Source organism: Flavobacterium agri, assembly GCF_013401995.1.
Taxonomy (GTDB): Bacteria; Bacteroidota; Bacteroidia; order Flavobacteriales; family Flavobacteriaceae; genus Flavobacterium; species Flavobacterium agri.
Genome location: NZ_JACBJI010000001.1, coordinates 1 through 113,425 on the forward strand (window position 1 = coordinate 1; position 113,425 = coordinate 113,425).

The 113,425-nt window shown below is 47.7% G+C and carries 113 protein-coding genes and 1 pseudogene (1 of these 114 cut by a window edge); 53 read left to right on the forward strand and 61 right to left on the reverse strand.

Annotation, left to right across the window (positions count from 1 at the left end; genetic code table 11):
* The first annotated feature begins 284 nt into the window (after positions 1-284).
* The 13 genes from HZF10_RS00005 to HZF10_RS00065 are packed head-to-tail and all read left to right on the forward strand — an operon-like array spanning position 285 to position 11,541.
* Complete coding sequence (locus tag HZF10_RS00005) at positions 285-977, forward strand: toxin-antitoxin system YwqK family antitoxin (protein WP_176004108.1); 693 nt, start codon at positions 285-287, stop codon at positions 975-977.
* Complete coding sequence (locus HZF10_RS00010; protein WP_176004109.1) at positions 974-2,185, forward strand: hypothetical protein; 1,212 nt, start codon at positions 974-976, stop codon at positions 2,183-2,185. Before HZF10_RS00005 ends, HZF10_RS00010 begins: the two co-directional genes overlap by 4 nt.
* The gene (locus HZF10_RS00015) at positions 2,160-2,486 is read left to right on the forward strand and encodes a hypothetical protein (RefSeq protein WP_176004110.1); all 327 of its coding nucleotides are present in this window, start codon (positions 2,160-2,162) and stop codon (positions 2,484-2,486) included. The genes HZF10_RS00010 and HZF10_RS00015 overlap by 26 nt, the downstream gene beginning before the upstream one ends.
* On the forward strand, positions 2,473-2,970 hold the full coding sequence (locus HZF10_RS00020; RefSeq protein WP_176004111.1) for a hypothetical protein: 498 nt from the start codon (positions 2,473-2,475) through the stop codon (positions 2,968-2,970). Before HZF10_RS00015 ends, HZF10_RS00020 begins: the two co-directional genes overlap by 14 nt.
* The gene (locus tag HZF10_RS00025) at positions 2,954-4,081 is read left to right on the forward strand and encodes a type II secretion system F family protein (protein ID WP_176004112.1); all 1,128 of its coding nucleotides are present in this window, start codon (positions 2,954-2,956) and stop codon (positions 4,079-4,081) included. Before HZF10_RS00020 ends, HZF10_RS00025 begins: the two co-directional genes overlap by 17 nt.
* A 54-nt stretch (positions 4,082-4,135) precedes the next feature.
* Complete coding sequence (locus HZF10_RS00030; protein ID WP_176004113.1) at positions 4,136-4,570, forward strand: type II secretion system protein; 435 nt, start codon at positions 4,136-4,138, stop codon at positions 4,568-4,570.
* The gene (locus tag HZF10_RS00035; protein WP_176004114.1) at positions 4,567-5,052 is read left to right on the forward strand and encodes a hypothetical protein; all 486 of its coding nucleotides are present in this window, start codon (positions 4,567-4,569) and stop codon (positions 5,050-5,052) included. Before HZF10_RS00030 ends, HZF10_RS00035 begins: the two co-directional genes overlap by 4 nt.
* Before the next feature lie 3 nt (positions 5,053-5,055).
* The gene (locus HZF10_RS00040; protein WP_176004115.1) at positions 5,056-6,456 is read left to right on the forward strand and encodes a GspE/PulE family protein; all 1,401 of its coding nucleotides are present in this window, start codon (positions 5,056-5,058) and stop codon (positions 6,454-6,456) included.
* A gap of 2 nt (positions 6,457-6,458) precedes the next feature.
* The gene (locus HZF10_RS00045; protein ID WP_176004116.1) at positions 6,459-8,369 is read left to right on the forward strand and encodes a type II secretion system protein GspD; all 1,911 of its coding nucleotides are present in this window, start codon (positions 6,459-6,461) and stop codon (positions 8,367-8,369) included.
* Positions 8,370-8,398: 29 nt separating this feature from the next.
* Complete coding sequence (locus HZF10_RS00050; RefSeq protein ID WP_176004117.1) at positions 8,399-9,550, forward strand: PilN family protein; 1,152 nt, start codon at positions 8,399-8,401, stop codon at positions 9,548-9,550.
* Positions 9,550-10,068 carry a hypothetical protein gene (locus HZF10_RS00055; RefSeq protein ID WP_176004118.1) on the forward strand — a complete coding sequence of 173 codons (519 nt, stop codon included), beginning with the start codon at positions 9,550-9,552 and terminating at the stop codon, positions 10,066-10,068. The genes HZF10_RS00050 and HZF10_RS00055 overlap by 1 nt, the downstream gene beginning before the upstream one ends.
* Positions 10,052-11,008, forward strand: coding sequence for a fibronectin type III domain-containing protein (locus tag HZF10_RS00060; RefSeq protein ID WP_176004119.1), 957 nt, complete (start codon positions 10,052-10,054; stop codon positions 11,006-11,008). The genes HZF10_RS00055 and HZF10_RS00060 overlap by 17 nt, the downstream gene beginning before the upstream one ends.
* Positions 11,005-11,541: a hypothetical protein gene (locus HZF10_RS00065; protein ID WP_176004120.1), complete on the forward strand. Its 537-nt coding sequence runs from the start codon at positions 11,005-11,007 to the stop codon at positions 11,539-11,541. Before HZF10_RS00060 ends, HZF10_RS00065 begins: the two co-directional genes overlap by 4 nt.
* An 11-nt stretch (positions 11,542-11,552) precedes the next feature.
* Here the strand turns inward: HZF10_RS00065 and HZF10_RS00070 are convergent, their stop codons facing one another.
* Together HZF10_RS00070 and HZF10_RS00075 are read right to left on the reverse strand one after the other, a co-directional pair.
* Positions 11,553-12,179, reverse strand: a complete 627-nt coding sequence (locus HZF10_RS00070) for a peptidylprolyl isomerase (protein WP_176004121.1) — start codon at positions 12,177-12,179, stop codon at positions 11,553-11,555.
* 70 nt (positions 12,180-12,249) lie between these two features.
* Complete coding sequence (locus HZF10_RS00075) at positions 12,250-12,756, reverse strand: DUF2911 domain-containing protein (protein WP_176004122.1); 507 nt, start codon at positions 12,754-12,756, stop codon at positions 12,250-12,252.
* A 133-nt stretch (positions 12,757-12,889) separates the two neighbouring features.
* Between HZF10_RS00075 and HZF10_RS00080 the strand changes: the two genes are divergently transcribed.
* The 3 genes from HZF10_RS00080 to HZF10_RS00090 are packed head-to-tail and all read left to right on the forward strand — an operon-like array spanning position 12,890 to position 14,464.
* Positions 12,890-13,288 (forward strand): FKBP-type peptidyl-prolyl cis-trans isomerase, encoded by a 399-nt coding sequence (locus HZF10_RS00080; protein ID WP_176004123.1) that lies wholly within the window; start codon positions 12,890-12,892, stop codon positions 13,286-13,288.
* Positions 13,269-13,961: a hypothetical protein gene (locus HZF10_RS00085; RefSeq protein WP_176004124.1), complete on the forward strand. Its 693-nt coding sequence runs from the start codon at positions 13,269-13,271 to the stop codon at positions 13,959-13,961. Before HZF10_RS00080 ends, HZF10_RS00085 begins: the two co-directional genes overlap by 20 nt.
* Positions 13,958-14,464 (forward strand): hypothetical protein, encoded by a 507-nt coding sequence (locus HZF10_RS00090; RefSeq protein WP_176004125.1) that lies wholly within the window; start codon positions 13,958-13,960, stop codon positions 14,462-14,464. The genes HZF10_RS00085 and HZF10_RS00090 overlap by 4 nt, the downstream gene beginning before the upstream one ends.
* 5 nt (positions 14,465-14,469) lie before the next feature.
* Here HZF10_RS00090 and HZF10_RS00095 read toward each other — a convergent pair whose 3' ends face one another.
* The 3 genes from HZF10_RS00095 to HZF10_RS00105 all read right to left on the reverse strand — a co-directional run bounded on the left by HZF10_RS00095 (position 14,470) and on the right by HZF10_RS00105 (position 22,533).
* Positions 14,470-18,732 (reverse strand): T9SS type B sorting domain-containing protein, encoded by a 4,263-nt coding sequence (locus tag HZF10_RS00095; RefSeq protein ID WP_176004126.1) that lies wholly within the window; start codon positions 18,730-18,732, stop codon positions 14,470-14,472.
* Between the two features lie 178 nt (positions 18,733-18,910).
* The gene (locus HZF10_RS00100) at positions 18,911-21,310 is read right to left on the reverse strand and encodes a T9SS type B sorting domain-containing protein (RefSeq protein ID WP_176004127.1); all 2,400 of its coding nucleotides are present in this window, start codon (positions 21,308-21,310) and stop codon (positions 18,911-18,913) included.
* A gap of 83 nt (positions 21,311-21,393) precedes the next feature.
* Positions 21,394-22,533, reverse strand: coding sequence for a fatty acid desaturase family protein (locus tag HZF10_RS00105; protein WP_246282405.1), 1,140 nt, complete (start codon positions 22,531-22,533; stop codon positions 21,394-21,396).
* A gap of 216 nt (positions 22,534-22,749) precedes the next feature.
* Between HZF10_RS00105 and HZF10_RS00110 the strand changes: the two genes are divergently transcribed.
* Complete coding sequence (locus HZF10_RS00110) at positions 22,750-22,941, forward strand: cold-shock protein (protein WP_176004128.1); 192 nt, start codon at positions 22,750-22,752, stop codon at positions 22,939-22,941.
* A 96-nt stretch (positions 22,942-23,037) separates the two neighbouring features.
* Here the strand turns inward: HZF10_RS00110 and HZF10_RS00115 are convergent, their stop codons facing one another.
* From HZF10_RS00115 to HZF10_RS00130, 3 genes and pseudogenes are all read right to left on the reverse strand, one after another.
* On the reverse strand, positions 23,038-23,997 hold the full coding sequence (locus HZF10_RS00115) for a T9SS type A sorting domain-containing protein (protein ID WP_176004129.1): 960 nt from the start codon (positions 23,995-23,997) through the stop codon (positions 23,038-23,040).
* 273 nt (positions 23,998-24,270) lie between these two features.
* Positions 24,271-25,169: pseudogene (locus HZF10_RS18145) on the reverse strand (S1 family peptidase).
* A gap of 47 nt (positions 25,170-25,216) precedes the next feature.
* Positions 25,217-26,053, reverse strand: a complete 837-nt coding sequence (locus HZF10_RS00130) for a hypothetical protein (protein ID WP_176004131.1) — start codon at positions 26,051-26,053, stop codon at positions 25,217-25,219.
* A 382-nt stretch (positions 26,054-26,435) separates the two neighbouring features.
* On the opposite strand from HZF10_RS00130, the gene HZF10_RS00135 reads away from it, so the two are divergent.
* A complete protein-coding gene (locus HZF10_RS00135; RefSeq protein WP_176004132.1) occupies positions 26,436-27,803 on the forward strand; it encodes an exonuclease domain-containing protein in 1,368 nt (455 codons plus the stop codon).
* A 150-nt stretch (positions 27,804-27,953) separates the two neighbouring features.
* Here HZF10_RS00135 and HZF10_RS00140 read toward each other — a convergent pair whose 3' ends face one another.
* The 3 genes from HZF10_RS00140 to HZF10_RS00150 all read right to left on the reverse strand — a co-directional run bounded on the left by HZF10_RS00140 (position 27,954) and on the right by HZF10_RS00150 (position 29,610).
* Positions 27,954-28,646: an SIR2 family NAD-dependent protein deacylase gene (locus HZF10_RS00140; RefSeq protein ID WP_176004133.1), complete on the reverse strand. Its 693-nt coding sequence runs from the start codon at positions 28,644-28,646 to the stop codon at positions 27,954-27,956.
* A gap of 230 nt (positions 28,647-28,876) precedes the next feature.
* Positions 28,877-29,341 carry a YybH family protein gene (locus tag HZF10_RS00145; protein ID WP_176004134.1) on the reverse strand — a complete coding sequence of 155 codons (465 nt, stop codon included), beginning with the start codon at positions 29,339-29,341 and terminating at the stop codon, positions 28,877-28,879.
* Between the two features lie 119 nt (positions 29,342-29,460).
* Positions 29,461-29,610 (reverse strand): helix-turn-helix transcriptional regulator, encoded by a 150-nt coding sequence (locus HZF10_RS00150; protein WP_176004135.1) that lies wholly within the window; start codon positions 29,608-29,610, stop codon positions 29,461-29,463.
* Between the two features lie 495 nt (positions 29,611-30,105).
* Here HZF10_RS00150 and HZF10_RS00155 point away from each other — a divergent pair, with 495 nt between their 5' ends.
* Positions 30,106-30,768, forward strand: coding sequence for a TrmH family RNA methyltransferase (locus HZF10_RS00155; protein ID WP_176004136.1), 663 nt, complete (start codon positions 30,106-30,108; stop codon positions 30,766-30,768).
* Between the two features lie 320 nt (positions 30,769-31,088).
* Here the strand turns inward: HZF10_RS00155 and HZF10_RS00160 are convergent, their stop codons facing one another.
* The 9 genes from HZF10_RS00160 to HZF10_RS00200 all read right to left on the reverse strand — a co-directional run bounded on the left by HZF10_RS00160 (position 31,089) and on the right by HZF10_RS00200 (position 39,706).
* Positions 31,089-31,946, reverse strand: a complete 858-nt coding sequence (locus HZF10_RS00160) for a YARHG domain-containing protein (RefSeq protein ID WP_176004137.1) — start codon at positions 31,944-31,946, stop codon at positions 31,089-31,091.
* Entirely contained in the window at positions 31,943-32,587 is a 645-nt protein-coding gene (locus HZF10_RS00165) for a DUF2306 domain-containing protein (protein WP_246282407.1), read from the reverse strand. The genes HZF10_RS00160 and HZF10_RS00165 overlap by 4 nt, the downstream gene beginning before the upstream one ends.
* Before the next feature lie 74 nt (positions 32,588-32,661).
* Positions 32,662-32,931, reverse strand: a complete 270-nt coding sequence (locus HZF10_RS00170; protein WP_176004138.1) for a hypothetical protein — start codon at positions 32,929-32,931, stop codon at positions 32,662-32,664.
* Between the two features lie 75 nt (positions 32,932-33,006).
* Complete coding sequence (locus HZF10_RS00175) at positions 33,007-33,771, reverse strand: carboxypeptidase-like regulatory domain-containing protein (protein WP_176004139.1); 765 nt, start codon at positions 33,769-33,771, stop codon at positions 33,007-33,009.
* A 175-nt stretch (positions 33,772-33,946) separates the two neighbouring features.
* Positions 33,947-35,872 carry a DEAD/DEAH box helicase gene (locus HZF10_RS00180; protein WP_176004140.1) on the reverse strand — a complete coding sequence of 642 codons (1,926 nt, stop codon included), beginning with the start codon at positions 35,870-35,872 and terminating at the stop codon, positions 33,947-33,949.
* Between the two features lie 91 nt (positions 35,873-35,963).
* Positions 35,964-36,536, reverse strand: coding sequence for a non-canonical purine NTP diphosphatase (locus HZF10_RS00185; RefSeq protein ID WP_176004141.1), 573 nt, complete (start codon positions 36,534-36,536; stop codon positions 35,964-35,966).
* Between the two features lie 218 nt (positions 36,537-36,754).
* Positions 36,755-37,855 (reverse strand): fatty acid desaturase family protein, encoded by a 1,101-nt coding sequence (locus HZF10_RS00190; protein ID WP_176004142.1) that lies wholly within the window; start codon positions 37,853-37,855, stop codon positions 36,755-36,757.
* Between the two features lie 98 nt (positions 37,856-37,953).
* Complete coding sequence (locus HZF10_RS00195; RefSeq protein WP_176004143.1) at positions 37,954-38,406, reverse strand: response regulator; 453 nt, start codon at positions 38,404-38,406, stop codon at positions 37,954-37,956.
* Positions 38,407-38,788: 382 nt separating this feature from the next.
* Positions 38,789-39,706 carry a T9SS type A sorting domain-containing protein gene (locus HZF10_RS00200; protein ID WP_176004144.1) on the reverse strand — a complete coding sequence of 306 codons (918 nt, stop codon included), beginning with the start codon at positions 39,704-39,706 and terminating at the stop codon, positions 38,789-38,791.
* Between the two features lie 316 nt (positions 39,707-40,022).
* Between HZF10_RS00200 and capB the strand changes: the two genes are divergently transcribed.
* Positions 40,023-41,291 (forward strand): cysteate-C-fatty acyltransferase, encoded by a 1,269-nt coding sequence (gene capB, locus HZF10_RS00205; RefSeq protein WP_176004145.1) that lies wholly within the window; start codon positions 40,023-40,025, stop codon positions 41,289-41,291.
* 50 nt (positions 41,292-41,341) lie between these two features.
* Here the strand turns inward: capB and HZF10_RS00210 are convergent, their stop codons facing one another.
* The 3 genes from HZF10_RS00210 to HZF10_RS00220 all read right to left on the reverse strand — a co-directional run bounded on the left by HZF10_RS00210 (position 41,342) and on the right by HZF10_RS00220 (position 44,273).
* Positions 41,342-42,742, reverse strand: a complete 1,401-nt coding sequence (locus HZF10_RS00210; RefSeq protein WP_176004146.1) for a hypothetical protein — start codon at positions 42,740-42,742, stop codon at positions 41,342-41,344.
* A gap of 27 nt (positions 42,743-42,769) precedes the next feature.
* Positions 42,770-43,195, reverse strand: coding sequence for a hypothetical protein (locus HZF10_RS00215; RefSeq protein WP_176004147.1), 426 nt, complete (start codon positions 43,193-43,195; stop codon positions 42,770-42,772).
* Between the two features lie 76 nt (positions 43,196-43,271).
* Entirely contained in the window at positions 43,272-44,273 is a 1,002-nt protein-coding gene (locus HZF10_RS00220; RefSeq protein ID WP_176004148.1) for a hypothetical protein, read from the reverse strand.
* A 138-nt stretch (positions 44,274-44,411) separates the two neighbouring features.
* Here HZF10_RS00220 and HZF10_RS00225 point away from each other — a divergent pair, with 138 nt between their 5' ends.
* From HZF10_RS00225 to HZF10_RS00235, 3 genes are read left to right on the forward strand one after another with little or no spacing between them, the layout of a single operon-like run.
* A complete protein-coding gene (locus HZF10_RS00225; RefSeq protein WP_176004149.1) occupies positions 44,412-47,315 on the forward strand; it encodes a sensor histidine kinase in 2,904 nt (967 codons plus the stop codon).
* 1 nt (position 47,316) lies between these two features.
* Positions 47,317-48,072 (forward strand): LytR/AlgR family response regulator transcription factor, encoded by a 756-nt coding sequence (locus HZF10_RS00230; RefSeq protein ID WP_176004150.1) that lies wholly within the window; start codon positions 47,317-47,319, stop codon positions 48,070-48,072.
* A 60-nt stretch (positions 48,073-48,132) separates the two neighbouring features.
* Positions 48,133-48,606: a hypothetical protein gene (locus HZF10_RS00235; RefSeq protein WP_176004151.1), complete on the forward strand. Its 474-nt coding sequence runs from the start codon at positions 48,133-48,135 to the stop codon at positions 48,604-48,606.
* On the opposite strand, the gene HZF10_RS00240 is transcribed toward HZF10_RS00235, so the two are convergent.
* From HZF10_RS00240 to HZF10_RS00250, 3 genes are read right to left on the reverse strand one after another with little or no spacing between them, the layout of a single operon-like run.
* Positions 48,607-48,996 carry a hypothetical protein gene (locus HZF10_RS00240; protein WP_176004152.1) on the reverse strand — a complete coding sequence of 130 codons (390 nt, stop codon included), beginning with the start codon at positions 48,994-48,996 and terminating at the stop codon, positions 48,607-48,609.
* A gap of 1 nt (position 48,997) precedes the next feature.
* Positions 48,998-50,119 (reverse strand): GTP cyclohydrolase, encoded by a 1,122-nt coding sequence (locus HZF10_RS00245; protein WP_176004153.1) that lies wholly within the window; start codon positions 50,117-50,119, stop codon positions 48,998-49,000.
* Entirely contained in the window at positions 50,119-51,111 is a 993-nt protein-coding gene (locus tag HZF10_RS00250) for a transporter (protein ID WP_176004154.1), read from the reverse strand. The genes HZF10_RS00245 and HZF10_RS00250 overlap by 1 nt, the downstream gene beginning before the upstream one ends.
* Positions 51,112-51,227: 116 nt before the next feature.
* Here HZF10_RS00250 and HZF10_RS00255 point away from each other — a divergent pair, with 116 nt between their 5' ends.
* The 5 genes from HZF10_RS00255 to HZF10_RS00275 are packed head-to-tail and all read left to right on the forward strand — an operon-like array spanning position 51,228 to position 57,310.
* Positions 51,228-51,509 carry a DUF4834 family protein gene (locus tag HZF10_RS00255; protein ID WP_176004155.1) on the forward strand — a complete coding sequence of 94 codons (282 nt, stop codon included), beginning with the start codon at positions 51,228-51,230 and terminating at the stop codon, positions 51,507-51,509.
* 57 nt (positions 51,510-51,566) lie between these two features.
* A complete protein-coding gene (locus HZF10_RS00260; protein ID WP_176004156.1) occupies positions 51,567-53,987 on the forward strand; it encodes a YfhO family protein in 2,421 nt (806 codons plus the stop codon).
* Positions 53,984-55,261 carry a glycosyltransferase family 4 protein gene (locus tag HZF10_RS00265; RefSeq protein WP_176004157.1) on the forward strand — a complete coding sequence of 426 codons (1,278 nt, stop codon included), beginning with the start codon at positions 53,984-53,986 and terminating at the stop codon, positions 55,259-55,261. The genes HZF10_RS00260 and HZF10_RS00265 overlap by 4 nt, the downstream gene beginning before the upstream one ends.
* Complete coding sequence (locus HZF10_RS00270; protein ID WP_176004158.1) at positions 55,262-56,728, forward strand: lipopolysaccharide biosynthesis protein; 1,467 nt, start codon at positions 55,262-55,264, stop codon at positions 56,726-56,728.
* A 12-nt stretch (positions 56,729-56,740) separates the two neighbouring features.
* A complete protein-coding gene (locus tag HZF10_RS00275; RefSeq protein ID WP_176004159.1) occupies positions 56,741-57,310 on the forward strand; it encodes a hypothetical protein in 570 nt (189 codons plus the stop codon).
* An 86-nt stretch (positions 57,311-57,396) separates the two neighbouring features.
* Here HZF10_RS00275 and HZF10_RS00280 read toward each other — a convergent pair whose 3' ends face one another.
* Positions 57,397-58,023: a hypothetical protein gene (locus tag HZF10_RS00280; protein WP_176004160.1), complete on the reverse strand. Its 627-nt coding sequence runs from the start codon at positions 58,021-58,023 to the stop codon at positions 57,397-57,399.
* 249 nt (positions 58,024-58,272) lie between these two features.
* Between HZF10_RS00280 and HZF10_RS00285 the strand changes: the two genes are divergently transcribed.
* Positions 58,273-59,460 (forward strand): M28 family peptidase, encoded by a 1,188-nt coding sequence (locus tag HZF10_RS00285; protein ID WP_176004161.1) that lies wholly within the window; start codon positions 58,273-58,275, stop codon positions 59,458-59,460.
* Between the two features lie 73 nt (positions 59,461-59,533).
* Positions 59,534-60,001 carry a low affinity iron permease family protein gene (locus tag HZF10_RS00290; protein ID WP_176004162.1) on the forward strand — a complete coding sequence of 156 codons (468 nt, stop codon included), beginning with the start codon at positions 59,534-59,536 and terminating at the stop codon, positions 59,999-60,001.
* A gap of 91 nt (positions 60,002-60,092) precedes the next feature.
* On the opposite strand, the gene uvrA is transcribed toward HZF10_RS00290, so the two are convergent.
* The gene (gene uvrA, locus HZF10_RS00295) at positions 60,093-62,879 is read right to left on the reverse strand and encodes an excinuclease ABC subunit UvrA (RefSeq protein ID WP_176004163.1); all 2,787 of its coding nucleotides are present in this window, start codon (positions 62,877-62,879) and stop codon (positions 60,093-60,095) included.
* Positions 62,880-63,206: 327 nt separating this feature from the next.
* Here uvrA and HZF10_RS00300 point away from each other — a divergent pair, with 327 nt between their 5' ends.
* Positions 63,207-63,791, forward strand: coding sequence for an RNA polymerase sigma factor (locus tag HZF10_RS00300; protein ID WP_176004164.1), 585 nt, complete (start codon positions 63,207-63,209; stop codon positions 63,789-63,791).
* 48 nt (positions 63,792-63,839) lie between these two features.
* The gene (locus HZF10_RS00305) at positions 63,840-63,983 is read left to right on the forward strand and encodes a hypothetical protein (RefSeq protein ID WP_176004165.1); all 144 of its coding nucleotides are present in this window, start codon (positions 63,840-63,842) and stop codon (positions 63,981-63,983) included.
* A 45-nt stretch (positions 63,984-64,028) separates the two neighbouring features.
* Here the strand turns inward: HZF10_RS00305 and HZF10_RS00310 are convergent, their stop codons facing one another.
* Entirely contained in the window at positions 64,029-64,688 is a 660-nt protein-coding gene (locus HZF10_RS00310; RefSeq protein WP_176004166.1) for an endonuclease III domain-containing protein, read from the reverse strand.
* A gap of 120 nt (positions 64,689-64,808) precedes the next feature.
* On the opposite strand from HZF10_RS00310, the gene bcp reads away from it, so the two are divergent.
* The gene (bcp, locus tag HZF10_RS00315) at positions 64,809-65,264 is read left to right on the forward strand and encodes a thioredoxin-dependent thiol peroxidase (RefSeq protein WP_176004167.1); all 456 of its coding nucleotides are present in this window, start codon (positions 64,809-64,811) and stop codon (positions 65,262-65,264) included.
* Positions 65,265-65,330: 66 nt separating this feature from the next.
* On the opposite strand, the gene HZF10_RS00320 is transcribed toward bcp, so the two are convergent.
* Positions 65,331-66,797, reverse strand: a complete 1,467-nt coding sequence (locus HZF10_RS00320; RefSeq protein ID WP_176004168.1) for a TonB-dependent receptor — start codon at positions 66,795-66,797, stop codon at positions 65,331-65,333.
* A gap of 157 nt (positions 66,798-66,954) precedes the next feature.
* Between HZF10_RS00320 and HZF10_RS00325 the strand changes: the two genes are divergently transcribed.
* Both HZF10_RS00325 and HZF10_RS00330 read left to right on the forward strand, forming a co-directional pair.
* Positions 66,955-67,719, forward strand: coding sequence for an MBL fold metallo-hydrolase (locus HZF10_RS00325; protein ID WP_176004169.1), 765 nt, complete (start codon positions 66,955-66,957; stop codon positions 67,717-67,719).
* A 1-nt stretch (position 67,720) separates the two neighbouring features.
* Complete coding sequence (locus HZF10_RS00330; protein WP_176004170.1) at positions 67,721-68,224, forward strand: hypothetical protein; 504 nt, start codon at positions 67,721-67,723, stop codon at positions 68,222-68,224.
* A 5-nt stretch (positions 68,225-68,229) separates the two neighbouring features.
* Here the strand turns inward: HZF10_RS00330 and HZF10_RS00335 are convergent, their stop codons facing one another.
* Genes HZF10_RS00335 through HZF10_RS00350 form a run of 4 tightly spaced genes read right to left on the reverse strand, consistent with a single transcriptional unit; the run spans position 68,230 to position 72,375 of the window.
* Positions 68,230-68,880, reverse strand: coding sequence for an alpha/beta hydrolase (locus tag HZF10_RS00335; protein WP_176004171.1), 651 nt, complete (start codon positions 68,878-68,880; stop codon positions 68,230-68,232).
* On the reverse strand, positions 68,880-69,203 hold the full coding sequence (locus tag HZF10_RS00340; RefSeq protein ID WP_176004172.1) for a DUF4870 domain-containing protein: 324 nt from the start codon (positions 69,201-69,203) through the stop codon (positions 68,880-68,882). The genes HZF10_RS00335 and HZF10_RS00340 overlap by 1 nt, the downstream gene beginning before the upstream one ends.
* Complete coding sequence (locus HZF10_RS00345; RefSeq protein WP_176004173.1) at positions 69,200-70,453, reverse strand: dihydroorotase; 1,254 nt, start codon at positions 70,451-70,453, stop codon at positions 69,200-69,202. The genes HZF10_RS00340 and HZF10_RS00345 overlap by 4 nt, the downstream gene beginning before the upstream one ends.
* Complete coding sequence (locus tag HZF10_RS00350; protein ID WP_176004174.1) at positions 70,450-72,375, reverse strand: vWA domain-containing protein; 1,926 nt, start codon at positions 72,373-72,375, stop codon at positions 70,450-70,452. The genes HZF10_RS00345 and HZF10_RS00350 overlap by 4 nt, the downstream gene beginning before the upstream one ends.
* Positions 72,376-72,551: 176 nt before the next feature.
* On the opposite strand from HZF10_RS00350, the gene HZF10_RS00355 reads away from it, so the two are divergent.
* Positions 72,552-73,661 (forward strand): lactonase family protein, encoded by a 1,110-nt coding sequence (locus HZF10_RS00355; protein WP_176004175.1) that lies wholly within the window; start codon positions 72,552-72,554, stop codon positions 73,659-73,661.
* Positions 73,661-74,197 (forward strand): DUF4269 domain-containing protein, encoded by a 537-nt coding sequence (locus tag HZF10_RS00360; RefSeq protein WP_176004176.1) that lies wholly within the window; start codon positions 73,661-73,663, stop codon positions 74,195-74,197. Before HZF10_RS00355 ends, HZF10_RS00360 begins: the two co-directional genes overlap by 1 nt.
* A 12-nt stretch (positions 74,198-74,209) precedes the next feature.
* Here the strand turns inward: HZF10_RS00360 and HZF10_RS00365 are convergent, their stop codons facing one another.
* From HZF10_RS00365 to HZF10_RS00395, 7 genes are all read right to left on the reverse strand, one after another.
* Complete coding sequence (locus tag HZF10_RS00365) at positions 74,210-75,550, reverse strand: DEAD/DEAH box helicase (RefSeq protein WP_176004177.1); 1,341 nt, start codon at positions 75,548-75,550, stop codon at positions 74,210-74,212.
* A 102-nt stretch (positions 75,551-75,652) separates the two neighbouring features.
* Positions 75,653-76,369, reverse strand: coding sequence for a heavy-metal-associated domain-containing protein (locus HZF10_RS00370; protein WP_176004178.1), 717 nt, complete (start codon positions 76,367-76,369; stop codon positions 75,653-75,655).
* Positions 76,370-76,444: 75 nt separating this feature from the next.
* Positions 76,445-77,005: a helix-turn-helix domain-containing protein gene (locus HZF10_RS00375; RefSeq protein ID WP_176004179.1), complete on the reverse strand. Its 561-nt coding sequence runs from the start codon at positions 77,003-77,005 to the stop codon at positions 76,445-76,447.
* Positions 77,006-77,083: 78 nt separating this feature from the next.
* Complete coding sequence (locus HZF10_RS00380) at positions 77,084-77,842, reverse strand: TIGR02757 family protein (RefSeq protein WP_176004180.1); 759 nt, start codon at positions 77,840-77,842, stop codon at positions 77,084-77,086.
* Positions 77,839-78,816, reverse strand: a complete 978-nt coding sequence (locus HZF10_RS00385; protein ID WP_176004181.1) for a hypothetical protein — start codon at positions 78,814-78,816, stop codon at positions 77,839-77,841. Before HZF10_RS00385 ends, HZF10_RS00380 begins: the two co-directional genes overlap by 4 nt.
* Positions 78,817-78,826: 10 nt before the next feature.
* Positions 78,827-80,542 (reverse strand): LIC_10190 family membrane protein, encoded by a 1,716-nt coding sequence (locus HZF10_RS00390; protein ID WP_176004182.1) that lies wholly within the window; start codon positions 80,540-80,542, stop codon positions 78,827-78,829.
* 1 nt (position 80,543) lies between these two features.
* Positions 80,544-81,206, reverse strand: coding sequence for an ABC transporter ATP-binding protein (locus HZF10_RS00395; protein ID WP_176004183.1), 663 nt, complete (start codon positions 81,204-81,206; stop codon positions 80,544-80,546).
* Positions 81,207-81,407: 201 nt separating this feature from the next.
* Here HZF10_RS00395 and msrA point away from each other — a divergent pair, with 201 nt between their 5' ends.
* Positions 81,408-82,067, forward strand: coding sequence for a peptide-methionine (S)-S-oxide reductase MsrA (gene msrA / locus HZF10_RS00400; protein WP_217703312.1), 660 nt, complete (start codon positions 81,408-81,410; stop codon positions 82,065-82,067).
* Between the two features lie 22 nt (positions 82,068-82,089).
* Complete coding sequence (locus tag HZF10_RS00405; protein ID WP_176004309.1) at positions 82,090-82,395, forward strand: hypothetical protein; 306 nt, start codon at positions 82,090-82,092, stop codon at positions 82,393-82,395.
* A 19-nt stretch (positions 82,396-82,414) separates the two neighbouring features.
* Here HZF10_RS00405 and HZF10_RS00410 read toward each other — a convergent pair whose 3' ends face one another.
* Positions 82,415-82,738 (reverse strand): DUF6787 family protein, encoded by a 324-nt coding sequence (locus HZF10_RS00410; protein ID WP_176004184.1) that lies wholly within the window; start codon positions 82,736-82,738, stop codon positions 82,415-82,417.
* A 30-nt stretch (positions 82,739-82,768) separates the two neighbouring features.
* Positions 82,769-83,212 carry a DUF6146 family protein gene (locus HZF10_RS00415; RefSeq protein WP_176004185.1) on the reverse strand — a complete coding sequence of 148 codons (444 nt, stop codon included), beginning with the start codon at positions 83,210-83,212 and terminating at the stop codon, positions 82,769-82,771.
* Positions 83,213-83,566: 354 nt separating this feature from the next.
* Between HZF10_RS00415 and HZF10_RS00420 the strand changes: the two genes are divergently transcribed.
* Together HZF10_RS00420 and HZF10_RS00425 are read left to right on the forward strand one after the other, a co-directional pair.
* A complete protein-coding gene (locus tag HZF10_RS00420) occupies positions 83,567-84,250 on the forward strand; it encodes a hypothetical protein (RefSeq protein WP_176004186.1) in 684 nt (227 codons plus the stop codon).
* Between the two features lie 221 nt (positions 84,251-84,471).
* Positions 84,472-84,909, forward strand: a complete 438-nt coding sequence (locus HZF10_RS00425) for a VOC family protein (RefSeq protein ID WP_176004187.1) — start codon at positions 84,472-84,474, stop codon at positions 84,907-84,909.
* Between the two features lie 56 nt (positions 84,910-84,965).
* Here HZF10_RS00425 and HZF10_RS00430 read toward each other — a convergent pair whose 3' ends face one another.
* The 4 genes from HZF10_RS00430 to HZF10_RS00445 all read right to left on the reverse strand — a co-directional run bounded on the left by HZF10_RS00430 (position 84,966) and on the right by HZF10_RS00445 (position 89,736).
* Positions 84,966-85,928 carry a D-2-hydroxyacid dehydrogenase gene (locus tag HZF10_RS00430; RefSeq protein ID WP_176004188.1) on the reverse strand — a complete coding sequence of 321 codons (963 nt, stop codon included), beginning with the start codon at positions 85,926-85,928 and terminating at the stop codon, positions 84,966-84,968.
* Positions 85,929-86,058: 130 nt separating this feature from the next.
* Positions 86,059-87,129, reverse strand: a complete 1,071-nt coding sequence (gene serC / locus HZF10_RS00435) for a 3-phosphoserine/phosphohydroxythreonine transaminase (protein ID WP_176004189.1) — start codon at positions 87,127-87,129, stop codon at positions 86,059-86,061.
* 105 nt (positions 87,130-87,234) lie between these two features.
* On the reverse strand, positions 87,235-88,653 hold the full coding sequence (locus tag HZF10_RS00440) for a T9SS type A sorting domain-containing protein (RefSeq protein ID WP_176004190.1): 1,419 nt from the start codon (positions 88,651-88,653) through the stop codon (positions 87,235-87,237).
* 24 nt (positions 88,654-88,677) lie between these two features.
* On the reverse strand, positions 88,678-89,736 hold the full coding sequence (locus tag HZF10_RS00445) for an acyl-CoA reductase (protein WP_176004191.1): 1,059 nt from the start codon (positions 89,734-89,736) through the stop codon (positions 88,678-88,680).
* 141 nt (positions 89,737-89,877) lie between these two features.
* Here HZF10_RS00445 and HZF10_RS00450 point away from each other — a divergent pair, with 141 nt between their 5' ends.
* Positions 89,878-90,228 (forward strand): 4Fe-4S dicluster domain-containing protein, encoded by a 351-nt coding sequence (locus HZF10_RS00450; RefSeq protein ID WP_176004192.1) that lies wholly within the window; start codon positions 89,878-89,880, stop codon positions 90,226-90,228.
* Between the two features lie 162 nt (positions 90,229-90,390).
* Here HZF10_RS00450 and HZF10_RS00455 read toward each other — a convergent pair whose 3' ends face one another.
* Positions 90,391-90,915: a hypothetical protein gene (locus tag HZF10_RS00455; RefSeq protein WP_176004193.1), complete on the reverse strand. Its 525-nt coding sequence runs from the start codon at positions 90,913-90,915 to the stop codon at positions 90,391-90,393.
* Positions 90,916-91,054: 139 nt separating this feature from the next.
* On the opposite strand from HZF10_RS00455, the gene ychF reads away from it, so the two are divergent.
* A complete protein-coding gene (ychF, locus tag HZF10_RS00460; protein WP_176004194.1) occupies positions 91,055-92,149 on the forward strand; it encodes a redox-regulated ATPase YchF in 1,095 nt (364 codons plus the stop codon).
* 49 nt (positions 92,150-92,198) lie between these two features.
* Here ychF and HZF10_RS00465 read toward each other — a convergent pair whose 3' ends face one another.
* Positions 92,199-92,531 carry a hypothetical protein gene (locus HZF10_RS00465; protein ID WP_217703313.1) on the reverse strand — a complete coding sequence of 111 codons (333 nt, stop codon included), beginning with the start codon at positions 92,529-92,531 and terminating at the stop codon, positions 92,199-92,201.
* A 225-nt stretch (positions 92,532-92,756) separates the two neighbouring features.
* Between HZF10_RS00465 and HZF10_RS00470 the strand changes: the two genes are divergently transcribed.
* Together HZF10_RS00470 and HZF10_RS00475 are read left to right on the forward strand one after the other, a co-directional pair.
* Positions 92,757-93,296: an NADPH-dependent FMN reductase gene (locus tag HZF10_RS00470; protein WP_176004195.1), complete on the forward strand. Its 540-nt coding sequence runs from the start codon at positions 92,757-92,759 to the stop codon at positions 93,294-93,296.
* A complete protein-coding gene (locus HZF10_RS00475) occupies positions 93,283-93,963 on the forward strand; it encodes a TIGR02117 family protein (RefSeq protein ID WP_176004196.1) in 681 nt (226 codons plus the stop codon). Before HZF10_RS00470 ends, HZF10_RS00475 begins: the two co-directional genes overlap by 14 nt.
* A gap of 29 nt (positions 93,964-93,992) precedes the next feature.
* On the opposite strand, the gene HZF10_RS00480 is transcribed toward HZF10_RS00475, so the two are convergent.
* From HZF10_RS00480 to HZF10_RS00500, 5 genes are all read right to left on the reverse strand, one after another.
* Positions 93,993-94,265: a DUF4242 domain-containing protein gene (locus HZF10_RS00480; protein ID WP_176004197.1), complete on the reverse strand. Its 273-nt coding sequence runs from the start codon at positions 94,263-94,265 to the stop codon at positions 93,993-93,995.
* A gap of 170 nt (positions 94,266-94,435) precedes the next feature.
* On the reverse strand, positions 94,436-95,146 hold the full coding sequence (locus tag HZF10_RS00485) for a LytR/AlgR family response regulator transcription factor (protein ID WP_176004198.1): 711 nt from the start codon (positions 95,144-95,146) through the stop codon (positions 94,436-94,438).
* A complete protein-coding gene (locus tag HZF10_RS00490; RefSeq protein WP_176004199.1) occupies positions 95,143-96,180 on the reverse strand; it encodes a sensor histidine kinase in 1,038 nt (345 codons plus the stop codon). The genes HZF10_RS00485 and HZF10_RS00490 overlap by 4 nt, the downstream gene beginning before the upstream one ends.
* The gene (locus HZF10_RS00495; protein ID WP_176004200.1) at positions 96,174-96,473 is read right to left on the reverse strand and encodes a DUF4907 domain-containing protein; all 300 of its coding nucleotides are present in this window, start codon (positions 96,471-96,473) and stop codon (positions 96,174-96,176) included. The genes HZF10_RS00490 and HZF10_RS00495 overlap by 7 nt, the downstream gene beginning before the upstream one ends.
* A gap of 55 nt (positions 96,474-96,528) precedes the next feature.
* Positions 96,529-97,506, reverse strand: coding sequence for a Kelch repeat-containing protein (locus tag HZF10_RS00500; protein ID WP_176004201.1), 978 nt, complete (start codon positions 97,504-97,506; stop codon positions 96,529-96,531).
* Between the two features lie 220 nt (positions 97,507-97,726).
* On the opposite strand from HZF10_RS00500, the gene HZF10_RS00505 reads away from it, so the two are divergent.
* From HZF10_RS00505 to HZF10_RS00530, 6 genes are all read left to right on the forward strand, one after another.
* The gene (locus HZF10_RS00505; protein ID WP_176004202.1) at positions 97,727-99,040 is read left to right on the forward strand and encodes a DUF4270 family protein; all 1,314 of its coding nucleotides are present in this window, start codon (positions 97,727-97,729) and stop codon (positions 99,038-99,040) included.
* Entirely contained in the window at positions 99,024-100,265 is a 1,242-nt protein-coding gene (gene bamG / locus HZF10_RS00510) for a BamG family beta-barrel-assembly machinery protein (protein WP_176004203.1), read from the forward strand. The genes HZF10_RS00505 and bamG overlap by 17 nt, the downstream gene beginning before the upstream one ends.
* An 11-nt stretch (positions 100,266-100,276) precedes the next feature.
* Complete coding sequence (locus HZF10_RS00515) at positions 100,277-100,495, forward strand: hypothetical protein (RefSeq protein WP_176004204.1); 219 nt, start codon at positions 100,277-100,279, stop codon at positions 100,493-100,495.
* Between the two features lie 196 nt (positions 100,496-100,691).
* Positions 100,692-101,666 carry a transglutaminase domain-containing protein gene (locus HZF10_RS00520; protein ID WP_176004205.1) on the forward strand — a complete coding sequence of 325 codons (975 nt, stop codon included), beginning with the start codon at positions 100,692-100,694 and terminating at the stop codon, positions 101,664-101,666.
* Between the two features lie 259 nt (positions 101,667-101,925).
* Complete coding sequence (locus HZF10_RS00525) at positions 101,926-103,779, forward strand: DNA topoisomerase IV subunit B (protein ID WP_176004206.1); 1,854 nt, start codon at positions 101,926-101,928, stop codon at positions 103,777-103,779.
* A gap of 144 nt (positions 103,780-103,923) precedes the next feature.
* Positions 103,924-106,638 (forward strand): DNA gyrase/topoisomerase IV subunit A, encoded by a 2,715-nt coding sequence (locus tag HZF10_RS00530; protein WP_176004207.1) that lies wholly within the window; start codon positions 103,924-103,926, stop codon positions 106,636-106,638.
* A gap of 398 nt (positions 106,639-107,036) precedes the next feature.
* On the opposite strand, the gene HZF10_RS00535 is transcribed toward HZF10_RS00530, so the two are convergent.
* The 7 genes from HZF10_RS00535 to HZF10_RS00565 form a co-directional block, all read right to left on the reverse strand.
* On the reverse strand, positions 107,037-107,981 hold the full coding sequence (locus HZF10_RS00535; protein WP_176004208.1) for a transporter family protein: 945 nt from the start codon (positions 107,979-107,981) through the stop codon (positions 107,037-107,039).
* On the reverse strand, positions 107,981-109,012 hold the full coding sequence (locus HZF10_RS00540) for a cytochrome-c peroxidase (RefSeq protein WP_176004209.1): 1,032 nt from the start codon (positions 109,010-109,012) through the stop codon (positions 107,981-107,983). Before HZF10_RS00540 ends, HZF10_RS00535 begins: the two co-directional genes overlap by 1 nt.
* Positions 109,012-109,809: an MbnP family protein gene (locus tag HZF10_RS00545; protein ID WP_176004210.1), complete on the reverse strand. Its 798-nt coding sequence runs from the start codon at positions 109,807-109,809 to the stop codon at positions 109,012-109,014. Before HZF10_RS00545 ends, HZF10_RS00540 begins: the two co-directional genes overlap by 1 nt.
* 75 nt (positions 109,810-109,884) lie before the next feature.
* Positions 109,885-110,253 (reverse strand): hypothetical protein, encoded by a 369-nt coding sequence (locus HZF10_RS00550; RefSeq protein ID WP_176004211.1) that lies wholly within the window; start codon positions 110,251-110,253, stop codon positions 109,885-109,887.
* Positions 110,254-110,255: 2 nt separating this feature from the next.
* Complete coding sequence (locus HZF10_RS00555) at positions 110,256-111,053, reverse strand: TerC family protein (RefSeq protein ID WP_176004212.1); 798 nt, start codon at positions 111,051-111,053, stop codon at positions 110,256-110,258.
* Positions 111,054-111,065: 12 nt separating this feature from the next.
* Positions 111,066-111,437 (reverse strand): DNA topoisomerase IV, encoded by a 372-nt coding sequence (locus HZF10_RS00560; protein WP_176004213.1) that lies wholly within the window; start codon positions 111,435-111,437, stop codon positions 111,066-111,068.
* A gap of 89 nt (positions 111,438-111,526) precedes the next feature.
* The gene (locus tag HZF10_RS00565) at positions 111,527-112,105 is read right to left on the reverse strand and encodes a DUF1572 family protein (RefSeq protein ID WP_176004214.1); all 579 of its coding nucleotides are present in this window, start codon (positions 112,103-112,105) and stop codon (positions 111,527-111,529) included.
* A gap of 93 nt (positions 112,106-112,198) precedes the next feature.
* On the opposite strand from HZF10_RS00565, the gene HZF10_RS00570 reads away from it, so the two are divergent.
* Together HZF10_RS00570 and HZF10_RS00575 are read left to right on the forward strand one after the other, a co-directional pair.
* Positions 112,199-113,149 (forward strand): sialate O-acetylesterase, encoded by a 951-nt coding sequence (locus HZF10_RS00570; RefSeq protein ID WP_176004215.1) that lies wholly within the window; start codon positions 112,199-112,201, stop codon positions 113,147-113,149.
* Between the two features lies 1 nt (position 113,150).
* Positions 113,151-113,425, forward strand: partial view of an alpha/beta hydrolase gene (locus HZF10_RS00575; protein WP_176004216.1) — the 5' portion only. 547 nt of this gene lie beyond the right edge of the window; 275 of the gene's 822 nt are visible here — the first part of the coding sequence; it begins with the start codon at positions 113,151-113,153; its stop codon lies beyond the right edge, outside the window.

Sequence of the window (113,425 nt, forward strand, 5' to 3'; positions counted from 1 at the left end):
CGCTCCTTCTGCAGCATCCCGAAAGGATAGTAATCAAAAAGATTCCAATCGATGATTATCAGTGGCTTGATAAGACTTTTGGAAACCCGAAAAAGTGTTGAAATACCAAAAATCGACTTAAAAAAACAAAGAACCTGGACGAATGCAGCGTCGTAGGAAATGTATGAAAATTTAACGGTTTCCCAAACGTTAATTATCTCTTAAAAAGTATCTTTGCAGCAGTCGGTTACGATGTCATGAAACGCTGTCGCCCGATTTCCCAACACCAACCACCAAACGACATTATGAAATACGCTATACTGGCGATACTTTGTTCGGTCCACGTCTTGAACGGTGATCCGTATTCCATCAAACGGGTATCCGACGCCAATTTCCGATACGAATTCCACACCACGGCCAAAACTACCGCCATTCGCGAGCACAAGACGTACTTTTGGTTTCGCGGCGGTGCGATCCACAGCGCAAAAGGTGGTGCCGCCGGAGAGCTTCTCGATCAGGAATACTCCAAATTCTACCACAGCAACCAATTGGCCGAGAAAGGTAATTTCAACAAAGGGCTGCAAACGGGACGTTGGAAGTCATGGTACGAGAACGGCAACCTGCAATCCACGCAATATTGGAACAACGGACTCAGGTCGGGCATGTACATGCTGTACGACCAAAACGGTAACCTATCCGAAAAAGGCAACTACAAAAGAGGTGAGAAACACGGTGCCTGGGTACGTTATGCAGTCAAGGACACACTCTGGTTCAAGAACGGTGAGCAATATACCAAAGCAAAACCGCTGACCAAGGCCCAAAAAGAGAAAGCGAAAGCCGACAAAGAACAGGAACGCCAGCAAAAACAGCAAGTTAAGGAACTACAAAAACAAAAGAAGGCCGCCCTAAAAGAAACGGCGGCCGCCAAAAATTCCGATACCGCGAAAAAACCGGGCTTCTTCAAAAGGTTGTTTTCCAAGAAAGAAACCAAAAAATGATCCGCGCGAACAGCCTGATATATGCGATTTATATCTGCCTGATCGTCGGGATCCTGTGCGGGGCGCTGTTGCTTGTCGGCAGCCTTCACGAACGTCTCAACGTTTTTTACGGGCTGCAGTCCGAACTGTACCTCGACAACCTTTCCACGACGAACTTCGCGCTGGGCAACAACTTGGAGCCTGTCGACGTTCCCGAACAAGAAGACGGGATACGATCGGAATATACCACTCGCATGCACGGGCTTATCGAGGTTCTCGAGGTGCGGTCGATCCGCGATCGGGACACGGTGGCCTCGGCTTATCTGACGGGTCGCCGTGACGATTCGCCATTGGCTTTGTACACCGCCGATTTCTCGGACATGCTCAACCTGACCGGAAACGTGAAAGTGTCAGGAGACATGAAGCTGCCGCTCGGGCGTACCAAACAGGCCAATATCAACCATCAGAAGAACGAGATTGACCTCTCGGGCAAGGTCATGCCGTCCGATCGCTTCCTTCCCGAGCTGGCGGACAAGTGTGCCGCATTCTACGAGGAATCCCGCACATGGACGTCACAACCGCTTTCCAATGTACCCAAAACGGGCGATTTGTTGTATTACCATTCTTTCGAGTCGCCGCGCCTAACCGTATTGCTGCCGAGCCCTTTGCTGCAAAAAGCGATATTCAGGGGCAATTACGCACTCGTGGCCCGGGATTCTATCGTGGTGGATGCCTCGACGGTTCTCGAAGACGTGCTGCTCATCGCTCCGAAGATCGTCATTGGCGATAATTTCCGCGGGACGGTGCAGGCATTCGCGACGCGTTCGATCAGGGTTGGGAAAGAGGTGCGTCTGGATTATCCATCGGTACTTTGCGTACGCAATACGGGAAAGGAAAAGATGCAGATTGAAACCGGAGATGGTTTTTCGGTCAAAGGCCTTGTCGTGGTTACGGGCAACGATTTTCTCAACGTAGATAAAGCCCGAATACTGTTTGCCGACGATGCCAGGATTACAGGCACGGTATACTGTTCGGGGACTTTAATCGCCAAAGGCAAAATCAACGGAACCGTCTATGCTTCGCGTTTGGCTTACGCATTTGGGGGAACCGACTGGCTCAACTGCCTTGGCGATATCGAGATCGATGCCCGAAAACCGAAACAATTTTTAGACATACCGGTATTTTCCGGCCAAAATCACGCGTATGGCATCATCAAGAAAGTATTGTAAGGCAAATTCCCTTTTGGAGTCGGTGATCGCCCTTACGGTGATATCGGTATGCGTCTACATTTCGATGGTCGTTTATGCGCGTGCCTTGTCACATCGCAACAGCGTTTCCTTTTCGGCTGCATCCAATCGGCTGGCCGAAACGTTTTATTTGTGCGAACTCCACAACGAGGTCGTACGCAAGGACATCAGCATAGAGGAAACCTGGCTCAATACCGCACTCAAAGAACAGACCGTGATTTTGTCCGACAGTCTCGGCCATGACAAACAGCAACAGACCTTTTATATTTATGACAACCCGTAACGCCGTTCGTGCCTTTTCCGTAGTCGAAGCCATGGTGGGCCTCGTAGTCATGGCTGTGGTCATCGGCCTGGTGTTTGTCGTGTTTTCGATATTGTCGCGCCAGCTGAGCGACCTGCGTTACCAAAACGAGAAAGTTTCGGACGTGAACCGGCTTTCCTGGGTCATGCAACGCGACATGTTCGGCAGCCGGGAGTTGTCTTACACCGAAGAGCGTTTGGAATTCAGTGATTACAAAGGTCAATCCGCCTATTTCGAGTTCGGTGATAGCGCTATCGTACGGCATTCCGAGACGTTCGCCGATACTTTCCACATCCGTCCGATTTCGGTTTTGTTGGACACCATCGGAAACGTATCGGGCAAAAAGACGATGAGCAGGCTGCAACTTGTTTTCGACCTCGACGCACGCGTCGACTCGTTGCGCTTCTATAAAAATATTTATCCCGCCGAAAGGCTCAATGCGAATCAAGATGTCAATCGACCTTAATACCTACAAGACGGCGGCTGCGCAAAAAAGCGTCAGATCTAAACCTGATCAAAAGGCACAGTTGTCCTTATCTAAAGGGTTTTCCGACAAGAAGAAGGAAGTCTTCTACAGGGAACTCGGCATATTGCTACGTTCGGGTGTCGATTTCAAAAAGGCCCTCGAAATCGTATCCCAACAGTTCGACAAGAAAGGCGAGCAGGAGCTCATACTCGGGATCAAGAGCCAGATCGTGCGAGGCAAACGCATTTACGAATCGATGAGGGAAACCGGGCAATTTTCCCCTTACGAATTCTACAGCGTACAGATAGGCGAGGAAACGCGAAAACTCGAAGAAGTATTGACCGAACTCCAAAAGTATTTCGGGCGCAAAATCGCGATGCGTCGCCAAATCGTGTCGGTCCTCACATATCCGTGCATCGTTATGTTGGTGACGCTTTTGGTGCTTTGGTTCATGCTTTCCAAAGTCGTGCCGATGTTCAGCTCGGTTTTCAGACAGTTCGGAGGAGAACTGCCCGCGAGCACCAAATTCATCCTGATGCTCTCGCGGCATTCGGGCGCCATGTTCCTTGGCGTATTGCTATTGGCGGCGGGTTTTGTAACCCTGCATTACCTGTACGGCAAGACCGATACGTACAGGCGCGTCACATCGGGTATCGCGATACGTATCCCGTATTTCGGGCAGTTGATCCGAAAGATATACATTGCGCGTTTCTGCCAGTCGATGAGCCTGTTGCTGTCCTCACGCACGACACTGATTACTTCGTTATCGTTGACTTCTAAGATGATACGCTTCTATCCGATAGAGGCGGCAATGCCCAAAATTCGCGAAACGATCACCAAAGGCAGTTCTTTTAGCGACAGTCTTCGCGACCATAAGATTTTCGACGGCAAACTCGTCTCCATGGTCGAAGTAGCCGAGCACGTAAATCAGTTGGACACCATGTTCGCCAGGCTTACCGAACAGTACAATGAGGACATCGGTTACCAGAGCAAGATGATAGGGGTGGTCCTCGAACCGATGATCATCATCATCATCGGCATAATCGTAGGCGTGATAATGGTTTCCATGTATGCGCCCATGTTCGAACTCAGCAAAATTATACATACTTAAAACTTTGTTAAGAATGAAAAAAGCGTATTTTTGGAACCTTCAACCACAAACATTATGAAGTCCCTGAAATCCAGTTTGAAAAGACGGGTCCGTCATGGCTATGTCAAGGCGTATTCACTTAACGAGATACTTATCGTGTTGTGCATCATCGGGATATTGTTGTTGCTCGTGTTGCCCAATCAGACTTCGGTAGTCAGCCAAGCCAAATCGATAGAGGCACAAGCCATGCTCAACCAGGTTTACGGACTTCAGAAAAGTCATTTTTACCGTTTTTCCAAATATGCGGGCAACCTCGAGGAAATCGGTTTCGAGCAGGAACCCACGGTAGATGAGGGCGGCCAGGCCGTATACCGTATCGAGATCGTCGAGTCCTCGGCCAACGCTTTCATGGCGAGGGCTACTGCCGTTTCCGATCTTGACGGCGATGGCGAATTCAACACCTGGGAAATAGATTCGAAGAAAATTTTAAGGGAAGTCGTAAAAGATTGAAAGCACTTTTTGTTTTTGGTCTGGTGGCCTGCCTGGCCCTTATTTTCATCCAGGACCTCAAGTACAGGAAAATACACGTTGCGGCTCCTCTGTCGGTTTTCATTATGGCCGAGGGAATCAAAGGGTTTTCCTTGCATTGGCAAAGGATAGTGGCGGTCAACCTGCTTTTCCTGCTCGTCGTGATGGCTGCCATGGTCGCCTACATGAGCATCAGGAAGAAAGCGATACTCAACCCGTTCGAGCATTATTTCGGGCTGGGCGACCTTTTGTTCTATGCCGCGATAACACCTCTGTTCCTGCTTACCGATTACATCGCGTATTTCATCGGCTCGATGCTGTTCGCGCTTTTGCTCAGTACCGTTTTCCGAAAACGCATCGCACAGGACAACATCCCGTTGGCTGGGTTTTCGGCCGTGTTCCTCATAGCCGTTTTGGGTTGCGACCTGCTGTTGCCGTTCCCGAAAATAATTTTGCCTAACTGAAACATGGACGAAATCATCATAACCGAAGACAACCGCCACGCCATTTCAAACTACATGGCGAATTCCTACAAGATACTGCCTCAGGAAGTGTATCCTGAAGCGTTGGTGCTGTATTGTGCCGAAAAAACGGACTACACGGATATCACCGACGAGCTCGAGTTGCTATTGGGCAAGAAAGTGACGTTCACTCCGTATCCTTCCCATCTTGTGGAAAAGGCATTGTCGCGGTATTACCGCCAGGAGCGCCAAGAATTATCGAGGACACTTAATCTCGAGAAAGGCGATTTCCTCGAGGAATTGCTTGCGGAGGCAAAATCGTTGAAAAGCAGCGATATCCATTGCGAAGTGTATGAAAATTCAGCGCGTGTCAGGTTGCGTGTGGACGGCCAGTTGCTCGACCGTTACAAACTCGACAGGGACAGTTACCAGGAATTGGTCAACAAGATCAAGATCATGGCCAAGCTCAACATCACAGAGAAGAGGTTGCCGCAAGACGGCAGGATCACGACACCCGCATTCGATATCCGCGTTTCCATATTGCCTACTTTGTTCGGCGAAAAGATTGTGATGCGCCTTCTGGGACAGGACGCCTCGAAGATCGACCTCGATACTTTGGGGTTCGAACCCGAAGCGCTCAAAGAATACCTAGAGGCCATCCGCAAGCCCAACGGCATCATCCTGATCAGCGGTCCTACCGGATCGGGCAAGACCACGACCCTGTATGCCACATTGCGTCTGCTCAACGATTCAAGGAGAAACATCCTTACTGTGGAAGACCCGATTGAATACATCCTCAAAGGCATCAACCAGGTGCAGCTCAAAGAAGATATCGGGCTTACATTTTCGGCGGCGTTGCGTTCGTTCCTGCGCCAGGATCCCGATATCATCATGCTGGGCGAAATACGCGATGCCGAGACCGCGCTGATGGCCATTCGTGCCTCGCTCACCGGACACTTGGTCTTGTCTACCATACATACGAATTCGGCCTTGGGAACGGTTTCACGTCTCGTCGATATGGGTGTGCCCGCGTATCTTATAGCCGAAACGCTCAACCTTTCGGTGGCGCAAAGGCTCATCAGGAAACTTTGTCCCGACTGTAAAGAAGAAATACCGTACCAACCCGAAGATTTCCCTGGCGGATTCCGCATCCCGTATGAACCGGATCGGCTTTTCAGGGCAAAAGGGTGCAACAATTGCTTCCATACCGGATACAAAGGCAGGCGCGCGTTGTATGAAATCGTGCGCATCACGCCACAGGTATCGGATGCGATCAAGACTGGCGCGCTCGATACTTTTCTAGAAAACAAAGAAGAATACAAATCGCTATCCGAAAAGGCTTTCGACGTGCTCGGCGCGGGCGAGACCTCTCTCGAAGAAATCTACTCCATATTACTCAACGCCTGATTATGATAAAAAAACTCCTGCTCGTTGTTTTGTTTGCTTGCTCGTGCTCATTGTCCGCCCAACAGGACGTGCTCGAGCTCAACAGGCGTTTCGATGATTTCGCCAAGCAGAAGAAGGAACTCAACAACGTGATCAAGCTCGACATTTCGGGTCTTTCGCTATATGATCTTATCCTTTCCATAGCCGAGAACAACCGTTTGAACGTAAGTGTGGACTCGGACCTGAACATTCCCGTGGTCAACAACTTTTACGACGTCACGGTAAAGGACGCCTTCGTGTTCCTGGCCGCCAAATACGATCTGGAAGTCGAGTTCATGAGCAACATCATCATCTTCCGCAAGCGCAAGGAAGTCAAGTTGCCCGAGAAGAAACTACCCAAAATCATCGACGTGAAATACAACAAGGAGAACGATTTCCTGTCGGTGCATCTTGAGAACGATACATTGGAAACCGCGGTACAGGCCATCGTAGACGCCTCGGGCAAAAACATCATCATGTCGCCAGAGGTCAGGAGCCAGCGCGTATCGGCCTACATATTGAACCGTCCGTTCGATCAGGTCGTGGAAATGATCGGAAAGTCCAACGGGCTGCAATCGTACAAAGACGAAACCGGCGTGTTTTACTTTGAGAAGCAGACACAAAAAAACACAGAGACAACATTCAGCGACCGCAATGGCCAAAAGCCGAAATCGAAAAGCGGCGGCGGCACGGCACTGGGTACGTTCGAGGTCACGGTTCTCGAAAACGGACTGCTCAGCGTCAGAGCCAACGCGGCCGATGCGGCCGAACTGCTTACCGATGCGGCCGAAAAGCTACATGTGAATTATTTCATCTACAACAAACCCGAAAATGAGAAAACCTCGCTGATGGCGACGGGCATTACGTTCGACGATCTTCTGGAGCATATCCTCAAGGGTAAGAAATACTCGTACAAGAAAGAAGGCAACTTTTATCTGATTGGCGAACATGCCACAGAAGGTTTGCGCGCTACAGAAATGGTGCAGCTCGAGAACCGTTCGATAGAACTGGTGTTGGCTTCGCTTCCGAAAGTGTTTTCCGAAAAACTCGAGCTCAAGGAATTCAAGGAACTCAACGGATTGATCGTATCGGGGCCGAGAAGTGTGATCGACGAGCTCAAGATATACCTCAAGCAAGTCGACAAGGTCGTACCTCTTGTGCAGATCGAGGTCATCATCGTACAGTACAAAAAAGCATATGGCATACAGACCGGTATAAAATCGGGTATAGACAAGTCGAATGAGAAAGTGACCAGCGGCTTGCTTTTCCCGACCACAGACGTGACGCTCAACAGTTCGTCGGTCAACAGTCTCATCGATGCCTTCAACGGATTGGGATTCATAAAACTCGGCAAGGTGACCGACGCCTTTTACCTGAACCTTCAGTTCCTCGAGAACAATTCGCTGCTCAAGATAGAGTCCACGCCTAAAATAGCGACGCTCAGCGGACACGAGGCTACGCTTTCGATAGGAGAGACCAATTATTATTTTGAACAGAACAATCAATTGATAAACAGCGGGTTGGGGAATAACGTGCTGCAATCCGGTTCATGGAAGCAGACCGACGCGAACCTCAAGGTCTCGATCATGCCTTTCGTGTCGACCGATGAGAACGTGACCTTGAATATTCAGGTAGAAAAGAGTTCCTTTTTGGGAAGGGCTGCCGAGACCGCTCCTCCGGGCAAGGCGACCCAGAATTTCCAGTCGCTGGTCAGGGTCAAAAACGGCGAGATGGTACTCTTGGGCGGATTGGATGAATTGTCCAAGGAAAATACAGGATCGGGTACGCCTTTGATTTCGCGCATACCGATCATCAAATGGTTCTTCAGCAGCAGGAACAAGACCAAGTCGAATTCCAAACTGCACCTGTTCATAAAGCCGACGATCGTATATTGATGAAACCCATATTCTCCAAAATATTCGGCTTGGACAAGATCAGGGTCATAGGCGTTTCCGGAACGGGAGACCGTCTCGATTACCGCGTGCTCGTTGTCCACAAGAAGAACAATGAGTTGTTGGTGGTTTCGAGTCACGGCTATACCGATTTTTCCGAAATCACGGCAAATTGCGAGCGCGACCTTCCCGTTGTACTGGTAATCAATGTCAAAGGCGTGCTGTATCGGAAGATCGACCTTAACGACCAGGACGATCTTACCTGGCAACGCAGCATCGATTTCGAAAGCCTTTCCTATACGGGTTACCAAACCGAGGACGCGTTGCTGTTCATGGGTTTTTGCCGCAAGAACGTAGCCGAAGACATCACGGCCACGTTCACCAAGTCAGGTTATGCGATACTTGATTTGTTTACGGGAGTTTTCCATACGGCTTTATTGGCGCGCGCGGTCAACCGTGATGAAATTGCCATAGACGATATGCGCCTGCACTTCGACAACGGCAGGCTTATCGGCTTCGGCAAACAGGAAGCGTCCGCAGAAACCAGTTATGCCATAGGGACTACCCAAATAAAAGGCGCTTTCCTTCCGTTGTATGCCGCTGCAGTTGTACATTTTGCGCCCGCTTCCGAAATAGTAAAGGACAACAACGGCAATTTTTCTACCGAAGAACTGCGCTACAAGAAGGCTTTCCGGTATCTCGGTATCTCGATGCTGGTTTTTTTCCTGGTGTCATTGGCCGCAAGTTATGCGCTTACCCAATATTACCTTGGGCAGAACGCCCAACTCGACATGTACAACCTCTATTCCGACAAGGCGTACCGCGAAATGCTCGAAATGGAGAAGGAGAACGGAGAAAAACGCACCATCGTTAACCAATCAGGTATACTGTCGGACAAGTTCCTGAGTTTCTACGCCTACGAAATCCTTCAAGGAGTGCCTCCGGGTGTGCAGCTTAACGAACTCAAGGTGAATCCGTTGCGTTATGCTCTAGACGACAAGAAACCCGTGGAATTCGAACAAAAAGTGATCTATCTCAAAGGCTACCTGTCCAACGACGCCGGGTTCAACCAATGGGTGCAGACGCTCAAGAAACTCGATTGGGTAGCCGAGCTGCGGCTTCAAAGCCTGTCAAGGGACAAAGGCCAGCACAGGATTTTCGAAATTAAAATAGCCGTGAAGTGATGTTCGAAAAATACACTTACAAACAGAAACTGTTGGCCCTGATGGCCATTTTCGTACTGATGGCGGCAACAGCCTACAAAAGGTCGTACCGCAACCTGTTCGAGCTCTATTTTCAAAATGCCGAACTCAAGGCAAAAGCAGTTGACATCAAGAAAAAATCGGCTGAATTCGCGAGAATCAGGAAAGACAAGCAAACTTTCGATGCCTTGTTGGGAAGCGAAAAAGGAAGTAAAGAGCTGGTTCAGCAGAATATCATGGCCTTCACTTCGAGGCGCGGCGGGGTTTCGATTCAGGAATTGGCTCCCATCCATTCGTTTTCGACCGAAGACTACCAAGCCAACACCAACCAGCTCGACGTGACCGGCTCGCTCGACGGTATGTTGCGGCTCGCCTATGGTTTCGAGACCGATTTTCGCGATTCGAGGCTGTTCGCCCTGCATTTTTACAAGACCAAATTCAATATGAGGGAAACCTTGCACCTTAAACTATTTTTCCAGAATTATGAAAGCAATAAATAAGATTGTACTGATCCTGCTCGGCTTGCTGTGCTTTTCCTGCGAGGACATCATCGAAGAAGATATTTCGGACGACACGGTCACCGCAGTTTTCCCTTCGCCGGGAACGGTCGTGCAAAGCAACGTGGTCACGTTCCAATGGCAGTCGCTCGAAGGGGCCGACGAATACCGCGTGCAGGTCTACTCCTCGAACCAGGTAATTGTGGCCGACACGCTTTTTTCAGGCACTCAGGCTACATTGCCCATGAATCCCGGGCATTACCAGTGGCGCGTACGAGGTGAGAATTCGGCATATGAATCTTCGTATTCGTTCCCGAACGCGTTCGATGTCGTCGAATCCGATGACCTGAGTCAACAGCAGGTTATCCTTACGGCACCTGCGCCCGACCACCTGACCAATGCGCCCGATTTCATCCTTTCGTGGGAAGAACTTTCTGCTGCCGATTATTACCGCCTTGAAATACTCGATGTTACCAATTCGAGCAGCCTGGTCTATTCCCAGGACAACATTACCCAAACATCGTTGACGTTGAACACTACCATGATCGACCAGGAAGGAGAATACAAATGGCGGGTGAAAGCCGTAAACGCCGACGGTAGTACGGTATTCAGCAGCAGAAATTTCTCGCTCGACATGACCGTACCCAACGCCCCCCAAAACAGTCTTCCCGCAGACGAAGCCAATTTCGAGCCAGCCCAAACCGTGAGTTTCAGTTGGACGCAACCACAGGATTCAGGTGTGATCCAGTCTGCGATTTCCTATATCATAGAAATATCGACAAACCAAGGCTTCACAAACATTATCCAGTCCTCGAGCGTATCTGCAACGAACTTCCAGCAGGCTTTTGCCAATACGGGCGACTATTACTGGCGCGTCAAGGCAAAAGATGCCGCCGGAAACATCAGCGTTCCCGGACCCGTATATAAATTTACCGTAGAGTGAAAGACAAGAAACTCTTCAGCCGCTTGCTCGCCCTAGCTGTAGCCGGTATCTGGATAGCCGTGGGCTACAAATACGTGAGCCGTTTTTTCTTTGAGGGCGAAACCGTATCTCCCCAAAATTATGCGGCATCCGCAAAAGAAGTGAGCCTACCGCATAAAGACACTTTCAAGATGGAAACGTTGAGGCGAAACCCGTTCACGGGAAACATGGAAACGCCCAGGATCAGCACCCGAAGCGCAACGGTTTCTTACAGAAAGACAAGTGCAGAGCGCAAGCCTATCGTACGCGCGCCAGAGATGAAATTTCCTGAGATCGAATACTTCGGTTTTGTGAAATCGAACAACGGAAGCTCCGAATTGGCCATGCTCAAAATAAATGGCAAGATGTCAAGGTTGTATTTGAATGGCAAATCTGATGGGATCACCGTGAGGAAAATCGCGAAAGATTCTGTCGTCGTGCAATGCGGGAAACAGAAAAAAGTGATCGGTCGCGCCGGTGTCGTCCAAAAAAAGCCGGCGATCGCAAAGAAATAAAAGCTCGGAGTTTATTCCTCGCTTAAGATATAAGCCGTACGGATCACGTCGAGATTGACGAAAGTACGCATGAAGTCAGGTCGGTCGGCGTACATATTATCGGCCTCGGGCATAGTGCGTTCGCCATAACCCGAATACAATTCCTCTACGACTTCCATGCCTTTAGAGACTTGGCCGAGCGCGGGATAACCCTTTACGCCATCCACGAATGTCGTATCGAGTCTGATATTGTGGTTGAGGTTGATGAACAGCTCGAGGTCTCGCGTTTCCTTGCCGTATCGCGCAAAACTGATTGTGCCTTTCTTGTTGCCCAAACGGACGGGTTCATCGGGGATTTTTACCGAACGCCATTGTTCCATGACCGCCACATCGGTATTTCCGAACTGGGCGACGTAATTCGGCACGACGCGGTAAAACACCGAATTGTCATAATAACCGTGCGAAATCAACTGGTACAAGCGATCTGCGGCCGCCGGAGAATTGCTTCGTCTTATCTCGATCTCGAAATTGCCCTTGGTGGTTTCGAAGCGGGCCGAGAAGGTTTCGGGCGCTTTTTCTGTCGTCCATTCCTTTTCGAATTTCGATCGGGAACAAGCGATAAACGTAAAGACCAAAAGAAGCAATGTAATTTTTCGCATCGGATTTTCGTAAAATGAAATTGCCGGAAAACCTCGTTCGAAGCATTCCGGCAATATAAAAATCAATCGATTATTTCGCGCTGACCGGAATCGTCAATTTGTCCCAGGTCAATGAAAAACCTTTTGCGTTTACTTTGTATGTGAGCTTTTCGGTTTTTTCCTTCTCGCTCACACCTTTCACTTTCACGCGCAATTGGTCGTCAGACTGCTTGTAATCGTAAGCTCCCCATTGTTTGGATGTCTTATTGAAAATGACCGTCGCGCTGTTGTCTTTTTCAGGTATGATGAAAAACGAATATTTGCCTGCAGGCAGTTTTTGTCCTTCGATCGTCAAATCCTGGTTCGTCTCGAAAGTCGTGGCTTCGTTCGCACCGGCTCTCCAAACCTCGCCGTAAGGAACGAGTTTGCCCCAAATTTCGCGATCGCGTACCGAAGGCGCACCGTAATTGATCGTTACCGTCGCATTTCCGATTTTTCCAGTTGCGGTTTCCGCCGGGCTTTTAGGTTTTTCCTGAGCTTGGATGTTGGTCGCCAAAAGTGCTACGAAAAGCAAGATGGCGGTTTTTAGTTGTTTCATGTCGTACGTTTTAGGTTTGCTCAAATTTAGCGAAAAAGCCAAAGTGCGTGTCGGCGTTGGCAAGTGTTTAACAACATGCAGATGTCGCGGATATTGTTTTTGGCTACCTTCGTGATTCAACAATCCGATTGCCATGAAAAGAATTTACTTGATTTGTGCGACAGCTCTTTTGTTCGGATGTTCGGGCAAAACGATCCAGACCGCGTCGGGCTTGCGTTACCGTATTCTCGAGAAAGGTTCGGGAGAAGCCGCGAAAGAAGGCGACGAGATACTTTTGTACGAAACCACGAGTTATAGGAACGGAACGGTATTGTATTCCAATTACGATTCCAATTCGCCCGTAAAAGTACTCATCGGCGGCAATCAGGCCACACAGGCCGTGGACGAAGGATTGCGCGGCATGAAGGTAGGCGAGGTGCGCGAAATCGTTGCGCCTCCGCATTTGGTCAAACGCAAGAATTATCCCGACAATGTTTCGCCCGATTCGACATTGGTGATAAAAATGAGGTTGGATGAAATCCTTCGCAACTAAAAACCGAAATCGTTTCAACGATATGAAATCGACGATAACATTGTGTTTGTTGCTTTTGTGCTCAAGTGTATTCGGCCAATCCCGAACTGTCGAAGCACTCGATTCATTTGTTCTCGACTTCACCAAAAAGCTCAAACGCGACAAAATATCGAACATCATCATCTACAAAAGCTATTCTTCCGAAAGCACAACCCAAGTCAATACGGCCGATTACGATTGCAGCGACGAGTTTTGGTCCAACCCGTCTTACGTGATGTGGCAAGATCGAAAAATGACCTACCTCACACGGTTTGATATGTGCCATCGGTACACGCAAATAACGATAGACGACCACGGTTTTTGGCAGGATTTCCAGAAGCATGAGAAGCAGCTGAAAGCCGAAGAGCTCAAGGATTTCGAATTCATTTCCGAGGAAAAAGACACGTTGTCTTATGTTTCGGCTCACGGCACTTTCAAGGAATTCACGTATTTGGGAAGAAAACAACAAATCAAAAAAACGGTCGGGCTCATGGTACTTTCCGAAACGACGGCCCAAGGCGAGAAGAACATCAATTACGATTATAATTCGAATTCCAGAACGATGGTTGTTATCCGAAAGCTCGATGCGATAATAGCCGAAAACGAACGTTTGCTCAAAGTAGCCAAATCGATCACAACCCATCCAACCAAATGAAACGACTTGTATTTTCCGTAATCGTACTTCTCGTGGTTTCCTGCAAAAAGCAACAGACCGATATTCCCCGAAAACCGGCAGATTCCAAAACGGCCAAAATAGATTGGGAAAAGTTCGAACGCGATGTTTTTCAAAGTATCGACAGTGTAGAAAAAGCCTCCGAACAAACCAGAAGACAGCACTTACTGAAGCTTATGGAATATTCAGATAACGTCGACGGATCGGTTTCCGAAGCCTACGGCATGTTCGCTTTCGAGTATATGGAGAAGTATCCGAAACTATTTTTCGAGGTGCTCACGTCAACAGATACAGCCGTTGTGCGTAAATGGGCAAAGGCCAGTTCGGGAGAAGTTCTGATTCTGGCCGAAAACGACCATCAGAAAGACAGTATCCTCAAGCTTGTGCAAAACCATCATTTCGCCCAAAGAAAGACATTCAATGCTGTCGAAACCGAACTCGACAAATTATATCTCGAGAAACTGGACGCCGCGATCCATCGATAGACATATCAACGCTTCAACGAGAAGTGCGCGCTGAAATCCTTCTTTTTGCCGCTGCGATCGGTATAGTTGAGTTTGAACCAATAATCGGTAGAAGGCAATTCCCGACCGTTGAAAGTACCGTCCCAACCCGTGGTCGTCGACGGATCCATTTCTTTGAGCAATTTGCCGTAACGATCGAAAATATACACGCGAGCTCCGGGATTCGGAAGGCCCGAAATCGTCCAGGCATCGTGGAAACCGTCTCCGTTCGGTGTAAAATACCTTGGATAATAGAGGATGAAAAACGAAACGCTGCCGATCGCGCAACCGTCAATATCGCGAACCTCGACCATATGTTCTCCCGAATCGAGCCCGTCAAAATAACCGTCGTTCAACTGAAGCTGTTCGCCGTCGAGCAGATACGAGAAATTACCCGATCCGCCGGTCACTAAAATATGCACGTTTCCGTGTCCTTCGAAATCACGCGGTACTTGGGCGGTTATTGTAATTCCGCCATATTCCGTCACCGTGGCCTGGGCCGATGACATGCAACCCGAAACCACATTTTCCACCGTAACCGAATAGATGCCTTGAGTCATGGCCAAATGTGCCGGCGTTGTTGTGGTAAGCGGGTTTCCGTCCAAACTCCATTGGAACGCATAACCCGAAGCAGGCAATCCGGTGTCGAGCAAAACGCCCGAAGGATTGTCGGCACACAAAAGCGTATCGTGTAAAACAGGCGTCGGCAGTGGGTTTACGGTAACCGTCAATAGTACCGAGGTGGCACATTGTCCGGCGTTCGGCGTGAAAACATAACTGCCGCTTGCCGTATTTGAAATCACCGACGGATTCCAACTTCCCGAAACCCCGTTCGGGGAAACGTTGGCCAAAGTCGGAGCGGCGTCGTTCTGGCAAATGGTCAATGATGTGGCGAAATCCGGAACGATCGAATTCGTCACCGAAACGTTCAACGTCACCGTCAATGCGCATTGTCCCGCGTTCGGCGTGAAGACATAACTGCCGTTTGCCGTATTTGAAATCACAGATGGATTCCAGCTTCCCGAAACACCGTTCGGGGAAACGTTAACCAAAGTCGGAACAGCATCGTTCTGGCAAATCGCCAAACTCGTCACAAAATCCGGAACGATCGAATTCGTCACCGAAACGTTCAACGTCACCGCCGACGCACATTGTCCCGCGTTCGGCGTGAAAATATAACTGCCGCTTGTTGTGTTTGAAATCACCGACGGATTCCAGCTTCCCGAAATTCCGTTCGGGGAAACGTTAACCAAAGTTGGAGAGACGTCGTTCTGGCAAATCGCCAAGCTTGTCGAGAAATCCGGAACGATCGAATTGGTCACCGAAACGGTCAACGTCACCGCCGATGCGCATTGTCCGGCGTTCGGCGTGAAGACATAACTGCCGCTCGCCGTATTTGAAATCACTGTCGGATTCCAACTTCCCGAAACACCGTTCGGGGAAACGGAGTTCAAAGTCGGCACGGTGTCGTTCTGGCAAATCGCCAAACTCGTCGCGAAATTCGGAACGATGGAATTGGTCACCGAAACGTTCAACGTAACCGCCGATGCACATTGTCCGGCGTTCGGCGTGAAAATATAAGTGCCGCTTGCTATGTTTGAAATCACCGACGGATTCCAGCTTCCCGAAACACCGTTCGGGGAAACGTTGGCCAAAGTCGGAACGGCGTCATTCTCGCAAATCGTCAAACTCGTCGCGAAATTCGGAACGATCGGATTGGTCACCGAAACGCTCAACGTCACCGCCGACGCGCATTGTCCTGCGTTCGGCGTGAAAATATAACTGCCGCTTGCCGTATTTGAAATTGTCGATGGATTCCAGCTTCCCGTAATTCCGTTCGGAGAAACGGAGTTCAAAGTCGGAACGGCGTCGTTCTCGCAAATCGTCAAACTCGTCACGAAATCCGGAACGATCGAATTCGTCACCGAAACGTTCAACGTCACCGCCGACGCGCATTGTCCTGCGTTCGGCGTGAAAATATAACTGCCGCTTGCCGTATTTGAAATTGTCGATGGATTCCAGCTTCCCGACACGCCGTTCGGGGAAACGTTGGCCAAAGTCGGAACGGCGTCGTTCTGGCAGATCGTCAAGCTCGTCGCGAAATCCGGAACGATCGAATTCGTCACCGAAACGTTCAACGTCACCGCCGAGGCGCATTGTCCTGCGTTCGGCGTGAAAATATAACTGCCGCTTGCCGTATTTGAAATTGTCGATGGATTCCAGCTTCCCGTAATTCCGTTCGGAGAAACGGAGTTCAAAGTCGGAACGGCGTCGTTCTGGCAGATCGTCAAACTCGTCACGAAATCCGGAACGATCGGATTGGTCACCAAAACGTTCAACGTCACGGATGAGGCGCATTGTCCGGCGTTCGGCGTGAAGATATAACTGCCGTTTGCCGTATTCGAAATTGTCGATGGATTCCAGCTTCCCGTAATTCCGTTCGGAGAAACGGAGTTCAAAGTCGGAACAACATCGTTCTGGCAAATCGTCAAACTCGTCGCGAAATCCGGAACGATCGAATTCGTCACCGAAACGTTCAACGTCACCGCCGACGCGCATTGTCCCGCGTTCGGCGTGAAGATATAACTGCCGCTTGCCGTATTTGAAATCACTGTCGGATTCCAAGTACCCGTAATCCCATTTGGCGAAACGTTAGCCAATGTCGGGACTACATCTCCGCTGCAAATGACCAACGAAGTCTGAAAATCGGGAGTAAGCGCTGGAGTGACCGTCATCTGGGCCGCGTGGCTTACCACCGATGAGCCGGCCGACGTCATCTGGCAATAATACTGGCTCTCGTCAAAACCTGCGGGCACGGGCGAAATGGTCAGCGTAGTGGTTTGGCCGCCCGAAAAAGGAGAGGTGTTGGGCACGTTGACCCAATTACCCGCCGCGTCGAGTTTTTTCCATTGATAGGTGAATCCGCCGGGAAGCGCATTGACCGAAAAAGCCGCCTGGGCGTTTTCGCAAGTCGACACGCTCAAAGGGCTTGTAGGCGTCGGCGGTATGTTCTGCTGTACGTCGTGCTGGCCGATATCGGCACAATTTTCTGTGGTGAAAGTATCCCAATGGCTCGGGTTGAAAGTCGGCAGGGGCGCGACCACATTGGGTTTGCGGATGACCGAATAACCGACGTTTTGCGGCGCTTGTACGTCGTCGATCCAAACCCCGTTATTGTAAAGCCGGAATTCGTCGTTCGCGTTGAATCCGGTCGAATAATATTGGTTGCCCGTAATGTTGCACGGGATCGTGCCCGTTCCGATACCGATCAAAAAAATACTTCCCGCAGGCATGCTTCCCACAAGGTTGATCGTATAAAAAGTCGTGCCTCCGACGTCACCGTATCGCCTGATAGAATAACCATTGAGGTTAACCGTGGCGTTCGTGCCGTTGTAGAGTTCTATGACGCCTCCGTCGCCTGCCTGCGCGTCGTAGAGCTCCGAAATATAGATGTCCGACGAATAATTCTGCGTCGCGTTCGAAGCGATTTGCGTAAAGTTTTGTGCGGAAAAACCTTGGCATCCGTTGGTCGTCACGCTGATCGGACCTATGGTGTTTCCGGCAGGTACATACGCTTTTATCTCGGTATCCGAAACGACCGTAAACGAAGAAGCGATCCCGTTGAACGCGACCTGGCTCGTACCCGAACCCGATGTAAAGCCGCTTCCCGAAATCGTCACAAGCGTATTTTGAGGACCAGAAACGGGAAAAATCGAAGAAACGGTCGCGCCGCTGCAATTCGAGGTCACGCTGCCGTTGAGCGTGAAATCGTCGAGGCGGAATGTGCCATTGCCCGTATTCCCACTAAGCGACAACGTGATCTGTACCGTTCCCGTAACGCCCGAAATCGTCGTACTTACGGGAATCGTTCCCGTGGAAGCGCCAATCGTAGGCACGATTCCCGAACCTACAGAAGTCCCGTTGACCGACAGCGTCCAGTTTTGTGGGCCGGCAGCGCTGCGTTGCGTCCAAAAACCGAAAGAGTTGAGCTGCATCTGGAAATTGGCCGCAACCTGTAAAGTCAATGTTATGGTGGCCGCGGTTGCGGTCGTAAGTCGGATGGCTTGTCCCGCCGAGCCTGTCGCGCTCGTCCACGCGTTTGCGGTGTTGGTCCAGGACGAACCCGACAGGTGCGAGTCAATCATCGTCGGGGCAACGGTATACGGATGCGTCGAAATGGTCGTACTGCCGAAATCGTGCTGATAGATTTGAGCCGTGCCCGAAAAGCAGATGCACATCAGTAAAGGCATGAGGAATCGGCTTAAACGCGGAAGAAAATAGTGTTCAGGCAAAATAGGGATCGTTTGGTTATCGTAAATGCTGTTGTTTTTACCGCACAAAATTAGAAGGCCGCATGGTCATAATCGCTTGGCTTTCAATTATTAAATTGTTATAAAACAGTAAGTTAAAGTCGATTTTGAGATCTTGTCAACTCTTGCGGACCACATACACCCAACCCGTTTTCACGTTTCCGCCAACGGTCGTGATCGCGTAGTAATAGGTCGCGTCGGGCAGGTCGTTTCCGTTGTCCGACTGGCCGTGCCATTGGTCGGTGTAGTTTTTACGGTTGTAGACTTCTGTGCCGTACCGGTTGTAGATCTTGAGTTCGGAAACCCCGAATCCGGTGAGGTCGAAACTGTCGTTGAACGAATCGCCGTTAGGGGAAATGCCTTTCGGGATCGAACACAATATACCGTTTACCGTAACCGGTGCAGTGCCGTTGCAACCATCGTTCGTGCTCACCGACAATTGGAACGTCGCCGGAAAATCGATTGTCATGGTTTGCGTCAATCCGGAAACATTCAATTCGGCGGAATTCCCGACCACAGGCCCGTTTTGCAACGTCCATTCGAACGAATCGAATTGATTTTCCTGATTTGCGTGAAGCATGTAACTGCCGTTCTCGCAACCTTGCGAAATCGCGACATCCAAAGTCGTGATCGAAACCGAAAGCGATGCGGTTTGCGCGCATTGCCCGGTGTCCGGAGTAAATGTATACGTGGCGTTTTGTGTCGATGAAATTACGGATGGCGTCCAACTGCCGGTAATGCCGTTCGGTGAAACGGTTTGCAAAATCGGGGCCGGCGAACCGTTGCAAAGCGTGAATTGCGTCTCGAAATCCGGGATGATCGGTGTCGTTACGGTTACGGTAAGTGTGACCGATGTGGCGCATTGTCCCGCATTCGGCGTGAAGATATAACTGTCGCTTTGGCTGGCATTTATCACCGACGGATTCCACGATCCGCTAATGCCGTTCGGCGAAGTCGTAGCCAAAACAGGAATGGTCGAAGACGCGCAAATTGTAAGATTCGTCTCAAAATCGGGCACGATCTGCGAAACCACGTTTACGGTAAGCGTTGCATTTTGGGCGCATTGACCAGAATTCGGAGTAAAAATATACGTTGCGTTCGTATTGGTATTTATCGTCGACGGATTCCAGGTTCCCGAAATGCCGTTCGGTGAAGTCGTCGCCAAAACCGGAGGCGTGGTTCCGGAACATACGGTAAGTTGTGTCGCGAAATTCGGGATGATGCCGTTCGAGACCGTGACCGATAGCGTTACCGGAACGGCGCATTGCCCCACATTCGGCGTAAACACATAAGAACCGCTCGTATTCGTATTGATCACCGAAGGATTCCATGTTCCTGAAATGCCGTTCGGTGAAGTAGTCGCCAAAACCGGTGGCGTACTGCCTGCACATACGCTGAGTTGGGTTGCGAAATTCGGGACGATGCCTCCGTTAGAAACGGTTACCGACAACGTGACCGGATTCGCGCATTGTCCCGCATTAGGTGTAAAAACATAATTTCCGCTTTGCGTATTGTTGATCGTTGACGGATTCCAGCTTCCCGAAATCCCGTTGGGCGAAACGTTGGCCAAATTCGGTGCGGCCTGACCGTTGCAAAGCGAAAGGCTCGTCTGGAAATTCGGCGTGACCGAAGTAGAAACGGTAATGGTCACCGTGTCCGATATCGTCGCCCCGCAAGCATTCGTTGCGGTAAGCGTCAATGTGATCGTGCCGTTTGCCTGGAGCGGAAGCGTATAGTTCGAAGTAAGGCTTGCGGTATTCGAAAAGCTGCCTTGCGTCGCCGACCATTGCGTCGATTGTGCGCCTTGCGATTGTGCGTTGAGGTTTACCGTGCTTCCGGCGCAGGCCGTGATGTTGTTACCCGCATGTATCGTAAATGGCGGAACGGGTGCCGAACAGCCGTTGTTGATATACGTCGGTGTGCCGTTGTTCGCGAAAAGCACGGTCGCTCCGTCGGCGGGAACGGTCGCTCCGGATTGGTTGACCAATAATGCGCGGTCATACGTGACGGTATCGGTACAACTTCCGAACGAAATCGACAATGTACGTGTACCCGTTCCCGAATTGGCGAAATGCCCGCCCGTGACGGTCGTATTGTTCTGGTAAAGGATATAGAAATCTTCGGTTATCGCACCGAATTGGTTCAATGGTGTGTCGAGGTTGAAGCTCGTCACCAGAATCACGTTGGCGTTGGCAGGCAACAGTCCGTTTGTGGGCTCTAGCAGTTGGCCGCAGCCTCCGGCATCGAGTATGTCGGCGTTTAGAGCGGCCGTTTTGGAAGCGGTCACGGTATTCTGCAACAATCCCTGCCAATTGTTATTCGGCCAGTCGACGCTGAGGTTCGAGGTGTTGAGGTTGGCGTTCCCGACCTTGAAGCGCACCATTTCGTTGAGTCCTTCCTGTGTTCCGCAGGCATCTACAAGTATGCTTTCGATTTGGATGCATTGGGATTGCGAAGAGAACGATGCAAAAAGTCCGAAAATCAGCAAAAGTCGCGTATAGGTGTTTTTCCAGTTCATCAGAATTATTTAAACCGGGCAAAACTAAAGCTGGAATGTGTTGTGAACTTGGACTTTGGGTTATGGAATGGTTAAGGTTCGCATCAGGCCGTTGCACGAGCCTCGTTTCCGAACTTTTTGAGGATGCGGTAATGCGAACGCAATGCGGTCAGGAAGGTGCGGTTTTCAATATAGGGGATATTGAACTCGATTGCCGTCTCTTTGAGTATTTTCCCGATCGCCGGATAATGGATATGGCATATCGTCGGGAACAGATGGTGTTCGATCTGACGATTCAATCCGCCCAAAAGAAACGCGGCCGTACGACTTTGTGTAGAAAAATTCGCCGTGGTATGCATTTGGTGTTCGGCCCAGTTTTCCTCTATGCTTCCGGAATCGTTCGGGGTAGGGAAGCCGGTTCCTTCAACTACATGCGCCAATTGGAACACGAGTCCCATCGTAAGGCCTTGCGCCAAATGCATCACGAGAAACCCGACGAGGATTTGATACCAGGCCGCATCGAGCACCAACAAAGGCAGCAGCACGAACAGCGACAGGTAGACAGCTTTATAAAAAAATAGGTTGAAGTATTCTATTTTCGGATGCTTCGCTTCGAACGGCCCCATAGTCGGCTGGAAGAACTTCTTGAAATCCTTGCGGAAAAGCCACGAAAGTGACGCCAAGCTATACAATTGAAACGCGTAAAGGTGCTGGTATTTCTGGATATGGCGAATCGGTTCGCACGAAGTGATCCTGATCAGTCCCGGCGCAATGTCGATATCCTCGTCATGGCCCGGAATATTCGTATAGTTGTGGTGCACGAGATTGTGCGAAATGCTCCACACATAAGGATTGGCGCCCAATAGGTTGAACAACCAGCTCAATATCTTATTGACGGTCTTGCTTTCCGAAAAAGATCCGTGGATCGCGTCGTGGCAAACATTGAATCCGACGAAGGCGCTGACCATTCCAAGTAATGCAGACAAGCCCAACATCGTCCAAATCGTAAACGAATTCGAAATGATGGCCGCATAAAGTCCGAAGAACGCGAACAGATACAAGCTCGTCTTGAACCACATCGCACCATTGGCTTTCTTGGAAAGGTTGGCTTCGCGGAAGTACGAATTGACGCGCGAATTGGCCACAGAGAGGAATCGGGATTTAGAAGCCCCTTGGAATTTTACGGTAGATAGCATTTGGGAGGAAAAAATAACAGCCGAAGCCGCGGTAGTGAAAAATAGCATGTGGGAACTAACCCTTTGTGTTATAACTCTGTTTTTCGGTCAAAAGTGCGCGCGGACGCTTTTATTGTCTAAGATTTAACATAAAGATCGATTTTGGGAAGACGAGTCCGATTAAAGTCCGCATAAAAATACACGAAATTGAAAACTTTCAAATTAAATATTTAAAATATTAAAAAGTTTTAAATAAAAATGTACTTTTGCTTCAAATTTTTTAAAATGAAAGAAGGAACAATCAAGTTTTTCAATGAAGCAAAAGGCTTCGGATTTATCACTCCGGATAACGGAGGAGATGATGTGTTCGTACATGAAAGTGGCCTCAACGGCCGCGTTCGTGAAAATGACAAGGTTACCTATTCCGTAGAACAAGGGAAAAAAGGGCCTAACGCAGTGAACGTAACGGTTATTTAAGATATTTGTTACTTGAATAAAAGCCGACTTGAAAGAGTCGGCTTTTTTGTTTGTGTCTGCTTTTGGCAATAAAAAAGGCCGGTTCCCCGGCCTGGCTTAATTCTTTAATATTTTCCCTTCTTCGACAAATCTTCCGTCCTTGTCATAAACTTTGTAGGGATAGACATCTACAGGATATTTGCTAAGATCGATTTGCGTATCGAGAGCTTGTTTGCCAATGATCGTTTTGCCTTTCGAATCGAATACGGTAACGGTATAACCTTCGGTGTTTTCGCCTTGAAGCGTCACGATGCCTTTTGTCGGGTTAGGTACTGGAACGATCGTCGATTTGCTTTCTTTTATCGCGCCGGTGCGGTAACCGTCCATAGGATCGCAATCAGGATGCAGGAAGCAGGTGCGTGCCGAAGCCGAACCGAATCCCGGTATGTGGTAAGGGCCGGTTGCAGGTCCTGAATAATATTTGTTGGTGGTCGTACCGTTGGTGATGATCACGCCGAACGAGATGATCGGGTTGTCGGGGCATTTTTCCCACACCTGCGCATTGAGGCCGTATGCCGACCCGGGCGTATAATCGGCATATATCCAGAACCATTGATACGAAAGTCCCGATGCGCCAAGTCCTGTTCCGCTGATAAAGAACTCGTTGAGCGTGCCTAAATAAGGGTCTGTGGTCAAAGGTGAAGCTGGGTCGAATCCGAAGCAACTGAACTTCGGCATTGGCGTCGCACCGCCCACGACATTGCCGTTAAAGGTACATTCGTGGCAGCCGGTCTCGTCGAAATAAGTGAGTTCAATGCTGAAAGGGCCGACGCCGAGTGCCGATATCGTGACCGAACTTCCGGTATCGCTTCCCGAAATCTTGATGTTCCCAACCGTAGAGTTGGCCGTGGCGTTGGGATCGCCGTTGATGTCCCAGTCGTAACAGTCGCTGCACTGGGCGGCGACGGCAGAGGTAAAGGTAGCGTTCGTGCCTGCCGTGATCGTAGACGGTCCGTTGATACACTGCGCGTTCCCGAGGGAATAGCACAACAATCCAAATGCAAGTAATTTTTTCATAAGTATGATAGATTAAGGATTAATACGCTGCGAAAACAGGGTATTTGCATTTGGAAGTCATAAAAATAGGCAAAGGAGTTTACCGTTGGTCGATGGTGGGGTTTTTGGGAGGAAATTTTTTTTGGATGACGGTAGATCTGAACACATGCTTGTTACGAAATGTCAGTAAATGGTAAAAGATTCCATTATACGATGACAAAGAATTACCGGACGAGCGAAGAATAGTCAACTCATTGGGAAAATCTGTCTGGCGTTTTACATGTAAAACCATAATCACGTCTTTGGTACAAGTCCATAAATAAATTCCGTAAAAGCGTCGACCCTTGTATAGATTCCTCCTTCTCCGCAAGGATTACTTGCGCCGTCGGTAGCCCTCGACGTAAGCCCGGCCAATTTTCGAACGCCGTCGACGATTATGTAGGCAGGTCCGCCGCTGTCGCCGTTGCACGAATCGAATCCTTTACCTCCGGCAACGAATTCGAGATCCGATTCATATCCGTAGCGTACTTCATCCGCGTCGAGATTTTGGCTCGGAAACCTCCTGATGCTGGTAATATCGACGTTGACCTCTCTTTTTGTGCCGAATCCTACGGTGCTGTACACGTCTTCATTTCCAAAACCTACCAAAGTAGTCTTTTGGGCGGCATTGACTTCCGTATCGATTGCAATCGGTACGGGCGTTGTCCTGGCGTCAGCTCCTAAAACGATGACACATATATCATAGTATTTCTTGGTCTGTTGATAGCCGATATGCGGTATGGCTTTTTTGGCTTGGATGATTTCCGCTTCCGCAAGTGAATTTTGGCTATTCGTCCCAAGAGCACTACGTAAGAATTAGACGGATTGTAGCAATGTGCTGCGGTCAGGACAATTCTTGGATGAATGAGGACGCCGGAACAAAACCAGTCCAGCGAACCGTTGCTGTTTCTCCTGCCTACTAAAGCGCAATCCGGATAGCCGCCATGACCTACCTTTTTGCCTCCGACGATTCTCATTAAGACGTCGAGGCTGAAATCCTTCATTTCACGATCGGACAACCCTCTTTTATTTGCGTCGGTGACCAGGTTTTCGGATATGATTTCAACAAGATCGTTATATTTTTCATTTAACCTGCGGTAGGAGGTTTCCGCATCGAATTCCTTCGAGCAATTACATTTTTTGTGAGCAGACATTTTAAAAGGAATTAATAGTTATGAATTTTGATGATCGTTTCTATTGGCTATTTCTCAAAGATTTCGGCATTGAACACAATCCCGATATTGGGATGGAAACCCTTGAAACCCGAAACGGGCAATTCTTCTTCACTTCCTTTTACCGTGCGGAAATCGGCGAATATCTGGAAGTAATTATACTGGAACGTGACCTTGGCACCCCATGAGTTCACGCTCGTGGCAAGAGGCGAATCTTCGTCGCCTGTCAACAGGTATTTATAGTCCTCTTTTCCAGGGTTGGGAACATCCAGGAAAGCCAGGTAAGGCGAAATCGCGAAACTGACCTTGTCGTTACCTTCGACAAACAAGTATTGCAGGTTCAAACCGAACGAGTTGTTGAGCGTGTAGAAATTGCGCGTCGAATCTTCGTTGCGGCCTTTGATGGTTTTGTTCGCAAACTCGTAGAAAGGTCCCACCAGATAGTAATTTGGCTTGTTGCCGAAAACGAAATTGAGGGTTGTGCTTGCAGAGAAAGAGTTTTTACCCACATCGGGAAAAAGTATCGTGCTTACGGCAAGGCTATCGGTATTGGAAGCATTGACGTTGAAACCGAAATTGATGTCCACGAATGCAGGGATGCCTTTTATCGTACCCTTGAAAGGTCTGATATAACCCGATAATTTTCCCGAAGCATTGATTTCATTGAATGTTTCGGTGTTAGTATTCCCGATTCCGTAAAGGCCGAATGTCGGAAGGCCGGTGGCGTCGAATTGAGTCGCGCCGACAAACCTGGGTCCGCCGCCGGCGTTGACCGGACTAAAAGGCACGAATGACCGCGAGCTCATCTGAGCCGACAGCGATCCGCTCATTAAAGCGGAAATCAAAAAAAAGTAAAATTGTTTCATATGTTAAAAATTTTGGTTTGCGCTTTTTGGGTAAACGATAGGAGCAAAAGGAATGCAATAATAGATTGACCATCGGCCGAAAAAAGCCTCTGCCAAATGCAATACCGAAAGTGTTGGGAGAATATTTGTTTTGGAATAATAAACATACACTTTAATTGCGTAAAACAAAAATACCGCGTGAAATATCGCTGATGTATAGTGTTTTACATATTGGATAGCAGTGTTTCACATATGTTCCGTGTACGGAGAATATTCACACATCGACATGAATATACCCGCTACAGCTAATTTCAAAATGTTAATTAGGAATGTGTCCATCATGACTTTGGAAAAATTCCAATACTTTTACCGACATAGGATTCACCGCGAAACGTGAGGATTGATGAAAAAACACCAATACGCCATAGTCGACATCGAAACCACCGGGGGCAATGCTTCGGGCAGCCGCATTACCGAAATCGCGATCGTGATTCACGACGGTGTGCAGGTAATCGAAAAATGGGAAACATTGGTAAATCCGCAAAAAGAGATACCGTTGCCTATTTTTGCGCTCACCGGTATCAACAACGAAATGGTTAAGGACGCGCCCATTTTCGGCGACATCGCCCAAACGGTGTACGACTTGCTTTCCGACCGCATTTTCGTGGCTCATAACGTCAACTTCGATTATTCGTTCGTACGCCACCAATTGGAACAGGAAGGGTTCAGATGGACGGCGCGCAAACTGTGTACCGTTCGTGCCGCACGCAAAGTACGCCCCGGATTGGGTTCGTACAGCCTCGGAAACCTGTGCCGCGTTCTGGATATTTCGATAGAGAACCGACACCGCGCGGGTGGCGATGCCGATGCGACCGTCGTATTGTTTTCGCGACTGCTCGAGTGGGACACCGAAGGCGAGATCGCCAAGATGCTCAAAAAGACTTCGCAAGACCAGCGATTGCCTCCTAACTTGCCGCCTGAAGACTTTGAGCGCCTGCCCGAAAAACCGGGTGTGTATTATTTTTACGACCGTTCCAAAAAGGTGATTTACGTTGGCAAGGCCGTCAACATCAAAAAGCGCGTGACGTCGCATTTCACGGGCCATAAGATCACGTCACAACGGCAACTTTTTCTGCGCGACATCCACGGCATCTCGTTCGAGACCTGTGGAAACGAACTCATGGCGTTGCTGCTCGAATGTGTCGAAATCAAAAAACTGTGGCCTACGTATAATAGAGCTTTAAAACGTTTCGAGCCCAAGTTCGGGCTTTTCGGATACGAGGCACGCAACGGTTACCATTACCTCGCGATTGGAAAAGTGGGCAAATACCAAACCTGTCTCGAGACTTTCAATTCCCAACACGAGGCTGTCAGGGCACTACTTGATCTTTCCGATCGCTTCCGCATCGACCAAAGGTTCTGTAAATACGGAAGCGTGATCGAAGGTGTGCCGTTTCCGAAAACCGATAAGGAAAACCTTCCCGATGTGGAACAACACAACAAGAAAGTCACCGGCCTTATAGATTCCCTATCGACAGACAGGCAGAGCTTTGCCATTATAGACAAAGGCCGTAGCGAAGACGAACGCAGTTGTATCTGGGTAGAGGAAGGCCGTTTTTACGGAATGGGCTATATGGCTTCCGACATCACAATTACCGAACCTTCACAAGTAAAAGAACACGTCACGCCTTACAAAAGCAACCACTATATCATGCAGCTCGTCAATACATATGCAGGCAAATATTCAGGTAAGGTACTTTTAGACAGATAATCAATGTATCGGTTACCTAAATTTTAAGCCCGTCCTAACACAACCCAACCCTATGTTTTCCTACCTTTAAGTGATCCTAAGTTAATGGATTGGGTGTGCGAAAGCCGGGATTTCCCTAAGTTCCGGCTTTCTTACTTTGAAAGCCGAATTTCAGGCTTCTTTCGCGAGCCGTTCCTTTAGGATCGTAATGCCTTCGGTAGCGCTCGTTGAAATCACTTCAAGCCTGTGGCCGATTCCCGAAATACCTGCCGGTTTCGGGTCGATATAGAATACCGGGACGTCTGGCCGAGTATACGAAACGAGTCCGGCTGCCGGATACACTTGCAACGAAGTCCCGATCACCGCAAAAATATCGGCTTGGTCGGTCAAATGAACCGCTTCTTCCAAAGCCGGGACTTCCTCTCCGAACCATACGATATGAGGGCGTAGTTGAAAACCGTCGGGATCGGTATGGGTCGAATACAAATCATCTTCCCAATCGAGGATATGGTTCGGGTTGCCGATGCTGCGCACTTTCAAAAGCTCGCCATGCAGATGCAATACAGACGTACTTCCTCCTCTCTCGTGAAGGTTGTCGACATTTTGGGTGATGATATGCACCTCGAAATCCTTTTCCAATTCCGCTAATCCGGTATGGGCCGCATTAGGCCGTACTTCCTTGAGTTGGCGACGGCGTTGGTTGTAGAAATCCAAAACTAATTCGGGGTTTTTACGCCATCCTTCGGGCGAAGCGACTTCCATGACGTCGTGGCCTTCCCACAATCCGTCGGCATCGCGGAACGTCTTGATTCCTGATTCGGCCGAAATTCCGGCACCTGTGAGCACCACTAATTTTTTCTTCATGTTACTAAGATAGAGGTTAGCCACGAATTACGCGAATGCCGTTAATTCTGATGCAGTTGTTACTGTGTTTTTAGCCACAAATTACACGAATGACACAAATAATAATTCAATTGATCCGTGATATTCGTGACTTAAAATTGCAGTAAAATCAGATAAAGATTAGTGATATTCGTGCAATTCGTGGCGTTAAAATAAATATCGGTTAATTAGCGCCATTCGTGGCCCAAAAACTACCTCGAGCTTACATCCGATTGCGAAACGTTCGAGCTTTCATTCTCGATTTTCCACGCGCCATCCACAAGTTTCCATTGCGTCAGATACGTTCCCGAAATCTTTTTCCCGTCTACACTCGCGATCCAGATGCCTTTGTCGATCGCCACGGAATCGGTCACCGAAATGCTGTTCGATTTAAGGTCGACGAACCGGAAACCTTCGCTGTACAAAGTTTGGAAGTACTTTTGGATGTTCGCGCTTCCGCAGATTTCGGCACTTGGCCCGGGTACCGAACAGGCCGATTCGAGATAAGTTGCTTTTACGGCGTCCATCTTGCCCGAATTGAACGCTTGCAAGAAGTTGTCGTTGGCTTTCGCGAGCGCTTTTTCCACTTTGTTCTGTGCGAACCCCTGTGAGGTCGCAATAAAGAAAATCGCGATGGCCATCGCCACCGGCGTCGATAAGATCATAAGTTTTTTCATGGTATTCGTTTTTAAGTTAAACAAGTCCGCCAGTCTGTCGCGAAATGTAAGTCGGTCTGTTTGGCTGGTCGAAGGACTACCCGTGTAAGCCTCTTGTCCCAAAGCGCTGAAAATGGTTTTCACCGTAAAGCTTCGGGTTCTACTTCTGCCGATTCTATGCGCTGTATGGTCCGGACAGTAACGTTGCACATCTCGGCGAGTTCGGCTTGGGTCAGTCCTTTTTCAATCCGCAAAGACGCGACCTTTTTTGCTAATGCTGGCTGTTTCATAATACTCGGCAAAGTTTGGATGAACTTAAAAACAGGACAAAAATAATGATTGTCTTTCTGACGACATTCTCACGACAAGTTTATTCAGAAGGCTGTAGCAGTAACGAAGTTTGTTACTCCCCTTTACAAAATTGATTCTACCGGAGACACATTTTGCGCAGCGCGCAAGCAAAATGTCAATAAACACTTCCACTTAGTCGCGCCGTTAATCGCATAGGCGGGTGCCTGGCCGGCGAAGGTTCGGAAAAAAACGAAAAGCTGTTTGAGCGCAGCGAGTTCTTTTCGTTTCCGAACCTTGGGCGATGTCAGGTCGCGGTTGCGATTTGGCGCTACGCATTTTTGCTTCTTTTGTTGCGAAACAAATCGAAGACCAAGAGGAGACTTGACGCATCACAAGACCTTCCGGGCCTGAAGATTCAGCGCAGCTAAAAGAAGGCCCGCTGCAGGCGAAATATCACCGAATGCAAAGCATTTAAAAACTTTTATCTTTATACCATGATCGATCTCAAACTCTTAAATCATCTCGAATCCTTCTTAACAGATTCAAGAAAAGCCAAATTCCTCGACGTACTTTCGCGCCGCACGAATCACTTCACCGTCGCGATGGAAGACGTCTACCAACTGCACAACACCAGCGCCGTGATGCGTTCCTGCGAGGTTTTCGGAATACAACAGCTTCATGTGATAGAGGAAAAATACGGTAAGAGCATCGACAAGGAAATCGCGATGGGAGCCGAAAAATGGGTCGACATCAACCGTTTCGCCAACATGCAGGATTGTATAGACGACCTGAAAGCCAAAGGATACAAGATCATCGCGACTACGCCGCATAATGACGATTGTACGCTCGAAGCATTCGACATCACGCAAAAATCGGCCATTTTCTTCGGAACGGAGCGCAACGGATTATCGCCCGAAGTCATCGCCCAAGCCGACGGTTTCCTAAAAATCCCGATGGTCGGATTCACGGAAAGTCTTAACATATCGGTCTCGGCTGCTATCATCCTGCAAAATTTGACCTCACGCCTCAGGAATTCCGACATCGACTGGAAGTTATCCGAAGCCGAAATCCTCGAAAAACGCCTCGACTGGGCGCGCAAATCCATCAAGGATATAAAACGCATCGAGTCCAGATTTCTCGAGACCCGATTGGAATAGGAGGGAGTAGCAGTTAACAGCTTCCCTTTACAAAATTGGTTCTACCGGAGACACATTTTGCGCAGCGCGCAAGCAAAATGTCAATAAATACTTACGCTTTTCAGCGCCATGATCGCGCAGGCGGGCACCAGACTTTCTGAAAATCCGAAGAAATGAAATACTGTTTGAGCGCAGCGAGTTTATTTCATTTCCGGATTGAGGAAATGTCAGGTCGCCTTAGCGGTCGCGCTAAAGGCATTTTTGCTTCTTTTGTTGCCAAACAAAAGAAGGCCCGCTGCAAGCGACGTCATTTTACAACACACGCTCACAGCCAGTGTATATCAACGCCCAAAATACTCATAATAATCCTCCGCATACTTCTCAAACCTCACCAACAACTTGATATTCTCCTTCTCAACCGCGGTAAGATCCTTCTCGACATCGGTAGAAACCGGTACGTACCAGTCGAAACGCGTAAAGAAACGGTTTTGGTTCTCGTTTTTGAAAATATATCCGTGGCGTGCGTAAATCGTGTTGCGCAACAATTGCAGATCGGTTTTTTTGAGGTTTTTCAAATCGGATTCCTTGAATTTTTGGGTGGAAGCGTTAAGCACGTATGTAGCTTCGGTAGAAACCGGATACGACGGGCGTATGTATTTTTTCCTCGAGGCTTTTTCCTTTTTCGGGTTGTCCCAATCGATAAAATTCACCGAATCGGTCATCACCTCGGCACGGTACTCGGGCTTTTTACGTTCCAACGGGAATTCTACAGCTGGCAGGTTGTCTTTGGGCGAGGCTTCGATAAATCCTTTGAGATTGCCGTTTTCGAACACAAGTTTTTGCTCGAGTTGTTTGCGCAGCTTGTCATTCCAGAATCGGAAGGTAAGCTCGAGACTGTTCTGATTCTCGGTCACTTTGCCGTGCACGTATTGCGATTTCCCATCTATGCTGCGGTTGCCGATCACGGTTTTGTGTTTGCTGTCGATCCTTGTAATGATATAGGTGACCGTGCGCGATGCGGATGCGTTTTGCTCATCGGGCAGTTTACCCGTCCATGCACCGTACAATTGCGTATAAGGGCTGTCGTCGTTTACTGTCGTCGCGTGGTTCAACGCGAGCAGTTTTTCGTTCTTTTCCGTTTCCTTTAGCGAGCACGAGGCCGCCGAAACCAACAAGGCAAGCAAAACAAGTTTTTTCATTTCCTAAGTTTTTTGGTTAACAGATATTCGGCAAGCAAAAGATTGGGGATCCAGCCCAGCCAGGCTACTATTTTATAGACATCCATCGGATTAGGTTCGAAAAAGAAAACGATCAGCACTTTCCACAGCCGCAACGTGATCGCCGAAAATGCGAGCGCGAAGCTTCTCCACATCCACTTTTTATGGTCGATGATCTCGCGTTTACGGATGCTTTCGACGCCTTTCCAAGTAAACCAAAACCATAGCGCGCCCAAAAGCACGAACGAGATCTTGGCCATGAGCCCGCCATTGGCATGGAAGCCGATATAAATCCCCGACGGTGCCGAAAGCAACAATACGACATAAGCGTAAAGACGACCGTTGTAACGGTGTACTTGCGGGAATTTGTGCAGGATCCGCGAACTGAACTGCGTGAACCCGGCGAGCAAAACAAAAATGGAACTGTAGACGTGTATATAGAAAATCGGCAGATATTCCGGGAAAGAAGTCACCTCATACTGCTTGATGCGCAAAAAAGCGATGTCCGCGTCGAACGGGATGTATTGCACTGTTATGCGTATCATCAGGTAAAAGAAGACGGTAAACACCGACAACCAGAACCAAGGCGATAAAGCGGACAAAGTGAGTGATTTTCCGTTCATTTTAACGTAACGGAAGAAGTGTAGGAAATATTTTAACAGGAATAACGAAACCGGATTTAAAAATTAAGAAATCGCTAAAGGATTCCTTTTCCGTCATTCACGCTCTCAAAAATGGTCAATAATAGAACCAAAAGCGACGTTCCAAGAAAGAAAACGCCAAGATAAGTGAGTTGTAGTTTTGGCCAGCCATTGCTTTTTTGCCTATCCAAAAAACGCTTCGTCGCCGGAATGTTTTCGAGCAACAATAAAGTCAACAAACTCGTGACAGTGGTAAGTACCAGAAAGAAGAAAAGCAGCAGCAATACGGCAGATCCCGTAATCCCGGAAAGGAAAATGTTTGTCATGGCCAGCCTCGTTTGCGCAAACCTATAAAAAAAGCCGCGATGTTTATCCGCGGCCCGATATTCTATGGCAAGAAATCACTTGCTTTTCAAAATCTTGTATTCCTCGTAACATTCGCTGATCGCCTCCAAAACCTGCAAGTCGTTCGCGGTCTTGGCAAACGATTCCGAATAGTTGCAACGCGCCAAGATCTCGGGCAAATCCTTTTTGTCTATGCCCAGAAGCACGGCGATCGTCTCGCGGTCGTATTTCGATTCGAGAAGGCTGCGGATATTCGGGTCTTTCTTGAGGTCCTTGATCTTGCGCAGTTCTTTTGGTTTTTTTCCGAAGAAGTTATACAGAGCGTCGGCAGGGTTGAAAATCGCGCCCATGACCTTGCCGAAAGCGCCCGGAGCATACGACCCGCCTTCGTAAGCGCTGTTAAGTCCGGCGATGCTGTAACGGTGGTCTTCCTTGTTCGGGATCAGTTTAGTATCCACTTCAAGATAACCCGTTAGCTGGTACGGCTGGATGATGACTTCCTCGAGCGCGATGGCTTTTTCGGTAAGCTGGATCGTCGTGCTTTTGTTTTTGACCCAGTCGTTGGTCACACGCACCTTGATCGGCTGGAAACCGATTAGTGAGAAGTGAAGCGTGTCGTTTACTTCGGCCTCGATCTTGAAACGTCCGTACTCGTCGGTCATCGCGCCTTTTATCTTGTTGAGGTTGATGATGTTCACCCCGGCCAATGGCAAAGACGTGTTATCGTTCGAGACGATACCCGAAATTTGCGGTGCGGGCTGGTTCTGGGCGAAAAGGCTGAACGACAGCACAAAAAAAAGTAAGACTGTAAACGATCTCATGTTTGGTTTTAAAGTGCTAAAAGTAGTAAAACGGGCTAAGATTAAAAGGTGATGACCCGTAATTATTAATAAATTAACAACCCTCGGAAGCACCTAATTCAAAAAAGCAAATCCCAACCGTTAAAGATTGGGATTTGTTTTTTTGAATTTGGAATTTCTTTCAGGCTTGCCCGAATCAGTCTTTTTTCGAACGTCTCGGTTTCGGAGTGTCGAAACTATCCGAACGACGTGGTGAGCGCGGTGCGAAGCTGTCCGGTCTTTTCTTGTCCGAACCTTCGTTTTTAGCGAAAGGTTTCTTGTCTCCGAACGATTTTTTCTCGCCGAAAGGCTTCTTGTCGCCGAACTTCTTGTCGCCGAACTTCTTGTCACCGAACGATTTCTTGTCCCCGAACGATTTTTTCTCGCCGCGGAAACCGCCTCCGAATGATCCGCCGCCTCTCGAGAAACCTCCTCCGCGTCCGTTGTGGTCGCGTCTTGAGTTGTTCGAACTGCCTTCGTTCTTGGAAACCTCTACGTTGATGCGTCGGCCTTCAAGCGTGATGTTGTTGAGTTTTTCCATGACCATTTCGGTATGCTCGGCATCGGTGTTGAAGAAAGAGAAACCTTCCTTTACGTCGACTTTGTATACGTCGTCACGGCCAAGTTCAAGCACTTCTTTAAGGAAATCCTTGAGTTGCATCCAATCGAAGTCATCGCGTGACCCGATGTTGATGAAGTAACGTACGGCCGCTCCGCCATCGCGTGTGGAAACGGTATCACGACGCTCACGATCGCCTGTCTGTGCAGACAGATCGCGTGTTTTCTTATAATACGTGATGAATCGGTTGAATTCTACCGAAACCATTTTTTTGATCAATTCCTCTTTCGTAAGGTCTTTCATCACCTCGTAGATCGCAGGCAAATAGCTGTCGATCTCGTGATCCACTTCTACATCCTTGATTTTGTTGGCAAGGTGGAAAAGCTGGATTTCGCAGATCTCGATGCCCGAAGGAACCGGTTTCTCCTCGAATTTCTGGCGGATGATGCGTTCGATCATCGCAATTTTGCGCAACTCGCTTTTGGTGATGATCACGATCGAAGTCCCCAATTTTCCGGCACGACCTGTACGGCCCGAGCGGTGGTTGTAAGTTTCGATTTCGTCGGGCAATTGGTAGTTGATTACGTGCGTTACGTTATCGACGTCGATTCCACGCGCGGCCACATCTGTAGCGACCAACATCTGGATCGCACGTCCGCGGAACGATTTCATTACAGAGTCGCGTTGTGCCTGAGACAAATCACCGTGCAAAGCGGCGGCGTTGTATCCGTCCTCGATGAGTTTTTCGGCAACGTGCTGCGTATCGCGTTTCGTACGGCAAAAAATAACAGAGAAAATATCGGGGTTCGCATCGGCCAAACGCTTGAGCGCTTCGTAACGGTCGCGTGCGTTCACCATGTAGAATTCGTGGGAAACGGTCGCGGAACCCGAGTTTTTCGTCCCGACCGTGATTTCTGTAGGATCGCTCATGAACTCTTTTGCGATGCGCGCCACTTCGGCAGGCATCGTAGCCGAGAACAACCACGTTTTCTTTTCGTCGGGCGTAGTCGACAAAATAGCGACGATGTCTTCGTAAAAGCCCATGTTGAGCATTTCGTCGGCCTCGTCGAGCACGCAATAGTTGATTTGTGTGATGTTGACCAAACCGCGGTTGATCATGTCCTGCATACGGCCCGGAGTAGCCACGATGATCTGTGCGCCTTTGCGGACTTCGCGTGCTTGTTCGGTAATCGATGAGCCACCGTAAACAGCTACGGTGTGCAATCCTTTTACGTATTTCGAGTAATGCTTGATCTCGTTGGTGATCTGCAAACAAAGTTCGCGTGTAGGGGCGAGGATAAGCGCTTGTGTATTCTTGTTATTGACATCCAGTTTCTGGATAAGTGGAAAACCGAACGCGGCCGTTTTACCGGTTCCGGTCTGCGCAAGTGCGACGATGTCTATTTCGTCGGCCAACAATAGGGGAATCGCCTTTTCCTGTACTTCTGATGGAGTCTCAAATCCCATGTCCGCGACAGCCTGTAAAAGGGATTCGTTTAGTCCTAATTGTTCAAATTTGTTCATTATGAATTTTTAAAATTGGGTGCAAAGGTAGAGTTAATAAGTGGGTAAACCTATTCGCTTTGTCTTTTATTTGTGATTGAGAATCAAATAGTTACTTTTTAAGGAAAGAGACGAGCTTCGAAAATGCGATACCGCGATGGCTCATGGCGGCCTTTTCACGCATCGGAATTTGCGCAAAAGTCAGGTTTTTTCCTTCGGGTATGAAAATCGGATCGTATCCAAATCCTTGGTCGCCAAGTTTCTCCTCGATGATTTGTCCGCGCACGATTCCGTCGAACAGATATTGCTTGCCGTTGAGGTTCAACGCGATGACCGTTTTGAATTGCGCGCCTCGGTTTTCCTCGCCTTGAAGCGCATCGAGCAATTTGTCCATATTCGCATTCGCGTCTTTGGCTTCACCGGCATATCGGGCCGAATACACGCCGGGCGCACCGTCGAGCGCAACGACTTCGAGACCCGAATCGTCCGAAAAACAATCGTAACCGTAATTTTTGGTCACATAATCGGCTTTTAGGATGGCGTTGCCTTCAATAGTGTCTGCGGTTTCGGGAATGTCTTCGGTACAGCCGATGTCATCGAGACCGAGCAATTCGATTTCTGGAGGAAGCATCGCTTTGATTTCGGCTATTTTGTTTGGGTTGGCGGAGGCGAAAACTAATTTCATGGTTGTGGTTGGGGATGTTGTTAGGAACGCAGATGACGCAGATGACAAGGATTTGCGCAGATTTTTATAGTTGATTTAAAAATCTAAGATTAATACAAACGTTTGAAAATAATGCAACAAATCAGGAATAACTTGCTAAATGATGGATACGAATCAGCGTCAATCAGCGCAAATCAGCGTCATCAGCGTTCCAAAAAAGCGTTCCAAAAAAGGTCGGATTAAAGTTCGCCAGTTCTCAAAATATTCTCCGGATGCCCGCAATTCTTAAGCAATCGGAAATGCGAACGCACCGCATGCGTAAACGGATAACACGTATACGGCAAATCGTATTCCTTCGCATATTTCTTGATGATAGGCGTGATGTGCGGATAATAGGTGTGCGCCACCGCCGGGAACAAATGATGGGCGACATGATGCGTGAAACCGCCGTAAATGAAATTCGCAAGCGTGCTGTCGGCACTGAAATCCTTGGTGACGATCATTTGGTGTTCGGCCCAGGTCGTTTGGAATTTCCCGTCTTCGGGAGCGATCGGGAACGCCGCATCCTCATCCACGTGCGTGGAAACCAAAGCGATTACGCCCAAAGCGCTCGCCGAGAAGTGATATACGAACCACGCGCCCAGAATCACGTACCACGGTTGCGGAAGCAATAAGATCGGAAGTATCAGCAAATAACAAAGGTTGAAGATCTTGGCCGCGAACAATTTGTAGAACTCGACCGTCGGGATTTTCGTGAGTTGCTTCACGTAGTTGTCCTTATTTCCGAAAAAATCCTTGAAATCGCGCAGATACAGCCAGTTCAGCGTATACAACGGATAAATGAACCACATATAGATATGCTGGTACTTGTGGGCGTTGAGCAAAGTGCTGTTTGGGAAAATACGGATGATGTCGCTTTGCTTGATGTCGATATCCCAATCGGGAACGTTAGGCAGCGGATGGTGAAGTCCGATATGCCGCTTTTGCCAAAGCCAGTTGTTCGTCCCGAAAAGCTCGAGCACATACATGAACGCATGGTTGTATTTCGGCTTTTTGAAAAGCGCTCCGTGTGCCGCATCGTGAAATGCGTTGATGAACAACATGATGGTCGTAAAGCCAAGTAAAATGTAAAAAAAGAACAACAACGCGGTGTTGCTTCCGAATAGCAGAATGCACGCGTAAAACCCGAAATACATAGCCACGAAAAGAAAGGCTTTGGCTATGTTGAGCTTGTGGAAATAATCGTTCTTAAGTACGGTTTCCTCTACCTCGCGGTGCAGTTTCATGTAGAAATCATCCGGCTTCGGTCTTTGAAAAACCGGTCGTTTGACTTTGTCCATCTGTGTTCGTTTTTGTTTGGCGTAAAATTAACCTCCGCGCGTAATCGGTACAAAAAGGCTTTGTTAAAAAAAACTAAAATTATATCAAACGCCCTTTTTTACAGATGAAGCATGAAGGTGTCCCGGTTCAATCCCTTAAAGCGCAGGCTCCAGTCGGTATGCATCACGGTGCTGATCATTTTCTTGAGCATGTTGTAATCGTTGGGTTTCTTAATGTACAGGTTCGCACCGCTTTTGAACGTGGCGTCAATGTCCGAATCCAAAGAAGAAGTCGAATAGACCGCTATCGAAGTGTGGCTGAAGCGCGAATTGGAACGGATTTCTTCTATGCATTCGAAACCGCTCTTGCGCGGCATGTTCAGGTCCAGGATGACGACATCGGGTGTGGCTTCTTCAGAATTGAGATAGTCCATAAGTTCCTTGCCGTCGCAAAACGTGCGAAGCTCACCTTGCATGTCCAACTCGCTGAAAGCCTCGCGGAAAAAACTGCGGTCGTCATCGTCGTCGTCCGTAAGCACTATACGGGCAGATGACGGTTTGTTTGGTTTCATGGCCCTTTGTATTGTGTCTGCCCAACTTCTTCCCCGAAATTGGATTGGCAGGCGGTTCGATACTAAAGGTAAAACAAAATATTGTGTTTTGGTCAATTCGTATCAATTATTCTGACCGATGTTTACAAATCGTTACGGATTCCTCAAAAACGGAAGAATATACCCACAGAGAAGTCGTTTCCACCGATTCGAATCGAGTAAAAGTGCGGTCAAAGCGTAGTCAAAGTGCGGTCAAAGCGTAGTCAAAGCGTAGTCAAAGCGTAGTCAAAGCGTAGTCAAAGTGTAGTCAAGTGCGATAAACCGCATGCGTTTTCGGATAATTCGAAACATAAAAAAAACCGCCTCGAAAAGAAGCGGTTTATGATTATTCGCGATAACGGAATTATTCCACGATGAGTTTTCTCGAAATTCCGCTTTCGGTCTTGACGATGTAAACGCCGGTCTTAAAGCTGCGCGTATCGATCGTCGTCGTCTCTTTTGCCTTGTATACGGCCTTTCCGAGCAAATCGAAAACCGTTACCGTCTGCGGTTGGCTCAACTGTACGATGCCGTGACGCGTAGGATTCGGCGACATAGAGAACGTCTGGATTTGCGGTTGGTTTACGCTGAGTGCCGTTTGGGCGATTACCGTCACCACGTCGAAACGCACGGTGCCTAGCCCGTCGTAAGTCGATGCCGCAGTAGCCGACAAGTATGTATTGGTCGTCGGATCGAAGGCTCCCACGATGCGGAAAGCCGCGTTCGGATTGTTGTCCAAAGCCGTCACCGAAGAAAGGCTCACGGTCCTGTTGGTGTACCAAACGTCTCCGGTAGTACCCGAAGCTCCAGGAGTGAAAGTAAATGTCTGCGCATCTACCCAAGTAGGGATCGCCACATTAACGTTGGTCGTATATTGTACCACATAGGTATTTCCGGCCTTGTTACTCAAGCGTTGATCAAAACGCAAGGTAATGCCTTGGTAACCCGCCGTGCTTACGTTGAACTGCGTACCGGCCGTCTTGTTAGCGGTTCCCTGAGCCGGATAAGTAGACGTATTCCAGGCGTAATTGGGCGGAGAAGTAGTCTCGGTCTCAAATGTTCCTGCCGAAGTATTGCCATTAGCGAATGTAGCGGTCGTATTCCCGACAAGGAAAGCCGTAGCCGATGTCAACGATGTAGAAGACATAGGCGAAAAAGAATCACCGGGAACGGTCGTGTTCGACGGTCCGTTGAAATTCCATTGTGCGACAGTCACCTGGCCCATAGAAACGGCCGAAAAGAACAACGCGAGCAACGTAAAGAAAGAGTAATTTTTATTCATCGGTCATAAAGGTTTTAATTGGTTGCGAAACTATTGATTTTGTGTGAAATAAAGGTAAAGACATTTCGCTTATCGTTTCCGATTTAACCTAAACTTAATTTTGGCGATACGTTTCCGATTCTTTAAGCATCGGGTAGAATAACCTTACAAATCGGTCTTTTTTTTAAGCGTGAAATGTATCGCAGGCACAAGCAAAGCCTGTTGGCAAAGCGATAGCCATAAAAAATAAAGCTAAAATGCCACATCGGTTTCGGCATTAGGTTGAAATACTTATTTTTGCACGCGAACCGAAAAAGGTTCCAATCACTCCACAATTATGGTTAAAGATCTTTTCGAAAGAATCCAGAAAAATAAAGGCCCGTTGGGCAAATGGGCTTCCCAGGCCGAAGGCTATTACGTATTCCCGAAACTCGAAGGCGATTTGGGCCCGAGAATGCAGTTCCACGGCAAGGAAATCCTCAACTGGTCCATCAACGATTATCTCGGATTGGCCAACAACCCCGAAGTGCGCAAGGCCGACGCCGATGCCGCTCTCGAATACGGTTCGGCCTATCCGATGGGCGCTCGTATGATGAGCGGTCACACCGACCTTCACGAACAACTGCAGAATGAACTTGCCGCTTTCGTCCAAAAAGAAGCGGCTTACCTGCTCAATTTCGGCTATCAGGGAATGGTCTCCACGATCGACGCTTTGGTCACCAAGAACGACATCATCGTATACGACGTGGATTCCCACGCGTGTATCATCGACGGTGTGCGTCTTCATATGGGCAAGCGTTTCACGTACAAGCACAACGATGTCGAAAGCATCGAGAAGAACTTGCAGCGCGCAACCAAAATGGCTCAGGAAACCGGAGGCGGAATCCTTTTGATTACAGAAGGCGTTTTCGGGATGCGCGGCCAACAAGGCAAGATCAAGGAAATTGTCGAACTCAAGAAGAAATACAACTTCAGGTTGTTGGTAGACGACGCCCACGGTTTCGGTACGCTTGGTAAAACGGGCGCCGGGGCAGGCGAGGAGCAAGGCTGCCAGGACGGGATCGATGTGTATTTCTCTACTTTCGCCAAATCTATGGCTTCGATCGGAGCGTTTATCGCCGGAGACAAAGACGTAATCGATTACCTCAAATACAATTTGCGTTCGCAGATGTTCGCGAAAGCCCTTCCGATGATTTTCACCAAAGGCGCTTTGAAACGTCTTGAAATGTTGCGTTCGATGCCGGAACTCAAAGACAAACTGTGGGAAAACGTGAACGCGTTGCAGAACGGTTTGAAGGAACACGGCTTCGATATTGGCGACACGAATACTTGCGTCACTCCGGTTTACCTCGAAGGTTCGATTCCGGAGGCGATGATGCTCGTGAACGATTTGCGCGAGAACTACAACATTTTCCTTTCAATCGTCGTATATCCGGTTATCCCGAAAGGCATCATCCTTTTGCGCATGATCCCGACGGCTTCGCATACGTTGGCCGACATACAGGAAACGCTCAAGGCTTTCGATGCGATCCGCGAGAAACTACAATCGGGCAAATACCTCGAATTGGCGCAGAAGCACACGGTGGATGTGTCTGATGAACGATAATTTTAAATCGTAAATAAACTAAAACCGCCTCCTTTTGGGAAGCGGTTTTTTTATTCGTGTGATTTGAGTGCCTGCCATTTTCCGTCGTCGTTGATGCGATAACTGGCCTCGCGCGGAAACTTGAGCGTCGATTTCGGGATTGCAAGGTCGGTTTCGCCCCAAGATGATTTGGGCGTAGTCGGCAAAAACCAAAAGAATTCGGTCAGTGTCTTCACCTGAGACTGGAACACGTCGAGGTAAACGCCTCCCAAATGATTCAAATTCAGATAGAACACAAAGGCTTTGAGTTGTGGCGAATTCTCTAGCCAAAAAGACGTGTTCTCGAACAGTACTTTCGTGACGTAGTGATTTGCGAATTTTACACTTAACGAACTGAACCAACCGTCGGGATAAGTTTTGGCTTCTTCGAGCATGCCTTTTTTGACCGCTTTCGTCGCGCTTGAATACAAATTGCCAAGGTCGATCATCGCGGTGCAGGCTTCGGCTTTTTTCTGGAAATCGGCAATATCGAGATGGTTCATTACCAATGCGCCAATGAAAGCAACGGCCATCTCGGATTCCCTTTTGTCGAAATACGAAAGCGAGATGTGGTTCTTGTCGAAATGGTCGCTTTCGAGTTTGTTGATTTCCTTTTTGGTCAACGCGGCCTGTGCGAACGACTCCAATCCGGCATTATCGCCAATCCTGTTCTTGATGAGGTTCAGATAGCGCTTTTCGGCTTTGGCCTTGAAATTCGGATTGGAGTTAAGCGCTTCAATTGCCTTGTTCGCTTTGGCTTCGCTTCCGGATTCCATAAACGCGTAAATGTCTTCAAGTTTTGAGACGTCTAAAGTGAGGTCTTCGGCCGGAGGCGTGTACAACGTGGTCAATCCGGGAATTTCAGGTATCGATTTGAGGATCGTTTCGTCCTTTGAAACGTACACGTACAAGGTTTCGAGCTTTTTGTCCAAAGCCGAATACAAGCATTGCATCTCTCGGTCGGCACTCGCAAAGTCGAATTCACGCGGGCCACTTTCGTCTTCGATCTTGGTGACGATGTCGAGATTGAGTTCGTCTTCCTCTTCATCGAACGAAAACTTGACGAGAACTTCTTCTTTCTTGTCCTGGTTCGGGCCCGCTTTGGTTTCGCTTACGATGAGTCGGAGCAGCAATTCCGCATCGGCGGCCTGGTATCGGAATCCGTTTTCCTTCGAAATCGTGAAGTGTACGAGCGTCTCCCGCGGGAATTCACGCACGATCTCGCTCACCACATTGGTCAATTTGAAATCCTGTCCGGGCAGCGGATCCCATGAGTTCAGGGCTTCGGGGATTTCCATGCTCATGCGTCCATTTATGAAGGTGCGGAATGCTTTTCCCGATCCTTGCGTGCGCGAACTTTCGATGATTACGCCGGGTTCGAGTTGGTCTTTGATCGCGTCAAAAAACAGATCCAGTTTTTCTTGATGGTTCATGTCGTTGTTTGGTTATTGGTGGTTTTGTTACTGTAATTTCGATAGCCATTCCCTGAGATTCTGGAACAGGCTTGGGTTGCGGTTCAGGAAAACCTCGAACTCTTTCTTTTGCTTGCGTATTTTGAGATCGTCGAAATCGTGTCCGATGTCGGTCGTGACTTCCCAGCCCAAAATTTCACATTGCTCGAGCTTGTTGTCGATTTTCTGCAGTTCGGAGAGCAAAGCTTCGTAGGCTTCGATTTTTTCGGGAGCGAGTACGTCGAACAACCTTTCGTAAAACATCCATCGGTTGTATTCCGATTCGTCGGGAAGTTCGCGCGAAAGCTGGTAAATCCTGAAATGAAGCTCGAAGGTTTTCATATACAGGTTCTCGAAAGTTCCGAAGCGTTCGAGTATGGCCGGGCCTATTTCGCCATCGTTCGAATAGAATTTAAGGGTTTTAAGTCCTCTCATGTCGTTGGTTTGGTTTCGCAAAATAGAAAAAAGCCGTTTATCTGGAACGGCTTCTTTCAAGGTTAGGATTGAGTTTTCAAGGTTTTACACACTTGCAGTTGACTTCTTTTTCATCCGAATAGCCTTCAAGATATATTTCGTCCTGGTATTTCACACCGTCGAAATCCTGGAAGAAATCGTACTCGCGATACGCGCATTTGCCGTTTTTCGAAGTCGCTATGGCGGCCGATACGAAACGACGCAACGGGCGTCCGGTGACTTTATGCGTGAGGATGTTCCATTTTTGCGAAACGACGCGTACTTCCTTGACTTCGCCAGCTCCGGTCGACATTTTGTCGTTCTTGAAGGCCGTGATGATTTTCGGGATTATGGTCTTGTCTGTCATTTTCGCCGTCGGAAGGCAAACGTTCGGATCGTTCGCATCGATGACGTTCTTGGCCACGGTAAGCGTAAATTCGCCGGTCGCCACGACAGGACCTTCTTTGGTTTCGGGATAATCCATGTACGGCAGGATTTCCATCTTGAATTTGTGGTCGCCCATGCCGAGTTTGGCCTGTTGCTCCTTTACGAAGTCAGGGAACAGGTTCGTGCCGATGAAATACGTGTCGTCTGCCGATTTGAGCGCGCCTTTGAACGTGGTCCACTTTTCTTTTTCCTCGCTGTCGAATTGTTTTTCCTGGATGATGCTAAAGCCCGCTTCTGCACCATCGAGAAACCATCGGATTTTATACTTCGCATGTGTGCCGATAATGAGGCTGCTTTCTTTCGGATACATTTTCTGAACGTAATTGAACAGCGAATTGTCCATGTAAACGCGAAAATAAATCGGGCTTCCGAGCGTGGCTTTCGTAAGGAACGCGGCCTCGTTTTCCTGGGTTTTCTTGATGTCGGTATCGGTAGAGGCGAAAACGATCTTACCCATGTATTTTTGATGCATCGGACTGCTCACGCCTTCTGTAGGAACTTCCGATTTGGTTGCGGACTTCGCGGCTTTTTCTCCTCTTTTGAGCAGGCCGACCAATTGCGCCTGGCTGCTGATCGACAGGCTCAAGACGGCAAAAAATAAAATTTTCTTCATAGTTCGATATTTGGTTCGCAAGCAAATGTATTTTGATTGCAAAACGGGAAACCTACCGTTCACAACGTTTTTTGCACAAAGTGCCTCAAGGTTAAAAATCAAAAGCACAGATGTTTATTTTTGTCGCAAATGCCAAACATGTCTGTCGCCAAATCGCTTTTGTTTCTGTTGTTTTTGTTCTGCCAAACGGTTTTGGGTCAACAATTGCAATTCGAGAACATGGGAACGCGTATTTCGCTTCCGTCGCAGGAATCCTATAACATCATGCAGGATTCGAAAGGCTATATCTGGTTTTCTACCGAACAGGGATTTTGCCGTTATGACGGAAACGAGACCGTGATTTTCGACCGACGTAACGGCTTGCCCGAAGGCGCGGTTTACAGCGTGACCGAAGATCGCAAAGGTCGTTTGTGGCTGCTCACGGCCAAGAATCGCATCCTTATACTCGAGGACGGAAAGTTGCGCGAGGCATCGTTTTCGAAAAAATTCCAACAACAAACCAACAGGGAAATTGCGTATTCGCTTTCGCTTATAGGGAATTCGTTGTATATCGGTACCGAAGACGATACGTATCTCGCCGACATAGAAACCGGAACGTTCACGACGCTTCCGAGCCTTGAAAAAAATCCCGAATTGGCCGTAATGGAAAAAGCGGGACGACTGATCGCGTTATCGGTGAACCGCATTCCGGCCACGCTTTGGTCTGCGAGTTCGCCCTATAATATCGAACTGATCCGCAAAGATGGAACCCGGACCGAAATCCTGCTCCCAAAAGTGTCGCCTTCGTTCCAAAGATTGAATACCTATTCCAATTCGAACGGCAATTTCTTTACCGTGATGAACCAGATCGTCAAGGTTTCGGATACGCTTTCGATACATGCGATGCCCAAACGCGTGCTTTGCGTGCAATCCGATCGCGACGGCGGCTTGTGGATCGGCATGATCGAAGAAGGGCTTTATTATTTCAAGGATGGCGATCTGTCGAAGCCGCCCGTCAAAACGCTCAAAGGCTATTCGGTTTCGGGATTGGTACAAGATACCGAAGGCAATATCTGGTGTACGACGCTTGAAAAAGGCGTCTTCCGATGTCTTAACAAAAATGTGGTCAATTTTGCCAACGTACCCGGTCTTGAAAAGAACGTCAATCTGCTCAAAACCATAGACGGCATCACGTACTGTTCTTCGCAGGCGCGCGAAATGATCAGTTTGGGTCAACACAAAATCAAACGGCACTATATCAACACGTCGTCCAATGAGATGATCACCGATATCCTCAAAGTTCCGGGTGGTTTTTACATCGGCGGAAAAGGAACTGCGGTATTTGCAGATACGGCTTTTGCCAACACCAAAAGTTTTCGGAATGAGCAAAACCTTTTGTGGTCGGCTTCCCAATTCGAATGGGTAGGCGATAGGTTGTTCGGTTTGAGTTTCGGCTTTATAATCGAGGCTAAAGGGCTGATGATGGAAAAAACGATCGATCTGCACGCGCGATCTCGATGTTTCCAACATTACAAGGACGATCTTTTCCTTTTCGCTTCGGGAAACGAATTGCGGTTGGCCGATATCGTCACCAAAAAGATCTCACGAATTCCGAACATCAACGCCAATGTGACCAAAATCCTCAAAACGGCTTCCGAAACCATCTGGATTGCAACGAAAGGCGACGGTTTGTATCTTTTTTCGAATGGCAAAGCAATCGCGGTAAACGAACGATTCGGGATCAAGGCGCGCATGCTGTACGATATCCTTGAGCAAGGCGATAATCTTTGGATCGGTTCAAACCAAGGATTGCTCAAGATTTCGCTGAAGATGCGAAAAGCAGAACAATACGATACCGAAAACGGATTGCCGTCCAACGAAGTCTACAAATTGTCGCTCGACGGCAACCGTTTGTTCCTGTCGACTTTGGAAGGCGTGTGTGTCTTGCCGATAGATGCCAAGATCGTAAATGATGTCGCACCGAGAATTTACCTGAACCAGACACAAGTAAACGGATTTACGGTCAAGTCGCTTTCAGGCCGCGAACTCGATCACCGCAGCAATTCCTTTTCATTCGTGTTCGACGTGATTTCGTTCAAAGGAGAAACCAGATTGCGTTACAAACTCGAAGGACGTGACGACCAATTTTCGGTCGTAAAAGCAAACCGCATCTCGATCGACAATTTAGAACCCGGCGATTACAAACTCGTCGTTTTCGCGCTCAACAACGACGGATTTCAAAGCAAAGCGCCCGTCGAAATCAAATTCGCAATAGCCAAACCGTTCTGGCAGGAAATCTGGTTCGTGTTGCTGTGTATCGGTTTGTCGGGGCTTTTGGTGTATGCCGTCGTGCTTCGGATCATCGGCAACGTGAGAATCAAGGAAGCCGAAAAGACACGCGTGAACCAATTGATTGCCAACAGCCGTCTTTCGGCGATCCAGGCGCAGATGAATCCGCATTTCATATTCAACGCGATCAACAGCATCCAGAATTACATCCTCAAGAAAAAAGATGCCGAAGCTTATGATTACCTGGCCAAGTTCAGCAAGCTGATCCGATTGGTGCTACTGCATTCGCAAAAACAGCTGTTGACGCTTCACGAGGAGTTGGAAACGCTTGGGCTTTATGTAGAATTGGAGCAGCTTCGTTTCGATAACCGTTTCGATTTCGTGCTGTCAGTTCCCGATGAAATCGATACGTACCAGACGTTGATCCCGACGATGGTATTGCAGCCGTATGTCGAGAACGCCATCTGGCACGGACTCATGAACCTTGACGGGCAAAGGCGTGGCCGCATCGAGATCGGCATCGGGCAACAAGGCGATAAATTGCTCGTGACCATTACCGACAACGGCGCCGGACGCAAAAAAGCGATGGAATACGAAAAAACGGGCCGCCACGAATCGATCGCGCTCAAGCTTATGGACGAACGACTCGAAATCATCAACAAAATGTATAGTGAAAACAGTCTGAGCTGTGAAATCGAAGACCTTTTCGACCAAAACGGTCAGGCCGCCGGAACGCGAGTGAAACTTTGTTTGCCCATCTTAAACCACGACTGACATGAAACCCATAACCGTTTTTCTCGTAGACGACGAAACCGACAGCCGCGAAGTCATGGCCGCATTGCTTTCGCGCCATTTTCCCGATTTGCGGATCGTCGGTGAAGCTTCGAATGCCGAAGACGCGTATCACGGCATACAAAAATCAAAACCCGATCTGGTTTTCCTCGACATACAAATGCCGAAAGGCGACGGTTTTTCACTGTTAAGACGATTTACAGAGATTCCGTTCGAAGTGATTTTCGTGACGAGTTTCGACCAATTTGCGATCAACGCGATCCGATTCAGCGCGCTCGATTACCTGCTCAAACCCGTAGAGATTTTCGATCTGCAGCGCGCTGTGAAACGAGCGGTTGAAGTCATCGGAAAAAAACTCGACAACAGCGTGAGGATCGTGAACCTGTTGCACGGTCTCGACGAAAAAGCCGACGCTTCGATTGCAGTACATTCGGGCGACAAAGTAAGGCTGCTGCCGACGCGCGACGTGGTTTTCATTGAAGGCGACGGACGATACAGCCACGTCAGCATGTGCAATGGCGAACGTTTCACCACGGCGATTTATCTCAAGGATTTCGAGGATTATTTCGGGGAAGCGTCTTTTTTTGTGCGTATCAGCAAAGACCGATTGCTCAACGTGAACCATATCGTATCGTATACGAAGGGCGAACCTTGCATCATACAAACCGTTACGGGTGAGGCTTTCGAAACTTCAAGAAGACGTAAGCAGGATGTATTGGCCAGGATTTCGCGAAAATGATTGGGAATTCGTTAACGGCTCGTTCCATTCAGGATGTGTACTTTTAAAAAAACATCACACATGAAAACCCAAATTTTCGTTGCGCTTGCAGCATTGTCGTTGGCTTCTTGCAGCCAGAAATCCGAAAAGACCGAAACCGCTTCCGAAAAAGACACGGTTTCAATCGAAAAACCAGAAGAAGTACAGATCAAGGAATGCTACGCGTTCGTTCAGCAAAAAGACACGATTTCGCTTTCGATCGATCAGGACGGAGCCGATGTAAAAGGCAACCTGCGTTTCAAAAACTACGAAAAGGACAGCAGCAGCGGCGAAGTGGAAGGCGAATATTCGGGCGATACGTTGAAACTCGCCTACACGTTCCAATCGGAAGGGACGACTTCCAAACGCGAAATGCGCTTTTTGAGAAGCGGGAATTCCCTGATCATGGGAATCGGTGACATGCAGGACAAAGACGGCACGTTGTCGTTCACCAAACCGCTAGCGGTAAAATACGACAAAAGCCTTGTGCTCGTAAAAACCGAATGCGCCGATTGATTACTTGGTTTTGACCATTTCCACTTCGAAAACCGCATCGGCGAAATTCGAGCTCAACCGCGCAGTGGCTTTGTTCCCGTCAACGGCTATGAATTCTACCTTGACCTCGTTTTTCGGGTCGGACGCCATTGCGTTTTGGCCTTCAAGGACTTTCCTGTTTTTGACGACATAGGTGCATTCATCGATCCAAACCACATCGTATTGGGCTTTGTAGCCGTGTTTGGCATTGGTTTCGGTCTGTATGTTGCCCTTGCGCTCGATTACGCTGACACCCGTTTCGGCGTCACCGATTTCGAACGTCCCGTCGTGGAAGTTTTTACAATCAGGTTTTTTTTGGGCGCTTGCCATTCCCGTTATCAGTAGAACGATCAGAAGCGATAAGTTTTTCATATCAAAGGTTTTTGATGAACGTCGCGCGTCGTTTGGTCACGGGCGAATTGAAGAATTTCCAGAGATTGTGGATCGCGTGGTTTTCCTCGAGTTCGGGCGTCCTCACGCAATATTTGATGCCGTTGGCTTTGAACGATCGGAAATATTCGGCCATGATCACTGCGGTAAGGCCTTTATTCTGCCAGTCCGGGTCGACACCGATCAGGTAAAACAGCACTTCGTCCGTGTGTTTTTTCGCCCACAACAGACGCAGCCAACCGAATGGCCACAAACTTCCGTCCGAATCCTTAAGCGCTTTCGAAAGCGACGGCATGCAGATGCTGAACGCGATGAGTTTGCCGTTCTCGTCCTCGATGAATTTGAGGAAATCGGGATTGACCATATCGATGTACTTGTCCTTGAAGAACTTTTTCTGCCGGTCGGAAATGCCCACGAAAGACGTCAGCTTGGCATACGAATCGTTGAACAAATCGAACATAGGGTCGATAAACGGCATGACTTCGGCAATCGTCTTCGGATTGTACACCTTGAGGTTGTAGCGTTTGCGGATCAGCGGATCGGCTTTGAGATAAGGCGCGACCTGTTCTTCGTTCGGAAACACGAACCTACTTTCGACGAATTCCTTTTCCTTGACGAATCCGAGTTGTTTGAAATGTTCGATGTAGTATTCGTGGTTGTACCAGGTGATCATCGTGCTCATCTCGTCGAATCCCATTATCAGCGCACCTACTTTGTCGAGATTCGAGAAACCCATCGGGCCTTCTATGTTGTCGAGGTTGTGTTTCTTTCCGAGTTCCTCGACTTTTTCGAGAAGCGCTTTGGTGACTTCGATATCGTCTATCACGTCGAACCAACCGAAACGCACTTTTTTCTTGTTGAGGTCGTTGACTTCGCTCCAATTGACGATGGCCGCCACACGACCTACGGCTTTCCCGTTTTTGTACGCCATGTAGAAATACGCTTCGGCATATTCGAAAACCGGATTCACGTCTTTGTCGAAAGACATGAGTTCCTCGGCGATCAACGGCGGCACCCAATACGGGTTGTTTTTATATATCGAAAACGGAAATTTGACGAATTCGGTGAGTTCCTGCTTCGTCTTTTTTTCTTGTATGGTGATCATTACGGTTGTTCAGGCGTTTCGTTCTCGATCGCGTCCTTGCGCTTTTTGTCTTTCTTGTCTTTTTCCTTCTTCTTTTTCTTGTCTTCCTTGCTCATTTCTTTTTCTTCGCCCGGAAGTCTCAAAATCACGTCTTCGTAAAGACCGTCGAATCTCCAGGAAACGCCCAATCCGGCTTGAAGTACGGAAGGCGTGTCTTTTACGTTGACTCCGAAATTCACGTCGAGCTGCAGGTTGGTTTCCAAAAGATAGGCACCGCCCGCGCGGAAAATCAAATCGCCGTAATAATCAGACTGGAAGCCTTGGTTTTCCACGAAAGCCGACCAACGATCGTTGATGCCTCGCGTCAACGTGACGACATAGCCCAATGTTTCGTAGTTCGATCCGAATTTATCCATGTAAATGTTCGACACCAACACGTAACGACCCAATTGGTTTTGGGTGATGAGCATGCCTTTGAGCGATGCGGTACGTTGATCCGTCGGCGGGAATTTATCCGACAGGTGAAGGTTCACACCCGCATATACGCCCACGGCCGGAATCAGGTTTCTCCATTTGAATTTGTGGTTCGCTTTCCAGCTGTAGAGGTTGGGTTTGCGATCCACGTAATTCTTGTTCGGATCATAAACGAGGTATTTCGCACCCAGATAAGCGGTTTTGAACCCGCTGCGCGTCTCGTCTTCTATGCCGACATCGGGATAATTGTATTTGTCGTATTGGTATTGCAGTTCGCCAATGAATTCCAACTGCTCGAAAAACGCGCCGTAACGCACGACGAGATCCGATTGCAATCCTTTGGAATCCCAACCCAGAAGGCTGTGGTCTTCCTTGACGCCCGTAAAGCCCAATTCGCCTTGCAAAATCGTCTTTCCGACCGAAAAAGCGGCCATCGATTCGCCCGGACGGTTCGAGTTGATGACATCGGTAAACTGTGCGGAAACGAAGGTTGAACAACAAATTGCGGCGGCGGAAAACAAGGATTTCAATTTAGGCATACTACAGGTTTTACTGTTTTTCAAGATTTTCAAAAGTACTGTTTTATTATTTATTTAAGAACGAATTTCGGCCGTCCTATGTTGTATTTCGTACTTTTGAAAAAAAATCCTTGATTATGGAAATGGCGAGTTTCAGCAATTTCTTGAGAACGCTGGTTTACATCATAGCTTTTTATTACATCTTGCGCTTTTTGTCGCGCCTGCTTTTCCCTATCCTCGTAAAAAAGGCGGTCGAGCATGCCCAGGACGATATGCGCCAGCAATTCGGCTCTTACCAAAACCCGAACGACAACTACCGCCGCAATGACGGAGAGGTGACCGTCGACGCTTCAAACGCCCCAAAATCAAAAGAAACCAAAAAAGTGGGCGAGTATATCGATTACGAGGAAATCGATTGATTCAGGTTCGTGCCCGTCCTTAATTTTTGACTATTTTTGGGCTGAATTTTACCAATCATGAAGCAAATCTCCAAGTATTACCCGCACTTAATCGCAATTGTCGGATTCGTGCTCGTATCCCTGATTTATTTTTATCCGGTCCTGTCGGGCAAAAAACTCTACCAGTCGGACATCGCCCAATTCACGGGTATGGCCAAGGAACAGAACGATTTTCGCGCTGCGGGAAAAGGCGAACCGTATTGGACGAATTCGTCTTTCGGAGGCATGCCGACGTACCAAATGGGTGCGAATTACCAGCACGACTACATTGGTAAACTTGACGATCTGTTGCGTTTCCTTCCGCGACCGGCCGATTATCTTTTTCTTTATTTCCTCGGGTTTTACAGCCTATTGCTCGTATTGAAAACCGATCCGCTCAAAGCGTTTTTGGGCGCGCTGGCTTTCGGATTCTCGACGTATATGATCGTGATTCTCGGTGTCGGACACAATGCCAAAGCCCATGCGATCGCATATATGCCGATGGTTGTGGCCGGCGTTTTGCTCGTCTTCAGGCGAAAATACATTACCGGCGGATTACTCACGATGATAGCTGCGGCTCTCGAAATTAACGCGAACCACTTCCAGATGACGTATTATTTGCTGTTTTTGCTGCTTGCGATCGTCGTTTATTACCTCTATAAAGCCGTCAAACAAAAGGATTTCAAACCCTTATTGGTATCGTTTGGGATTTTTGCAGGTGCGGGAATCCTCGCGGTTGGCGTGAACGCGTCCAATTTGTTGGCTACGGCCGAATATACCGATTTCAGTATCCGAGGAAAAAGCGAGCTTACGTTCAAACCCGACGGTTCGGCCAACGACACCAAATCGGCTATGGAATACGATTACATCACCGAATACAGTTACGGGATCCTTGAGAGTTTCAACCTGATCGCGCCTCGTCTTTTCGGAGGTTCTAACGGTGAAAAACTCGACGATAACAGCGCCACTTACGAATTCCTGATTTCTCAAGGCGTTCCTCAGGACCAAGCCCAACACGGAATCGACAGCATGCCGTTGTATTGGGGCGACCAGCCGTTGGTAGCGGCTCCGGCCTATATTGGCGCGGTGGTTTTCTTTCTGGCGATCCTTGCGTTTTTTGTGGACGACCGCAAAATCAAATACGCGTTTTTGGCAGGTGCGATCCTTTCGCTTTTGCTTTCATGGGGCAAGAATTTCCCGGCACTCACGAATTTCTTTATCGATTACGTGCCTTTGTACGATAAGTTTCGCGCGGTTTCCTCGATCCAGGTCGTGCTCGAGCTTTGCGTTCCGGTTTTGGCCGTGATGGGATTGCAGTCGTTTTTCGCATCCGATAAGCAAGACCGACTCAAGAAATTGTATATGGCTTCGGGTGTTTTCATCGGAATCATGGCCTTGCTGCTCGTCATAAAAGGACAATTCACTTTCGGTGGCGGAAGCGATGATATGTTGCGCCAGTCCTACGGTCCGGAGTTCGTCGACGCGCTCAAGAAAGACCGTTCGAGTTTTTATTCTGCCGATTTGTTGCGTTCGACCGTTCTTGTGCTTGCGGCAGCCGCAGCCTTGTGGTTTTTCCTCAAGAACAAGATTTCGCAGACGACCGCTTTGGTGATCGTAGGCGTGGTCATGATCGGCGACCTTTTCTTTATCGACAAGAATTATGTCGAAGCTGACGATTTCGTCGATGCGCGTTATGTCGATATGCCTTTCGAACCGACCCAAGTCGACCAAGCGATCATGCAGGACACGACGCATTACCGCGTTTTCGAGATCAATGCGATCCATAACGCGCGTACTTCGTATTTCCATAAATCGCTTTCGGGTTACAGCGCTGTGCGTCCGAGAAGGATGGAACAATTGCTCGAATACCAGATCGCGAAGAACAACCTCGAAGTGTTGAACCTTTTGAATACGAAATACGTGATCCAAACCAACGAAAAAGGTGAGGAGTTCGCAATCCCGAATCCCGATGCGAACGGCAATGCGTGGTTCGTGAAACAGGTCAATGAAGTCACGTCGGCCGATGCCGAGATGAAAGCGCTAGACAAGCTCGATTCCAAAAACGTGGCCGTGGTCAACGCAAAGGAATTCGGCAAACAGCTTTCGGCCAAAACGTTTGCGAAAGACAGCACGGCGTCGATACAAGTCGTCAAGTACGAACCGAACCATCTCAAGTACAAAACCGATAATGCGAACGCCGGATTGGCCGTATTTTCCGAAATGTATTACCCTTACGGATGGAATGCCTACGTAGATGGCAAAAAAGCTGAAATCCTACGTGCCGACTATGTATTGCGCGCCTTGTCGTTACCGGCCGGAAAACACACCGTAGAATTCAAATTCGAACCGCAAGTCGTCAGGACGGGAGGTAATATCACGCTCGGAAGTTCGGTACTTATGTTGCTTTTGGCAGCCGCAGGAATCTATTTCGAACGCAAAAAGAAGCAGGCAGCACATTGAAAAAGGTACTCATCATAACGTATTATTGGCCGCCAGCCGGAGGACCGGGTGTGCAACGCTGGCTGAAATTCGTAAAGTACCTGCCGGAATTCGGGATCGAACCAATCGTTTACATTCCCGAAAATCCGACGTATCCCATCCTAGATCAGGCATTGTCTAAAGACGTGTCGCCCAACGTCGCGATCATCAAGAGAAAAATTTTCGAACCGTATGCATTAGCCGGATTGTTCGCGAAGAACAAGGTGAAGAAAATGAGCGCCGGAATCATTCCGAACAGCCACAAACAAAGCTTTACCGAAAAAGTGGCGCTTTGGATACGCGGCAATATTTTCATACCCGATGCACGCGTGTTCTGGGCAAAACCTTCGGCGAAATTTCTCGACAAATACATACGCGAGAACGACATCGATACGATCATTACGACGGGTCCGCCTCACAGTTTGCATCTGATCGGATACAGGCTCAAAAAGAAGCTCGATTTGCATTGGGTTGCCGATTTTCGCGATCCGTGGACGACCATCGGTTACCAAAAAGACCTTAAACTTTCGACGTATTCGGAATACCGTCACAAGAAATGGGAGCGTCGCATCCTCAACGCCGCCGACCAGATCGTCGTGACAAGCGGTACGACCAAGCACGATTTTTCGCAAATCACCAAAAAGCCGATCGAAATCATCACGAACGGTTTCGATCAGGAAAAAGTGGCGTCGGTACCGTTGGACCACAAATTTTCGCTGGCGCACATCGGTTCGTTGCTTTCCGAACGCAACCCCGCTTTCCTATGGCAGGTCTTGAGCGAACTCGTAAATGAAGTTCCCGGATTCTCGGATCATTTCGAACTCAAGCTCATCGGCACGTTGAGTCCAGAGGTTTTGGAGTCGATCCATTTGTACCAACTCGACAGTTTTGTGAACAATCCGGGTTATCTGCCGCACGACGAGGCGATCAAACAGCAGAGAAGCTCACAGGTTTTGTTGCTCATAGAGATCAATTCGCTGCATACGCGAAGCATCATTCCGGGCAAGCTTTTCGAGTATATGGTTTCGGGGCGACCGATTTTGGCTTTAGGCCCGAACGGCTCGGACATTGCCGAAATCATCGAGCATACGAGTACCGGCATTTTCATCGACTACGGCGGAAAAGACGTGCTCAAACGCACCATTCTCGCGTTTTATGAATCGTATCTCGAGGGCAACCTTACGGTAGAGCCCGTTGAACTCGAGCAATATTCGCGTCGCAACCTTACGCGGAAACTTTCGGAACTCCTTCACTAGATGGGCATCGTAATCAAACAGTCGATCAGCAACACGGTCATTACCTATGTGGGTTTTGCGATAGGTGCGGCTAATACGCTGTTCATGTATCCGCATATACTGGGCAAAGATTTTTACGGATTGACGGGTTATGTGCTTTCCGCAGCCAATGTGATCATGCCGCTTATGGCGTTTGGCGTTCACAATACGCTGGTGAAATTTTTTAGCGGTTACAGGAGCGAGCAAGAAAAGGACCGTTTCCTGACCTACCTGCTTTTACTGCCGTTGCTCGTTGCCGTGCCGTTGCTCATATTGAGTTTGGTCTTTTACGAACCCGTAGCAGCTTTGCTTTCCAAAAAGAACCCGATCATTTTCGACTATTGCTGGCAAATCCCGCTGATTGGGCTTTTCATGGCATATTTTGAAATTTTCTACGCTTGGGTAAAAGTGCATCTCAAGTCGGTTTTCGGAAGTTTCGCAAGAGAAATCTTATTGCGATTACTCATCACCGCGGGGCTTTTCACCGTGTTTTTCAAATGGATTTCGGCCGGTACTTTCGTGAACCTGACGGTATTGATTTACGGTGTCATTACAATCGTTATGGGAATCAGCGCATTTAAAGTGCGTCAGTTCAAGGCCGATTTGCGCTTTCCCGAAAACAGGAAAGCGGTTTTCAATTATTCGATTTATATCATCCTTTCGGGAAGCATCGCCAATATGTTGCTCGACCTCGACAAATTCATGATGGGATTTTACATCCATATCGACAACATCGCTTTTTATAACGTGGCGATTTTCATAGCTACCGTCATTTCGGTGCCAAGTCGCGCGATGCACCAGATCGCTTATCCGATTACGGCAAAACTTATGGCCGAGGATAAGTATATCGAACTCAATGAGCTGTACAAAAAGACTTCGATTTCACTGCAATTGGTGGGCGGTTTGGTTTTTGTCGGCATTCTTGTGAATATCAAACAGGTGTATCTTTTGTTGCCCGCCGAGTATGGGCAAGGGATGTTTACAGTTTTCGTGATCGGGCTCTCGAAGTATTTGGATTTGATTTTGGGCAATAACAACGCGATCATCTTCAATTCGAAATATTACCGTGCGGTGTTGTTGCTGGGCTTGCTCCTTGCGGCTTTGATGATAGGTTTGAATATGTTCCTGATTCCCAAAATGGGAATTGACGGTGCGGCTTTGGCGACTTTGGCTTCGATCGCGCTTTACAGCCTGTCGAAATTGTTGTTCGTGGTGTTCAAGATGAAGCTGTATCCGTTTTCGAAACAGACTTTGTATTCTTTCGCGATTCTGACGGCGACCTTTTGCATGTTCTATTATTGGGATTTTCCGTTCCATCCGATCCCGAACATCGCGTTGAAATCGATTTTGGTGACGGTGTTTTTCATAGGAATCAATTATTGGCTCAGGATTTCTCCCGACGTGAATTCCGTAATCGACAAAGGATTCGCGCTATTGAGACGCAAGTGATTTATGTAACCGATGCGGAAATTCGTTTGTTGTTTGATCGTGATGGCTGCAGTTGTCGGATGCGGTACGAAAGGCGATGCTTTTAAATCTGATATCAAGCACGCATTCCTCGAATGGAAAAAATCCGAAATTTCCGAAGGCCATTATTTTGCGATGGACAGTTGCAACGGTGATTATTTCGTGCGTATGGATTCGCTAGGTCTCGAATCGTCGGATGCGCCTGGAATTCCCGACGAGGAATCGGAAATCGAATACGATTTTGCCGATTTGAATTCGGATGGGAAACAGGACGCGTTGATCACTTTCGCGCCGCGACAATGCGATGGAGGAAATGCCGCCATGTGGTCGCAAATACAGCTGTTGGCTTTGTCGCACAACAATTCGTATAAAATTGACGCCGCTTTTTTCGACGAGATCGACAGCGGAAAAGGATTTTTCCATTTGGATAGTGCGGCCACGTCTGCGGTTTTCGGCACGTACTACGAATTTGGGGAGAACGACGGACATTGCTGTCCGGGAATCGAGAAACCGATCCGCATCGATATGGGTACGAAAAAACTCGAGTTTTACAAAAAGCGGTAATCGGAAACGATTGCACAAAAAGAAAATCCTCCGGAAAACTCCGAAGGACTTTCAAAAACAAACCAACCAATCTAAACTTCAACTAACTATTTTTTCACTTCAAGCTTCGGTTCGATCTTGTCTTTCGTACCGTCTTGCTTATAGTAGTAATAATCATCATTATCGTCGTTCCATGAACTTCCGCCTTGATAGCCGCCATAGTTGCCTTGGTGTTGGCCGCTCCAAGAGTTGTTCACGCGTCCTTGTGTTCCGATGATGCGTCCGTAGCGATCGTACAAGATCTTAAGCCCGCCGACTTGCATCAACGCATAACGGTTGTAGCTCATATAAACAGAACCGATCCGTTTTACGCGTCCGCGACTGTCATAGTTCAGGAATACGTTCCCGACTCTTCTTACACGACCTTGTGCGTCGTGCTCGATACGGACAGCGCCGTTATTTGTGCCAGGCGCTCCGTATGTGGTGTTCATCTCGTTGCCGCGACGTCCTTTGCGATAGTAATACGCATCGTCTGAATTGACGGTAGGAACCGTGTTGAAATCGATCTGCCCATCGGCAAAAACAAAGAACTCGATGCCTCTTTCGCTGAACACGATCGGTTCAGCATCGGCGACGGCTACCGGATAACGCACCTCGAAATCTATTTTTTCTGAGGCTTTAACGCTGCTTCCCATTAGGAAGACTGACGCTACAAAAAGTGTAATGGTTTTCATGATCTTCAATTTTTTGGGATGCCTACTCTTTCGATTTTGGGCTTTCTCGAACGGAGGGTTATTCCGTCGACCGGTACAATTCAAGTTGCGTGCCAAAAAAAAATCCGCATGCGTCGGGAAACGTTTATAGGCGTTTGTAAATGTTTGTAAACGCTTGTTTTTCATAGGTGTAAAATCTTAAAAAATATTTTTTGTGATTGCTGTTTTGGGCTTTTGATTATATTCGCGAAGCATTTAACAAATTTGACCATGCCTCGAATTTTACGTCCGCTTTTGGGATTTGCATTGTTGTCGTTCTCGACCGTGTGCAACGCCCAATCGTTCATCTCTTTCTACAATCAGGTTGCGGGACAGGTTTCCCAGACCAACATTACCCAGACGCTTACCGAATTCGAGAATTTCGGCATCAAATACAGAGGAACTTCGGCCCAGGCCAATGCGCTTAACTGGTTGAAAGCGAAATACCAAAGCTTCGGATATTCGGCTTCGCAAATCGTGGAAGATCCTTTTTCGTATAGCGGCTCAACGTGCAAGAATCTCGTGGTGACCAAAATCGGGACGACGTATCCGAATACTTTCGTGATCATCGACGGTCATTACGATACGGTCGGCGGACCGGGCACGAACGACAACGGCAGTGGAACGGCCATTTTACTTGAGATCGCACGTTTATTGAAAGACATCCCGACCGAATATTCGATCAAGTTCATCCACTTTGCAGGAGAAGAAGACGGATTGGTTGGCAGCCAGCACTATGTAGATGCCGTAGTGAACGGCACAACTCCTAAAATGGATATCCGCGTTTTGGTCAACATAGACGAAGTGGGAGGCGTTTCGGGAGAGACAAACAATACCATCACTTGCGAGAAAGATCAAAGTAACAGTCCTTCGTCGAACAACGCGGCTTCGGCTACCAAAACGACCGAACTGGCCAATTGCATGGAACTGTATTCGGTTCTTGAAACGACAATTTCGAACGCGTACGCTTCCGATTATATGCCGTTCGAGGACAATGGCGAAATCATCACCGGATTGTATGAAACCAACGAATCGCCTTATCCGCACGGGCCAAACGACACTTTCGTGAATATGGATCCCGTGTATGTCTTCAACGTATGCCAGGGCATGACGGGAGCGGCTTTGCATTTTGCAGTGGCTTGTACGAGCTGCAGTTTGGGCGTGCAGCAACAGTCGGTCGATGCGGGTGTTTCGGTTTTCCCGAATCCGGCGAACGACGTTTTGTATGTGAACAAAGGAGATTTGGGTAATTACTCGTATGAATTGGTCAACGTTTTGGGCCAGACCGTACGCAACGGGAAATTTTCAAACCCGAATGAAACCGAAAGCATCGCGACCGATCGCCTGCAAAGCGGACTTTATGTTTTGAAGTTGCATTCCGGTGCGACGGAAATCACCAAAAAAGTTGTGATAAAATAAAAGCAAGCCTTCGAAAGAGGGCTTTTTTTATGGCGTGACGTTGCGTACATTTAAACAAATAAATCTTGAGGCCATGAACAACAAATCCAAAAAGAGAAACCAGGGAATATTCGAGGTGTTCGCCTCAAAAGTCACAAAGGCGACGGGCAGTACGGGCGCTTTTTTATTGGCCTTTTTCACCGTCATCGCGTGGGCCGTCACGGGACCGATTTTTCAGTATTCCGAAACCTGGCAGCTCGTCATCAATACGGGTACGACGATCGTGACTTTTCTTATGGTTTTCCTGATCCAGAAGTCGCAGAACAAGGATTCTATGGCGATCCAACTAAAACTTAACGAACTCGTCGCTTCGCACAAATATGCAAGCAACCGATTGATAGACGTGGAAGATTTGTCCGAGGCCGAACTTGAAGCGCTTCACCAATATTATCTCAAGCTAAGCGAGCTGTGTAAAAAAGAGGATTCGCTTTTACATACGCATTCGGTCGATGAAGCCGAAGAAGTGCATAAGGCCAAAAGCCATAAACGCCCCGAAGCATGATCACCAATCAAGCACGAAAGAATTCTTTACGGATTTAGAGAAACACAAAGCCCCGAAATAATCCGGGGCTTTTTTATCGATCATTACCGAATCAAAGTTTCTCCTTGAGGTACTTTCCGGTAATCGATTCTTTATTCTTCACGATTTCTTCGGGCGTTCCGATCGCGAGCACATAACCGCCGTTTTCACCACCTTCAGGCCCGAGATCGATGATATGGTCGGCACATTTGATCAAATCGAGGTTGTGCTCGATAACGATGATCGAATGCCCTTGATCCAATAAAGCATCGAAAGAAGCCATGAGTTTGTTGATGTCATGGAAGTGAAGACCTGTGGTCGGTTCATCGAAAACAAAAAGCGCTTTTTCCTTAGTCGCCCCTTTTACGAGGAACGATGCGAGCTTGATGCGTTGCGCTTCACCGCCCGAAAGTGTAGATGATGATTGTCCGAGTTGCACATATCCCAATCCTACGTCTTGCAAAGGCTGTAATTTCTGTACGATTTTGGTTTGTTTGTGTTCCTTGAAAAAGGCGACGGCGTCATCGATCGTCATCGTCAAAATGTCGTCTATATTCTTGCCGTTGAACGTGACTTCGAGAATTTCCTTCTTGAATCGCTTGCCGTTACAGGTTTCACAATTGAGTTGGACGTCGGCCATGAACACCATTTCCACGTTGATCGTGCCTTCGCCTTTGCAGGTTTCGCATCGGCCGCCGTCTACGTTGAACGAAAAGTGTTTCGCTTGGTAATTGCGAAGTTTCGACAGTTTTTCTTTAGCGAAAAGATCGCGTATGTCGTCGTAAGCCTTGATGTACGTGACCGGATTTGAACGCGAGCTTCTTCCGATCGGGTTCTGGTCTACATATTCGATGTGTCGGATGCGATGGTAATGCCCGCGCATTTCACTGAATTGTCCGGCTTTTTCGCCCGCGCCTTCGAGTTGTTTCTGGACTGCCGGAAACAGAATTTTTTTGACGAGCGTACTTTTTCCGCTACCCGAAACACCCGTGATTACCGTCAGGACTTCGAGCGGGAACCGCACGTCTACGTTGCGCAGGTTGTTTTCGCGGGCGCCGAGTATTTCGATGTAATTGCTCCATTTGCGGCGTGTCCTAGGTACTTTGATTTCGAGGTCGCCATTGAGGTATTTTGCCGTAAGCGATTCCGATTTGAGGATTTCGTCATAAGTACCGTACGCTACGACTTCGCCACCGTGAGTTCCGGCTTCCGGGCCTATGTCGATGATGCGGTCGGAAGCTTTCATGATATCTTCGTCGTGTTCGACCACGATGACGGTATTTCCGAGTTGTTTGAGTGAAATCAGCACGTTGATGAGCCTTTCGGTGTCTTTCGGATGCAGACCGATACTCGGTTCGTCGAGAATGTACATCGATCCGACAAGCGAGCTACCCAAAGACGTCGCCAAATTGATGCGTTGGGATTCACCGCCCGAAAGCGAGGCCGATGTGCGGTTCAACGTCAGGTAATCGAGCCCGACTTCTACAAGGAAGCTCAATCGCGAGTTGATTTCGATCAGAAGACGTTTGGCGACTTGTTTGTCGTAATCCGAAAGTTGTAGATCGGCGAAAAACGGGACAAGACGCTTCATTGGCATATCGACCAAATCTGAAATCGTCATGCCTCCGATTTTGACGTAATTCGCCTCGGGACGCAATCTTTTGCCCTTGCACGACCAGCATTTGGTTTTTCCGCGATAGCGCGACAACATCACACGGTTCTGGATTTTATAGTTTTTTTCCTCGAGTTCGCGGAAGAAATCGTTAAGTCCGGTAAAATAAGAGTTGCCTTCCCAAACAAGCGATTTCTGGGCATCGGTAAGTTCGAAAAACGGTTTGTGGATCGGGAAATCGAAACGATAGGCGTTGTTGACCAATTGGTCGCGGTACCAACCCATGCTTTCGCCTCTCCACGGATAAATCGCATTCTCGTACACCGAAAGCGAGGTATTCGGGATCACGAGTTCCTCATCGATGCCGATCACGTTGCCATAGCCCTCGCAAACCGGGCAAGCGCCATACGGATTGTTGAAGCTGAACAAATGCACGTTGGGTTCGAGGAACGTCATGTCGTCGAGCTCGAAATTGCTGCTGAATTCACGGCGTTTGTCGCCATCGGCTTCCTGAAGGTACAATTCGCCCTTGCCTTCGTAAAATGCGGTCTGGACGGCATCCGAAAGGCGGTTGTAAAAATCTTCCTCGTCTTTTACGACGATCCGGTCTATGATGAGCAGGATGTCTTTATTATCTAGGGAATGCTGGTCGATTTCGTCCAATCGCACCATATCTTTCCCGACCAAGATCCTGATGAAGCCTTGCTGCAAAAGCACTTTGAGCTTGTCTTCGAGTTCGCGTCCTTTTTCAAGATGGATAGGGGCGAGCAACAACAAACGCGTGCCTTCTTCGTATTTCTTGACGGCGTCGACGACATCGCTTACCGTATCTTTTTTGACTTCTTCGCCCGATATGGGAGAATACGTTTTGCCGATACGCGCAAACAGCAATTTAAGGTAGTCGTAAATTTCTGTAGACGTACCGACCGTAGAACGTGCATTCGTCGTATTTACCTTTTGCTCGATCGCGATGGCCGGTGCGATTCCTTTGATGTATTCTACTTTGGGTTTGTCGAGACGGCCCAGGAACTGACGCGCATACGACGACAAACTCTCCACATAACGGCGTTGTCCTTCGGCGTATAAAGTATCGAATGCCAGACTCGATTTGCCCGAGCCCGAAAGTCCGGTGATCACGACGAGTTCGTTTCTTGGTATCGCAACGCTCAAATCCTTCAGGTTGTGGATTTGGGCGCCTTTTATGATGATGTTTTTTTTGGGTTCTAACGTGCTGAAATCGGGCTGCATAGTGGCTGTGAAATAGTCTGCAAAAGTACGCAATTCCGACGCCAATAGGAAATAGGCTTAACACCGATTTTGGAATGGGGTCACATTGTTAATTTTTCAATGTTTGAAGTTTGAAAGTGTCGATTATGTGCTAAATCCGCCCAAAATCAAGTTAAATGGAGGTATTATTGCGTAGCCGATGTTAATTTTTCAATTTTTATTTGCACATTAGAAAATAATTGTTTTACATTTGGTCATTCATTCACTTTAATTTAACAGGTACGCCTATCGCATAAAAATACTTTTAGAGATTCAGAAGAGTTCAACCAAAAACTAAAAGGTATTTTTATGGCTACTGTTAACATCCCCGACGCTTTATTGGTCAAGAATTACGTGGCAGGTGACGAAAACGCCTTGGCTACGCTTATCAGCAGGCACCAATCCAAGATTTACGGATTTATCTATTCGAAAGTTACCGACAGGGATATTTCGGACGATATTTTCCAGGACACTTTCATCAAAGTCATCAAGACGTTAAAATCCAATTCGTATAACGAAGAAGGGAAGTTTTTGCCATGGGTGATGCGTATCGCACACAACCTGATCGTCGATCACTTTCGCCGTACCAAGAAAATGCCGATGTTCCGCGAAACTGAGGAATTTTCGATATTCTCTATCATGAGCGACGATGCGCCGAATGTAGAAGGTCAAATGATCACGACTCAGGTAGAAGACGATCTGAAGAAACTCATCCTCGAACTTCCGAAAGACCAAAAGGAAGTGCTTGAAATGCGCATCTATCAGGATTTGTCGTTCAAGGAAATCTCTGAAATCACCGGCGTAAGTATCAACACCGCATTAGGACGCATGCGTTACGCGCTCATGAACCTGCGCAAGGTCATCGACAAGCATCAAATAATTTTGACGAACTGACAATATTTTGAAATCACGTGCGTTTTAAGGGTAACAAACGCATTTGATATGGCAAAAATTTACACTACGAAACCGTTAGCCGCTTCGAAAATGTTACCTAAAAAAGAGACCATCAATTTTTTATTGAATTACTCAAAAGCCTTGACTATCAAGAAAAAAGGCGCAATGATTTTTGAATGCATCGCTAACTGAAAAATAAAAATCCCATGGCCCGTAAGTCGTGGGATTTTTGTTTTATCAGAATCCTTTCTTTTTATAATAGTCGTCTATAAGCGATTTTTTGCCGACGGTTCGGGTTATGATGTCTTTTTCAAGATCCCAGCCGCGCGCCGGTGAATATTGTCTTCCGTAATAGATGATCTGTAAATGTAATTTGTTCCAAAGTTCTTTTCGGAACAATCGTTTGGCGTCTTTTTCGGTTTGCTCGACGCTTTTGCCGTTCGATAAGTTCCATCGGTGCATGAGCCTGTGTATGTGCGTATCGACCGGAAACGCCGGATAACCGAATGCCTGTGACATGACCACACTGGCCGTTTTGTGTCCGACCGCTGGCAGCTCTTCCAAATCTTCGAAATTATCGGGAACCTGGCCGTTGTGCTTTTCGAGCAGTATTTTCGAAAGCCCGTAAATGCCTTTGGATTTCATAGGGGAAAGCCCGCAAGGACGGATGATTTCCTGTATTTCTTCTACCGACAATTTTACCATTTCCTGTGGCGTGTCGGCCTTTGCGAACAATAATGGCGTGATTTGATTTACGCGGGCGTCGGTACATTGGGCCGAAAGCAGTACGGCAATCAGGAGCGTGTAGGCATCTTTGTGGTCGAGCGGGATCGGCACTTCGGGATATAATTCCTCTAGCGTTTTAATCACGAAATCGACGCGTTCTTTCTGGGTCATTTCTTACTTTTGGACAAATTTAAACCGAAAGGGCGAAGGCGCAACATGATACGCAGCATTTTGGCACATCTTTGGAAAATGGTACGCGATTCGCATCCGCCCCGACCACATCAACACGACATGACGACACTTAAAGTTGGCGACAAAGCCCCGAATTTTATAGCCGTTGACCAAGATGGCAACACGCATAAACTATCCGATTACAAAGGCAAAAAACTCATCGTTTTCTTTTATCCGGCGGCCAATACGCCTAGTTGTACGATAGAAGCCTGCAATTTACGCGACAATTATTCCGAACTGAAAAACAAGGGATACGAACTTTTGGGTGTCAGTGCCGATACGAAAAAGAAACAAGCGAATTTCATTGCCAAACACCACCTTCCGTTCCCGTTATTGGCAGATGAGGATCACGCCGTCATCAATGCTTTCGGAGTTTGGGGACCAAAAAAGTTTATGGGCCGCGAATTCGACGGCATCCATCGTACGACTTTCGTGATCGATGAAAAAGGGACGATCGAAAAAGTGATCGAAAAAGTCAAGACTAAGGATCACGCGGCTCAGATATTGGCTGCTTAAGTAAGATTCAGATATAAAAAAACGGGAATCAATTTGTTCCCGTTTTTTTATTCTTTAGCTATAAAATCATTTCGTCTCTTCCAAAATCTTGTTTGGGTCGTATCCGAACAAATGATGCTCCTTGATTAATTCGGCAATACCTTTCGGAAGCATTTCTTCCCATCCCGGTTGTCCGTTCATGATCATCTTGAGGACGGCTCTTGAGAACACTTCGAGGTTGTGCGGGTCGAAATCTTCGATATCCATCACTTTTCCGTTGAATTTGAAGAACTTGTAAAGCTCTTTCATGCGCGGATGCACCTTGAGGTTTTCTGAATTGATCAATTCCCCGTCTTCACCGATCATCGGATACAGGAACACTTTCAAATCTCGGTAGAACAATTTCCCGAACGCTTCGAGGATTCCGCCGCTCAAATGACGGTAGTATTTTTCGTCGAAGATGTCTACGAGGTTGTTCACGCCCATGGCCAATCCCATGCGCGCTTTGGTATAGTTCGAGAAATACTCGACCACTTTGTAATACTCCTGGAAGTTCGAGATCATTACCGTTTGTCCGAGCGAACAAAGCAACTCGGCTCGGTCCATGAAGTCGCGCTCGTCGATCTCACCATCCGAACGCAAATTCGAAAGCGTAATCTCGAAAATAACGAGCGTATTGTCTTTGTTGACCTTGTTTTCTTCGAGGAACATCTTAAGCGATTTCTCGTACATGTCCATATTCACGACCGTTACCGGACGGAAACTTCCGCGAAGCGCAAGGATATTTTTCTTGTAAAGTACCGCAGCCGGCAAGATGTTGTTGCCTTCAGGGTCAAACATCACCGCGTCGGTCATGCCGTTTTTGACGAGTTGCAGCGACATCAAACGGTTGTCGACATCGGCGAAACGCGGTCCGGAGAAGTTGATCGTATCGATTTCCAATTGGTCTTTGTCCAAATGGTCGTACAGGTAACGCAACAATTTCTTCGGGTCGTTATGCTTGTAGAATGCACCGTAAATCAGGTTCACACCAAGAATACCAAGTGTTTCCTGTTGCAAACGCGCATCGGTTTCCTTGAATCGGATGTGGATGATGATCTCGTTATAATCTTCGTCCGGCTCGATCTGGTATTTGATCCCGACCCAACCGTGGCCTTTGAACTGCTTCGCGAAATCGATCGTGGCGACCGTATTCGCATACGAAAAGAAAAGTTTACTTGGATGTTTTTCACGGCTCAAACGCTTCTCGATCAACATGACTTCGTGCGAAAGCATTTTTTTGAGACGGCTTTCGGTCACGTATCGGCCATCGAGTTCGGCACCGTAAATAGCGTCCGAAAAGTCCTTGTCGTAAGCAGACATGGCCTTTGCGATCGTTCCCGAAGAACCGCCGGAACGGAAAAAGTGACGAACGGTTTCCTGTCCGGCACCGATTTCGGCGAAAGTACCGTAAATATTCTCGTTGAGGTTGATGCGAAGCGCTTTGTCCTTGATCGAAGGAATCTGTTCTATCGCCTTGTCACCTTTCAAGGTGAAACCGTCATCTCTTAGCATAATCGTTGAAATTCGTTGCAAAGTTAATTAAAAACGCAACGAAATGAAATCCATTAATCTTATTTTTGTATAAAGTTAACCTGGTTGCGTTTGTTGTTTTGAAACGCGAAAAAGGTGTGCTGCGTATGTTTCGACGAATCAAAATCCATTCCAATACATGAAAATCCGCTTTTTAGGAACAGGCACTTCACAAGGCATTCCGGTTATCGGCAGCAACCATCCGGTTTCTAAAAGTACCGATCCGAGAGACAAGAGATTGCGCGTTTCCGTTTGGATGTATTGGCAAGGACATTCTTACGTAATTGACTGCGGCCCCGATTTCCGCCAACAAATGCTAACAAGCGGATGCGAACGTCTCGACGGCATCCTTTTCACGCACGAACACGCCGATCATACCGCAGGTCTCGACGATATACGACCGTTCAATTTCATGCAGGGCGATATGCCGATTTTTGCCCATGAACGCGTGTTGCGCAATCTTGAGAAGCGTTTCGATTATATTTTCGAGAAAGTGGACCGTTATCCGGGAGCGCCATCGGTAAAAGTCAACGAGATCCGCAATAACGAACCTTTCGCGATCGGCGACAAGAAGGCGATTCCGATAGAAGTATGGCATGCCAAGCTGCAGGTTTTCGGTTTCCGCGTAGACGATTTCGCTTACCTGACCGATGTAAAGATCATTTTTGAAGAGGAAGTCGAAAAGCTAAAAGGGCTCAAGGTGTTAGTTGTCAATGCGTTGCGTGAAGAGCCGCACGAGAGCCATTTCAATTTGCAGGAAGCCATCGATTTCATAAATTTGGTGCGCCCGGAAAGAGCCTATCTTACGCACATCAGCCATATGATGGGATTCCATGCCGAAGTGGAGCGCAAACTCCCGCCGAACGTCTTCCTGGCTTACGATAACCTCGAAATCACTATTTGAAATGAAAAAATCACTTTTCCTTTATCTGTTCGTTTTGGCCGCGATCATGAACGTGTTCACCTATGCCTATTTCAGCAAAAAATCGGAGTCTGACCAGCAAATGCTTACCTCGAAGCTCAAAAAAGCCAACGACAGTACTTTGGTGTTGTACAATAAATTGGTCGATGAGTCGTATTTTTCGCTCGCACACAATGAAAATGCGCAGGAATACCTTGGGAATTACGAGTACAACAAACTCATCGCCGACGTGTCGAACACCATCATGGACATGAACCAGAACGCAAAAGGAAATTCGTTGGTGCCTTATGAACAACTAAGCGATTCGAAATTCATCATCAACAAGGTAAAAGTGCTCAACCACCGTTGGATCATCGCCGATTTCAGCGACGGGAAGACATGGGGAGAAGTGCTTATCAAATACTTCATCGAAGGCGACAACAAGTTCACGTTCGAGCGCATCGATTCGCAATTGTACCAGCCGCAACAGTCATCTTCGGAAGAATAATTCGATTATTTTTCGAGAAGCCAATTCCTGAAATCGAAGAAATTTTGGGGTGCGACGCCGTGTCCGACGGGATATTCTTTGTAAATCGATTCGATTCCGATTCCATCGAGAAACGGTTTCGACTTTCGCGCCCAATCAACAGGAACGACCTGATCTACAGAACCGTGGGAAATATAGAAACGCAATTTTCCGAAGTCGTTTTTCTCGAAACCGTCTACCATAATTTCGGGGTTCAGATAACCGCTCATCGCCGCAACCTGTTTGACTTTTTGAGGATATGACAAAGAAACCGCGTAGCTCAGGATCGCGCCCTGGCTGAAACCCACAAGCGTGACTTCGTTTTTGTCGATCGGGTATTCCGAAACGAGTTGATCGATCAAAGCCGAAACGATTTCGCGAGAATTTCTGGCTTGGTTCAGGTCTGAAAAACGCTTTTCGTCGGCCGTAAAATCGATCGCATACCACGCATACGAAGATCCGTAACCCAAAGAATATGGGGCACGCGCCGAAATCACGTAATATTCGTCAGGCAATTCCGAAGCGAACGAAAACAAATCTTCCTCATTGCTGCCGTAACCGTGCAACAACAATAAAAGCGGATTCTTTTCGCGTTTGGTTTTGGGTTCGCGAACCAAATAATAAATCGAATTTTCCATCAGAATTTGCGTAGGAATTTTTGGAAGAATTTGCCGAAAATGGGAACGGGAATCATTTCACCTTTCAAAGCCGTGACAAGACCGTATGTCCAAAGAATGGCGACGAAAAAGTACATGGGCGCCGTGATCATCCAGTTGTCGAACGGACTCACGAGAAGCCCGAGCGAGATGAAAAGCAGCGACAGCCCCAGTGATTGCCTGATGTGGAAAGCCGCGAACGGATTTTTTTCTTCGGCATTCATCGACAATGCGATCAAGGCGCCAATCAGTAAAATATAACTCGTAATGGCGGCCGTTTTGCCTTTTTCTACGATTTCGTTCATGATACGATCAGTTGGCCGTTGTTGAAAATCCCGTACACTTTTCCTTTATGTTTTTCGCCGAGGAACGCCGAGTTTTTGGATTTCGACAGAATATTTTCCTTCGTGAAAACGGATGTGCCTTCGGTCGTAAAAAACGTCAGGTTTGCTTTCGAGCCTTCAGAAATTCCGGTCGATTCCAATCCGAAAACCGATTTCCCTGATGTGAGTTTATCAACGATGATTTCTATCGGAAGAACGTTCAAAAGTGCGCCGAATGCCGTTTCCAAACCGATCGTGCCGTCTTTCGCCAAGTCGAATTCCATTTTTTTGTGTTCGATGTCGATCGGATTGTGATCGGACGTGATCATGTCGACAATTCCGTCTTTGACCGCTTTCACAAGGGCTTTCCTGTCGGATTCCGTCCGCAATGGCGGAGAAACTTTTACGCGTGTATCGAATCCGTTGAGTTTATCGTCGGTCAAGGTCAGATGATGTACCGAAACCGAACACGTCACGTTCAAACCTTTCGCTTTGGCTTCTTTTATGAGTTGTATCGATTTTGGCGTAGAAACCGTCGGGATGTGCAGTTTTCCGCCTGCGTATTCCAACAAATACAGGTTTCTGGCGACCATCAGTTCCTCGGCCAGATTCGGGATTCCTTTGAGTCCGAGTTTGGTCGCGTTGATGCCTTCATTGGCGATTCCTTTGCCCTTAAGGCTCGAATCCTGCGCAAACGCGATCACGAGCGCGTCGATATCCTGGGCATATTGGAGCGCGAGTTTCAGCAAATTGGCGCTTTCCATATTTTTTCCGTAATCGCCGAACGCCACCGCACCGGAGTTTTTCATGTCGAGAAGTTCGGCCAGGTCATTGCCTTCCGATTTCATCGTCAACGCACCGATCGGATACAGATCGACCGCATTTCCGGAAGCTTTCGTCTTCACCAGATTGACAAGCGCCTGATTGTCGATGATCGGATTCGAGTTAGGTTGCAAAGCCACGGCCGTAAATCCGCTTTTCGCCGCGACCGAAAGTCCGTTGTTTATCGTTTCCCGATCTTCGTAACCCGGTTCGCCGAACGACACGCTAGAATCGAACCAACCTTCGGAAACACACAGGTTGTCGAGTTTCAATTCTTCGATTTTATCTGGATTCTTAAGGCTTTTCCCGATTTTGGAAATCGTGCCGTCTTCAATCAAAATATCGACGGTCTCGTTGTGAAACTTGCTTTTGGCATCGACGATTTTGGCTTGTCGGATAATCAGGTTCATTTTACGAATTTTTGGATCAGTAGTTCGGTTGTGAGGAAAATAAGCGCGAGGATCACGAACCATTTCCAAATGTCGGTATTGGTTCGGTCGGCCTGCAACGTATCGAAAACGGTTTCTACCGAATCGATGGTTTTATAATCAGAAAGCAAATCGGCGTTCGACCTGAGGTCGCTTTCGGTCCTGTCGTAATTGAACCCGATGTGGCGCAACAGGCGTTCCTTGCTGAAAACCCCGTAATTTCCAGCTTCCTGAGGCAAATCGTTGAACGTCATCTTGACTTTGTTGTTGAGGATTTGTTGCACGGGAATGAATTTTTCGTCACGTCCCTTGACTTCGACGATTTCGTCCTTTGCGAGGTTCGCGTCCATCACGAAAGGCAGCCCGTTTCCTATGGTCAATGAAATGATGCCCGTCTTTTGGGCGTTTTGTGCCATGTTGTAGAACGTCGGGACAATCAAAGGTGAGTTCTGAAAATTCGAATTCGAGACTGAAATCGGACCCGCGAAAACGTAAACCGAAGCGACCGAATTCCCGACCGAAGTCAAAAACGAGCTCTGGTCTTCATAACTCAAAATAGGAGCGGACGCACTTGAAATTGCGAACGATTTCGCCGTTTTAGGATATTGGAAATTCTCGATTTTCTTTTCGAAAACCCCGGCGTACAACGGATGCGAGAACGCGATTTTGGTTACGAGTTTTTCATCGGAAACCAGATTTCGGAACTGGAATCCGCCAAAATTCGAAGCGAAGGCGTTCAAGTTTGAAACCGAACTTTCTTCGGACGGAATCAACACGATATTGCCGCCTTTTTCGGAAAACGCTTTCAAAGTAGTGAGCAACGCCTGCGGGATTTCCTTGAGTTCGTTGAGGATGATCACATCCTGTTTGTCGATTTGGTTGTAATCGAGCGACTGCAAAGGAAAATTCGCGAAATTGAATTCTTGTTGCGTATAGATTCTGGAAAGGAAACCGCTTTTCGCCGCATCCCCGATTGAAATCACATTCGTTTTTTCGGGTTTCGAAAGGCTGAAATACAGTTCGTTGTCGTACGCCAATCCGTTGTCGGTAATCTGCACGAATCCGTTGAAATCGGCTTTCGGGATCGTGAAATTCATCGTTTTTTGTTTGGCGTCCATTTTGGAAACCGTTTTGGCGATGAGTTTTCCGTCGTTGTACAACGCGATCGGAACTTCTTTGTTTTCGTCTCCGAAAGCCGACAATTTCACCGAGATTTCGTAAAAATTATCCATCGTCTGGTTTAGGGAAACACTGTCGACCGCGACGTTGTTCTTCTGTTCCGATTCAGGAACGATGAAGTACGTATTCGATTCCTTGTCGATTCCTTTGAGCTGTTTTTGTTCGAGCCCGGCCGCATCGGTAATCACGATGATGTCCTTGCTGAATGCCGATTTACGCGCGTTTACCTTCGCGATCAAGTTGTCGAGTTGGAATGGGGTCGCACTGTATTTTAAATTCTGGAGTTCTTTTTGTATCGATTTGATGTCGGTATTCCAGAAACTTTCGGTATTGGTGACCAACGAAAAATTGCGGCCGTCCGGAGTGTGTTCGAGAAGGTCTTCGACCGCGCGTCTCAACAATTCGCCTTTTTGTCCTTTGGCCTGCATCGAAAACGAGTTGTCGAGGATGATGTACATCTCGTTGGCCGCGCTGTTGCTGTCTTTCGCCTTGAAAAACGGTTGGGCGAACGCGATGATCACACAGGCCAGAAGCAACAATCTCGTGGCCAGAAGCAGCCATTTCTTGATGCGCGAGCTCTTGCGCGTCTGGATCGAAAGCTCTTTGAGGAATTTTACGTTGGTGAAATATTCTTTCTTGAAACGGCGCAGTTGGAATAAATGGACGATGATCGGGATTACCAGGAGGAAAAGGAAGTAAAGGATTTCCGGGTGTCTGAACTGCATTCCGCTTTTTAGGTGTCAAAAATACGGATTTTTGGTTCGTAATCGACAAAGCGAATCGATAATTGGATTTTAAGTTTTTCGGCAGATTTTCTGTAATGAGCTTGTGATTTTTTCAGGTCTTGCCCCTTATCAAACAAACCCGAACTTTCCCTAACTTTGGATTTCAACCTCTATCCATGAAAAAAATCTTCCTTTTGACCGTGGCTTTGTCCGTAATGACCGCTCAAGCCCAAAAAAAATACAACCTTCTCGTCGGAACCTACACGAATTCGTGCGACAGTAAAGGCATTTACGTGTTCGATTTCAATCCCGAAACTGCCGACATCAAACAGAAATCTTCCACAGGCAAACTGGTCAGTCCCAGTTTTCTGAGTGTTTCGCCCGACAAGAAATTCATTTATGCCGTAAACGAAGACGGTAAGAAAAGTTCGGTTTCGGCTTTGAACTACAGCCAAAAATCGGGCGATATATTGTATGTGAACAGCGTCGATTCTCAAGGTGCTGATCCTTGCCATATCGTCAATGACGATAAGAACGTTTTGGTCGCGAATTATTCGGGCGGTACGATTTCGGTGTTCAAAAAGAAAAATAACGGCGCAATTACCGAAGCCGTCCAGGTCATCAAACACGAAGGCCATAGCGCGAACGCGAAACGACAGGAAAGCCCGCACGTACACATGGTGCATTTTTCACCCGACAAGAAGTTCGTGCTTTCAAATGATTTGGGAACAGACCGCATTTACGTGTATCGCTATTACCCCGATTCGGAAAAACAGGTGCTCGAATTCCAGGACACGATCCCTATCAAAACTTCGAGCGGACCGCGACACCTGACTTTCAGTCCGAACGGCAAGCAAGTTTATCTTTTGCAGGAACTCGACGGCACGATCAGCGTCTTCAACTACAACGACGGCAAACTCAAACGCATCCAGGAAACCACTATCGTCCAACCTGATTTTAAAGGCGATGTAAGCGGTGCGGCTATCAAAATTTCTTCAGATGGAAAGTTCCTGTATGCGACCAATAGAGGAGATGCCAATACCATTTCGGTTTTCGAGATTGGTGCAAACGGAAGGCTTACGCACAAATCTACGGTCGCTACCGGAGGAAAAGGCCCACGCGATTTCGCTTTGAGTCCCGACGGAAAATTTGTACTCATCGCACATCAATACACGAACAACATCACGGTTTTTGAACGCGATGCGACTACGGGATTGCTTACCAAGACGGGCAAAAAAATCGAAATGTGCTCGCCGGTTTGCCTGGTTTTCGATGAAGTGAACTAATGGATTTTTCCGATATCGGCTATCTCAAAAACGGAGGTCGGCAACAATCCGAAACATATGATGTGTTGGTCGAAAGCCGTGGCCTTGAGCGTTTGCGCGATTTCAATCCTATATTGGTAGGAACTTTTCCGATCGATATCGCGATTGATTCGAGCGATCTCGACATTGCCTGTCATTTCAAGGGAAAAGCGGCTTTCTTACGGAAATTGAACGAGGAATTTGCGACTTATGAAGGATTCCAAATAAAAGAATTGGAAATCGGGAATCTTGAAACCGTGTTGTGTACTTTTTCTTTTTCGGGTTATGAGTTCGAGATTTTCGGCCAAACGATTCCGGTTCACGAGCAAATGGGATATCGCCACATGGTTATCGAACACAGGATTCTCGAACGCAACGGAAACGACTTCAAAAACAAAATCGTAGAATTGAAGCGAAACGGCCTCAAAACCGAACCTGCTTTTGCGCAACTATTGGGATTGGAAGGAGATCCGTATCTCGAACTGTTGAAATTCGAAGCGGATTCGAATAAGCCTTAAGGATTTAAAAACTTACTTTTTCTTCTTTTTTGCGGCCTGCGAACGCAACAAACCACGGTTTACCGAGCCTGTCTTTTTCTTGGTCTTTCCGGGTCCGCCGAGGTTAATTTTCTTGTTCTTGTCCGATTTGTCGTGAAAAGCCGCGCCTCCTTCGAGTTTCGGTTTTTTGGTGAGGAACTTGATTTTCTCCTTGTCCTTTTCAGGTCCGATCAATTGGGTAGAAATTTCGACTTCTGTAGGCAATTCCAAAATGTCGATCTCTTTGTCCATGAGCATTTCGGCCTCGATCTTGATGTCTTCCTCGCGAGGTGCGACCATAGAGATCGCGATACCGCTCGCCTCGGCACGACCTGTACGTCCGATTCGGTGCATGTATTGTTCGGGCAATTCGGGCATCTCGAAATTGATCACGTGCGTAATGTCGCGAATGTCCAATCCGCGCGCCATGATGTCTGTAGTGATAAGGCCTCGCAGATGTCCGTCCTGGAAATCGGCCATCGTATGCAAACGATAGTTCTGGGATTTGTTCGAGTGGATGATTCCGAATTGTCCGGCGAAATCCTCGTCGATCTTATCGAAAAGCATGTCGGCGATTTTCTTGTTGTTCACAAAAACGAGCACGCGCTCCAAGCTTTCGTCGGTTTGCAGCAAATGCTTGAGCAGGTTGACTTTCGTGTTGAAATTCGGAACCGAATACGACAATTGTTCGATTTTTTCCAATGGCGTTCCCGACGGTGCAAGTGTGACTTCTTCGGGGAAATCGAAGTAATCGTTGAGTACGGCATCTACATCGTCGGTCATCGTGGCCGAGAAAAGGATGTTCTGGCGTTTGGGTTTCATCATCGCCAAAATCGAAGTCAATTGCGGACGGAAACCCAAATTGAGCATTTCGTCGAATTCGTCGATCACGAGTTTTTGCGTCTCATCGAAACGGATCACGTTGTCCAATGCCAAATCCATGACGCGGCCAGGCGTTCCGACAAGTACGTCTATTCCTTGGTAAACCGATGTTTTTTGGGTATTGATGTTCACGCCTCCGTAAATTCCCAAAACGCGTACCGACATGTATTTGGTAAGTTTTTCGACTTCTTCGACGACCTGCACGACCAATTCGCGTGTGGGAACCAACACCACGATTTTAGGCGTTTCGGTATGCGTGAATTTATACAATTTGAATAACGGCAACAGATACGCGAACGTTTTTCCGGTTCCGGTTTGTGCGATTCCCATCATATCGCGTCCCGACATGATGACCGGAAACGCTTTTTCCTGTATCGGAGTCGGTTGGTCGAAACCGAGCTCGTCTACGGCTTTTTGGAGTGATTTCGGAAGGCTGAACTGCTCGAAGGCCATGGTCAAAATTTTCGCCAAAGATAGGTCAAATTTTTTGGGCGTTCGGATGGCAGTGTTTTTAGAAACCTCAAAGGTTTTCAAAACCTTTGAGGTTTAACCCGATTAGACCAGCAGCCAAAGCATCGCACCACTCATTACGATCATTAGCGCATCCTCAATTATCGTGACCGTGCTCATCGGCAAATTGAACACCGCACCGAGGCACGCACATTGGATCTTGCGTTTGTTGAGCACGCTTTGCAAAACTCCGATGATACTGATTGTCATTACGATAAATGTCGCCAAATTCGTCACCACCGGATTGAAATCGACAAGGTTCGCCAACCCCAATCCCAACTCGATAAACGCATAAGCAAACGCCCAAACCGGGATTTTGCGCGCGATGACGTCGTACATCACATAACTTTCGGCAAATCCTTTCAAGTCGAGCATTTTGAAGAACGAGAACGTGAGGAAGAATCCGGACATAAAGTGACGCATGAAACGCATCCAATCGAAAGTTGAATCGTATTGTGCTAAAAACGAAATCCCGGTGATGTATGCGAAAATGACCAAAATAGGTTTGTAAGTCGCGACCCAACTTTTTGCCGTTTCGGCAGTTTCGTTGTGGTTTGAGGCAGAAATCGTGTACTTTCCGTCATTTCCGAGCGCTTCTTGCAACGTCGAAATCCCAACGTGCTTGTCCATTGAGAGCGTTGCGGTGTGCGTGTCTTTAGAAACCTCGGCCGAGGTAATCCCGGACACCGAAAGCAATCGGCTCTTGACTTTGAATTCACAGCCTTCGCACGTCATTCCGGTTATTTGATAGGTATGTGTCATGATTATTTCTTTTTGATAAAGTTCCGACACCTTTACCGATCACAGCTTGCACAATTCTCGAAATTTTCTGACCAATTATAGGCGATTGAGCGGCGTGCGCAAAGCCGGGTGTGAATTCCTGAACTCAGTAGGCGTGAGGCCCGTCACTTTCTTGAACTGACGTGTCAGGTGCGAAGCGCTACTGTAATTGAGATGTTCGGCAATCTCATTTAGATTGGACTGACCGTCTTGCAGCAATTCCTTTACGCGTTCGATCTTTTGCAGAATATAGAATTGCTCGATCGTGACGGAGGTATGTTGGGAAAACAGATTGCTCATCGAACTGTAATCCTGGTTCATTTTGGAAACGAGATAATCGGAGAGATTGATTTTTAAGTCGTTGTCTCTTTGATGGACCAATTCCAGGATAAGGTTCTTGATTTTTTCGACGGTCTGCGTTTTCCTGTCGTCGATCAATTCAAAACCGAACTCGCGAAGCGCGTCATCAAGGCTCTTTTTTCGAGCATCTGAAAGTTCTTCCGCGATTTCGACCTGTCCCAAATCGACGGAAATCACCGAAAGTCCTTGTGTCTTGAAGGTGCTTTCGACGACCATGATGCAACGGTCGCAAACCATGTTTTTGATGTGGAGCTGCATTTGGTGAAGATAAGATTTTAGACTTTTAGATTTTAGGATTTTAAGACATCGAGAGTCGAAAAATCGGTCCATCTCTTTTCAAAATTTCTCGAACGCACCAAGTCCGAACAACGCGAAATCGTATTTCACGGGATCTTTGGGGTCGAGTTCGCGCAGTTTGGCATCGAGTTCGGCCAACGCCTTCGAATCGTTCTGTTTGCGCGTCAGGATGCCGAGTTTGCGTGCGATATTGCCCGAATGCACATCGAGCGGACACGACAAAAGGCTAGGGGAAATCCCTTTCCAAATTCCCAAATCGACGCCTTTGTTGTCCTGTCTCGCAAGCCATCGCAACATCATGTGGATGCGTTTGGCCGCACTGCCTCGCAACGGATCCGAAATGTGTTTTTGGGTGCGGTATTGGTGTGGGATTTCGAAAAAGATTTTCTTGAATTCGGAAATGCCGGTTTGCAGGTCATTTGCGTTTTTGGTGAATACGGCTTCCATTCCGCCGTGATTGCGGTACATGTGACGCAAGGCGCGTACGAAGGTCTTGAGGTCTTCGGAATTGAACGTGCGGTGTACGAACCCTTCAAACTTCTCCAGATCGTTTTCGGAATGCGACATCACGAAATCGAAAGGCGAATCGCCCATCAAAACCATCATTTTTTTGGCGTTCCCGATTACCGATTTGCGGTTTCCCCAAGCGATCGTCGCCGCAAGGAATGCCGAAATCTCGACGTCTTCCTTTACAGAAAACGAATGCGGGATCTGGATCGGGTCACTTTCTATAAAATCGGGGTTGTTGTACAGGTCGGACTTTTCATCCAGAAAAGATTTTAATTCGTCGAACGTCATGGCGCAGCTTTTCTAAGCCGCAATTTATACCTAAATCCAAAATTCAGCAAATGCTCGTAATGCCATTCGGGCGATGGGGAAAATTTGTAGAACGTCGGCACGTAATTCACGTTGGCGTACAATCTTTTGTGCAATCGCAACGAAATCCCGAGGTTGGCCGCAAGCGAATGGTTCGTGAAAGTCGCTTCGAATTGTTCATTGATTTCCCGAAGTACTCTCACGTTCGTCATCGCATAACCCAATCCGTATCCGACTTCAAGTCGTTGCCAAGCGAAATTATCGGTCACGGTCGCGAAGAAAGCCGACGGATAATCGTGGTCGTAAGGTCCGAAATGTTCACCGATGGTATTGATGGGCGCGACATATCCGACACCGACCGAAACATACCTGTCGTCTTTATAAGCATAATCGAAATTGGCGCGCACCGAAGCCAGCGAAAAGTCATGGAAATCGCCGTAAGCGTTGCTGAAATCGATTTGGGTGTATTGGGAAATCGCGGGTGTAAAATACCATTCGCCTTTTTTCGGGCTGAATTTGTAATTGAAATTCTCCGTTGTCCTTTTTTCGCGCTTTTGTCCGAAAGCCCTGGGATTCGCGCCGTATACACAAACAGAATCGCCGTCGATCGCAATGTTCACGAATTTTCCGTACGTGAACCGTTGCGGGCTCAACAAATCGACCGCAAATCCGATCGGCATGTATACGCTTTGGGTCGCATTCAACGCAATCTTGCTGTCGGTATAAGGGAAAAGCGTGAAATTTTTGGATAGGCTGTCGTTCTTGACTGTAAACGCAAGGTTCTTCTTTTGGCGTCTCACGTTGACTTTCGCCGGAAGTTTGTACGTGCTGTCCTGGATCGTGACCGTCGTATTTTGCTTGTCGGAGCTGAAAAGGATGTCGTAATGGCTTTTGTTGAGAAGGGTCGCGCAAGAGGTGAATATCAAACAACAAAGAATCCAAATGCAATGTTTCATTGAAGGTATTTCAACGAGGATGCAACGTGTCGCGAATGGTTGCGTGCGAAAACTCCGATAAGAATCCGTCTTGTAACGAATCGGAGCGCAACTGTGGGCGCGCGTGGAAATTCTCGTCAAAGAACTCGATTTGATCTTTGTTTACGCATGGCAAAGGCCCGTCTCCGGTTTTCCAGAAAAAATCGTTGTTGACCGGCGAATAATAATCGAGGTTTCCGATTTTTAGCTTTTCGAAACCTGTATCCGATTTTGAATTCGGATGCGGGAAAACAAGCTCGCGTGCCGAAAAAGCCATCGTCTTATCTGCGTATTTGTTGTTCGTGACCGAATCGAGCCCAAGCGGCACAAAAACCGGAACGGCCGCGAGTACGGTCGAAAACACCAAAATGCCTTTTACGGCCGCTTGTTTATTCACGAGACAAGCCAAACAGAACAATCCGAAAAATAATATGAAGTTCATGAAAAACCGATACTGGGGCGAAAGCCAAAAAAGTAACGCGAACTGCGCGACCATCGTCAGGTAAACGATCCAAACGGATTTTATCGGTGCGAACTTCCGGATGAAAAAAGGAGTCACCACGAGAAGTACCGCATTGACGGTATTGAAAAAGCCGTGCAGTTTGGGCATTCGCATCCATCTGATGAAGATTTCCCAAACCGGCATCGCGTCGAATTCGGTTTTTGTCAATCCGTATAAATACGGACGGCTTTCTACGAAAAAGAAATCGACGATAGGTTGCGGAATCGCATAGTCCGGATGGAAACCGAATGCATAAGGCAGTGGGAACAACGGCATTCCACTGACAATAGCGTTTCGGGTTACAAACAACGCCAAGACGCCGAAACTTAAAAAGAAAATGCGTTTCGAAAACAGTATCTTGAAATCGAGAACCAGCCAAAACAAAGGCAAGATCACAAGCGCGATTGCCGTAATCTTGATGTAAAGCGCGAACAGAACCAAGATCACGAGCAAACTCAAAGTGCCACGTTCGGGGTTTTCGAAATGACAAATAAAAATATCGATTGCCAGAAACGTGAGTACAAAAATCGGGATGTCGGCTGATGGTGCGCCCGAAAACTGCAGGAAGAATACGTTTGCAATCGGCAGCAATCCCATAACCAATGCGATTTTTGACGGTGATTGGAAGTAATCCTGTAATCTGAAAACCGCATACAGATTGGTCAGTAGCAGACAATATCCGCTCAGATCATTGAAGCCTGAATGGATAAAGGAGAAACTGAATGCGCTTTGTGCGACATGCCAGCCACTCATTTGGCCCAAAAAGAGATGAAGGTTCGCAAGTCCTTCAACAAAGCCATATTCGTTGAGCCATTTGACGGTTTGGATGTAATAGGATTCGTTGTCCAGAATGTAAGGTGCTGCCGCCGATTTGGCCAAAATCAGTATGGAATTGACCAAAAGCAACCATTTGAGCGGTTTCGAAAGTTTGGTAAACCGAATGCGCAACAACCTGTAATTGGCGATCACGGCATTCTTGAACACGAAAAAAAGTGCGGTGTTGCCCAAAAACAACACCATGTGGAATTCCCAGTTTACACGATCGAAAATAGCCCAAACCGAGGTGAGCAGCGCAATGGAGAAAATTCCCAAAAGAGACGTTATCGCAAAATCGGGATTGCGCGTCTTGAAAAGCGAATTTACGCATGCCCCGAAATTGATGGTCGTAAAGACGATGTAAAGGAATGTCAGGGCGATCAGCAACATATCAGTGGATAATTAGCCCGTCGCTCATGGTGAGTTTGCGGTCGGCCATGTCGGCCAGTTCCTCGTTATGCGTGACGATCACGAACGTTTGTCCGAGCTCGTTTCGAAGCGTAAAGAACAGTTGATGCAGGTTTTCGGCCGATGCCGTATCGAGATTGCCCGAAGGTTCGTCTGCGAAAATGACCGCAGGTTTGTTGATCATCGCTCTTGCGACGGCCACGCGTTGTTGTTCGCCACCCGAAAGTTCGCTGGGTTTGTGTGCGATGCGATGTGAAAGCCCGAGGTAATCGAGCAGTTTTTTTGCTTCATGCTCGACTTCGGCTTTGTTACGCTTGGCGATGAATCCGGGGATGCATACGTTTTCGAGAGCCGTAAATTCGGGTAAAAGCTGATGGAACTGAAAAATGAAACCCAAATGTAAATTGCGGAATTTCGAAATCGCCGTATCGTTCATCGCGAGCAGGTTCTCTCCGTTGATCGTAAGCGAAGTTGCCGTTTCCTTAGCGGGTTTGTCGAGCGTACCCAAAATGTGCAGCAAAGTCGTCTTTCCGGCACCGGAAGCCCCGACTACAGAGACGATTTCGCCTTTATCGATCGTTAGGTCAACACCTTTCAGAACATGTAATTGATCGTAGTATTTATGAATATTCGTGGCTTGGATCATTGGGTCGACGCTTTTGGCAAAGAAAAGGATTTTTGGCGAAGTGCCGACGTGCTGGCGTTCGAACGTGCTAAAGTTTACTCCTGATTTTTTATTCAAGTACTTAGCACCTTCGCACTTGAGCACGTTCGCCCTATAAAGTTCCGTTAACACCAAATCCGAAACTTCTGTTTCATCGTAATTTTGCACATCAAACCAAACGATATGAAAAAGTTATGGATACTTCCGATTTTCGTCGCGATGTTTTCGTGCATGGCGAAGGAAAAACAACAAGAAAAGCAACAACAAAACACGGACTCAATCAAGATGAGTGAACAACAAGGTTACGAAACGGCCACTCTTGCCGGTGGCTGCTTTTGGTGTACAGAAGCCGTTTTTTTAGAAATGGACGGCGTGAAAAGCGTGACCTCGGGTTATATTGGCGGGAAAACCGTCAACCCGACTTACAAAGAAGTTTGTAGTGGAGATACGGGTCATGCCGAAGCGGTGCAGATCGTCTATGATCCGAAGAAGGTCGATTTCGGTCAATTGCTCGAAATCTTTTTCGCGACTCACGATCCGACTACGTTGAACCGTCAGGGGAACGATGTCGGCACGCAATACAGAAGCGAGATTTTTTATCACACGGAAGCCCAAAAGGAGTTGGCCGAAGCTTATATTACCGAACTTCAAAAACAAGGCACTTATGGTTTTGGCAAGAAAGTTGTTACCAAAGTGACCAAAGCGCCAACCTTTTATCCGGCCGAGGATTACCATCAGAACTATTATGCGCAGAACAAGGAGCAGCCGTATTGCTCGTTCGTGATTACGCCTAAAATCGAAAAGGTCAGGGAAAAGTACAAGGCGCAGCTAAAACATCAATAATATGCCTTTATTCGTGAATGAGATGGTGAAAGAGAAATTGGATTTGAATGCACAACAAGCCGTTGACGCAAACAAAAACCGTGATTTATGGTTGGGAATCTTGTTCGACCTGATCGGGATGTTGTCGTTCAGCATACCGTTCGTCGGGGAATTCGGCGACGTAATCTGGGCGCCGTTATCGGGATTTTTGATGGCTCGCATGTACAAAGGTACTTCGGGAAAAGTGGCGGGAGTTTTCTCTTTTGTTGAGGAATTGATCCCGTTTACCGACTTCGTCCCAAGTTTTACACTTATGTGGTGCTACACGTACCTGTTCAAAAAGAAATGATCCAAAATGAAAACGTCCGTCAATCGCGGGCGTTTTTTTTATCACGGAACAGGAATCCCAAACCCATGCCTCTAAGCATTTTCTTTTCGAATGCCCAGAAAAATTTGAATTGCCCGAAGATAGTTCCGATAGAGATCAGCAACACTTGATAAACCGGGAAAATCAACACGATATAAAGCGGATAATATACCCAGGCCGACACTTCTCCCTTAACGATGCCGAACCACGCCAAAATGGGCTTGGACAGATAAGCCGCTGTAGAACCGGTTATCGCAAAAACGATAAGGATTATGGCAAACTGGAATCCTGAGGTGATTCCCCAGCGTTGCTTGAGTTTGTTCATTTGGGCATTGATATGACCCAAAAATACGAATTATAATCGTGGAATCGGACCGCCCAAACGCTCTTTGTTGGTCAATTGGAAATAAGTGAGGTAGTTGAAAAGCATGTAATTCACCTCATAGCCATAATTTATTCCCTGACGATAATCGATCTGCATTTCGTATAAGTTGGCCCTGCGTCCTATAGGCGACCGGGCTCTTATATTCCATTCGGTAACCCAAGGTATATTATGGTTTTCCAGATAAGACTGGCTATAAAATCCTCGGTCGCGTGCGTTGGTAAGCATCCAACTGCTGAAACCGGGATCTATTATGATGATTTCGTACTCAAGAGAATCATTGGCGATCCGGATCGTATCACTTTTTGAGGCAGTTACTTTAGAATCGGTTTTTTGCGAAGATGCAACGCTTTTCTGTTGCGTAGAACACGCAATTATGCCCATGAAAAGCACAAGGAATGTAAGTAGTTGTTTCATTGTTTGTGATTTTCTATTTAAAGATACGTAAATGCGCGATGGGGTTGGATGAGGTTAACTTTTCTTTGCGCATTTCTTTTTTGATGCATGTATTTCATCGATGAAATAAAATCGCGATATGACCTTTTCCGACGTGTTTTTAGTCCAAAAAAGCTTAAAAATGTAAGGCGATACGTCATAAAAAGACTGTTTATTCGATGAAACACCAATCCACACCGACCAATCACACGAACTCTCTTAAATGTTGCAGTTCAACGTTTTTTGGGGTTAGTTACGGGTAAAATGCCATCAAAAAAATCAACAGTAAGTAATTTAGTTCCAGTTTTAGATGATGACATAAATCTTATTTAAGGAATGATGAAAAATTACGCACCCTTTTTTATAGCGATGGCAAGTGTACTCTCCTTCGGCTGTTTTGCTCAGGGCAGCGATCGTTTCCCCGTGAAAATGGGGATTTCACACTTGGTTTCGGACCTATCGGGCGGAGATGACCGCGTGATAGTGGCTTATCATGTAGAAGAACGCATCAACATGAACTTCGGAGGAAGAATCACGACGTATAATGTTCCGAGTATGAACTTTATCAGCACGATTGATTTAGGTCCGAACAACACACGAAAAATCACACCGATTTACGGCAAGGCAAAAGTGACAGCGCTCACACCTGTAGAACTTACCAAAATTGAAGTTACGCCTGTTGCCATCAGCGCTCCGAACGCGCCGGTCAGGATCAATGCGGTCGTACCGAAAGGCGTAGCTCCGAAGGCTAAACTCGAGTCGGTCAAAATCGATATTCTTGATACTTACGAAAGGACGCTCGAGAAAGGTTTCCAATCGATCGACATGCTCAAAAGAGTCGCCAACGCTCGTTTTTTCGACGGAAATCTAACCAAAGCGGCCAGATGGTATACCGAACTTTTCGCGAAAACCACCGATTTTGAACCTGTAGTTTATTTCCGATATGCGAAATCGCTCGAAGCAATTGGCGAAACCCAAAAAGCGAAAGAGATGATGAAGATTTACGAAGCAAAAAAATAAAGAAAACGAAGCTTGACGTTTTGAAACCGCTCATCAAGGGCGGTTTTTTATTTGCGTCGGTTTTGGAATCCGTGAGTTTATCGTTTTACGACGGCAAGCCGATGATAGATAGTCGTCTTTGTAAACAGGTACGTGTCGCAAAGAACATTCTTTTTTGTCGTTTTCATACCCTATCGGTTTTTTAGTTAAGCGATATATTTGAATAGCAAAAAATAAAGATCATGGCACTTATCAATCCCCACATTAATTTCAACGGAAATGCACAAGAAGCGTTTGCGTTTTATAAATCCGTATTCGGCGGAGAATTTTCAAAAGTAGTCCGTTTAAAGGATTTGGCAAGCGCTGAATTCGAAGTAAGCCCAAGCGATGAAAACAAAATCCTGCATATTTCTTTGCCTATCGGAAGCAACGTGCTTATCGGAAATGACGTTCCCGAATTTCTAGGAAAAGTAAACGAAAATGAAAACAGGAGCAAAATTTCGATAAGTGCCGAAAGCAAAGAAGAAGCGGATAAACTATTTTACGGTCTTTCAGCCGGAGGAACTATAGAAATGCCTATTGAAGATAGTCCATGGGGTTCGTATTTTGGCATGTTCAGGGACAAATTCGGCATTGAATGGATTGTAGAATTCGACTCCAATCACAGCGTAAAGATTTAAGCAAAAACTACCAGCATAAAAAAAAAGCCGCTTGATAGCGGCTTTTAAATTATTTTTCAATTGACTTCGGGTTTCAGCAAACCGATGATTTGTTCGGCGAGTTCGGTTCCGATTCGATCCTGGGCTTCGTTCGTGGCCGCCCCGATGTGAGGCGTCAACGACACTTTAGGATGCATCAGGACTTGAATGGCTGGAGTAGGCTCGTTCTCGAAAACATCAAGACCAGCAAACGCGATTTTTCCGCTTTCGAGCGCTTCGAGCAACGCCACTTCGTCAATTACACCTCCACGCGACGCATTCACGATAGCCGAACCGTCTTTCATCGCCTCGAATTCGGGCGCTCCGATCACATAGCCGTCCTGGGCAGGCACGTGAAGCGAAATGAAATCGGAATCCCTCAATATATCTTCCATAGGCTCGGTCACGATATCGACGTTGATGAACTGGCCGTTGTAGAAATCGACCTTGATTTCGGCACTTCCGACGAATTTGTCCGAAGCGATTACGCGCATTCCGAGACCCAATCCGATCTTGGCTACCGCGCGTCCGATACGTCCGAAACCGATGATGCCAAGCGTTTTTCCGCGAAGCTCGATCCCGTTCGCATAGGCTTTCTTCAAGCCTTCGAAATTCGAATCGCCTTCAAGCGGCATGTTGCGGTTCGAGTCGTACAAAAAGCGCACGCCGCTGAAAAGGTGGGCGAATACCAATTCCGCCACCGATTCCGATGACGAAGCCGGCGTATTGATCACATGCAGTCCTTTTGAACGAGCGTAATCGACATCGATGTTGTCCATCCCGACGCCGCCGCGTCCGATGATTTTAAGGCTTGGGCAATTATCGATGATTTCTTTGCGCACTTTGGTCGCCGATCGCACCAAAATCACGTCCACTTTATGTGCGTTTATGAAATTGGCCACCTGTTCCTGGGCCACTTTGGTCGTAATCACTTCAAATCCGGCGTTCTCGAGCGCTTTTGCGCCTGCTTTGGAGATACCGTCATTGGCTAGAATCTTCATTATCCTGATTTTTTATTTTTATTTTTTATGGCGGACATTTCCGGCTGACCCGCTGCAATCTTTTTGTGAAGCCTCGACTGCGCTCGGCCTCCCAAAAAGGATTTCCGCTCGCATCCGGGCCGCGGTGCGTTTAAGCCGTACGCTCCAGTTCTTTCATCACGTCTACTAAAACCTGCACACTTTCGATCGGCATGGCGTTGTAGATCGAAGCGCGGTATCCGCCAACCGAACGATGTCCGTTCAACCCAGAAATATCGGCGGCTTTCCACGATTGGTCAAATTTTTCGGTGAGCGATTCGTCTTCCAGAAGGAAGGTCACGTTCATCTTCGAACGATCCTCGACGACGGCCGTCCCTTTAAACAAACCGTTGCGGTCGATTTCGGTATACAGCAATTCGGCTTTCGCGTTGTTGCGCTTTTCTATTTCGGCAATTCCGCCAAGGTTCTTGAGCCATTGCAGCGTGAGTAAAGACGTGTAAGTGGCGAAAACCGGAGGCGTGTTGTACATGCTTTCCTTCTCGATGTGTTGTTGCAGGTTGAGCATGTTTGGGATCGTTCTTCCGGTCTTGCCCAAAATGTCTTCTTTTAAGACTACAAGCGTAACGCCCGCCGGTCCCATATTTTTTTGTGCTCCGGCGTAAATCAATCCGAACTTCGAGAAATCGAGCTCACGCGAAAAAATATCCGAACTCATGTCGCAAACCATCGGGATTCCAAGATCGGGAAATTCGGTCATTTGCGTGCCGAAAATCGTGTTGTTCGACGTGCAATGGAAATAATCCGCATCGGTCGGAACCGTATAATTTTTAGGAATATGCGTGTAATTTTCAGCTTTTGAAGAAGCGACGACCACAGTCTCACCAAACGTTTTGGCTTCCTTGATCGCGCCACTGGCCCAGGTTCCGGTATCGAGATAAGCCGCTTTTCCGGCTTTTGTCATCAGGTTGTAAGGTACCATGAGGAATTCAAGGCTCGCACCGCCGTGAAGGAACAACGCCTGGTAGCCTTTGCCCTGAAGTCCTAACAATTCAAGGGCGAGCGACCGCGCTTCTTCCATGACGGCCACGAAATCTTTGCTCCTGTGCGAGATCTCGATAAGCGATAAACCCGAATTGTTGAAATCGAGGATCGCCGCCGCCGCTTTCTCAAGCACTTCCTGCGGAAGGATGGACGGGCCTGCGCTGTAATTGTGTTTCTTCATCTTTAGGGAAAAAATTTCCGCAAATTTCGTAAACAGAACGCGAAACGGATAGCATTTTTATGAATAATTAACCCATCTTATCAACAGAAAACGTTATAGTAAGCCTTACTTTTTCAGGATTTTGTGGTAGCCGATGGTTCCGTCATCCGCTGTGATTTTTAGCAGGTACATACCGCGGTCGAAACCGGCGAGAGAAATTTCTTCCAAGTCGCTGTCGAAAGATCGAATTTGTTTGCCGTCAGCAGCGAAAATATCGACCTTGGCTATCGATGCGATTCCATTATTTTTAAAGTACAGTTTATCTTGAACCGGATTCGGATATATGACGAACGAAGTATTTTTAGGCGTTTCTGCAGTTGCAAGCGAAGCATCGATAAAATACGCCATGCCCGTATTGAGAACGCCTTGGTAAGGAGCGCCAATCACAAGCGAATTCCCATCGCGTGCAATTCCCGATCCGAAACCGTCGTCGCCCGAATTTCCTGTTCCGATGTAGTAGTCCTGATACACCCAATCACCATTGTTTTTTTTGTAGTGCAGTACCTGCCAGTTGCGTTCCGCAAGCAGTATATAATCGGCGTTGGCGCTTAGGTACATGTCGTTTTGGTATACGTAGACGCCAACATATCTTTGGTCGGTAAGATTTACCACCGGATAGGATACGCCCTGCGTCCAAGCGTTGCCGTTCAACGAAAAGGTCTTTACTTGTTGCCCGCTTGGCCAGTTGTCCGATTCTATCATGTAGATTACGCCGTCTTCGTACGAAAATCCGTCGTAGATGTTCTTTTCGAGGATTGCGGACGAACCCTCCAAAGCCAGCGTATTCGTATTCAACGCGAAACTGTGAAACCTGACTTGCGTAGTCGATAGATATTCGACGCAGACCAATCGGTCATCATCTACATCGAGCATACTCAAATTGACCGAGTTCTCTACCAACAGCTTGAGTTGGAAATTCCATGCAGTACCGTCGAAATAGTACACGTAAACCGCTCCGGTGTGCGGCGATTCACTTGCCGATGAGGATTGATCGCCCGATGCGCCAACAAATAGAAAGTTACCCATGAATTTCGGCATTCCGAACCTGTCGTTGGCCGCGGCATCGGGTGCGGTGATTTTCTCGAAGAAATTCCATTGCGCGCCATTTCTTTGGTAGAGGTAAAGCGAACCCGCGTCGGTAAAGCCTTGGTCTTGCTGAGGCGCTCCGATGGCGATGAAATTCCCGTTGATCGAAGACGGTCCGAATCCGTCGGCAGGCAAGAGGTCATCCGGATTGAAAGTCGCCATCTGGGTTACCGTGTTGTTGCCCGTTTTTTCGAAAAGATGGACCAGAAGTTCCGGTTGTTGCGCACCGTCAGGATAATACGGTCCGCCGACAAGCGCTTCGTTTCCGCTGACTGAAACGCTTCCGCCGATACCGAAGTGCATGCCCGGTTGCGACGGATAGAAAGGCGTGCCCGAAATCTGGGCAAATGCGCTTGAAAAGGAAGCTAAAAGAAAGAAATTGCGTAGAGTTGCCGTCATCGTTTTTCTTTCAAAGCTACAGAATTATAGCTTCGAAAGGAATGAAAGCGTGTCGATATTGTCGGCATAATCCCACAATTCGGGTTTTTGCGTTTGTCCAAAACGGATGCTATTCCCTACGATTCCAGCCGAAACGATACATTGGATTTGATCGGATTCGTTTTCGAGCCTGGTTTTTACGGTTTCCAAATCGTCATAGAATTCGTAGAAAATGCTCGAAATAGGCGAGGCGTAGTTCGTATCTTCCTTGATCGTGAGGAATCCGTTGTCGAGCAGTTTGAAATTGCTCATCAAAAAAACCGCCTTGTTGTAATCGTAATTGTTCGCGTATTTCTCGTATTGGATCACGTCTTTTTGGGCGAACATGGCTTCGAAGAATTTGGCGAAATCATAACCTTTGGGCACGAAAAGCTTCGATACGTTGCGGCATCCGAGTCCGAAATATCTAAAAATATCTTCTCCCAAAGCCTCGAGTTCATCCGTAGTTTCATTTCCGGTAAGTACGGCTACCGAATTCCTGTTCTTGCGGATGATGCTCGGCACGTCCTTGAAATAATATTCGAAATAACGCGCCGTATTGTTGCTTCCCGTCGCGATAACGGCGTCGAAACCTTCGAGTTTGCCTTCCGTGAATCCGATGAAATTCTTCAAACCCGGCGCGATCGACATCAGATATTTGGCAAGGAACGGAAGCAAATGCTGGTCGTTCGACGACAATTTGACAAGTGCTTTATGACCCGAAAGCACGACCGACACGAAATCGTGGAAACCGACAAGCGGAATATTGCCGGCCAAAACCAATCCGACGGTTTTGGGTTCGCGTTCAGGAATGTCGTAACGTGAAAGCCAGTCGGTGAGGTTTTTCGAGGTCAGCGAGTCGGCCCATGCGGCAATCGAAAAGCGCACTTGTTCGGGCGTATACCAACCGTTGTGCGACTGGCTCAATGCGATCAGGCTTTTGAAAGGTTCGAAAAATTCGTCGTTTTTGAGTACCGAATCATCTTTAACCGGTTCATAGGCAACGAACTGTCTCAAGAAGTCACCGAGTTTCACGAAAGCATCCTTTTTCTCTAAAGCTGTCATAATTGATTTGCGTAAACGGAGTTTTGGCTTAATTTTGCACAAAAGTAGTGAATTAGTGGCAGTAGCAGTTGCAGATGATATAATCGAGAAGTCCAGACTGGCAATTCATAATTCATAATTTATAATTCATCATTTTAGAAAATGGCTATCATCATAACAGACGAATGTATCAACTGCGGCGCTTGCGAACCCGAGTGCCCGAATACGGCAATTTACGAAGGAGCCGACGACTGGCGTTATAAAGACGGAACTTCGCTTCGTGGGAAAGTGATCCTTCCTAACGGCGAAGAAGTCGATGCAGAAGACGCCCAGACCCCGATTTCGGACGACATCTATTACATCGTTCCCGGCAAATGCACCGAGTGCAAAGGTTTCCACGAAGAACCACAATGTGCTGCGGTTTGTCCGGTAGATTGCTGCGTTCCCGATCCCGATCATGTGGAAAGCGATGAGACGCTGTTGAACAGACAGGCGTTTTTGCATAATGATTGAGCGCTAAGTGCTGAAGTGCTCAAGTATACTTCCATAAAAAATAGAACCGCTCTAATAGGCGGTTTTTTTATGCGGTCAAGTCTCTTTCGCACTTTCGTACAAAAAATCCTGAAACGCGAACGTCTCAGGATTTTTTGTGGTATATATGGAGTGTCAAGAAGATTAGTTCCTTGTATAGGTTTCGGTCGTGACCTTATCGGTTTTCGGATCGTATGTGCTCAAAACCATATTTCCGTTCGAGTCGAATGAGGCGTAAGATGTTTTCCCGTTGGTCGAATAGATATAATTGTTAGGACCGACGTTTCTCAATACGGCCGATCTTTTGCCGTTGTTGGTCAGCGTATATCCGACATTGTCGAGTTTCACCTGATATTTCGATCCACCCCAAGTGTAATAAGCAGAACGGTCTACATCGACCACACGCGTCGTGCCGTCGGGAGCGGTTACGGTTGTGGTTGCGGTTACTTGTGTAGGCGTCGGAGCCAGATCTTTGTTCAATGCTTTAGAATCCGGGTTTTGGAATTCGAGTTTCTGCACTTGTTGCTCGGTCTGGGTTTTGACCAGTTTCTTTTCTCCGTCAGAATCCTTTACGGTCGTTACGGTCGTCGTAGATTCCTTTTGCACTTGTTGCGCTTGGACCGCGAAGGCGAAAAAAGCGGCGGCTATGGTAAAGATTGTTGTTTTCATGACGTGTTTTGTTGTTTACGTTTACAAAGTTAGAATCATCGATTTCGGATGTCTTATACAATTATCCAAGCGTTTTATATAATTGTTATTTGCCCCGATTATATGCGTATATTTGCGCACTTTTTGAACTAAAAACACCATGAAAGCAGGTATCGTAGGATTGCCGAACGTAGGTAAATCAACACTTTTCAACTGTTTGTCGAACGCCAAGGCACAGAGCGCGAATTTCCCGTTCTGTACGATTGAGCCCAACATCGGAGTCGTGAACGTTCCCGATCCGCGCCTCGAGAAACTGGAAGAACTCGTCAATCCTGAACGAGTCGTTCCGGCAACGGTAGACATCGTCGATATCGCCGGATTGGTAAAAGGAGCGAGCAAAGGAGAAGGTCTCGGAAACCAGTTTTTGGGCAATATCCGCGAGTGTAATGCGATCATCCACGTATTGCGTTGCTTCGACAATGATAACATCGTACACGTTGACGGAAACGTAAACCCAATCCGCGATAAGGAAACCATCGACATCGAACTCCAGCTTAAAGATTTGGAAACCGTCGAAAAGCGCCTTGAAAAAGTGAACCGCGCCGCTAAAACGGGAAATAAGGAAGCCCAGGTCGAACAAGGTCTCCTGAATAAAATTCGCGAGGCGTTGCTTCAGGCGAAATCGGCGAGAACGGTCATTCCTGCGAATGAAGAGGAAACGGCCTTGATGGAAGATTTCCAGCTCATCACGACAAAACCTGTGCTTTACGTTTGTAATGTAGACGAAAGTTCAGCCGTGAGTGGAAACAAATACGTCGAGCAGGTCAAAGAAATGGTGAAGGACGAAAACGCCCAGGTCATTACGCTTGCCGTGGCTACCGAAGCCGATATTACCGAACTCGAAACGTACGAGGAGCGCAAAATGTTCCTCGAAGATGTAGGTTTGGCAGAACCGGGTGCGTCCGTTTTGATCCGCGCGGCTTATAAATTGCTTAACCAACAAACCTATTTCACGGCTGGAGTCAAGGAAGTGCGCGCATGGACCATCAATATAGGCGATACGGCCCCGAAGGCTGCGAGCGTCATCCACACCGATTTCGAGAAAGGTTTTATCCGTGCCGAAGTGATCGCGTATAACGATTATGTGCAGTTCGGTTCTGAAGCAAAAGTGAAGGAAGCCGGAAAATTACGCGTGGAAGGAAAAGAATACATCGTGAAGGACGGAGATGTGATGCATTTCCGCTTCAACGTCTAATAGCTTTAAGCTTTATCGATAATAAAAAGACCCGCTTTTTTGGCGGGTTTTATTTTGTCCAGTCCTGACCGTCGTCGTTGATGGAAATCGCGTCGATGATCTCGTTGGCTTTCGGGTCGGAATACGTGCCGTAACCATTCACAAAAACGCCTTTGACACCGTCCGATTTATTGTGGATCGCGTACAGAATCGCTTCGTCGTCAAGGTCGTTGAAGCCTGTGAATCTATAAATCTTGTCGATTACAAGGTCCGAAAGCTCGACTGCTTCATTATCTTCTTTGTACGTGATGCCTTCCTCGAGTAAGTTCAAATCTTCGGTATAGCCGCGTTTGCGTAGCACTTCGATGACTTCGGACAGGGGTTTTTCGGTATAGTAAATCATGTCGTGTCGGTTTGTCTAAAAATAAGCAAATTTGGCGAGGCCGGCAATCGGGAATTTATGATTTGATACAGAAAAACTGTACTTCAGATTGGATTTTAGGCACTAACTTCGGTTAGACCTAACAGGTTTCCTTCGGTCGGCTTTCGAAACCTGTTAGGTCTAAAACTCCCAAATCTTGCACATGGAAATCGGAATACCTACATTCGTCCTTCCAAAAAACATCTCATGAAAATCTTCGCCTTCTCGGGTTCCAATTCGTCGACTTCCATAAATATGCAGCTCGTGACTTACGCGGTATCTCTTTTCGAAGAACCGGGTACGAAAAGTTATTGCATGAAGGATTTCGAGATGCCGTTGTTCGGTGTCGATATCGAAAAGGAAATCGGACACCATCCGAAAGCCCAGGAATTCCTCGATATGATTGCTGCCGCAGACCTACTCGTCATATCACTTCCCGAAAACAACGGTTCGTATTCGTCGGCGTTCAAGAATACTTTCGATTGGGCGTCGCGTATCATGAAAGACGTTTTCCAGCACAAACCGACGTTGCTTATGGCGACTTCTCCAGGCCAAAGAGGCGGAAAAAGCGTGCTCGAACTCGCCACTTCGAACCTCGTGCGATACGGTATGGACATTCGCGAAGTGTTCTCGCTCCCGTTGTTCTACGAAAATTTCGACATCGAAAACCACAAAATCAAAAATGTGGCACTCGATTTGGAGTTGCGCGAGAAAGTCGCTAAAATCAAATCGGATGTCGGGAGCTAAAAAATTACGCCGCTATTTCTTCAAAACCTTATTGTTCATCGGAATTTTCCTCATCGCTTATTTTGCAGTGATGTTTTCGCTTTCGCGAATTACGGTCAATTCCGAAGATGAAGATCGGGCGAGTGACGTTGCGATTTACATCAAATCCAACGGCGTGCACACCGATATCGTCTTTCCGATAAAAACCACCTACAAAGATTGGACGCCTCTTGTGCATCCGACCCGAACCCTTTCGAAAGATTCGACGTTCCAATATGTAGGACTCGGATGGGGCGACCACGATTTTTACTTAAACACACCCGAATGGAGCGACCTCAAAGCGAGTACGGCTTTCAAGGCTGCATTCTGGATGGGCACAGGTTTGATGCATGCCACGTTCCATAAAGAAGTAAAGGAAAGCGAACTTTGCATCAAGGTCATGGTAAGCAAGCAGGAATATTTACGCATGGTGGCCTTCGCGGAATCGTCGTTTATCAAAAAGGACGGGCAAACCGTACAAATCCCGAACGCTTCCTACGGAGACCACGATCTGTTTTTCGAGGCGCATGGCAAATACAACCTGTTTTACACGTGTAATGCTTGGGCGAACAACTGCCTTAAATCGGGCGGACAAAAAGCGGCTTTGTGGTCGTTGACCGATACAGGGATTTTGTGCCATTACCGGTAAGAGATGGCTCTTGTTGGAAGATGAGGGAATTATTCGGCTGTTGCCGGGTCGATCACAGTCGAGACTTTGGATATTTTATTTACGGGAAAGCCTCCTCGTTCCGCATGTTCACGTATCATTTCTTCATTTGGAGCCTGATAGACACAAAATATTTTGTCATCAGTAACATAACTATGGATCCAATTTATTTCAGGACTCATTTTGCGCAATACATCACAAGAGGTTTGCGATATACTTTTTAATTGTTCCTGGGTAAGGTTGCCCGCACCTGGAATCTCTCGTTCTATTACATACTTAGGCATAATGTTTTATATTCTAATTATCAATTATTTACATTAAATTTAAGCAAAATCGTTTCGCGATTCCCGAATTGGGGCGAATATTTATGATGGCAAAATGTGTGTCTGTAATTTTGCGTATCTCCATCAAATATGCAGACGTGAACGACGGCATGTTTTGTCAGGCATTCCGCTCAAATCCTAATCTTCTCAAAAAACGCCTTCTTATACGTATCGCTGATCGGAATCCTGTTGTTGTCGATCAAAATCCTGTTGCGTTGTATCGAATTGATGAAACTGATGTTCACCACGTACGAATTGTGCACGCGCATAAACGTCTTTTCGGGCAATTTTTCGAGAAGGTTCTTGAAATTCGAAAGCGTGAGCACGTATTTCCCGTTGGACAAGTGTATTTTCAGATAGTCGCGCAAACTTTCCACATACTTGATCTCGTCGGCGAAAACCTTGAGGCTTTCGTATTCCGATTTGATGAAAATAAACGGTTTTTCGGCTTCCGGAGTTATTTTTACTTCAGATGCGTTTTCTCCGGGAAGCTGTTTGCGCACCTTGTTCATCGCTTTCAAAAAGCGCTTGTACGCCACGGGTTTGATCAGGTAATCGATCGCGTCGAGTTCGAAACCTTCCAAAGCGAACTGCGGATAGGCCGTCGTAAACACGATCTGCGGCTTGTATCTCAAGGTCTCGACAAGTTCCATACCGCTTAGCAACGGCATTTCGATATCGAGGAAAACCAGGTCGATCGTATTCGAATTGATGAACGTCATCGCTTCGACGGGATTCGAGAACTGGCCCACGACCTCGATGTCCGACAACGAGTCGCAATAACTCCTGATGACTTCTATAGCCAGCGGCTCGTCGTCTATGATTACGGTTTTTAGGCTCATAAGGCGATTATTAGGTTGACGATGTAACGCCCGTCGAGCTCAAAGGCGCTGAAAAAATTGCGATCGGGGAAATACAGGTTGATGCGCGAAAGCGTGTTCTCGAGCCCGACACCAGAGCGTTTTCCGGCCGTGCGTTCAATATGGATCGTATTTTCTACGCGGAAGGCGATCTGTTTCGGACTGATGTCAAAACTGATATGGATGCCCGAATCGTCTACCGGAGCCGCACCGTGCTTGAACGCGTTCTCGACGAAAGAGATGAACAGCAAAGGCGGAATCAACAGGTTGTCAGCTTCGCCGTTCACGATGAAATCGACCTTGTTGTTGGCAGTAAGCCGAAGTTTCGACAATTCGATGTAATCGCTCAAATATTGCAGGTCATCCTCAAGCCGCACCACGTCCTTGTCGGTTTCGTACAATACATAACGCATCAGGTTCGACAGACTGATGATGGCTTCGGGTGCCTGTTGCGCCTTTTTGATCGTCAGCGAATAGATCGTATTGAGCGAGTTGAAAAAGAAATGCGGATTCAACTGCGCCTTGAGGAACATGAGTTCGGCTACGCGTTTTTCCGATTCGGTCGCCATCTGCTTCTTGCTCGTGCTACTCCATTCGATGTAAAGCCGCGACATGGTGCTCGCAAGCGCGTGAAGCGTAAAGGTCACGAGCGACGGGATGTAACGCATCGGGAAATCGGGTTGGAACGTCCGCACGAATCCCGCCGGAGCTTGCCTCGGCATCCGAAATTCGGTAAACAAAGCCGACAAATACGACATGCCGAACACCAAAGGGATGATTACGGCGAGATACAACGCGAGCTTGCGCGTAATCAACAATTTAGGAACAAGTATGAAATAATTGAAATAGAAAAGCCCGAGCGCGATGATAAGCCGGAACAACAACCACAAGTCGAAATCGCCGCGATGCGTGACCATATCCATGAACGGCACCGAAAGCAAAAGCACCCAAAGCATCAGGTGCAGCAGGAAATTGCGCGTGTTGCCCGAAAAGGCCGGGTAAATCTTTTTCAGCATTTGGTACCGATCTTAAGCGAATCGATCTCGGCAGATGTCACGGCGGGATTTTGCCGCTTCTCGATCTTGAACTTCACAAGGCGCGATACTTTTTGGGCATCGAGGCTGTCGCAAAAAGGTTTCGCTCCGGGCAATCCGGGAACGGTTTCCTGTTGTATCGCAGTTTTTCCGTGAAGGTAGATGCGGTAGGCGTATCCTTTGTCGGTAGCGTAAACTTCTGTCGAAATGTCGTCTGGTTTTCTTTGGCACGAAAGGTACGCAAGCGCGAAAAGCGCAACTGTCAAGATTCTCATAAAAAACAAAAAAGGGCCAAGTCCGAAAACCCGACCCCAAACAAAAAACAAATTATCAGTCTTCGTCCTCATACGGTTCGTTGGGTTGGAACTCGTACATGTCGTCGTAGTAATAGTTACCGTTCTTGCCGAGCATCACGAAACCGCGTGTGCTTGTATAGATTACGGAAGCGTCCTGTCGGGAAGCGCCCTCGAAATTGGTTTTCTTGGTCCATTTGTCGGTGCCGGGTTCGTATTCCCAAGTGCTGTTGTAGCCGTTGCCTCCGCAGATGTAACCATAATTCCCGATCGCGAAACCGGTAGCGTTGGCGCGTTCGATCTCGTACGAACTCTTGTCGTCCACATCTTTGAGACGCGTCCAAGTCTCGTCGTCGAGGTCGAACGACCAAAAATCGACCTGGTTGATGTTGTTCGAAGCGCCCGTGCCGAAATACACCTTGTCGTTTATCGTAAAACTCACGGCCTCGCGTCGTTTGTTGCCGCCGAAACCGAACATTTCCGTCCATGAATTCGTGGTAGGATCGAATTTCCAGAAGTCTTTCTTGTCGTTCGTGCCGTCGAAACCCGTTCCGACATAACCATTCGAAGATGAGTTGAAACCAACTGCGGCGCGTCTTGGCGTACCGCCAAAATCCGCGATCGGTTCCCAGGTGTCGCCGTTCGTATCGTATTTGTAGAAATCGCCGAGTTCGTACGTGCCGTCGTAACCCGTACCTACATAGCCGTTGCTGCCGATCGAAAATGCGACGGCCGAACTTCTGGCTGAACCCGGAAAATTCGAAACCTGTGTCCAATAACCGCCGTTGATGTCGTATTTCCAGAAATCGGCCAGGTAATCGTCTCCGTCGTAACCCGTTCCCATGAACGCGTAATCGCCAATGGTGAAACTCACGGCGCTCGATCTTGGCGAACCGTCGAAAACCGTAGAGACGAGCCAGTTTCCTTTTACCGATTCGTCATCGCTCGAGCAACCTGAAAAAAGCGAGGCGACCAGTGCCAGTGCCAAAACCATTTGTTTTTTGTCGTAAAGCATAAGTGTGTCTGATTTTTGAATGCGATCCAAACTTAGGCGATGTGCATTTGTCGCTAAACTATATTATGCGGATGGCGGTTTTTTGTCTGCAAATGCCCGTTTTTTTCTGCCGATCGGATTCCGTAGCCGTATATCGCGTTTTAAAAGCCAACCGTCGACGAAAAAAAAGCGGTTGCAGATATTGTTTTTTACGGACGGAATGCGCTTCTACTTTTGGACCATGACCCATTCACTCAAACTTTTCGCGCTTTTCATTTTGGGCGCTCTGGCCGTATCGTGCGGGGAAACCGACGTATGGCTCGATTCGGACAATCTTACGGGAAGCAATCTTCGGCTTATAGAGATTGACAGTTTCCAGATCGACATGTCTACGTATAAATTCGACAGTATCGTCAACGATTCGGGAAACCGCTTGCTCGTCGGCCGATATGAAGATCCCGTGTTCGGCAAAGTGCGCGCCGACGCTTTTATGGAAGTCGTTCCCGCGACGTATTACATTCCCGAAGGAGCCGTTTTCGACAGCATCGTGCTCAACCTTTCTTATGACGGTTATTTTTATAATGATACGCTGGCCACCCAACGCGTAAAGGTCCGTAGGCTGACGGAAACCATTACGTTGTCCAACGGTGTCGACGACTACTACAACACCGTTGATTTTGACGCATCCGACGACCTGCTCGGGGAGAAGACTTTCCGTCCCCGAATCAGCAAGGACTCACTGACCATTCGGTTGTCGGATGCTCTTGGCCAGGATTTGCTCGACGGCATCCGCAGCGACGAAATCGTGAGTTCCGAAACATTGCGCGATCGTTTCAAGGGCATCAAAATCAGTCCGGCGGACGACGACAACGCGGCAATCATGGGTTACAGCGCGACCAAAAGTTACATCCGGCTTTATTATTCGGACGATGACGACAGCAGCGACGACGAAAGCGATTATCTCGATTTCAAGCTCAACGGCGTCGATGAGGTAAAGAAGTACGCCAACCGCATCACGAGCGACAGAGCAGACACGGTGTTTTCGTCTCTCGTTTCCCAGGAAACCGAACTTGGCAGCCAGGCGACGAACGATCTAACGTATCTGCAAGGCGGAATCGGCATCACGACCAAAATCATGTTCCCGACGATCCGATCGATCAAGGAAATCAACGACAACAACGGAAAGATTTTCAAGGCGAACCTCAAACTGCGCATAAATCCGAATTATTATAACGATAAATTGTATTCGACCGATTCGCTTTACGTGGCCATGGTAGACCGCAACAACGACATCTTGGGTTTGCTTACCGATGCGGCCGGCAACGACGTCATGGCTTATATCGACAAAGTAAATCCCGAATATAACGAAGTGTATGTGGTCGCACCTGTAGAACAATTCCTCGAAAAGATACTTGACGATCCCGAATTCCTGCATTACGGATTGGTGCTTATGCCAAAAGGCTACAATTCCGCGGTAAGCCGACTCATCATAAACGGACAGGCGCACAACAATTACGAATCGAAACTTGAACTTACCTATGCGATTTACGATTAAGGCCGCCGCTGTCTTGCTTTTTTGTGTCCGACTGCACGCCCAGACCAACAACCAGACGGGTTCGCCTTATTCGCTTTTCGGATTGGGACGTCTCAACGAAGCCGCTCCGGGAAAGACCAACGCCATGGGTGAAACGGGAATCGCGTTGCCGATGACGACCGAAATCAACAACCTCAATCCCGCGGCCTATGCGACCATTCCCGAGAAATCGTTCATGTTCGACCTTGGCGGAAAAGGAGAAGCTACCACTTTCAGCAATTCGGACGGCGGACAGGACGCGACGACGTTCTCGTTCTCGAACATCGCGTTCGCTTTCGCGTTGTCTAACAAAGATGGGATAGGGGCGACATTGCTGCCGTATTCCGACGTCGGTTACAATATCACGGGAATCACAGGCGACATAGAAGGTTCGGACGGCACGTACACGAGCGATGTTTCGGGAACCGGCGGACTCAGCAATTTCACGCTCAATTACGGACGCAAACTCGGCTCGCGCTTCAATGTCGGTCTTGGCGTGAACTATCTTTTCGGAAAAATTCAGGAAGACGAGTTCGCTACGGTCGGAAACGATCTTTTGGTCGTCAACGAGAAGAATTATTACCGCGGATTCCGTTTCGTGGCGGGCGCACAAGGCAAATTCGGAAAGAAGTTCACATCGGCCATGACCGTAAAGCTTCCCGCATCGATCAAAGGCACGAAAGACATCACGGCGTACAAAGTCGTCGACCTGATCCAGACGAACCTCGAAAGTTCGGTCGACGTGCCCATGGAAAGCTTCAAACTTCCGTTGGAAGTCACCGTTGGCGGCTATTACAAATTCAACGACAGCTTCGGCATCACGGCCGATTACAAACGCTCTTTTTGGAATTCGGTGAATATGGAAGACCATATCGGGCGATTCGTCGACCAGGACTTCTTCGGGTTCGGCATGGAATACATGCGCAACAAAAGCCAATATTACTATTACGACAAGATACGGTTGCGCGCCGGGATGAATTTCGACAACGGCTATCTGGCCGTAAACGACAAAAGGATTACGAACTACAAAGCGGTTTTCGGCATCGGGTTGCCCATTCCGGGAAGAACCGCCTCGATGATCAACCTGACTTACGGATTCGGGCAAAGAGGCGCGATTTCGGAAACGCTCGTGAAAGAGAACTATCGCACGTTCAGCTTCAACATCGTGCTCCAGGACATCTGGTTCGTCAAAAAGAAATACGACTAAACACCTATACCATGAACGCATATTACAAAACCAACGTTGAGACGACCAATCAGGCGCAAGTGCTTGAAAGGCTGCTGCACAAAAGGATTTACCGAGCGGGACAGATCCGTTTCGACCTCAATCACAAACACAAACTGCTGCATGCGGTGAACATCAAAAAAACCGAAACGGGAATCATCCAGGATTGTATGATCGAATTGGGATTTGATTGCGAGCTGGTCGCGACATGATTTCCGACACAAAATCATAAAACCGGCAAGCTTTCGGCCGTTATGTGTTTTAGGCTGCACGTGACGGTCGTGGCGACGCCAACCCAAACGTCTCTCATGTGGAGGCTTTTTTTGATATTGGAATTTGGAATTTTCCCAATAAAAACTTTAAAACTCCGTTAACCATTTATGGCAAAAATGTTGCTTGACGGTGTGTATGAGAACTTCCTTTTTTCCTAAACTGATCCTTTCGCTTTTGTTGTTGGTCGGCACTTTCGCTTCGGCCCAGGATTTGGCCGCCGTCGACCGCGTCGCAAGTGCGTATCCGGCGACATTTTCTTCTCCCGAAAAATTGGCCGAAAAAGTGAATTCGGACTTTTCTTCGGATGTCGAAAAAGCGCGCGCGATTTACACCTGGATCGCCAAAAACGTACGTTACGATTTGACCGAATACCGTTCGAACCAAGGCGGAAAGGTCGCTTTTTCGTACCGCACGCCCGAAGAGAAAGAACGCAAATTGCGCGAATACAATCTCGATTTGGCCAACAAGACATTGCGCTCCAAAAAAGGCGTATGCCGTGGTTATACCGCTTTGTATGATCGCGTTGCGGCCTTGAGCGGATTGGAAACGATCACGATTCCGGGCACGTCGAAATCGCATCCGACACATATCGGGAAATTGCCGACTGCCGCGGATCACATCTGGAATGCAGTCAAAATCGACGGACAGTGGAAATTCATAGACGTGACATGGGGCTCGGGTTCGGTCGATTCGGAAACCGGAAAATTCGTGAACCGTTTCAATCCTGGGTATTTTTTTACCGATCCGAACGTGTTTTTCCTCAATCATTTTCCCGATGAGACAAAATGGCTGCTCACGAACAAAACAGCCGAGGAATTCGCCGGATTGCCGTTGTATTCGGGCGAGTACATCGGTTCCGACTACCGCATCACATTCCCGAAATCGGGGATTTTGCCGAGCAATTACATCATCCCGTTCAAGGTCGAAAACCTAAAGACCGATAAAGTCGCGTATGCGTTGAGCAGCGACAACAAAATCCGTTTCGCCGACGTGAAGCGCAACGGCAACATCACCGAATTCGAAGTCCCGCTTGAAAAGGACGCGTCGGGTTATTTGACGATTTTCATCAATCGGGAATCGGTGGCGACGTATCGGATTAAGAAGTCGTGAGGGTTGATATGGGATATGATTGGTGAAATGTGAAATGTGAAATGTGAAAATTGGTTAGTGAATAGTGATTAGTGGTTTTGATATCATCAATTTTACTATCGATCCAAATTGCGAATCATATCTTACATTTCACATTTCACCATTCACCATTCACCACTCACCACTCACCCTGTCAATATCATCTTGATAACTTCCCAACTTCCCTCTTTTCCCGCGCGCGTAATAGAATTATATTAGCTAAAAACCAGATTTATCAAGAATGTCCGAACTGACCAATTACGACGAAGGCAATATCCGTTCCCTCGACTGGAAAGAGCATATCCGCATGCGTCCCGGCATGTACATCGGGAAACTGGGCGACGGCTCTTCGCCAGACGACGGTATTTACATCCTGCTCAAGGAAGTAATCGACAACTGTATCGACGAGTTCGTGATGAACGCGGGCAAGACCATAGAGGTGAGCATCCGCGACAAGCAGGTTTCGGTGCGCGATTACGGACGCGGCATTCCGCTCGGCAAAGTCATAGACGTGGTTTCGAAAATGAATACGGGCGGTAAGTACGACTCGCTTGCGTTCAAGAAATCGGTTGGCCTGAACGGAGTCGGAACCAAGGCGGTGAATGCGCTTTCAACGTATTTTCGTGTGGAATCGGTACGTGACGACAAACAAAAAGCCGCCGAATTCTCTGCGGGCGAACTCACGCTCGAGGAAGATTTGATCGAGACTACGAAGCGACGCGGCACCAAAGTCGTTTTTATCCCGGACGATACGATCTTCAAGAACTTCAAATTCCGGAATGAATATGTGATCCGGATGCTCAAGAACTATTGCTATCTCAACACCGGCCTTGCGATTTATTACAACGGCGAGAAATATTCGTCCGAAAACGGATTGAAGGATTTGCTCGAGGAAGAAATCCAGATCGAGGACATGGTGTATCCCGTGATTCACCTTAAGGGAGACGATATCGAGATCGCGATGACGCATTCCAAAACGCAATATTCGGAAGAATACCATTCGTTCGTCAACGGCCAGAACACGACTCAAGGCGGGACGCACTTGAACGCTTTTCGCGAGGCGATGGTGAAAACCGTTCGCGAATTCTACAACAAAGGTTTCGAACCCAGCGATATCAGAAAGTCGATCGTAGGCGCGATTTCGGTTAAGGTCATGGAACCCGTTTTCGAATCGCAGACCAAAACCAAATTGGGTTCTACCGAAATGGGCCCGGATTTGCCGAGTGTACGAACGTTCATCAACGATTTCATCAAGACGAATCTCGACAATTTCCTGCACAAGAATCCCGAAACCGCCGATGCGTTGTTGCGCAAGATCCTACAGGCGGAACGCGAGAGGAAAGAGCTTTCAGGAATCCGTAAATTGGCAAGGGATCGCGCCAAAAAAGCGAGTCTCCACAACAAAAAACTGCGCGATTGCCGCGTGCATTTGCCCGATATCAAGAATCCGCGTTATCTCGAAAGTACGTTATTCATCACCGAAGGAGATTCGGCTTCGGGTTCGATCACCAAATCGCGCGACGTGAATACGCAAGCCGTTTTTTCGCTGCGTGGAAAGCCGTTGAACTCGTACGGCATGACCAAAAAAATCGTGTACGAGAACGAGGAATTCAACCTGTTGCAAGCGGCCTTGAATATTGAGGAAAGCATGGAAGACCTGCGCTACAACAACATCGTGATCGCGACCGACGCCGATGTCGACGGCATGCACATCCGATTGTTGTTGATTACGTTTTTCCTGCAATTTTTCCCCGAACTCATCAAAGAAGGGCATTTGTATATTTTGCAGACGCCGCTTTTCCGCGTGCGCAACAAAAAAGAAACGATTTATTGTTATACCGAAGAGGAACGCGTCGCGGCCATTGAAAAACTCAAACCGAAACCCGAAATCACGCGATTTAAGGGATTGGGAGAAATCTCGCCAGACGAGTTCGCGCATTTCATCGGGCCCGATATGCGAAAAGATCCCGTAATGCTCGACCGCGCGACGACCATTGAGACGTTGCTCGAATTTTATATGGGAAAAAACACGCCCGACCGACAGGAGTTCATCATCCGAAACCTCAAAGTTGAATTGGACGTAGTTGAAAAATAGTTTTTTACGGTCGAGGTAGTTTAGAGCGTTAAGTCGAAAAGTAAAATCTTAACTTTCTAAACTCTCTTAATTGTTTAATCATAAAAATCGGATCTCAAGATTTCAGAATCTTCAAGGTCATAAAAAATAAAATTGTTCGCGATAATGAGCGAAGACGAAGAAAACAACATCCCAGAAGACGATAATTTCGACGACATCGAACCGACTTCCGAAGATTCCCTGCAAGACGAACCTTCCGAAAGCCTGGCCCACGATGCCTCATCTGCCGAAAGCGCGCACTTTTTCGAAAGCCATGAAGCCAACCCCGAAGACACGATCGTCAAAGTCACCGGGATGTATAAGGACTGGTTTCTCGATTACGCGTCTTATGTGATCCTTGAACGCGCGGTACCGGCTATCGAAGACGGTTTCAAGCCCGTTCAGCGACGCATCATGCACTCGATGCGCGAACTCGACGACGGCCGTTACAACAAAGTAGCGAACATTGTCGGGCATACGATGCAATACCATCCGCACGGCGACGCTTCGATCGGTGATGCGATGGTGCAGATCGGGCAGAAGGACTTGCTTATCGATACGCAGGGAAACTGGGGGAACATCCTTACCGGAGACGGAGCGGCTGCCTCGCGTTACATAGAGGCGCGCCTCACGAAATTCGCGCTCGAAGTGCTGTATTCGCCAAAGATTACAGAATGGCAAGCTTCTTATGACGGACGCCGCAACGAACCGATCAACCTTCCGGTGAAATTCCCGTTGTTGCTTGCTCAAGGAGCCGAAGGGATCGCCGTCGGTTTGTCCACGAAAGTGTTGCCGCACAACTTCAACGAACTCATCGATGCGTCGATAAAAATCCTCAAGAACAAGCCGTTCACGATTTTCCCCGATTTTCCGACGCAGGGAATCGCCGACGTCTCGAATTACAACGACGGAATGCGCGGCGGCCGTGTCCGTGTGCGTGCCAGGATTTCGCAACTCGACAAGAATACGCTCGTCATTACGCAAATCCCGTTTTCGACGAATACTTCCACTCTTATCGATTCCATACTCAAGGCCAACGAGAAAGGCAAGATCAAAATCAAGAAAATCGAGGACAATACGGCTGCCGAAGTCGAAATCCTGATCCATCTTTTCCCAGGCGTTTCTCCCGATAAGACGATCGACGCGTTGTTCGCGTTCACGGCTTGCGAAACCTCGGTCGCGCCTTTGGGTTGCGTCATCGAAGACCATAAACCGAGATTCGTCGGGGTTTCTGAAATGTTGCGTGTTTCTACGCATCGCACGGTCGAACTGCTCAGGCAAGAACTCGAAATCCAACTCGACGAGCTCGAGGAACAATGGCATTTCCTTTCGTTGGAACGCATTTTCATCGAAAACCGCATTTACCGACTTATCGAGGAAGAAGAAACTTGGGAAGGCGTGATCAAGGCGATAGATGAAGGGTTGAAGCCGTTCACGAAACATTTGAAGCGCGCCGTTACCGAGGAAGATATCGTTCGTCTGACCGAAATCCGAATCAAAAGGATTTCGAAATTCGACATCGACAAAGCGCAGGAAAAACTAGAAGCTTTGGAAGGTGAGATCGAACAGGTGAAGTTCCATTTGGAGCACATCGTCGATTTCGCGACCGCTTACTTCAACAGACTTAAAGAGAAATACGGCAAAGGACGCGAACGCCAAACCGAATTGCGCTCGTTCGACAATATCGAAGCAACCAAAGTCGTGCTTCGAAACACCAAATTGTACGTCAACAAAGAGGAAGGTTTTATCGGGACCAGCCTCAAAAAGGACGAATATATCGGCGATTGTTCCGACATTGACGACGTGATCGTGTTCCTTCGCAACGGAAATATGATGATCACCAAAGTCGACGACAAGAAATTCATCGGCAAGGACATCATTTACGCGGCGGTTTTCGACAAGAACGACAAGCGCACGATTTACAACATGGTCTATCGCGACGGAAAGTCGGGTTCGAGTTTCATCAAGCGTTTCAACGTTTCGGGTGTGACGCGCGACAAGATGTACGACCTTACCCAGGAAAAACCGGGTTCTATGGTGTTGTATTTTACGGCCAATCCGAATGGAGAAGCCGAGGTGATCACGGTTTTGTTGCGACAGATCGGCACCATCAAAAAGCTCAAGTTCGACCTCGATTTTGCCGATATGGCCATCAAAGGGAGAAATTCACGTGGCAACACGGTTTCCAAGTATCCGATCAAAAAAATCGAACTAAAGGAAAAAGGGATTTCGACGCTTTTGCCGCGTAAAATTTGGTTCGACGATACGGTTCAGCGTTTGAACACCGATGCGAGAGGCGAACTTCTGGGTGAATTCCGTCCGACCGATAAATTGCTCGTGATCTCGTCTTCGGGCAAACTCAAGGTCATCGTTCCCGATTTGTCGACGCATTTCGACGAAGATATGATCATCCTTGAAAAATGGATCCCGAACAAACCGGTTTCGGCCATTTATTACGATGGGGAAAAAGAACGTTATTTCGTGAAGCGCTTCTTGGTCGAGAATGAAAACAAGGAAGATTCGTTCATAACCGAGCACGCGAATTCCCAATTGGAAATCGTGTCTACCGATTATCGTCCGGTTGCGGAAATCATTTTTGCTAAAGTAAAAGGTGTACAGAAAGACAACCAGACCATCGATATCGAGCAATTCATTACGGTGAAAGGCTTCAAGGCTTTGGGTAACCAGCTTACGGCGGAGAAGCTCAAGCAAGTGAATTTGCTCGAACCGTTGCCGTTCGATCCGCCGGTTGAGGAAATTCCTGAACCCGAGATTGTTTTGGGTGAAGCGCCGGATACGGAGATTGATGATGAAGGGCAGATTACTTTGTCTTTGGAATAGAAAGCCGCTTTATAGCGGCTTTTTTGTTCTGTGCATCGAAGTTTGCTTGAGGTTTTCGCTTGCCAGCGGGGCTTGCTTTTGTCTGGCAACAAAAGAAACAAAAATGCCTTTGGCGCGACCGCTCGGCGACCTGACATCGCCTTGCTTCGGAAAGGAAAAGAACTCGCTGCGCTCAAACAGCTTTTCCTTTTTTCCGAATCTTCAGCAAGTCAGGTACCCGCCTGCGCGCTCATGGCGCTGGAATTCGGAAGTGTTTATCGGCATTTTGCTTGCGCGCTGCGCAAAATGCGTTCCGCTTAGAGCGTTTTGGTCTTTACATATTGGGTTTTGTGTTCACGCGGGACGCTTTTTCGCAACTCCGCGCGGAGCTATAAAATCTGTGAATCCGTGGCAAAAAATCACAAACTATAATTCAAATTCACACCAAAACGGTATTTGGCATCCACACGTCCACCCGTCAAATCCTGACTTATCGGTAATAAAAACTGCGCTCCGGCCGAAAAGCGTTTGATTCCGGCTTCGATTCCGATTTTCCCGAACAAAACGCTTCCCGAGGTTTTTGCCACGACTTGGTCGTATTGGCGGTTGCTTTCCGAGACTTCGCCGGCGACTCCCAATTGAGGAGAAAACGAAAAATCGTCTTTTTCACGAAGCCAGAAAAGTGTGACCGAATAATTGAACTGGTTGCCGAATCGGTAATGCTGGTCGTTTTCGGTTTTGATGATGTAGTTGAGCATCGTCTGGAACCCGAATTGCCTGCGTCTTAAAATGTGTTCGGCCAACAACAGGTAATCAAAACTTCCCGTTCCGAGCTGGAAACCCGGATTGATACTGCCGTTGTTCGTCTCATCGTATTTTCCCGTCGGGGCTTTTACACCGGCTCCGAGTTGGATCGTATGCGCGAGAAAAGTCGAATCGGTCGTCGTTTGATACACGCGATAGAGTCCGATGACAGTCAAATCGCCGACTCCCGAAATGGTATGCGAAGCCGTTTCCGTTTCGCGCGAATTGTTGTGATACGGCAAAAGTACGCTCACCTGTGCATTCTTGAAAATCGGTATCCGGCCCCAAATCTGCACCGAATTGAACTGTTCTGTATACCAAGGCGAATTGGCGTACAAACCGTCGGTACTCGAATAGCGTTGATAGATGTACCGCACGCCGACGAAATTTGTATTGAGCAAGGACACGAATCCCATACTTCCGCCCGTGGCCGAACATCCGCACGCATCGCAATCGTCGAGCATATTTGCGAATCGTTGTTTGTAATTTATCGAAAGGCTGTCTTTTTCCGAAGCTAAAACGGCAATCGGAAGCCACAACAGCAATAAAAATTTTTTCATCAGAATTCTGAAAATTTAGGATTGGACAAAAATTCGTCGTCGGTCAACGTCTTTAGGAAAGCGATGATTTTTGATTTCTGTTCATCGGTCAAAGCAATTCCGGGCGAACCGTTTTGTTGCAAAATAGGGTCGAGCGTTTCGGATGTCTGCACACCCGAAGCATAATGTTCCAATACCGCTTCCAAAGTGTAAAACCGTCCGTCGTGCATATAAGGCGCGGTTTTTTCTACGTTGCGCAAGCTCGGCACTTTGAACTTGTATTTGTCTGAAGGCAAATGCGTCACGCGTTCGCGACCCGTATCGTACAATTGTTGGTTCACGGCCAATCCGTTGTTGCGGAAAGAATGGTCGGTCTGAAGATCGGTCGTATGGCAGGACGCGCATTTCTGTTGGAAAATCTGGTAGCCTTCGGTTTCATCGCCTGAAAAATTCGCTCCGGTTTCATTGCGTCTCCATTTGTCGAAGCGCGAATTCGAACTTTGCAGCATCACCATGAACTGGCCGAGTGCCTTGAGCAGGTGTTCCGTATCGATTTCTGCATCGGGAAACGCTCGCTTGAACAGTTTGCGATATTGCGCATCCGATTGCATCATCGTGACTATAGACGTCAGATTCCCGTGCATTTCGACTTCGCTCGTAATCGGAATTAACGGTTGAAGATCAAGATTATCGGTAGATCCGTCGTACATGAATACGTTTTGGAACGCCAAATTTTGGATAGCCGGCGTGTTGCGAAATCCGACCTCATTGTTCACGCCATGGCTCAAACTGTGACCGTGATGCGTGAACGCGTGTTGTTGGATGTGACAGAAACCGCACGAAATCGTACCGTCCGAAGACAATCTGCCGTCGTAAAAAATCTTCTTTCCTAATTCAAAGCCTGCTTGTGTGGGCATGTTGGCCTCGAAATTATAGGCGAAATCGGGAAAATTGGACGGTTTTGAAATCGCGAACGGAACGTCGGTATATGAAGCATCATCGGGCGAACAAGCCGTCAGCCCGATGAATGCCAAAACGAAAAGCCGCTTCATTATTCGTTGTGTACGTGGTTTACCGTGAACATTTGCGACAGGTTCGCCGTTATCAGCGCTAAATTTTCGCCACCCATGATCATCGCGCCCATGCCTCCTGAATTGTTGTCGGAAAGTACGATCTTGTTCTGTCCGTCGATGATTTTGGACGCGTCCGCGAAAATGTGGATTTGCGGCGTGATGTCCGTGCGTACCAAAGCCGAATTGGTCAACGGCAAAGTGATTGTCGTATAATTGTAATCGGTTCCGGTTTTTCCCGTATGCACCATAAAAGCGGTTTCGGATGCAACGGTAGGCGAAGTGAACGTGCCTTCGAAAGCCAGAAACTTATAACCCGCCGACCATGACCATAACATGTCTTCGGATTGGGCCAAAGCCAGGAAATTTCCTTGTCCGTCGGCTCCGAGTTCCCATTGTTGTTGGTCTACGCCGATTCCGAAAGAAACCGAAACATAATCGCCCGACGGGATGTTTTGCAATTGCAACGTGGTCGATGCCTCGTCGGTCTCATCGACAATGAAATAACTTTGGCTTTTCGGATACGTGAAAATGCTGCCGTCGGCTTTGGTCAGTTTGATGTTGCTGACGATGTATTTGAGTTGCCCGATTTTGAGTACTTCATTTTGGGAAGTCGTGTTCGGTTGCGTATTCAGGATAAGGTTGTTCGATTGGTAGACGTTGTCGAATTCTATGTTGAGACTGCCTGTTCCCGTTGTCGGAGCGTTGTCGTCGCTGTTGCACGAAATCAATAATAATGCGGTTGCCATTGCGGCAAAAAGTGTTTTTGTCGTTTTCATTTTATATGGATATAGCGATTCTTGCCCGGTGGGCATAATTAATCGGAACCGTTTTCAGGTTCTCAAAAAGAATGGCTATACCAAAATAGGAGGATGGAACACTTTGCCGTCAAATCCGATGCAATCGGAAGTGGCGTAAAAAAAGGAAGCCGAAGTTTCCTCGAGCGGGAACACTTCGGCCAATGTTATTTCAGATGCGGTATTGCAGAACAATTCGATAGGTGTGAACGCTTTTTTGTCGTTTTGGGAAGCGGGTTTTTCGGTTTCCGAAGCCTTCGCCAATTCCTTCATCAAGTGACATTTTCCGTTACAATGCATTTCGGGCTTTGCTTTGTTCTCGCACAGCACTTTGACGACATAATCGTAATTCATCACATACTCAAACACAGGGAAAACCGGTTTGAAAAGCAGCAGGAATGCGGTTATGACGACTAGAAATTTCAAGTTTATGCAGCTTCGTCGGGAGAATTCTTTTTGTTGTTCTTGCCCATCTTCATATTGAGGAATTCCACCAAAAGCGAGAACGCTATCGCAAAATACAAGTAACCTTTCGGGATGGCCGTGACCGTATTGCCAAAGAATGACGCATGGGCTACGTGTGCCGCTTCGGTGATCAGCATGAATCCGATGAGCACCAAAAACGTAAGCGCCAAAATCTGGATAGACGGGTGATTGTTCACGAAATTACCGACCGGAACGGCAAATTGCATCATGATCAGAACCGATATGACGACCGCCGTAATCATGATGTACAAAGCACCTTCTACACCGCTCGTCATACCGACTGCGGTCAAAATACTATCGAAAGAAAATACGATATCGATCAGGATGATCTGAAAAATCACGTTCGAGAACGATTTGGCCGCACTTTTCTTGACCTCTTTTTCTTCCTCTCCGTGATGTTCGACTTTTTCACGGATTTCTACCGTACTCTTATATAAAAGGAAAAGTCCACCAAGGAAGAGGATAAGCGCCTGACCCGAAACGTGCATTTCGAACCACGATACATCGATGTTGAACCAAGCTTCTTTCATCGCGATCAGGAAACTGATACCGAAAAGCATCGCGATACGCATGAACATCGCCAGGAACATCCCGACTTTGGTCGCTTTTTTGCGTTCTTCCTGCGGCAATTTACCGGTGGTTATCGAAATGAAGATGATGTTGTCGATACCGAGTACGATTTCAAGAAAAGTAAGTGTCAATAAGGCGATCCAAGCATTCGGATTCAGGAAAACTTCCATTTATTTGGGCTTTTATTTTATTTTGGTGACGGTACCTTTTTGAGTCGTGGTGCTGCCTACGATCCCGTATTCAAAGGTATAGGAATTTTTCGACGTGGTCAAGATTTTCATCGCGATCGCCTTGTGTTCGGCCATATTCTTCGGATGCAGTTTCTGCACCACATATTCGCAGTCGTTGACCCATCTTATCGAAGCCGTATCGGCCTTTCCTTCGTAATAATCGATTTCGAGGTTTTCGGTTCGCACGAAAGTCGTGGTCTTTTTTACGCCGTTCACTTTCGTCGTGAATTCGAAAGTACCGGTTTTGAAGTCTTTACAGTCGCGTTGGGCTTCGTAACAAGAGTTGAGTAGCAACAACGGCAATAGCAGCAGCAATTTTTTCATTTGTCGGTATTCATTTTTGGCGCACTTCCACACGGGTTGCGGCATCGGCCACAAAAATACGTCACGCTACCCAATTGATGAAACGAAATCTACTTTATTCGGTCGAGTTCGTCATCGGTGAAATGCCTGACGGATTTTTCCTTCGCAAACTTGTCCGAGTTATACGTTTTCGACGCATTTTTCGGGATCGACAAACTATCCCATTGTGATTTTTTGAGCATTTTGGCACAGAAAACGATCTGCCCGACGTGATACGGATAATGCGCGAGCTGCCTGTTTATCGCCTCCATGACCGTGTGTCCTTCGTTCCTGATGTAGATGATTTGCGAAAGTTGGTCGTCGGTCAACGCATCCAAGGCCGCGAAAAAACAGGTCCAGCCTTTTTCCCAAGCAAGCATGACTTGTTCTTTTGTGTTTAGGGTTTCTTCAAACTCGGAGTCGCGGTCGCGCCATGGTTTTTCACCGTCCGAGGTCAGGAAATCGGTCCATCTCGAGAGCATATTGCCGCTCAGGTGGTTTACGATCATCGCGATGCTGTTCGTGTCTTCGTTTGTTCTCGCGAACAGTTGATCAGCTTCGAGTTGGGCAATCGCTTTTTCGCCAAGCGTCTTGTAGTAAACGAATTGCTTGCGTACGCTCTCAAGGTATGGTAGAGTTGGTTTTTCCATAATTTTTATAGGTATTCGACCAGCTTAAAAATACGTCAAATATCCTTACATTTCCGTTCGCAAACGGATATAGTCGTTTGTAAACGGATGCATATGTTCAGCAAGCGCTTTTTCCAAACTCTTATAAGCAGTTTTGTGCTGCTATCCGTTTCCTATTCTGCAAATTGCCAAAGTGGGAAACCAAAACCAGCCGCGACAAAAGACGATACTTTCAGACTGTTCTATTTAGGTGGCCAATCGAATATGGAAGGATTCGGTTACGTCAAGGACTTGCCTGCCGAACTGACATCGCCAATGCCCAATGTATACATTTTCGACGGAAACCGCGGAGGCGACGGCGAACCCAATCTCGGGCTTGGCAAGTGGGAACAGTTGCAACCGGGCCACGGAACCGGTTTTTCTTCGGACGGAAAAGAAAACAAACCTTCCGATCGGTTCGGTGTCGAGTTGACTTTCGCAAAACGGATGAAGGAATTGTATCCGGGCGAAAAGATCGCATTGGTGAAATACGCACGCAACGGATCGGGAATCGATAGCCTCGCCACGGGGCCTTTCGGTTGTTGGGAACCCGAATACTCGGCCAAACCGAACCAATACGATTTTTTCCTCAAAACGGTCAAGGATGCAATGAGCGCCAAGGATGTAAACGGTGACGGAAAAACCGATGTACTCATTCCGTCCGGAATTCTCTGGATGCAAGGCGAGGCCGACGGTTCGTTTACGGAAGAGGTCGCTTTTGAGTATTACGACAACCTCAGACATCTCATGGATAAGATGCGTGAAGTGTTCAACGACAAGGATTTGCCTGTAGTAATCGGTAAAATTTCAGATTCCGGCAATAGCGAAAGCGGTATCGTATTCAAATTCGGCGATATCGTGAGGGCCATGCAGGAAAAATTCGTGCGTAATGATGCCAACGCCGCAATCGTGAGGAGTACGTCCAAATATGCCTATTCTGACCCTTGGCATTACGACAGCGCCGGATATATTGACCTGGGCAAGCGATTCGCCGAGGAAATGTCTAAACTAATGAATAAGAAATAGAATGAAAAAAGTCATCGTGATCGTATTGTTTTTGGCGCTCGGAGCAACCGGATGCGCCCAAAAGGATTTGCGAAACCTCATGTACGGCGCGCACAAACAACAAAATCTCGATTTGTTCCTGCCTGCCAAAATCGATTCCAAAACACCTGTGCTGATCATGTTGCACGGTGGCGCGTGGAGTTTGGGCGGTAAGGAATACACAGACAAGACCGCTCGTGATTTGCGCGATCGTGGTTTTGTAGTAGCCAATGTAGATTATCGCTACGTGAATGAAAA

What these genes read in the sequence shown, in the direction of transcription:
- HZF10_RS00005 (WP_176004108.1), top strand. Translation starts at nt 285, where the DNA reads ATGAAATACGCTATACTGGCGATACTTTGTTCGGTCCACGTCTTGAAC.
- HZF10_RS00010 (WP_176004109.1), top strand. Translation starts at nt 974, where the DNA reads ATGATCCGCGCGAACAGCCTGATATATGCGATTTATATCTGCCTGATC.
- HZF10_RS00015 (WP_176004110.1), top strand. Translation starts at nt 2,160, where the DNA reads ATGGCATCATCAAGAAAGTATTGTAAGGCAAATTCCCTTTTGGAGTCG.
- HZF10_RS00020 (WP_176004111.1), top strand. Translation starts at nt 2,473, where the DNA reads ATGACAACCCGTAACGCCGTTCGTGCCTTTTCCGTAGTCGAAGCCATG.
- HZF10_RS00025 (WP_176004112.1), top strand. Translation starts at nt 2,954, where the DNA reads ATGTCAATCGACCTTAATACCTACAAGACGGCGGCTGCGCAAAAAAGC.
- HZF10_RS00030 (WP_176004113.1), top strand. Translation starts at nt 4,136, where the DNA reads ATGAAGTCCCTGAAATCCAGTTTGAAAAGACGGGTCCGTCATGGCTAT.
- HZF10_RS00040 (WP_176004115.1), top strand. Translation starts at nt 5,056, where the DNA reads ATGGACGAAATCATCATAACCGAAGACAACCGCCACGCCATTTCAAAC.
- HZF10_RS00045 (WP_176004116.1), top strand. Translation starts at nt 6,459, where the DNA reads ATGATAAAAAAACTCCTGCTCGTTGTTTTGTTTGCTTGCTCGTGCTCA.
- HZF10_RS00055 (WP_176004118.1), top strand. Translation starts at nt 9,550, where the DNA reads ATGTTCGAAAAATACACTTACAAACAGAAACTGTTGGCCCTGATGGCC.
- HZF10_RS00060 (WP_176004119.1), top strand. Translation starts at nt 10,052, where the DNA reads ATGAAAGCAATAAATAAGATTGTACTGATCCTGCTCGGCTTGCTGTGC.
- HZF10_RS00070 (WP_176004121.1), bottom strand. Translation starts at nt 12,179, where the DNA reads ATGCGAAAAATTACATTGCTTCTTTTGGTCTTTACGTTTATCGCTTGT.
- HZF10_RS00075 (WP_176004122.1), bottom strand. Translation starts at nt 12,756, where the DNA reads ATGAAACAACTAAAAACCGCCATCTTGCTTTTCGTAGCACTTTTGGCG.
- HZF10_RS00080 (WP_176004123.1), top strand. Translation starts at nt 12,890, where the DNA reads ATGAAAAGAATTTACTTGATTTGTGCGACAGCTCTTTTGTTCGGATGT.
- HZF10_RS00085 (WP_176004124.1), top strand. Translation starts at nt 13,269, where the DNA reads ATGAAATCCTTCGCAACTAAAAACCGAAATCGTTTCAACGATATGAAA.
- HZF10_RS00090 (WP_176004125.1), top strand. Translation starts at nt 13,958, where the DNA reads ATGAAACGACTTGTATTTTCCGTAATCGTACTTCTCGTGGTTTCCTGC.
- HZF10_RS00095 (WP_176004126.1), bottom strand. Translation starts at nt 18,732, where the DNA reads ATGCCTTTACTGATGTGCATCTGCTTTTCGGGCACGGCTCAAATCTAT.
- HZF10_RS00100 (WP_176004127.1), bottom strand. Translation starts at nt 21,310, where the DNA reads ATGAACTGGAAAAACACCTATACGCGACTTTTGCTGATTTTCGGACTT.
- HZF10_RS00105 (WP_246282405.1), bottom strand. Translation starts at nt 22,533, where the DNA reads ATGCTATTTTTCACTACCGCGGCTTCGGCTGTTATTTTTTCCTCCCAA.
- HZF10_RS00110 (WP_176004128.1), top strand. Translation starts at nt 22,750, where the DNA reads ATGAAAGAAGGAACAATCAAGTTTTTCAATGAAGCAAAAGGCTTCGGA.
- HZF10_RS00115 (WP_176004129.1), bottom strand. Translation starts at nt 23,997, where the DNA reads ATGAAAAAATTACTTGCATTTGGATTGTTGTGCTATTCCCTCGGGAAC.
- HZF10_RS00130 (WP_176004131.1), bottom strand. Translation starts at nt 26,053, where the DNA reads ATGAAACAATTTTACTTTTTTTTGATTTCCGCTTTAATGAGCGGATCG.
- HZF10_RS00135 (WP_176004132.1), top strand. Translation starts at nt 26,436, where the DNA reads ATGAAAAAACACCAATACGCCATAGTCGACATCGAAACCACCGGGGGC.
- HZF10_RS00140 (WP_176004133.1), bottom strand. Translation starts at nt 28,646, where the DNA reads ATGAAGAAAAAATTAGTGGTGCTCACAGGTGCCGGAATTTCGGCCGAA.
- HZF10_RS00145 (WP_176004134.1), bottom strand. Translation starts at nt 29,341, where the DNA reads ATGAAAAAACTTATGATCTTATCGACGCCGGTGGCGATGGCCATCGCG.
- HZF10_RS00150 (WP_176004135.1), bottom strand. Translation starts at nt 29,610, where the DNA reads ATGAAACAGCCAGCATTAGCAAAAAAGGTCGCGTCTTTGCGGATTGAA.
- HZF10_RS00155 (WP_176004136.1), top strand. Translation starts at nt 30,106, where the DNA reads ATGATCGATCTCAAACTCTTAAATCATCTCGAATCCTTCTTAACAGAT.
- HZF10_RS00160 (WP_176004137.1), bottom strand. Translation starts at nt 31,946, where the DNA reads ATGAAAAAACTTGTTTTGCTTGCCTTGTTGGTTTCGGCGGCCTCGTGC.
- HZF10_RS00165 (WP_246282407.1), bottom strand. Translation starts at nt 32,587, where the DNA reads ATGAACGGAAAATCACTCACTTTGTCCGCTTTATCGCCTTGGTTCTGG.
- HZF10_RS00170 (WP_176004138.1), bottom strand. Translation starts at nt 32,931, where the DNA reads ATGACAAACATTTTCCTTTCCGGGATTACGGGATCTGCCGTATTGCTG.
- HZF10_RS00175 (WP_176004139.1), bottom strand. Translation starts at nt 33,771, where the DNA reads ATGAGATCGTTTACAGTCTTACTTTTTTTTGTGCTGTCGTTCAGCCTT.
- HZF10_RS00180 (WP_176004140.1), bottom strand. Translation starts at nt 35,872, where the DNA reads ATGAACAAATTTGAACAATTAGGACTAAACGAATCCCTTTTACAGGCT.
- HZF10_RS00185 (WP_176004141.1), bottom strand. Translation starts at nt 36,536, where the DNA reads ATGAAATTAGTTTTCGCCTCCGCCAACCCAAACAAAATAGCCGAAATC.
- HZF10_RS00190 (WP_176004142.1), bottom strand. Translation starts at nt 37,855, where the DNA reads ATGGACAAAGTCAAACGACCGGTTTTTCAAAGACCGAAGCCGGATGAT.
- HZF10_RS00195 (WP_176004143.1), bottom strand. Translation starts at nt 38,406, where the DNA reads ATGAAACCAAACAAACCGTCATCTGCCCGTATAGTGCTTACGGACGAC.
- HZF10_RS00200 (WP_176004144.1), bottom strand. Translation starts at nt 39,706, where the DNA reads ATGAATAAAAATTACTCTTTCTTTACGTTGCTCGCGTTGTTCTTTTCG.
- capB (WP_176004145.1), top strand. Translation starts at nt 40,023, where the DNA reads ATGGTTAAAGATCTTTTCGAAAGAATCCAGAAAAATAAAGGCCCGTTG.
- HZF10_RS00210 (WP_176004146.1), bottom strand. Translation starts at nt 42,742, where the DNA reads ATGAACCATCAAGAAAAACTGGATCTGTTTTTTGACGCGATCAAAGAC.
- HZF10_RS00215 (WP_176004147.1), bottom strand. Translation starts at nt 43,195, where the DNA reads ATGAGAGGACTTAAAACCCTTAAATTCTATTCGAACGATGGCGAAATA.
- HZF10_RS00220 (WP_176004148.1), bottom strand. Translation starts at nt 44,273, where the DNA reads ATGAAGAAAATTTTATTTTTTGCCGTCTTGAGCCTGTCGATCAGCAGC.
- HZF10_RS00225 (WP_176004149.1), top strand. Translation starts at nt 44,412, where the DNA reads ATGTCTGTCGCCAAATCGCTTTTGTTTCTGTTGTTTTTGTTCTGCCAA.
- HZF10_RS00230 (WP_176004150.1), top strand. Translation starts at nt 47,317, where the DNA reads ATGAAACCCATAACCGTTTTTCTCGTAGACGACGAAACCGACAGCCGC.
- HZF10_RS00235 (WP_176004151.1), top strand. Translation starts at nt 48,133, where the DNA reads ATGAAAACCCAAATTTTCGTTGCGCTTGCAGCATTGTCGTTGGCTTCT.
- HZF10_RS00240 (WP_176004152.1), bottom strand. Translation starts at nt 48,996, where the DNA reads ATGAAAAACTTATCGCTTCTGATCGTTCTACTGATAACGGGAATGGCA.
- HZF10_RS00245 (WP_176004153.1), bottom strand. Translation starts at nt 50,119, where the DNA reads ATGATCACCATACAAGAAAAAAAGACGAAGCAGGAACTCACCGAATTC.
- HZF10_RS00250 (WP_176004154.1), bottom strand. Translation starts at nt 51,111, where the DNA reads ATGCCTAAATTGAAATCCTTGTTTTCCGCCGCCGCAATTTGTTGTTCA.
- HZF10_RS00255 (WP_176004155.1), top strand. Translation starts at nt 51,228, where the DNA reads ATGGAAATGGCGAGTTTCAGCAATTTCTTGAGAACGCTGGTTTACATC.
- HZF10_RS00260 (WP_176004156.1), top strand. Translation starts at nt 51,567, where the DNA reads ATGAAGCAAATCTCCAAGTATTACCCGCACTTAATCGCAATTGTCGGA.
- HZF10_RS00270 (WP_176004158.1), top strand. Translation starts at nt 55,262, where the DNA reads ATGGGCATCGTAATCAAACAGTCGATCAGCAACACGGTCATTACCTAT.
- HZF10_RS00275 (WP_176004159.1), top strand. Translation starts at nt 56,741, where the DNA reads ATGCGGAAATTCGTTTGTTGTTTGATCGTGATGGCTGCAGTTGTCGGA.
- HZF10_RS00280 (WP_176004160.1), bottom strand. Translation starts at nt 58,023, where the DNA reads ATGAAAACCATTACACTTTTTGTAGCGTCAGTCTTCCTAATGGGAAGC.
- HZF10_RS00285 (WP_176004161.1), top strand. Translation starts at nt 58,273, where the DNA reads ATGCCTCGAATTTTACGTCCGCTTTTGGGATTTGCATTGTTGTCGTTC.
- HZF10_RS00290 (WP_176004162.1), top strand. Translation starts at nt 59,534, where the DNA reads ATGAACAACAAATCCAAAAAGAGAAACCAGGGAATATTCGAGGTGTTC.
- uvrA (WP_176004163.1), bottom strand. Translation starts at nt 62,879, where the DNA reads ATGCAGCCCGATTTCAGCACGTTAGAACCCAAAAAAAACATCATCATA.
- HZF10_RS00300 (WP_176004164.1), top strand. Translation starts at nt 63,207, where the DNA reads ATGGCTACTGTTAACATCCCCGACGCTTTATTGGTCAAGAATTACGTG.
- HZF10_RS00305 (WP_176004165.1), top strand. Translation starts at nt 63,840, where the DNA reads ATGGCAAAAATTTACACTACGAAACCGTTAGCCGCTTCGAAAATGTTA.
- HZF10_RS00310 (WP_176004166.1), bottom strand. Translation starts at nt 64,688, where the DNA reads ATGACCCAGAAAGAACGCGTCGATTTCGTGATTAAAACGCTAGAGGAA.
- bcp (WP_176004167.1), top strand. Translation starts at nt 64,809, where the DNA reads ATGACGACACTTAAAGTTGGCGACAAAGCCCCGAATTTTATAGCCGTT.
- HZF10_RS00320 (WP_176004168.1), bottom strand. Translation starts at nt 66,797, where the DNA reads ATGCTAAGAGATGACGGTTTCACCTTGAAAGGTGACAAGGCGATAGAA.
- HZF10_RS00325 (WP_176004169.1), top strand. Translation starts at nt 66,955, where the DNA reads ATGAAAATCCGCTTTTTAGGAACAGGCACTTCACAAGGCATTCCGGTT.
- HZF10_RS00330 (WP_176004170.1), top strand. Translation starts at nt 67,721, where the DNA reads ATGAAAAAATCACTTTTCCTTTATCTGTTCGTTTTGGCCGCGATCATG.
- HZF10_RS00335 (WP_176004171.1), bottom strand. Translation starts at nt 68,880, where the DNA reads ATGGAAAATTCGATTTATTATTTGGTTCGCGAACCCAAAACCAAACGC.
- HZF10_RS00340 (WP_176004172.1), bottom strand. Translation starts at nt 69,203, where the DNA reads ATGAACGAAATCGTAGAAAAAGGCAAAACGGCCGCCATTACGAGTTAT.
- HZF10_RS00345 (WP_176004173.1), bottom strand. Translation starts at nt 70,453, where the DNA reads ATGAACCTGATTATCCGACAAGCCAAAATCGTCGATGCCAAAAGCAAG.
- HZF10_RS00350 (WP_176004174.1), bottom strand. Translation starts at nt 72,375, where the DNA reads ATGCAGTTCAGACACCCGGAAATCCTTTACTTCCTTTTCCTCCTGGTA.
- HZF10_RS00355 (WP_176004175.1), top strand. Translation starts at nt 72,552, where the DNA reads ATGAAAAAAATCTTCCTTTTGACCGTGGCTTTGTCCGTAATGACCGCT.
- HZF10_RS00360 (WP_176004176.1), top strand. Translation starts at nt 73,661, where the DNA reads ATGGATTTTTCCGATATCGGCTATCTCAAAAACGGAGGTCGGCAACAA.
- HZF10_RS00365 (WP_176004177.1), bottom strand. Translation starts at nt 75,550, where the DNA reads ATGGCCTTCGAGCAGTTCAGCCTTCCGAAATCACTCCAAAAAGCCGTA.
- HZF10_RS00370 (WP_176004178.1), bottom strand. Translation starts at nt 76,369, where the DNA reads ATGACACATACCTATCAAATAACCGGAATGACGTGCGAAGGCTGTGAA.
- HZF10_RS00375 (WP_176004179.1), bottom strand. Translation starts at nt 77,005, where the DNA reads ATGCAGCTCCACATCAAAAACATGGTTTGCGACCGTTGCATCATGGTC.
- HZF10_RS00380 (WP_176004180.1), bottom strand. Translation starts at nt 77,842, where the DNA reads ATGACGTTCGACGAATTAAAATCTTTTCTGGATGAAAAGTCCGACCTG.
- HZF10_RS00385 (WP_176004181.1), bottom strand. Translation starts at nt 78,816, where the DNA reads ATGAAACATTGCATTTGGATTCTTTGTTGTTTGATATTCACCTCTTGC.
- HZF10_RS00390 (WP_176004182.1), bottom strand. Translation starts at nt 80,542, where the DNA reads ATGTTGCTGATCGCCCTGACATTCCTTTACATCGTCTTTACGACCATC.
- HZF10_RS00395 (WP_176004183.1), bottom strand. Translation starts at nt 81,206, where the DNA reads ATGATCCAAGCCACGAATATTCATAAATACTACGATCAATTACATGTT.
- msrA (WP_217703312.1), top strand. Translation starts at nt 81,408, where the DNA reads ATGAAAAAGTTATGGATACTTCCGATTTTCGTCGCGATGTTTTCGTGC.
- HZF10_RS00405 (WP_176004309.1), top strand. Translation starts at nt 82,090, where the DNA reads ATGGTGAAAGAGAAATTGGATTTGAATGCACAACAAGCCGTTGACGCA.
- HZF10_RS00410 (WP_176004184.1), bottom strand. Translation starts at nt 82,738, where the DNA reads ATGAACAAACTCAAGCAACGCTGGGGAATCACCTCAGGATTCCAGTTT.
- HZF10_RS00415 (WP_176004185.1), bottom strand. Translation starts at nt 83,212, where the DNA reads ATGAAACAACTACTTACATTCCTTGTGCTTTTCATGGGCATAATTGCG.
- HZF10_RS00420 (WP_176004186.1), top strand. Translation starts at nt 83,567, where the DNA reads ATGATGAAAAATTACGCACCCTTTTTTATAGCGATGGCAAGTGTACTC.
- HZF10_RS00425 (WP_176004187.1), top strand. Translation starts at nt 84,472, where the DNA reads ATGGCACTTATCAATCCCCACATTAATTTCAACGGAAATGCACAAGAA.
- HZF10_RS00430 (WP_176004188.1), bottom strand. Translation starts at nt 85,928, where the DNA reads ATGAAGATTCTAGCCAATGACGGTATCTCCAAAGCAGGCGCAAAAGCG.
- serC (WP_176004189.1), bottom strand. Translation starts at nt 87,129, where the DNA reads ATGAAGAAACACAATTACAGCGCAGGCCCGTCCATCCTTCCGCAGGAA.
- HZF10_RS00440 (WP_176004190.1), bottom strand. Translation starts at nt 88,653, where the DNA reads ATGACGGCAACTCTACGCAATTTCTTTCTTTTAGCTTCCTTTTCAAGC.
- HZF10_RS00445 (WP_176004191.1), bottom strand. Translation starts at nt 89,736, where the DNA reads ATGACAGCTTTAGAGAAAAAGGATGCTTTCGTGAAACTCGGTGACTTC.
- HZF10_RS00450 (WP_176004192.1), top strand. Translation starts at nt 89,878, where the DNA reads ATGGCTATCATCATAACAGACGAATGTATCAACTGCGGCGCTTGCGAA.
- HZF10_RS00455 (WP_176004193.1), bottom strand. Translation starts at nt 90,915, where the DNA reads ATGAAAACAACAATCTTTACCATAGCCGCCGCTTTTTTCGCCTTCGCG.
- ychF (WP_176004194.1), top strand. Translation starts at nt 91,055, where the DNA reads ATGAAAGCAGGTATCGTAGGATTGCCGAACGTAGGTAAATCAACACTT.
- HZF10_RS00465 (WP_217703313.1), bottom strand. Translation starts at nt 92,531, where the DNA reads ATGATTTACTATACCGAAAAACCCCTGTCCGAAGTCATCGAAGTGCTA.
- HZF10_RS00470 (WP_176004195.1), top strand. Translation starts at nt 92,757, where the DNA reads ATGAAAATCTTCGCCTTCTCGGGTTCCAATTCGTCGACTTCCATAAAT.
- HZF10_RS00475 (WP_176004196.1), top strand. Translation starts at nt 93,283, where the DNA reads ATGTCGGGAGCTAAAAAATTACGCCGCTATTTCTTCAAAACCTTATTG.
- HZF10_RS00480 (WP_176004197.1), bottom strand. Translation starts at nt 94,265, where the DNA reads ATGCCTAAGTATGTAATAGAACGAGAGATTCCAGGTGCGGGCAACCTT.
- HZF10_RS00485 (WP_176004198.1), bottom strand. Translation starts at nt 95,146, where the DNA reads ATGAGCCTAAAAACCGTAATCATAGACGACGAGCCGCTGGCTATAGAA.
- HZF10_RS00490 (WP_176004199.1), bottom strand. Translation starts at nt 96,180, where the DNA reads ATGCTGAAAAAGATTTACCCGGCCTTTTCGGGCAACACGCGCAATTTC.
- HZF10_RS00495 (WP_176004200.1), bottom strand. Translation starts at nt 96,473, where the DNA reads ATGAGAATCTTGACAGTTGCGCTTTTCGCGCTTGCGTACCTTTCGTGC.
- HZF10_RS00500 (WP_176004201.1), bottom strand. Translation starts at nt 97,506, where the DNA reads ATGCTTTACGACAAAAAACAAATGGTTTTGGCACTGGCACTGGTCGCC.
- HZF10_RS00505 (WP_176004202.1), top strand. Translation starts at nt 97,727, where the DNA reads ATGACCCATTCACTCAAACTTTTCGCGCTTTTCATTTTGGGCGCTCTG.
- bamG (WP_176004203.1), top strand. Translation starts at nt 99,024, where the DNA reads ATGCGATTTACGATTAAGGCCGCCGCTGTCTTGCTTTTTTGTGTCCGA.
- HZF10_RS00515 (WP_176004204.1), top strand. Translation starts at nt 100,277, where the DNA reads ATGAACGCATATTACAAAACCAACGTTGAGACGACCAATCAGGCGCAA.
- HZF10_RS00520 (WP_176004205.1), top strand. Translation starts at nt 100,692, where the DNA reads ATGAGAACTTCCTTTTTTCCTAAACTGATCCTTTCGCTTTTGTTGTTG.
- HZF10_RS00525 (WP_176004206.1), top strand. Translation starts at nt 101,926, where the DNA reads ATGTCCGAACTGACCAATTACGACGAAGGCAATATCCGTTCCCTCGAC.
- HZF10_RS00530 (WP_176004207.1), top strand. Translation starts at nt 103,924, where the DNA reads ATGAGCGAAGACGAAGAAAACAACATCCCAGAAGACGATAATTTCGAC.
- HZF10_RS00535 (WP_176004208.1), bottom strand. Translation starts at nt 107,981, where the DNA reads ATGAAAAAATTTTTATTGCTGTTGTGGCTTCCGATTGCCGTTTTAGCT.
- HZF10_RS00540 (WP_176004209.1), bottom strand. Translation starts at nt 109,012, where the DNA reads ATGAAGCGGCTTTTCGTTTTGGCATTCATCGGGCTGACGGCTTGTTCG.
- HZF10_RS00545 (WP_176004210.1), bottom strand. Translation starts at nt 109,809, where the DNA reads ATGAAAACGACAAAAACACTTTTTGCCGCAATGGCAACCGCATTATTA.
- HZF10_RS00555 (WP_176004212.1), bottom strand. Translation starts at nt 111,053, where the DNA reads ATGGAAGTTTTCCTGAATCCGAATGCTTGGATCGCCTTATTGACACTT.
- HZF10_RS00560 (WP_176004213.1), bottom strand. Translation starts at nt 111,437, where the DNA reads ATGAAAAAATTGCTGCTGCTATTGCCGTTGTTGCTACTCAACTCTTGT.
- HZF10_RS00565 (WP_176004214.1), bottom strand. Translation starts at nt 112,105, where the DNA reads ATGGAAAAACCAACTCTACCATACCTTGAGAGCGTACGCAAGCAATTC.
- HZF10_RS00570 (WP_176004215.1), top strand. Translation starts at nt 112,199, where the DNA reads ATGTTCAGCAAGCGCTTTTTCCAAACTCTTATAAGCAGTTTTGTGCTG.